Consider the following 113,115-nt stretch of genomic DNA (forward strand, 5'->3'; position numbering starts at 1 on the left):
AACAGAGCGCGGATGCCGCCGAGATCAGCGCTGACGGCCGTTTCGTCCTGCGTGGGCGCCTCGACCGCATCGTCAAGCTGGAAGAAAAACGCATTTCCCTGCCCATGCTCGAACAAGCGCTGATCAGCCATGACTGGGTCGCCGACGCCCGTCTCGGTGTCGTTCAGGAAGGCCGCGCCTTCCTCGGCGCCGTGCTGGCTCTCAGCCCGAGCGGCGTATACGCACTGCGCAACCAGGGCCGCCGCACCCTGACCGAGACCCTGCGCCGGCACCTGGCCGATCATTGCGAGGCCATTGCCCTGCCGCGTCGCTGGCGCCTGTTGCTGGAACTGCCCTACAGCAGCCAGGGCAAACTGCCGCAAAGCCAGATCGACAGTCTACTGACTGCCCCGCGGCCGACGCGGGTAGAGCCCGTGAGCGCTGAAGAGCGCGACGGCGAATGGCACCTGCAGCTGCAGGTACCGCTGGACCTTGCCCATTTCACCGGCCACTTCCCGCAAACCCCGGTGCTGCCTGGCGTGGTGCAGGTGGACTGGGCCCAGCAGCTGGCCCGTGACCTGATCGCCCAGCTGCCACCTCGCTTCGCCGGCATGGAAGTGCTCAAGTTCCAGCAACTGGTACGCCCCGGCGACACCCTGCAGCTGACCCTGCGTTTCGATGCCGAACGCGGCAAGCTCTACTTCGCTTACCACAATGGCGATGTGCCCTGCTCCTCCGGTCGAATTCTGCTGGAGCCGTCCCATGGCTGAGTCAGGCTTCAAGCCCTGCGCGGTGATCCCGGTTTACAACCACGAGCGGCCATTGCCCGGCGTGGTCAGCGAACTGCAGCGTGCCGGGCTGCCCTGCGTGCTGGTAGACGACGGCTCCAGCGCCTCCTGCGCGGCAGTCATGGACCAACTGGCGCAACAGGCGGACGTTCATCTACTGCGCCTGCCTAGCAACCTGGGCAAGGGCGGGGCGGTGATGGCCGGCCTGCGCGAAGCGGCGCGCCTCGGTTACAGCCATGCCCTGCAGGTCGATGCCGACGGCCAGCACGACCTGAGCAGGATCGACGATTTCCTCGACACCGCTCGAACGCATCCGGAAGCGATGGTATGCGGTTACCCGCAATACGATACGAGCGTGCCCAGATCGCGCCTTTATGCCCGCTACCTGACCCATGTATGGGTGTGGATCAACTGCCTGTCGCTGCAGGTACGCGACTCGATGTGCGGCTTTCGCGTCTATCCGCTGCCCGCCACCCTGGCGCTGCTCGACCGCGTGAAACTCGGTCGGCGCATGGATTTCGATACCGAGATCCTAGTGCGCATGGCCTGGCGCGAACAGCCGATGCACTGGTTGCCGACTCGCGTACATTACCCGGCCGATGGCCTCTCGCACTTTCGCCTGTGGCACGACAATCTGCTGATTTCAGCCATGCATGCCCGCCTCTTCTTCGGCATGCTGCTGCGCGCGCCACGCATTCTCTGGCGCAGGCTGGTCGCATGAGCACTGCCGAGCATAACGATCACTGGGCGCGGCAGAAGGAGCGCGGCAGTTTTCTGCTGATGCGTTTCACCGTCGCGGCCGCGCGCCTGCTTGGCCGCCGCCCACTGGTGCCGCTGCTGTATCTGATCGTCCTGTATTTCTACACCTTCGGCCGCAGCGCACGCACCAGCATCCATGAGTATCAACACAACCTGGCAGCCTGGAGCGCACGTCCCGACTTGCGCCCCAGCCGGAGATCGGTGCTGCGTCAGTTCTTCGCCTTCGCCGACAGCCTGCTGGACAAGGTCGATGTGTGGAATGGCCGCCTGGCGCTGCAGGAACTGCAGCTGGTCGACCCCGACAACCTTCGTGAACGACTGCACGGCGACAGCCGTGGCCGACTTCTGGTAGGCGCGCACCTGGGCAATCTGGAAGTGTGCCGGGCCTTGGCCGAGCTGGGCGAAAAGGTGCGCATGAACGTGCTGGTGCACACCAAGCATGCCGAGCGCTTCAACCGGCTGCTGGGCGAGTCCGGCGCCAGCCACCTGCGCCTGATCCAGGTCAGCGAACTGGACCCGGCGATCATGCTGCAACTCGCCGAACGCCTGGAACGCGGTGAATGGCTGGCCATCGCCGGTGATCGCGTGCCCCTGCACGGCGGGCGCCGCGTGGTGGTCGACTTCCTCGGTTTGCCGGCCGCTTTCCCCCAGGGCCCCTGGTTGCTGGCCGGCCTGCTGCAGTGCCAGGTCGACCTGATTCACTGCCTGAAGATCGACGGCCGCTACCAGGTGCGCCTGGAGCACTTCGCCGACGCGGTGACCTGGAAGCGCAGCGAGCGCGATCAGGTGATCCGCGACTGGACACAACGCTATGCGCAACGCCTGGGCGAACACTGCCTGGACGCCCCACAACAATGGTTCAACTTCTACCCATTCTGGAAGCGAGATGACGACATACCAGCCTGAGCCGGTGATCTTCGGCGAGCGCGCCCTGACCATCGAGAACATCGTAGCCCTGTCGCAGCGCCAGGCTCGCGCCCAGTTGCAGGACGATGCGGCCTACCGGGAAAAGATCGCCAAGGGCGCACGCTTTCTCGACACCCTGCTGGACAAGGAAGGCGTGATCTACGGCGTCACCACCGGCTATGGCGACTCCTGCGTGGTGGCGGTGCCGCTGCACCAGGTCGAGGCCCTGCCCCAGCACTTGTTCACCTTCCATGGTTGCGGTCTGGGCAAGCTGCTAGACGCACCCAGCACTCGTGCCGTGCTCGCCGCCCGCTTGCAGTCGCTGTGCCACGGTGTGTCCGGGGTAAGGGTGGAGCTGCTGGAGCGTATCCAGGCGTTCATCGATCACGACGTGCTGCCACTGATCCCGGAAGAAGGGTCGGTCGGTGCCAGCGGCGATCTCACCCCGCTGTCCTACGTCGCCGCCACCCTCAGCGGTGAGCGCGAGGTGCTGTACAAGGGCGAACGACGCAGTGCGGCGGATGTGCATCGCGAACAGGGCTGGACGCCGCTGACCCTGCGTCCGAAGGAGGCCCTGGCGCTGATGAACGGCACCGCGGTGATGACCGCCCTGGCCTGCCTGGCCTACGCCCGCGCCGATTACCTGCTGAAGCTGGCCACGCGCATCACCGCGCTCAACGTGTTCGCCCTGGAAGGCAACCCAGAGCATTTCGACGAGCGCCTGTTCGCCGCCAAGCCTCATCCTGGCCAGACTCAGGTCGCCGCCTGGATTCGCCAGGACTTGGCCGTCGAGGCGCCGCTGCCGCCGCTGCACCGCCTGCAGGACCGCTACTCGATCCGTTGCGCGCCGCACGTGCTCGGGGTGCTGGCCGACAGCCTGGGCCTGCTGCGTCAGTTCATCGAGACCGAACTCAACAGCGCCAACGACAACCCGTTGTTCGACGCCGAGACCGAACGCACCCTGCACGGCGGACATTTCTATGGCGGGCATATCGCCTTCGCCATGGACAGCCTGAAGAATCTGGTGGGCAACGTCGCCGACCTGCTCGACCGCCAGCTCGCCCTGCTGGTCGACACCCGTTACAACCATGGCCTGCCGAGCAATCTGTCCGGCGCACCAGCGGAAACGGCGATGATCAACCATGGCTTCAAGGCCGTGCAGATCGGCGCCAGCGCCTGGACCGCCGAAGCGCTGAAGAACACCATGCCGGCCAGCGTGTTCTCGCGCTCCACCGAATGCCACAACCAGGACAAGGTGAGCATGGGCACCATCGCCGCACGCGATGCGCTGCGCAGCCTGGAGCTGACCGAGCAGGTGGCCGCCGCCACCTTGCTGGCCGCCAACCAGGGCGTCTGGCTGCGCGAGCGCGCCGGCAAGCGCGACATCCCGGCGCCGCTGGCGGCGATGCGCGAGCAACTGGCCAGCGACTTCCCGCCGGTGATCGAAGACCGCGCCCTGGAAGGCGAGCTGCGCCTGTGCCTGGAACGTATCCGTGCCCAGCACTGGAGGCTGTATGCGTAGCAAGGGCGTACTGCAGACGGAAATCGAGCTGCAGGTGCAGTTCTATGACGTCGACATGATGGAGATCGTCTGGCATGGCCACTACGTCAAATACTTCGAGCAGGCGCGCTGTGCGTTGCTCGACAAGCTCGACCACAACTACCGGCAGATGCGCGACTCCGGCTACGCCTGGCCGGTGATCGACCTGCAGGTTCGCTACGTGCGCGGCGCGCAGTTCGGTCAGCGCATCATCGTGCGCGCCGACCTGGTCGAATGGGAGAGCCGCCTGAAGATCAACTACCTGATCAGCGACGCCGAGACGGGCGAGCGCATGACTCGCGGCAGCACCGTGCAAGTGGCCGTGGAAATCGCCACGCGGGAAATGCAGTTCGCCTCGCCACAGGTCTTCATCGATGCCGTGCAGAGGGCCATCGCGTGAAACGCCTGCTCAGCGCCGCGCTGGCTGGCATCGGCTGCGTAGCCCGGATGCAATCCGGGAAGCCCCTCATCGCCCGCTACATCTCCCGGATTGCATCCGGGCTACTGCTGGCTGGCTTTGCCCAGTTGGCGCTGGCCTTCGACCTCGACCAGCTCAGTGAGCAGCTCGGCAAACCCGAGGTGGTGCGCGGCAGTTTCGTTCAGGAAAAGCACCTGCGTGCCCTGCCGCAACCGCTGACCAGCCGCGGCACCTTCGTCCTGGCCAGGGACCACGGCCTGCTCTGGCTACTCGAACGCCCGCTGCAACAGGACTACCGCATCGACGACAAAGGCATCGCCCGGCGCACCGAGCAAGGCTGGCAGTTCGTCGCCCAGCAAAGCGTCACTGCCCAGCAGAACCGCCTGTTTCTCGCCGTGCTCAAGGGTGACAGCAGCGGCCTGCGCCAGGACTTCGAACTCAGCCTGAGCGGCACCGCCGACGCCTGGCAGCTCGATCTGAAACCGCGCAGCGTGCTGCTCAAACAGGTATTCAACGCCATCGTGATCCGCGGTGGTGAGCTGGTGCAACGCATCGAATTACAGGAAACCCAGGGCGACAGCACCGTGCTGCGTCTCGAGGACAATCAGGCCGACCAGTCCCTGAGCGACGCGGAGCAACATGACTTCCAGAGTTGAATACTGGGGCTCACGACTGTTCCCGCTTGCCCTGCTGCTGCTCATTGTCGTTGCCGCCTGGCAGTGGCGCGGCGGTGCACCGATCTCGGCCAACCTGCTGGAGCTGGTGCCCAGCGGCAAGCCTGAAGCCCTCGAAGAGCAGGCCGTGCAGCGCATGCAGGAGCCGCTCAACCGCGAACTGCTGGTACTGATCAGCCACCCGGAGCGCCAACAGGCCCTGGCGCTCGCAGCGCAGCTGGGCGCCCGCTGGCAACAGCAGACGCTGTTCGAGAAGGTGCAGTGGGACCCGCAAGCCGACCTCAACGCCATCCGCCAGCAATTGCAGGAGCAACGCCTGGCGCTGCTGCCGCCAGCCGACCGCCAGTTGCTGATCGACGATCCTGCGGCGTTCGTGGCCAGGCGCACCCAGGACCTGTTCGACCCCTTTCGCAGCCAGGGTGTCGTCGCCACCAATGACGATCTGCTCGGCCTGAGTACGCTGGCCGAGAAGAATCTCCCGCATCATCACAATATTCAGGTCGATCTCAGCGGTGCGCTGATCGCCGAAAGCGAGGGAACCACCTGGGCCCTGCTGCGCGCCCGGACCAATGCCGACGCCTTCGACGGCAACCTGGCTCTGGCAGTGGACGGTCTGGTCGCCCAGGCCCGCGAGGAAATCGAGGCGCGCGGCGGCCAGATGCTCGCCAGCAGCGGCCTGCTCTATTCCGCCCATGGCCAGCGCCAGGCCACCCGCGAGATCAGTCTGATGGGCGGGCTGGCCAGTGCTGGCGCCCTGCTGATGCTGCTGCTGGTGTTCCGACGCGTGCGCGTGCTGCTGGCGTTCGTACCGGCCGCCATCGGCGTGCTGGCCGGACTTACGGCCTGCGTCGCGGTATTCGGCCATGTCCACGTGATGACCCTGGTGCTGGGCGCCAGCCTGATCGGCGTGGCCATCGATTATCCGCTGCACCTGCTGTCGAAAAGCTGGACGCTGCAACCCTGGGACAGCTGGCATGCCCTGCGTGCCACGCTGCTCGGCCTGACCCTCGGTCTGCTGACCAATGTCATCGGTTATCTGGCCTTGGCCTTCACGCCCTTCCCGGCGCTCAAGCAGGTGGCGATCTTTTCTGCTGCCGGTCTGCTCGGTGCCTATCTGAGCACCCTGTTTCTGCTGCCGACATTGCTGGGCAAGGCCGCGATCCGTCCGTGGCAGCCGCCCCACACCCTGGCGCAGCACCTGCTCGCCTGGCGCGAAGCCTTGCTGCGTCGCCTGTCGACACCCTGGCTGCTGTTGATCTTCGCCCTGTTCTGCGCGGGCGGCCTGCTGCAACTCTCGCACAAGGACGATCTGCGCCAGTGGGCCAGCGTGCCGCCGCAATTGCTGGAGCAATCGAAAGCCATCAGCCAGATCGTCGGGGCGCAGCCTACCAGCCAGTTCTTTCTGGTGCGCGGCGACGACGAAGAGCAACTGCTGCAACGCCAGCTGCAGTTGAGCCAGCGCCTGGACAAGCTGGTGGAGCAAGGCCAGCTGAAGAGCTACCTGGCTTTGAGTCAACTGGTAGCGCCCGTCTCCCAGCAGGCAGAACTGCGCCAGGCACTGGCGCAGCTGCCGCAACACAGCGCCGCGCTCACCGAGCTGGGCATTCCCCTCGCCGCCATCGAGCAAGAGGCGCGGCAGCTGCAAGCGCTGCCGCTGCTGAATATCCAGCAGGTGCTCGCCGCACCGCTCGGTGAACCCTGGCGACCGCTCTGGCTGGGCAATGAAGCCAACGGTCAGGTCGCCGGATTGATCAGCCTGCAGGGGCTGAGCGACAGCGACCTGCTCGTGGCGCAGGCCGAAGGGCTGGAAGGCGTAAAGCTGGTCGACCGCCTCGGCGAACTCAATCGCCTGTTCGCCGCTACTCAGGTCAGCGCCGCCGAGCTGAAACTGGCCTCCTGCCTGCTGATCTTCGTCGTGCTGTGTTTCTCGTTCGGCGCGCGCGGCGCAGCTCGCGTGCTGGCGGTATCGCTGCTGGCAGCGTTGGCCAGCCTGGCGGGCCTCGGCTGGCTAGGCCAGCCGCTGACGCTATTCAGCCTGTTCGGCCTCCTGCTGGTCACCGCCATCGGCGTCGACTACGCCATTCTGATCCGTGAACAGGTCGGCGGCGCCGCCACCAGCCTGCTCGGCACTCTGCTGTCGGCACTGACCACCTGGCTATCGTTCGGCCTGCTGGCAGTGTCCAGCACACCGGCGGTGAGCAACTTCGGCCTGACCATCAGCATCGGCCTGGCCTTCAGTTTTCTTCTCGCCCCCTGGGCAGCTGATGCACATAAACGGGAACAGCATCCGTGAGCGTCGCTCTGTTCTGGCTATTGGCCCTGGTGCTCTACGCGATGGTCAGCGTAATCGGCGGACGACGCCTGATTCCTATCGTCGGCCAACTGCTGGTGGCCGCATTGGCCATCCCGGCGCTGCTGTTACTCTGGGCCGAGCCGCACCTGCACCTGAGCGCCGCCGAGCTGCTCGCACCCGGCTGGCTGGACCTGGCCTATGGACTGTGCTTCGCGCTGCTGCTGGGCTACATCCTCAGCGATGTGATCGATCTGGACCTCAGCCCGGCGTGCGTGAAGATCGCCCTGCCCAGCTTTCTCGTGCCGATGCTCGCCGGCCTGGCCTATTCGCTCTGGCTGCTGCCCGGCGAGCGCGGCTGGCTGAGTGCGATCGGGATCGGCCTGCTGTTCTCCATCACCGCCATTCCCGTGCTCTTCCTGTTTCTGCAGAGCATCGGTTACCCGGCGGCCGACAGCAAACGCCTGCTGCATGCGGCGATCCTGATGGATTTCATGTGCTGGAGCCTGTTCGGTCTCGCTCATGGCAGCAGCCAGCCCACGACACTGCTGTGGCCCCTGCTGGCGGCGCTGCTGCCTCTGCTGCTGCGCTCACTCAGGCTGAACCACCCCGCGTTCTACAGCCTGCCATTCTTCGCCCTGATGCTGGCGTTCGAACAGCTTGAACTGAATGCGCTGGTGTTCGGCATCGGCTACATGCTGTGCCTGGGCTACCTGCGCCAGCCCTTCGTCCTGCCGCTGGCGGAGCGCCACTGGAAGCTGGCGATGAATGGCCTCGCGGTTCCGCTGATACTCACCTATGGCGTGCTGCGCGTCGATTTCCATGGCCTGGATCAACACCTGTCCTGGCTGGTGATAGGTACCCTGCTGGCGCTGCCGGTCATCAGCAAGGTGCTTGGTAGCTGGCTGGGCCTGCATTGGGCAGACCCGGCTGCGGCGGCCCGGATCAAATGGCTTGAAAGCCTGCTGCTGAATATCCGTGGCCTGACCGAAATCGTGTTCCTCAACCTGCTCCTGCAGCTCCAGCTGATTGATTCAACGGTGTACTTCGGCCTGCTGCTGATGAGTCTGTTCTCTACTCTGCTACCTGCCCTGCTGGGTCGGCACGTGGCCAATCATGAAGCGAAAGCCCGCTATGAAATCTCCTGAACTCGAACAACGCCAGATCGTCGTCATCGGTGCCGGTCCGTCCGGCGCCATCGCCGCCGCCATTCTCAAACGCCAGGGCCATGACGTGCTGGTGCTTGAGCGCCAGCGTTTCCCACGCTTTTCCATCGGCGAAAGTCTGCTGTCGCACTGCCTGGACTTCGTCGAGGAAGCCGGCATGCTCGAAGCCGTGCAGGCAGCCGGTTTCCAGACCAAGCACGGCGCCGCGTTCGCCTGGGGCGATCGTTACACCAGCTTCGACTTCCGCGACAAGTTCACCGAGGGCAAGGGCTCGACCTATCAGGTGATTCGCGCCGACTTCGACAAGCTGCTGGCCGACGAGGCCGAGCGTCAGGGCGTGGAGATCCGCTACGAGGAGGAAATCTTCGCCGCGGATTTCTCCGGCGACTGCCCGCGCCTGTCGGTACGCCGCCTGGCCGACGGCTTCGAGTACCAGATCGAGTGCGCCTTCGTCCTCGACGGCAGCGGTTATGGCCGTGTACTGCCGCGCTTGCTCGACCTCGACACACCGTCGGCCTTCCCGGTCCGTCGCGCCGTGTTCACCCATATCGAGGACCGTATCGACCCGGCCTCGGGTTTCAACCGCGAGATGATCCTCATAACCACTCACCCGACCCTGCGTGACGTGTGGTTCTGGACCATTCCATTCAGCAACGGCCGCTGCTCGCTGGGTGTGGTCGCTGCGGCCGAGCACTATGAGAACTACGCGAAGGATCTCGATGCCTGCCTCAAGCAGTTCGTCGCCGAAACCCCATCGCTGAGCAAGGTGCTGGGCAATGCGGTGTGGGATACCCCGGCGCGCGAGATCAACGGTTACTCGGCCAACGTCAAGAGCTTGCACGGGCCAGGCTTTGCCCTGCTGGGCAACGCCGCCGAGTTTCTCGACCCGGTATTCAGCTCGGGGGTGACCATCGCCATGCGCTCGGCGAGCATGGCCGCCGGGCTGCTGCATCGTCAGCTGGGTGGCGAAACGGTGGACTGGGAAAACGAGTTCGCCATCCCGCTCAAACGCGGCGTGGATACCTTCCGCGTCTACGTCGAAGGCTGGTACGAGGGTTCGTTCCAGGACGTGATCTACTACGAAAAAGCCTCCCCGGAGATCCGCCGCATGATCAGCTCGATCCTTGCCGGCTACGCCTGGGACGGTAAGAATCCCTATGTTTCCGAACCTCGTCGGCGCCTGCGGGTGCTGGCCGAGCTTTGCTCCTCGAACTGACAAGGACCGTCGATGAACGCCCTGCGCCCCGTCTCGCCCACCTACGTCGAAGAAACCCGCTTTGGCTTCTGGTTCCTGCAGAGCCATGTGTGGCAACACCACGTATTGCGGGTCGCGATCAACGATCTGGTACGCCTGATAGGCGAACCACTGCCGCACGCGCCCGTCCTGCTGGACGCGGGTTGCGGCCAAGGGCGCTCCTTCGGCCTGCTCGACGCCGTCTTCGCACCGGCGCGGATGATCGGTCTCGACGCCGACCCACACAGCCTCGAGTGCTCGCGCCGAGAGGCCGAGCGCCTCGGCCTGGAGGTTGAGCTGGTCGCCAGCGACTGCGCGGCAATCGACCTGCCCGACGCCAGCGTCGACCTGCTGTTCTGCCATCAGACGCTGCATCACCTGGTGGAACAGGAGAAAGCCCTCGCCGAGTTCTGGCGCGTGCTCAAGCCGGGCGGGCGACTGCTGCTGGCCGAGTCGACCAAGTTCTACATCGACACCTGGGTGATCCGCTGGCTGTTCCGTCACCCGATGCACGTACAACGCAGCGCCGAACAATACCTGGACATGCTGCGTGAGCAGGGTTTCCAGTTCGACGACGCCAGCACCTCCTATCCCTACCTGTGGTGGAGCCGGGCCAAGGACTTCGGCCTGCTGGAGCGCTGGGGGCTGATGCGTCCCAAGCCCGTCGGCCAGCGCGACGAAACGCTGCTCAACGTAGTGGCGCGCAAGCCGTGATGCCACGCATACTCCTGTTCGTCGTCAGCCTGCTGCTGAGCGCCTGCGCCGCCCATACCCCCGTGCCGCAGACGCCACCAGCACTGGTCGCCCCTTTGCCGCTCAGCCTGCAGATCCAGCGTGAGCAGGCGCAGGTGCGACAGGACTGGCTGCTGGTGATCCAAGGCGAGGGCTCGGCCCTGCGCTGGTCACTGATGGATCCACTCGGCATCCCACAGGCACGCCAGCTGCTGGATGCCGGACAATGGCGCAACGACGGCTTGCTGCCCCCACATGCCGAGGCGCGTGAGCTGTTCGCCGCGCTGTTGTTCGCTCTGACCCGAGACGATGCGCTGCAGGCCTACCCGAGCAGCAGTTGGCAACAAGCAGGCGATGACCGGCGCCGACTCGCGCCGGACTGGATCATCGATTACCACGGCCCGCTGGATTTCACCCTGGGCAAGACCGGCCTGAACTACCGGATACGTGCACTGAACCTGGAAGAAAACGATTGATATCCCGCGCCCCCATCCCTGGCTACCTCAATGCACTCGGCCTACTCTGTGCCCTCGGTGAAGGCAAGCAGGCCGTCGCCGATGCGCTGTTCGCCGGCGACGCCTCGGGCATGCGTGCCGAAGAGGACTGGGTCAGCGAGCGCAGCCTGACGGTCGGCGCCGTGCATGCCGAGCTGCCGGCCATGCCGCCCGGCTTCGAGCGTTCGCACAGCCGCAACAACCAGCTGCTGCTGGCTGCGGCGCTGCAGATCGAACCCGAGCTGCGGGCAGCCATCGCCCGCCATGGCGCTCATCGCGTCGGCTTGGTGCTGGGCACCAGCACCTCGGGCATTCGCGAAGCGGGCGACCACATCGGACGCCATCTCAGCGAAGGCGAGCTGCCTGCCGACTACCATTACGCTCAGCAGGAGATGGCCGCGCCAGCGAATTTCCTGGCGGACTGGCTGAAGCTTGGCGGGCCGGTGTACTGCCAGTCCACGGCCTGCACCTCCAGCGCCCGCGCCCTGCTCAGCGCCCATCGCCTGCTGCGCATGGGGCTGTGCGACGCGGTGATCTGCGGCGGTGTGGACAGTCTGTGCCGCCTGACGCTCAATGGTTTCTCATCGCTGGAGGCGGTATCCGCCGAGCCCTGCAATCCGTTCTCGGTGAACCGCAACGGCATCAATATCGGCGAAGCCGCGGTCCTCTTCCTGATGACGCGTGAGCCCGCGCCCATCGCCTTTCTCGGTGGCGGCGCCAGCTCCGACGCCCACCATATCTCCGCCCCGCACCCGGACGGTCTCGGCGCACGCAGCGCGATGGAAAAGGCCCTGGCCAATGCTGGCCTGACGCCGGATCGGATCGACTACCTCAACCTGCATGGCACCGCCACCCGGCATAACGACTCGATGGAGAGCAAGGCCGTGCATGGCCTGTTCCCCAGCGGCCTGCCCTGCTCATCGAGCAAGCCCATGACCGGCCATACCCTGGGCGCAGCAGGTGCGCTGGAGGCGGCCTTCTGCTGGCTGACCCTGAGCGACTACAACCGTGACGGCCTGCTGCCGCCGCACCTCTGGGACGGGCAGTGCGATCCCGAACTGGCCCCGATCGAACTCGTCCAGGCCGGCGCCCGGCTGCCTCGTAGCCAGGGCCTCCACCTGATGAGCAACTCCTTCGCCTTTGGCGGCAACAATGTCGCCCTGATTCTGGGGGATGCGCCATGAAGCTGTGGCCCGTAGCCGAACTGGTGCCTCATGCCGGCAACATGGTGCTGCTCGACGAAGTCCTGAGCTGCGACACGGAAGCGATCGAGGTGCGCCTCGTAGTACGCCCGCACGGCCTGCTCAGCGACGCCGACGGCCACCTGCCGGCCTGGACCGGCATCGAGCTGATGGCGCAGGCCATCGCCGCCTTCGCCGGCGTCCAAGCCAAGCGTGCCGGCCTGCCGGTGGAGCTGGGCTTTCTGCTCGGCACACGCAAGTACAACAGCAACGTCGAGCACTTCCCGGCCGGCAGCGAACTGCACATCCGCGCTCAGTGCTCGCTGCAGGACGACAACGGTATGGGCGTGTTCGAATGCCACCTCACAGGCCCCGGCATCCAGGCCGAAGCCCGCCTCAATGTATTCCGCCCGCCGCAACCGGCGGTCTATCTTCAAGAATCGCAAGAACAATCCCATGACTGAAAATACTTCTGCCGCCACCGTTCTGGTCACCGGCTCCAGCCGTGGTATCGGCCGCGCCATCGCCTTGCGCCTGGCGCGCTCAGGCCATGACATCGTCCTGCACTGCCGTTCGCGCCGCGATGAGGCCGAAGCCGTGCAGGCGCAGATCGCCGAGCTGGGGCGCCAGGCGCGCATCCTGCAATTCGATGTGTCCGATCGCGCCGCCTGCCGCGAGGCGCTGGAGGCCGATGTCGAACAGCACGGCGCCTACTACGGCGTGGTGTGCAACGCCGGCCTGACGCGCGATGGTGCCTTCCCGGCCCTCTCCGAAGACGACTGGGACCAGGTGCTGCGCACCAACCTGGACGGTTTCTACAATGTGCTGCACCCGCTGACCATGCCGATGATTCGCCGTCGTGCGCCTGGGCGCATCGTCTGCATCACCTCGGTGTCGGGGCTGGTCGGCAACCGTGGTCAGGTCAACTACAGTGCCTCCAAGGCCGGCGTGATCGGCGCCGCCAAGGCCCTGGCGATCGAGCTGGCCAAACGCAAGATCACGGTGAACTGCGTGGCACCCGGCCTGATCGATACCGAGATTCTCGACGAACTGGTACCGGTCGAAGAGATCCTCAAGATGATTCCGGCGGCGCGTATGGGCACACCGGAGGAAGTCGCTGGTGCGGTGAACTTCCTGATGTCCAGCGAAGCGGCGTACATTACCCGTCAGGTTCTCGCAGTGAATGGCGGTCTGTGCTGATGAAGCGTGTAGTCGTCACCGGTATGGCCGGTATCACCTCCCTGGGTAGCGACTGGCCAACCATCTCGGCCGCGTTCAAGGCCGGCAAGAGTGGTATCCGGCGCATGGACGAATGGGATCGCTTCACCGAGCTGAACACCCGCCTGGGTGGCCCAGTGGACGATTTCGTCCAGCCCAAGCACTGGAACCGCAAGCAGACCCGCAGCATGGGCCGGGTGTCCAAGCTGGCGGTGTTCGCCGCCGAACGTGCCCTGGAGCACGCCGGCCTGCTCGGCGACCCGTGCATCGCCGACGGCCGCATGGGTGTGGCCTGCGGCTCGTCCACCGGCAGCACCGAGGAGGTCAAGGCCTTCGGCAACATGCTGCTGAACTCGGTGGCCGACGGTCTCAACGCCAACTCCTATATCCGCATGATGCCGCACACCACGGCGGCCAATATCAGCATCTTCTTCGGCCTCAAGGGCCGCCTGATCCCTACCTCCAGCGCCTGCACCAGCGGCAGCCAGGGCATCGGCTACGCCTACGAGGCGATCAAGTTCGGCCGTCTGAAGATGATGCTCGCCGGTGGCGCCGAGGAACTCTGCCCGACAGAGGCCATGGTGTTCGATGCGCTCTACGCCACCAGCCTGAAGAACGACGCCCCGCACACCAGCCCGCGCCCTTACGACAGCGGCCGTGACGGCCTGGTAATCGGCGAGGGCGCCGGCATCCTGGTGCTCGAGGAACTGGAGCACGCCCTCGCCCGCGGCGCCACCATCCATGCCGAGATCGTCGGTTTCGGCTGCAACTCCGACGGCCAGCACGCTACCAAGCCGGTGCAGGAAACCATGCGCGGCGCAATGCAGCTGGCACTCGATGACGCCGGCCTGGAGCCCTCGGCAATCGGTTACGTCAACGGCCATGGCACCGCTACCGAACAGGGCGACGTCGCCGAGACCCTGGCCACCAGCAGCCTGTTCGGCCCGCGCATGCCGATCAGCTCGCAGAAGAGCTATTTCGGCCACACCCTGGGTGCCTGCGGCGCACTGGAGTCCTGGTTCAGTATCGAGATGATGAACTCCGACAGCTATGCGCACACGCTCAACCTCGATCACATCGACCCGGCTTGCGGCGAGCTGGACTATCTGTGCGGCGAGTTCCGCAACATGAGCCACGAGTACGTGATGAACAACAACTTCGCCTTCGGCGGCGTTAACACTTCCCTGATTTTCAAACGCTGGCGCCAATCATGAAACTGATGACTACGCGAACCCTTCCCCGTTTTCTGTTCGTCCTGATACTGGCGGGGCTCGCGGCCTGCAGCCGCGTGCAACCGATCATGACCGTTCATCAGCAGCTGCCCGCCACGACCACCCTGAGCGACGAGCAGCTGCGTGAACCGCTGATCCGCGCCCTGACACGGGCCAAATGGACCCTGGAAGAAGAAGAGGCCAATCGCATCCTGGCGCGTATCGACTTCCGCCAGCACAGCGCCTCCATTACCATCGACTACGCTGGCGGACGCTATGACATCCGCTATCGTGACAGCCACGATCTGGACTACGCGGATGGCAAGATTCACAAGCGTTACAACGCGCTGGTGAAGAAGCTCAATCGGGTGATCCTGCAGGAAGTCCGCATCGCACAAAACCTTACCGGTTCGTTGCAATAAGAGGATGTCTGCAAAGCAGCATGGCCGAGCGCAGCAATTTGCAGGCACCCACATCACCAAGGAGAGAGCTTGATGAAACACAAGTACTGGATCGCCACCGCCTTCTGCGCCAGCCTTCTGCCCGGCCTCAGCCAGGCCCGTGATACCGCGCATTTTCTCGACTTCCAGTCTGTGGTGAACGAAGCCACCCAGGCTGGCCGTCTCGATGGTTCGGTGAAGTTCTACCTGAACAAGATTCCGGCTGGCGCTCAGATTATCAATGCCAACGTCACCACTAGCCAGAAGACCAATGCCTTCAACAAGAGCGATGAGGAAGCCTGCAGCTGGGTGCTGCAATCGGCCCTGATCAAGCTGCAGAACGCCGCCAAGGCTGCCGGTGCCAACGCCGTGGTCGACCTGGCGAGCAACTACAAGAACAAGGAATACCGCGACGACAGCAAATACGAATGCCACGCTGGCGCCATCATGGCCGGCGTTGCATTGAAGGCCAAATACGCCAACGTGAAGTAATCACCGCCCCCTCAGTCAAGGCCACCGCAACGGTGGCCTTGGTTTATCCAAGGAAGACCATTGACCATGCCGCCTGTCCGCTCCTGTCTGCCCTTACTCGCCGCCACCGTGCTGGTCGGCTGCACCGCCACGCAAGTCACCCCCCTGCAAAGCGCAGCGGATCAGATGTGCATCGAGGAGAACCCAAAGGTGCAGGTCAGTGATTTCGTACCCGTGCTGCAGCAGGGCTTCGCCCGTCATGGCATCGAGACGCAGCTGTACGCGAAGATCCCCCGCGAGCAGTGCCCTTATGTGGTGACCTACACAGCCCGCCGCTCATGGGACATGGCGCCGTACCTGTCTACTGCCGAAATAGTCATTCTCGGCCCACGTCGTCAAACCCTGGCCAAGGCCAATTACCACCTGCGCGGCAAAGGCGGTTTATCGCTGATGAAGTGGCAGGGAACCAAGAGCAAGATCGATCCGGTCATCGACGAGTTGCTGGCAAACGTGCAGCTGACTGCCACCGTCGCCACAGAGGCGCAACGCGAAAGCGCTTCACCGCGACGCAAGAGCCTGGATGAGCAGATACGCGAGCTGCAACAGCAGCATCTCGGTTACGAGGACTATCAACGCGCCTACCGAAAACTTCTGCTGGAAAATCAGGCGTCAGACTGATCCCGCTCAGAACACATACGGCACGAACATACGTGTACGTGCCATGTAGTCGCGATAGGCCTCGCCGAAATAGGCCAGGCACTCGCGCTCCTCGCAACGCGCCGAACACCACAGCAGCACGCTGGAGAGCAGCGCCAGCGAGAGAATCAGCGCGTCCATGCGCTTGAAGGCGATGCCCCACGCCAGCAACAGCAGTGAGCAATACATGGGATGCCGGATGTAGTGAAAGATGCCGCCCGTCACCAGTTGAGAGGTTCGCTCGAAGGCGAACAGCTCTTCATCCTGGCGTTGCGCTCCAGCCTTGCCGAAACGCCGCATCTGGTAGATCCCCGCGAACAGCACCAACAGCGAAAGACTGAGCAGAACCCAGGCTATGCGCTGGTTCAGCTCAGCCCGATCTCCAAACCAGGATGAGGCGTTGAGCACCAGCATCACCGCCATCGCCTCCCATGCCAGGAAACGGTAAAACCCGTGGCTACGCGGATTGCCCAGCGTACGCCAGGAAATTCCCACCAGCGCTGCGCTGATCGTCACAAAAGCCACCGACTGCCAGATCGTCACCCCATCCTCCCTCTATCCCTGCCTCTGTTACACTGCGTCGCCCACACGCACCGACCGCTTGCCATGGATCGCACCCAACTGCACACACTGCTGCCGCACCAGGGCGATGCGCTCTGGCTGGATGCATTGGTCGATCACGATGCCCAGAGCATCCGCGGTCTCAGCGCCTGGCATCATCTCCACAAGCTCGGCGAAGATGCCTCTCCTTGCCTGCTGTTCGAAGCGGCAGCCCAACTTTGCGCGGCACATGGTGCCCTATACGGCGAAGCGGATGCCATCGAAATGGCCCTGGTCGGCAAACTTTCCCAGCTCAATCTGCACCCGGTCACAGCGCGCGAAGAGCCGCTTTTGATCAGCGCCCGGCAGGAAGCCTTGAGCCCTGCCGGGGCGCTCTACGCCTTCGCCATCCAGGCCGGCAGCCAACCGCTGCTGGACGGCAAACTGCTGCTGGTGCTCGTTCGTGCTTGAACTACGCGACGTCAGTTTCCGCTATCCGGGGGCAGATAGTCTTGCCCTGCAAAATATCGACCTGCAATTGCAGGAGGGTCAGTGCCTGGGCCTGCTTGGCAGCAACGGCGCCGGCAAGACCACTCTGCTCGCGCTGCTCAGCGAGACCCTGGCAGTGCAGCAAGGTGAGATCAACTGGCACGGTCCGCGCAGCCTCGGACTGGTGCCGCAACAGCTGGCGTTCTATGCCGAGCTGACGGTAGCCGAAAATCTCGCGCTGTTCGCCGACCTCTACCGCCTGCAGGGCGCGCAGCGCCGCCAGCGCCTGGAGCTGTGCATCGCCAGCACTGCTCTGGCAGACAAACTCTCACGTCGCGCTGCGCGCCTTTCAGGCGGCGAGCAAAGGCGACTGAATTTCGCCATCGGCCTGCTCCAGCCCGCGCGCCTGTATCTGTTCGATGAAGCCACCGTCGGTGTCGATGCGAGCAGCCGGCAGCTGTTGCTCGATGCCGTCGAGCGCCTGACCGGCGAAGGCCATGGCGTGATCTACACGAGCCACTATCTGGACGAGGTAGAGCGGGTCGCCGGACGCATCCTGCTGCTGCACGAAGGCCGGGTGCGCCTCGATGTGGACAAACAGCAACTGCTCGAAGGTGGCCACGGCCTGCTGCTGGAGTGGCCAGAGCAGGTTCCCGAAGCTTTTCAGACGCTGCTCGGCCAGCTGAATCTGGAGGCGGAGGCGCTGCCCACCGGCATGCGTATCGGCAACCTGGACGCTCAGCAGTTGCTGGCGATCACCCGGTTCATCGCCGCGCAGCCGGTGCCTCCGAGCCTGCTGCGTTTCGGCCGCCCATCACTGGAGCAGCTCTACCTGAGCCTCAACGGAGGCCGCCTGTGAGCCCGATGCTGGCGCTGATCCGCAAGGAATGCCTGCTGCTGCTGCGCGATCCGCATGCGCTGGCCGTGCTGTTCATCATGCCGATCCTGTTTCTCGTGCTGATGGCGGCAGCCTTGTCCAATTACCTGCGCGACGAGCCACCGCCCCTGAGCCTGGTGCTGGAGGTCGCGCAAGCCAGCGAAGCCAGCGTGTTCTTCCTGCATGCGCTGCAGGAACAACTGCCGGGCAGTCACCTGCTCGCCAGCAGCGAGGAGCCCTTGCCCCGAATCAGCCTGGCCGAGAATTTTTCCGAGACCTTGCTGGAAACACCTCACATAGGCCCCAGGTTGAGCTTCCCACCGCGCACCGATGGCCAGACCCGCCAGCGTCTGCGCGCAGCGCTGAACATCGCCCTGGCGCAGACCCGCCTGCTGGCCTACCTGGAGGACAGCGACGCGCTGGACGACGGTATGAGTACCGAGCAACGCTGGCAGTTGATTCGCCAGCGCACCCAGAGCGAGATCAGCGAACGGCAGATGCTGGCCAGCGGCGAGCTAAGTGGCAGAGCCAACGCCAGTCAGCTGAGCGTGCCGGCCTGGCTGATCTTCGGCATGTTCTTCGTCGCCCTGCCAATGGCCGGTGGCTTCCAGCGGGAACAGCAAAGCGGCGCCCTGCTGCGTTTCCGCGCGCTGGGGCTCAGTCCCACAACCTTGGTAATGAGCAAGTTGCTGCCCTACGTGGCCATCAACCTGGTGCAGTTCGCCCTGCTGCTGGCGATCGGAGTGCATGTGCTGCCCCTGATCGGTCTCAGTGGTCTGACCCTGCCGGGCGCCCCGCTGGCCTACCTGCTGCTCGCACTGAGCCTGAGCCTGGCGGCCTGCAGCCTCGGCCTGTTCCTGGCTTCACTGGCGCGCAGTGGCGAGCAGGCGTTGCTGCTGGGCGGCGGCATCAATATCATCCTCGCCGCAATCGGCGGCATCATGGTGCCCAAGAGCGTGATGCCCGAGGCCATGAGTCAATTGGCGGAAGTCTCCCCCATGAGCTGGGCGCTGGACGCCTTTCTGACCCTGCTAGTCGGCCAGGGAAGCCTCGCCGACATCACCCCTGATTGCGCCCGCCTTCTGCTGTTCGCCCTGTTGCTGGGCGGCGGCGGGCTTCTCCTGTTCCGCAAACGAGTGCAGCAAACGCAATGGACGACACATTACTAGAACAAGAACTCAAGCAATTGCTGATCCGTGAGTGCGACAAGGAAGACGACATCGACTGGCAAAGCATCGCCAACGACGAGCCGCTGTTCGGTCAGCAGAGCCGGATCGCCATGGACAGCCTCGACGCCCTGCAGGTCTCGCTGGCCCTTCAGCAGCGCTACGGTGTGCGCATCGAAGGCGCCAAGGACGGCAGGCGCATTCTCAACAGCATCGCCAGCATTGCGGCCTTTATCAGGCAGAAATCGTGACCCCCGTCTATTTGCAGCGAGGCGCCCTGCTCAGTGCGCTCGGTGCCGACCTGCACGCAGCCGGCATGGCCCTGCGCCAGGGCGCCTTGCCGGCTCCCAGCCCATTCCTGCTGCATGAATTGCAGCAGCCGCGCCCCTATCTGTACGCCAGCAGCAATGGGGAAAGCCGCGACGAGCATTGTGACCGACTGATCGGCGAAGTCCTCGACAATACCTCCGGCAAACTGGATGACTGTTTGTTGATCGTCGCCAGCACCAGTCTGGACATCGACGACCTTGAACAGCGTGCCGCTGCGGCAGGTGGCTTCCGCCTGGAGCACTCGACATCGCTCGACCTGCTGGCCGAGCGCTCTCGCCAACGCTGGGGCTTCGCTGACGCCTTCACCCTCAACACCGCATGCACCAGCGCAGCCAACGCTCTGCTCTATGGTGCACGAATGCTGGCGGCCGGCCTGTACGAGCGCGTACTGGTACTGGCCTTCGAGACGCCCAGTGCCGTCGCCAGGCAGGGCTTCGGTGCGCTCGACCTGACCAGCCCGAGCGGCGCCTACCGTCCCTTCCACCCCGAACGCGACGGCCTGATTCTCGGTGAGGCCTATGCCGTCACGCTGCTGGCGCGGGAGCCTGGTGACGCCCCACTGGCGAAGCTGCTCGGCGGCTTCAGTGCCTGCGACACCAGCAACCTGACCACCACTCGCGAAGATGGCAGCCATATCGACTGGGTGATGCGCGAAGCACTGCGCAGCGCTGGCGCCAGTATCGAGCAGATCGGTCTGGTGAAGCTGCACGGCACCGCCACCGCTGCCAATGACCGCGCCGAGAGTAACGGCGTGCGCCGACTATTCGGTGACTATCTGCCGCCCCTGTGTGTGCTCAAACCCTGGCTGGGCCATACGCTGGGCGCCTGCGGCCTCAGTGAAACCCTGCTGATGATGGAAAGCTGCGACCACCTGCCTGGCCTAGACTACGCCGACCAGGCCTTGCTGCCGCTGCACGCCAGCCCCATAGCCGTCGCCGGGGACCGCCTGTTGCTGGCCAACTTCTTCGGGTTCGGCGGCAACAATGCCAGCCTCGTATTGCAAAGCTGCCAGGGGAGCGATTGATGAAACAGGTAATCGCTGCATGTAGCGTGAGCGGCTCCGCGGGCTGTTCCGACAAGGACCTGAAGGCCGCCCTGAGCCAGTGGCTGGCAGCTCCGCCACGGCGCATCGACCGGCTTATCCTGCAGGCCCTGCTCTGTACCACGCCGATGAAAGATAGCGTCCAGAGTCGCTGCGGCCTGTACCTTGCTTCCCATCACCCAGCACGCGCCACCATGGGCGCCCTGCTCGACGCGGTGTGCGTTCACCAGCTCCAGCCCAAGCCCTTCGAGTTCGTCAATAGCGTGAGCAACGCCGCCGGCTTCCATGTTGCCGCGCAGCTGGGGCTGGAAGGCCCCAACCTGTTTATCGGTGCAGGGCCGAACGTCTGGAAACAGCTCCAGGCGCTGGCCTTGCTGGACCTCGGCGATGGCCTGGTCGATCAGGCGCTGCTGGTGGTGATCGACGAGAATGACGGCTTTCAGGCGCAGGCGGTGCTGATCGAAGCGCCAACCGAAGCACAGGACTTCGCCGAGCTGACGGCCGGCATCGATGTACTGCAGTTGCAGCTCTAATCTGCTTTGTTGACTGCGTTGGTGGGCTGAAGCCCACCCTACGGGGCGGCAGATGCAATTCGGTGACTGCAGGGTGAGCCTCAGCCCACCGCGATCAGCCTCAACCCTTGCGCTTGGCCCAGGCGCCCAATTCCCTCATCAGGCCCTGCTCCTGATCGGCAATAGCCCGCAAGCTGTCGGCGATCGGCCTGAAATCCGGCGCCTCGCCCTTGCTGCGGCTGGCACGCACGCAGGCCGAGGCGAACTGGCGCCACTCGTCGCCCACCGCCGTGAGCCGCACCGAAGCCTCCTGCAGGCTGGCATCGCCGATCTTCTCGCCGGCCTCCTGCAGGAAGCTGGCGTACATGAAGCGAAAACCCGCACCGCCGGTGCCGATCTCCTCCTGCATACGCACGATATGGGTCAGATACAGGCGGTTGTACTTGGCCTGCGCAGGGTCGAGCGCCTCGACGCATTTGGCCAGGTGTCGGATGCCGCGAATGCCGATCCACGGCAGCGGCATGCCGTCGAGGATGCGTGAGGTGGACAGCACGCTCTGGCGAATCAGCCGCTCCCAGTCCTGCTCCGGCGACACATCGTCGAGGTAGTACATCAACCCCTTGGCAGCCAGCGCGCCCTTGGCGAAGCGCGCTTTCTGCAGATCTGCGCTGGCACAGCGCACCGGCTCCTCGAACACCGGATCGCTGAGCAGGTACTCGTCGCCCTCGCGCCCATAGGCCAGCAGGTTGTGAGCGTTGAAGTGAAAGCGCATCTCCGCCGGGAAGTACGGCAACCAGAACACCGAGCTCTGCAGACCAGCCAGGCGCCCGCTATCAAGCGCCGCATCCAAGGCCGCGCGGCCCTGCTCGGGGTTGGCGAAGGTGCGGCTGGTCAGGCGCACGCCGAGGCGCTTGCTCAGGGTCTTGATCAGGTGCCGTGGCGGCATGCGATAGGCGATCAGCGGCATGCCGCCGATCTTGACGACTGGCAGGTAGGCGAAGGCCAGGCCGGATGCCAGGCCGAAGGCCATTGGCTCGCTCATCGGCAAACCGGCATGGGTGAGCAGGCTGGCCATGACGCCACTTTCGCAGTGGGCGCTCTGGCGGTGCTGGAACGCAGTCATGGCAACTCTCTCTGGTAACGACGCAACTCGTCGACGGTCAGGCCGAAGGCCTCGGCGTAGCGTGCCAGCACCGAGGTGCTCAGGCGGCGGTAGATTTGCGGGCGAAAGTGGCGACGCACGCGCCACTGCCACAGACCGGTGATCTGCGCCAGCGCCGGTTCGTCCATGCGATAGCGATACATCAGACATTTCAGCGGCGACAGCTCGCCACGCTGCCAAAGCGCCAAAGCCTCGGCTTCCTGGGCCTGCAACTCGGCGACGGCCAGTTGCGTGGCGTAGGACTCGGGATCCCAGCCTACGCTCTGCGCGCCCTGGTAATGACCGCTTTCATCGACCGCATAGAGCAGCTTGCTATGCCCGCCATAGGCAGAGCCGGGATCCTGCGGAACCTCGTCAACTTTCATCGCCAACCACCGTCAGGTGCATGAATGCACTGGAGAAACGCCCGCTTTCAGGCACGTAACAGAGCAACCGCTGGCCGCTGCGCAAACGACCTCCGTTGAACAGTTCTTCGAGGATGATGAAGATCGAGGCCGCGCCGGTATTGCCCTTGCTGGTCAGGTTGGTGAACCAGCGCTCCATCGGGATCGGCAGCTCGACCTTGGCCAGGCCCGCACCCAGCGGCTCGCGGAAGAACTCCGAGGAGTAGTGCGGCAGGAACCAGTCGATGTCCGCCACACGCAGCTCGCGCCGCGCCATGATCCGGCGCAGCGCCTCTTCCACGGTGTACTTGACGATGTTCTCGTTGAGCAGCTTGACGTTCTGCTTGATCGCCATCACCGACTGCTTCGCGCGCTCGTCGGCATCGTAGTGGCTCCAGCCACGCAGTGTGCCGTCCTGCATGTCGGCGCCGGCGTACATGCAGGGCGGCATCTGGTCGGCGAAGGAAAGGATATCCAGCCAGTCGATACGCAGACTCAGCCCGCTTTCGTTGGGGCGATCCTGCAGCAGCATGGCACCTGCGCCATCGGAAAGCATCCAGCGCAGAAAGTCCTTCTCGAAGGCGATCTCCGGGTGCTTTTCCAGCTCATCGATACGGCTTTCGTATTCGGCGTTGAAGTTGCGCGCCTGCATCAGCGTCGAGGCGACCTCAGAACCGCAGGCCACGGCATTGCGGCTCTCGCCACTGGCCACACTCATCCAGGCATATTTCAGCGCCGTCATCCCGCACAGGCAGATACCGGCCGTGGTCGCCACCTCGCAGGACGGATTGCCCAGCTCGCCATGCACCATTACCGCGTGCCCCGGCATCACCTGATCCGGCGACGAGGTGCTGGCCACCAGGCAGTCGAGCTGGTTCAGTTCAAAACCTCCGCCCTGCAAACCACGTATCGCTTCGGCACTGAGCTGCGCATTGCTCATGCTCGGCTCGCCAGTCGCGGGGTCGATCACGTAGTGACGCTGCCGGATCCCATTGCGGCGCAGCACCAGTTTGCGCGCACGCGACGGCTTGCCACCGACCATGCCCAGGCGCGCTTCCATCTGCTCGTTGTCCACGGGCTCGTGCGGCAGGCAGGCGCTGATGCGGTTGATGAATACAGGGGTTACCACGGTCTTACCTCGGGTCACTTCACTCGCCGGATGGGCCGGCAAAGTAGGCCTTCTCTCGCTGGATACGCGCCTTGAACAGCTGCGCCAGCATTTTTTTCAAAACAGCCGTGATGGGTACCACGGTCAGGATCAGGCAAATCAGGAATACGATGTACAGCATCAGTCCGGCGCCACGGCGCCGACTCTGCTGCGGGCCGAGCGCCGAGAGCAGACGACTCCACAGGGTAAAGCTGCGATTGCCGACCTTTTCGCTGGCGATCAGTTTTTCATCTACCTTGACTGCGCCCAAGCCAGTGAGCATCGGAGCCTCGATCGGTAGGTCGTCAGCCAGCAGCCGCCGCGCCATAGCGTCGCCGAAGCGGCTGGCCGCCGCCAATTCCCGTTCGTCGATACCGGCGCGCGGCACCCAGCTGTAGGGCTTCTGCCGGCCGGTGAACATCCACAGCGGCGTGGCCAGGAAACTGGCGGCCGTGCCGCAGGCATCGGTCAACACGATGTTGTCCACCAGGCGCGCGCCCAGCGCGTTCAGGCGCGCCTTAACCTTCTCCTGCGCCATCAGCCACATATTGCGGCAACCGATCAGCGTGACCACCGAGGTGCCTTTCAACAGGCGAGCCGCCTCGGGCGAAGCGAGAAAGCTGGTGCACGGCAGCGACGGCGAGAGAAACCAGACCTGGTAGGCCAGGATCACCAAGTCATAGCGTTTGTCGGCATCCACGGCCAGCGGCAGCAACGGCTGCGGCTTCATCAGCACGGTTTCCGGGAAGATGCGAAAAAACCCGAGAAATGGCCAGGGAAAGGGGAAAGGTTCAGCCGGCTGCAGCGCCAGGAAATCCGCCTGGATGTCGTCACACTCGCGCAGTGGCCCACAGACCGATCGCACCAGGCGGTCTAATTGGCCAGTCTGAGAAAAGTGGACGACTAAAACATGACGCATTCGCGGCGCATTCCCTGCAAAATGGCCGGATTATGCCACAGAGCCTTCTTCAAACCGTAACCTGCATACGCCAACTTTGCCTATTGGTTCCGCTCCTCGTTTGCCAGACGATCCAGGCAGGCGACCTGCTGGTCGAAGTAGAAGGCAGGCAGGATCAGGCAAACCTGTATCTGGCCCTGGTGCCAGCCGACCAGCCAGAGTGGCAGCCCAGCCTGCGCGAACTACATGGAGCGGAAACGCCGCTGCTTATTACCAACCTGTCACCCGGTCGCTACGCCGTGCAGGTGTTCCAGGACAGCAACGGCAATGGCCAACTGGATCTCAGCCCCCGCGGCATCCCGCTGGAGCCGGTAGGTTTCTCCGGCAACCCATCACTCTTCGGCGGCAAACCCACACCCCAGGACAGCCTGTTCGAGCATGGCGCGGCAGACAGCGTGATCAGCGTGCGCCTGATTTCGCCGCGCAAGAAAAAGGAACGCGTGGCGCCGTTAGCACCACGCAACGGCAGCCGCTAGCGGCCAGGCAAACAGGTTCGGCTGCCTGGCCCCACTTACTGGTGATATTGCGCGGACAACTCGTGCACAGCCTCGAAGAAAGCGCCAGCGTGAGCCGGGTCGACCTCCGGGGTGATGCCATGGCCGAGGTTGAACACATGGCCGCTGCCGGCGCCGTAGGCCGCCAGGATACGCGCCACTTCGGCGCGGATCGCTGCCGGCTTGGCGTAGAGCACTGCCGGGTCCATGTTGCCCTGCAGAGCGACCTTGGCACCGACTCGGGCACGGGCGCTGCCGATATCGCAGGTCCAGTCCAGACCCAGCGCCTCGGCGCCACTATCGGCCATGGACTCCAGCCACAGGCCACCGCCCTTGGTGAACAGGATCACCGGCACGCGGCGCCCGTCGTGCTCGCGGATCAGGCCGTCGACGATTTTCTTCATGTAAGCCAGGGAGAACTCCTGATAGGCCGCCGCCGACAGCGCGCCGCCCCAGGAATCGAAGATCTGCACAGCCTGTGCCCCGGCCAGGATCTGCCCGTTGAGATACGCCGTGACCGACTGCGCCAGCTTGTCGAGCAGTGCATGCAGGGCCTGTGGCTTGTCGTAGAGCATGGCCTTGGTCTTGCGGAAATCCTTCGACGAGCCGCCTTCGACCATGTACGTGGCCAGCGTCCAGGGGCTGCCGGAGAAACCAATCAGCGGCACACGACCGTTCAGCTCGCGGCGAATGGTGCGCACGGCATCCATCACGTAGCCCAGATCCTTCTCGGCATCCGTCACCGGCAACGCCTCGATGTCGGCCAGGCTACTGACCACCTTCTTGAAACGCGGGCCTTCGCCGGTCTCGAAGTACAGGCCCTGGCCCATCGCATCAGGGATGGTGAGGATGTCGGAGAACAGAATCGCCGCATCCAGCTGCGGGTAACGATCCAGCGGCTGGATGGTGACTTCGCAAGCCAACTCCGGATTCTTCATCAGGCTCACGAAGTCGCCGGCCTTGGCCCGGGTCGCGCGGTACTCCGGCAGATAGCGACCGGCCTGGCGCATCATCCAGATCGGCGTGACATCCACGGGTTGCTTGAGCAGGGCACGAAGGAAACGGTCGTTCTTCAGGGCGGTCATGGCGGCATCCGGCGAAAAAAGTGCGGGCATTTTCGCAGACCCCAAAACAAAAGGCACGGCGGGTGCCGTGCCTTTTGTCCATCGCGACGATTTGTCTCGCCTTTACTTGCCCTGCGTCATCAGACGCCGAGATAGTCGAGGATGCCTTCGGCGGCGTTGCGGCCTTCGAAGATCGCCGTCACCACCAGGTCGGAACCACGCACCATGTCGCCACCGGCGAAGATCTTCGGGTTGCTGGTCTGGTGCTTGAACTGCGACTGCTCGGGCGCCACGACGCGGCCCTGGCTGTCGGTCTGGATCTCGAACTGCTCGAACCAGGGCGCCGGGCTCGGGCGGAAGCCGAAGGCGATCAGCACGGCTTCGGCCGGGATGATCTCCTCGGAGCCCGGGATCGGCTCGGGGCTGCGACGGCCGCGGGCGTCAGGCTCACCGAGACGGGTCTCGACCACCTTGATGCCTTCCACCTTGTCTTCGCCGACAATGGCGATGGGCTGGCGGTTGAAGAGGAACTTCACGCCCTCTTCCTTGGCGTTCTTCACTTCCTTGCGCGAGCCCGGCATGTTCTCTTCGTCACGGCGGTAGGCGCAGGTCACGGCCTTGGCGCCCTGACGGATCGAGGTGCGGTTGCAGTCCATCGCGGTGTCGCCACCGCCCAGTACCACGACACGCTTGCCCTTCATGTCGATGAAGTCTTCCGGCGACTTCTCGAAACCCAGGTTGCGGTTGACGTTGGCGATGAGGAAGTCCAGCGCGTCGTAGACGCCCGGCAGGTCCTCGCCCGGGAAGCCGCCCTTCATGTAGGTGTAGGTGCCCATGCCCATGAACACGGCATCGTACTCATCCAGCAGTTGCTGCATGGTCACGTCCTTGCCGATCTCGGTGTTCAGGCGGAACTCGATGCCCATGCCGGTGAAGACTTCACGGCGGCGGCTGAGCACGGTCTTTTCCAGCTTGAACTCTGGGATGCCGAAGGTCAGCAGACCGCCGATTTCCGGGTTCTTGTCGAACACCACCGGGGTCACGCCGTTGCGCACCAGCACGTCGGCGCAGCCCAGGCCCGCCGGGCCGGCACCGATCACCGCGACACGCTTGCCGGTCGGCTTGACCTTGGACATGTCCGGACGCCAGCCCATGGCGAAGGCGGTGTCGGTGATGTACTTCTCCACCGAACCGATGGTCACCGCGCCGAAGCCGTCATTGAGGGTGCAGGCACCCTCGCAGAGGCGATCCTGCGGGCACACGCGGCCGCAAACTTCCGGCAGGGTATTGGTCTGGTGCGAGAGTTCGGCGGCGGCCAGGATGTTGCCTTCCGACACCAGCTTGAGCCAGTTCGGAATGAAGTTGTGCACCGGGCACTTCCACTCGCAATACGGGTTGCCGCAGCCCAGGCAGCGATGTGCCTGGTCAGCGGCCTGCGCCGGCTTGAAGTTGTCGTAGATCTCGACGAATTCCTTCTTGCGCTGACGCAGCAGTTTCTTCTTCGGGTCTTTGCGCCCGACTTCGATGAACTGGAAGTCGTTATTCAGACGTTCAGTCATTGCATTACCTCATCAAACCACTTCAGGCGCATTCTTATTGCGGGTTGGCACGGGTGCTGGACAACAGCGACTTCAGGCTCGCCGCTTTCGGTTTCACCAGCCAGAACTTGCGCAGGTAATCGTCCAGGTTCTCCAGCAGGTTCTGACCCCACTCGCTGCCGGTCTCTTCGACGTACTCGGCCAGTACGCTTTCCAGGTGGCTGCGGTAGGCCTCCATCGCTTCGTTGTTGATGCGCTGGATTTCCACCAGTTCGTGGTTGACGCGGTCGTAGAAGCCGTTGTCCATGTCGAGCACATAGGCGAAGCCGCCGGTCATGCCCGAGCCGAAGTTGTAGCCGGTCTTGCCCAGTACACAGACGAAACCGCCGGTCATGTACTCGCAGCAGTGGTCGCCCGTGCCTTCCACCACGGCGTGGGCGCCAGAGTTGCGCACGGCGAAACGCTCACCCGCGGTACCGGTGGCGAACAGCTTGCCGCCGGTGGCGCCGTACAGGCAGGTGTTGCCGATGATGGCGCTGTCCTCGGTGGCGAACGGGCTGCCGGCAGGCGGGGTGATGACGATCTTGCCGCCGGTCATGCCCTTGCCCACGTAGTCGTTGGCATCACCTTCCAGGCGCAGGTTCAGACCACCGGCGTTCCATACGCCGAAGCTCTGACCGGCAGTGCCCTTGAAGCGGAAGGTGATCGGCGCATCAACCATGCCCTGGTTGCCATGCACGCGGGCGATCTCGCCGGAAATGCGCGCGCCGATGGAGCGGTCGCAGTTGCCGATGTTCAGCTCGTACTCACCACCGGTCTTGCCGGCGATGGCGTCCTTGGCCATGTCCACCATCTTCTCGGCCAGCAGGCCTTCGTCGAACGGCGGGTTCTTCGGCACCTGGCAGAATTGCGGCTTGTCGGCCGGGATGTGCGCGCTGGCCAGCAGTGGCGACAGATCCAGATTGCCCTGCTTGGCAGTTTCGCCCGGCAGCACTTCGAGCAGATCGGTGCGGCCGATCAGCTCTTCCAGGCTACGCACGCCCAGCTTGGCCAGCCACTCGCGGGTTTCCTCGGCGACGTAGGTGAAGAAGTTCATCACCATCTCGACCGTGCCGATGAAGTGATCCTTGCGCAGCTTGTCGTTCTGCGTGGCCACGCCGGTAGCGCAGTTGTTCAGGTGGCAGATGCGCAGGTACTTGCAGCCCAGAGCCACCATCGGCGCGGTACCAAAGCCGAAGCTCTCGGCGCCGAGGATGGCCGCCTTGATCACATCCAGGCCGGTCTTCAGACCACCGTCGGTCTGCACCCGCACCTTGCCGCGCAGGTCGTTGCCGCGCAGGGTCTGGTGGGTTTCGGCCAGGCCCAGCTCCCAAGGCGCACCGGCATAGCGGATGGAGGTCAGCGGTGATGCGCCGGTGCCGCCGTCGTAGCCGGAAATGGTGATCAGGTCGGCATAGGCCTTGGCCACACCGGCAGCGATGGTGCCGACACCGGCTTCCGCCACCAGCTTGACCGACACCAGCGCTTTCGGGTTGACCTGCTTGAGGTCATAGATCAGCTGCGCCAGGTCTTCGATGGAATAGATGTCGTGGTGCGGCGGCGGCGAGATCAGGGTCACGCCTGGCACGGCATAGCGCAGCTTGGCGATCAGACCGTTGACCTTGCCGCCCGGCAGTTGGCCGCCCTCACCGGGCTTGGCGCCCTGGGCCACCTTGATCTGCAACACCTCGGCGTTGACCAGGTATTCCGGAGTCACGCCAAAGCGGCCGGTGGCTACCTGCTTGATCTTCGAGCTTTTGATGGTGCCGTAGCGCGCCGGGTCTTCGCCGCCCTCACCGGAGTTGGAGCGACCACCCAGACGGTTCATCGCCTCGGCCAGTGCCTCGTGCGCCTCCGGCGACAGCGCGCCGAGGGAGATGCCGGCGGCATCGAAACGCTTGAAGATCGACTGCAGCGGCTCGACTTCGTCCAGGGAAATCGGCGTGGTGGATTCCTTGACCTTGAGCAGGTCGCGGATCATCGACACCGGACGGGTGTCGACCAGCGTCGAGTATTCCTTGTACTTCTCGTAGTTGCCCTGCTGCACGGCTTCCTGCAGCGTGCGCACCACGTCCGGGTTATAGGCGTGGTATTCGCCGCCGTAGACGAACTTGAGCAGGCCGCCCTGCTGGATCGGCTTGCGATTATTCCAGGCCTCGAAGGACAGCAGCTTCTGCTCGCTTTCGATATCGACGAAACGCGCGCCCTGGATGCGACTGGCCACGCCACGGAAGCACAACTCGGTGACTTCGTCGGCCAGGCCGACGGCTTCGAACAGTTGCGCGCCGCGGTAGGACGCGACCGTGGAGATACCCATCTTCGACAGGATCTTCAGCAGGCCCTTGGAAATGCCCTTGCGGTAGTACTTGAACACTTCGTACAGGTCGCCCAGCACTTCGCCGGTGCGGATCAGATCGCCCAGCACTTCGTAGGCCAGGAACGGGTACACCGCCGAGGCGCCGAAGCCCAGCAGCACGGCGTAGTGGTGCGGGTCACGCGCGGTGGCGGTTTCCACCAGGATGTTGCAGTCGCAGCGCAGACCTTTCTCGGTCAGGCGGTGATGCACGGCGCCGGTGACCAGCGCGGCATGCGCCGGCAGCTTGCCCGGGGCGATGTGACGGTCTGTCAGCACCAGCAGCACCTTGCCGGCACGCACGGCTTCCTCTGCCTGGTCGGCCATGTTGCGCACGGCCGCTTCCAGACCCAGCGACTCGTCGTAGTTCATGTCGATGACATGACGGTCGAAGCCCGGACGATCCAGGTTCATCAGTGCGCGCCACTTGGCCGGCGAGATCACCGGGCTGCTGAGGATCACGCGGGTGGCGTGCTCAGGCGACTCGCTGAAGATGTTGCGCTCGGCGCCCAGGCAGATTTCCAGGGACATGACGATCGCTTCACGCAGCGGGTCGATCGGCGGGTTGGTGACCTGCGCGAACTGCTGGCGGAAGTAGTCGTAGGGCGAACGCACACGCTGGCTGAGCACCGCCATCGGCGTGTCGTCGCCCATGGAGCCGACCGCTTCCTGGCCCTGCTCACCGAGCGGACGCAGGACCTGATCGCGCTCCTCGAAGGTGACCTGGAACATCTTCATGTACTGCTTGAGCTGGTCCGGGTCGTAGAAGGCCGAACCGTGGTCGCGGTCTTCCAGCGTCGCCTTGATGCGCTGAGCATGCTTGCGCAGCCACAGTTTGTAGGGATGGCGCGATTTCAGGCGGCTGTCGATGGACTCGGTGTCGAGCACCTGGCCGGTCTCGGTGTCGACGGCGAGGATCTGCCCCGGGCCGACACGGCCCTTGGCGATGACGTCCTCGGGCTGGTAGTCCCACACGCCGATTTCCGAGGCCAGGGTGATGTAGCCATTCTTCGTGGTGACCCAGCGCGCCGGGCGCAGGCCGTTACGGTCGAGCAGGCACACGGCGTGACGACCATCGGTGAGCACCACGCCGGCCGGACCATCCCAGGGCTCCATGTGCATGGAGTTGTATTCGTAGAACGCACGCAGATCGGCGTCCATGGTCTCGACGTTCTGCCAGGCCGGCGGAATGATCATGCGCAGGCCGCGGAACAGGTCGATGCCGCCGGTGACCATCAGCTCGAGCATGTTGTCCATGCTCGAGGAGTCGGAACCGACGCGGTTGACCAGCGGGCCCAGCTCATCGAGATCGGGGATCAGCTCGTTGGCGAACTTGGTGCGACGGGCCTGCGCCCAGTTGCGGTTGCCGGTGATGGTGTTGATCTCGCCGTTGTGCGCGAGGAAGCGGAAGGGCTGCGCCAGCGGCCACTTCGGCAGGGTGTTGGTGGAGAAGCGCTGGTGGAAGACCGCGATGGAGGTCTGCAGGCGCTCGTCACCCAGATCCGGGTAAAACTGCTGCAGGTCCGCCGGCATCATCAGGCCTTTGTAGATGATGGTCTTGTGCGAGAAGCTGCAGATGTAATGATCGCTGTCGTCGGCATTGGCCACCGACGAACGACGACGGGCGCTGAACAGCTTGATGGCGAATTCCTGGTCGGACAGGCCATCACCACCGATGAACACCTGCTCGATCTGCGGCAGGCGCTCCAGCGCCAGCTGGCCGAGCACGCTGGTATCGATCGGCACCTTGCGCCAGCCCACCAGTTGCAGGCCGGCCGCCAGGATTTCGCGGTTCATGTTCTCGCGCGCGGCTTCGGCCTTGGCCGAATCCTGATTGAAGAACACCATGCCCACGGCATATTGCCCAGGCAGTTCGACGCCGAATTGCTCCTGGGCGATGGCGCGCAGGAATTGATCGGGCTTCTGGATCAGCAGGCCGCAGCCATCACCGGTCTTGCCGTCGGCGTTGATACCGCCGCGGTGGGTCATGCAGGTGAGGGCCTCAATAGCGGTCTTGAGCAGGTGATGGCTAGCCTCACCTTGCATGTGGGCGATCAAGCCGAAGCCGCAGTTATCCTTGAACTCATCAGGACGGTACAAACCTGCTTTCATAGGGGAAACTCTCACCAGGCTGCCTAGACCTCAGGCAAATTACTTTCTAATTCAATTACTTAAACCCGAATAGCAGGCACGGGCGTGCTTTGCATGGGCAAAAGGGAGGTCATTGTACATATCCACCCATGGCGTCACAAATGTTCGTGACGAAGGGGTGAAAATTTATGTCGCAAAACCGAAGGATAAGACCGCAAGGTCGTGCTAACGACCAGGCGGTCATCTTGGGACAGAGCGCCTAGCGGCTCATTTCCTGCTGAATGCTACCCAGCGTACGGGGCCAGGGCTTACCGGCCTGCAACTTGGCAGGAAGGGTCTTCACAGCCGCCTGCGCGGCGTCACGACTGGAGAAGCTACCATAGGTCAGCACGTACAGCGGCTGGCCCTGATGGATTTTCTTGAAGTAGCGATACTCGCTGCCGCCCTCACGCACCAGCGCCTGGATGTTGGCCTCTGAACGAGACCCAACCACCTGCAGGGCATATCGTGACGCCGGCTGCTGCGCATACCAGCTACCCGAGGCCGCAGCCGGCGCCGCTGTCGGAGCTGGCGCGGGCTTGGGCGTAGGCACCGAGGCAGGAGCTGCGGGCTTCGGCGCAGCCGGCTCAGGCTGCTTTGCAGGTGCAGGTGCAGGTGCAGGTGCAGGTGCAGGTGCAGGTGCAGCAGCGATTGGAGCCGATGGCAGCGTCACTGTCGAGGGCTCAGGCGAAGCCGGCGGTTCGAAATTATCCAGCTCCTCACCTGCCGCTTCGGCCAAAGGCTGGCGAATCACGGTCTGTGATTCGCCCACCAGCGGTAAAGGCAGCGGCTGGCTGGCACCCGCGAACTCGATGGCGGGCGCGCGGCTCTCTGTCACAGGCGCCTGCGCGGGCTCTTCAGACTCAACGGCCGGAGCGGAGGACTGCAAGGGCAGCGACGTATCGCTGGCTACCGGCGCAGATGAGGACGACTCGCGCCCCTGCATGAACCAGGCGGCAGCGACACCCAGCAGGACCACCGCAAGCGCCAGAAGATGCTTCTTCGGCAATGCGAAGCCTCCACCCGCAGCGCTACGCCCAGCTGCGCGCTGTGCAAGCATTTGTTCGACCAGCAATTCACGCGCCTCGTGATTGATCGCGCCCGGCCAACCTTGAGAACGCGCATGAATGTCCTCGATCTGCTCATCGGTCAGCAGCGCGATGTCCTGCCCTGCACCCTCCAGACGTAGCGCAAGATACTCGCGCGTTTCCTCCTCGGCATAGGGCTGAAGCTCGATCGCGTGATAGCACTCTTCGCCGCCCACCAGCGCCTCAAGTCGAGCCAGCAATTCATGCTCGGCAAACAGGAAGACATGCGGACGCCCTTCATCGCCGCCCGCTGCGAGCACCAGCAGATTCTTCAGCGCGACATCATCCAACTGATCAGCATCATCGATCAGCAGGTAAACTTCCTGACCTGTCAGCGCCAGCTGTCCGACCTGCGCCAGAATCGAGCGAACATCCGCCTGGGCAATGGACAAGCCCTGCGCTATTTGACGCAACAACGCCTCGCTACCCGTCACGCCCTGAGCAATCACGATGCTTTGCACCGCCTGCTTGTTGGTACTGGCAACCAAGGCCTGACGCAGCAGCGTCTTGCCGCTACCCTCAGGCCCGACTACCGCCAGCAGCAGCTGACTGTAGCGCGCAAGGTGATGCAACTGCCCCAGCACAGGCTTACGTTGAGCCGGGAAGAACTTGAAGCCAGGCACTCGCGGGGCAAAGGGGTCGTGACTGAACTGGTAATGGGCCAGGAAAGCTTCGTCAGCATGCAAACTGGTCATGAATCGCTCTTCAAGAGTTGGACGACTGAGCCAGTGCTGCGTAGTCGCTGCGCAGCGTGGCGTCGAGAATTTCACGCGGGTAATCCGCAGTCACTACCGCCTCACCCAGGCGCTTGAGCAAGACAAGGCGCAGTTGGCCGTCGAGAACCTTCTTGTCCACCGCCATATGCTCCAGGAACTGTTCCGGCGTCATATCTCGCGGCGGCACCACTGGCAGTCCGGCAGCCTGCAACAGGCGCACGCCACGGTCCCGATCCGCCGCCGACAGCCAGCCGAGTCGATGAGACATTTCCAGCGCCATAACCGTTCCGGCGGCAACGGCTTCACCGTGCAGCCACACCCCATAACCCTGCTCGGTCTCAATGGCATGACCGAAGGTGTGCCCCAGATTCAGGGTGGCGCGTACTCCAGACTCACGCTCGTCGGCGCCCACCACTCGTGCCTTGGCCGCACAGGAACGCTCGATGGCATAGGTCAGTGCAGCGCCATCCAGCGCGCGCAGAGCATCCATGTTGCTCTCGAGCCAAGCCAGGAAAGGCTCGTCACAGATCAGACCGTACTTGATGACCTCGGCCAAACCGGCGGACAACTCGCGCTCCGGCAACGTATGCAGGCTGGCGGTATCGATCAGCACCGCCTGGGGCTGATAGAAGGCACCAATCATGTTTTTGCCCAGCGGGTGATTGATACCCGTCTTGCCACCTACCGAGGAATCCACCTGCGACAACAGAGTCGTCGGTACCTGAATGAAATCCACACCCCGCTGATAACAGGCAGCTGCGAAGCCCGCCATATCACCAATCACACCACCACCAAGAGCGATAACGGTCGTACGCCGATCATGTCGGGCCTTCAGCAGACCATCGAAAATCAGTTGCAGAGTTTCCCAGTTCTTGAACGCCTCACCATCAGGCAACACCACCGAAGCGACCTTGAAGCCATCCAGGGAGCGCATCAGCGTTTCAAGATACAGAGGCGCAACGGTTTCATTGGTGACCACTGCCACCTGCCGCCCGGCGATATGACGAGTGAGCAACTCGGGGCGTGCCAGCAGGCCATCCCCGATATAAATGGGATAGCTGCGCTCGCCGAGATCAACGTGAAGAGTCTGCATGAGGCCCCCAGAATAAAAAGGCCACTAGGATAGCGCAGTTCGCCCCACGCTTTAACGGGGCGACAAAGCTTCCAGACGCGAGAGAATTTCCTGAACCACCATACGCGGCGGACGCTCGTCGGTCTCGATGATGATATCGGCAACCTCCCGGTAGAGAGGGTCGCGCATAGCCATCAGATCCCTGAGTACCTGGGCCGGATTAGCCGTGCGCAACAAAGGACGATTACGATCACGCGACGTACGATCGATCTGCTGCTCCACGGACGTATGCAGGTAGACGACTCGTCCACCTGCATGCAGCGCCTGGCGATTCTCCGGACGCATGACCGCCCCCCCACCAGTGGCCAGCACAAGGCCGTCTTGCTGCGACAGCTCGGCGATCACCGCCTGCTCTCGCTCACGAAAACCCTGCTCCCCCTCAACATCGAAGATCCAGGGAATATCGGCACCGGTACGCTGCTCAATCTCCTTGTCGGAGTCCTTGAAAGGCAAACGCAGCTCTTTGGCAAGCAAACGCCCGATGGTGCTCTTTCCAGCTCCCATCGGGCCTACGAGGATTACATTGCGCACTTAGTTCATCGATTCACGGCAATGGCTTGGTTGTTCATGATGCGCGGAGTGAGGAATACAAGCAATTCCGCCTTTCTGTCCTGAACCAGATCACGCTTGAACACCCGACCGATAAAGGGGAGGTCACCCAAGAACGGCACCTTGTCCACCGACTTGGACTGGGTATTGGAATACACACCACCGATCACGATCGTCTCGCCATCAGCCACCAAAACCTTGGCATTGACTTCGTTCTTGCTAATCGCGGGAATACCACCGGTAGATGCAGCAACCGAAAAGTCAGGCGCATCCTTGGTGACCTTGACCTCCATGAGAACTCGATTATCTGGAGTAATCTGCGGCGTCACCTCAAGTGACAGAGCAGCCTCTTTAAAAGAGGTACTAGTCGCCCCACTAGAACTCGCCTCCTGATAGGGCACTTCGGTACCTTTCAGGATCTTTGCGGTTTCCTTATCAGAGGTCACAACCTTGGGCTGGGAAACAACCTCACCAGAGCCGGATTTTTCCATAGCACTAAGCTGCATATCAAGAATAGTATTATTCGTTACAAACCCAATACCAATGCCCGAAGTACTTCCAGCAACGCCCAAATCCACAAAAGGAGTATTGAGTGGCGTCTCACGTATACCCGGATAGCGCCCGACCTGCCCCCCCTCATCATTTTCCTCTACTCCAAGATTGCCGTTCTTACCCCAAGCATTCCACTTATCGCCATACCATAAGTTGCCACCCCAACGAACCCCCAAAGCTTTGTCATAATCAACGCTAGCCTCAACAATTCGAGCCTCAATCATCACCTGACGAACTGGAATATCTAACTGGGTGACAATACGTCGCAGCTCGTCTATACGCTCTTGGGTCAAAGTCACTATCAGGCTGTTGGTACGATCATCGAATATTACTGAACCACGCATATCATCCTTAAGCGTCCCCGATGCCCCCTCCTCATAGAGCTTAGCGATGTCGGATGCTTTCGCGTAGTTCAGCTGAATAATATCCTTACGCAGCGGCGCAAGCTCGGCCACCTGTTTCTGCACGGCCAATTCCTGCTGCTCGCGAGCTGCAATTTCATCTGCCGGAGCGACCATCAGCACATTGCCGACCTTACGCTGATCGAGCCCTTTGGTCTTGAGCACCAGATCCAGCGCCTGATCCCAAGGGACATTTTGAAGGCGTAAGGTAATATTGCCTCGGACGGTATCGCTGGCGACCAGATTCAAGTCTGTGAAGTCAGCAATTAGCTGGAGTACTGAACGGACATCGATGTCTTGGAAATTCAAAGAAAGCTTTTCACCTGTATAGGTGAAGCGGTCCGCTTTGCGGCGCAAGGCATCTTCCTCGGTAAGCGGCTTAACACTAACCGTCAGCTTGTTGTCCGCCTGAAACACCAGATAGTCATAGAGACCGGTTGGCTCTACGACGATACTCGCGCGCCCCTCAGAAATACTGGCATTAACGAACTGAACCGGCGTAGCAAAATCCTTTACGTCCAGCCGCACACGCAGCGACTCCGGCAATTGAGTTTTGGGAAAGTCAATACGAATTCTCCCCCCATGCTCCTGAACATCTGGACTAATCTTGGGATCGGACAGAGAAATTACGACATTCCCCTCGCCCTGCTCGCCGCGCTGAAAATCGATGTCATTAACCGAACGGACACCCGCAGCCGCACGAACAGTAGGCGAAGACGCAAAGGACGCCGGACTTGCGACCCCAGAAGCACTGAAATCCGAAGCAGAGGACGCAGGTCCACCACCAACGACGACGAACAGGTTATTACCATCGACGCGAGTGGCGTAAGGCGCCAGATTGGTCAGATTGACAATAAGCCGGGTACGGTCCTTGGCTTCGACGATGGTCACACTGCGCGCATTTCCGACGCCCAGCTCTCTGTTCTTGGAGCCCAGTTTGTTCGACACACCGGGAAGATCCAGAGCGATGCGAGCTGGCTGCTCGATCGTATAGCCTCGGGGAGCATTCACCGGCTCATCGAAGGACAGTTTCAACTCAACCCTATCACCGGGCAAACTGGCAACATCCAGACCCTGTAAGTTAGCCGCCAATACTGCGGGCGACAGCAGCACCGCCATCAGGGCGACACTAAGACGCGAAAGAGAGCCATTCATTTTCGTATCCCGTTTGGCAGACAAATTATTTGTATTCATTTTTCACACCGCTCCGTCAGGAGCGCTCCTTCAAGGAAAGGCTGCGTGGTCGCTCAAGCCAGCCACCTTCGCCATCCGGCACGATCTCCATCACGTCGATCTTGGATTCATCGATCGCCAATATCTTGCCGTGATTACGCCCCAGGTAATCGCCCACTTTGACACGGTGTACACCGCCAGCCCCATTGACCAAAGCAAAGAGCTCACGATCATTCCTGAGCGTGCCCACCATCTCAAAGGTTTCGATATTGAATCCCTCGAGAAACTGCTTGACCCGGGACTCGTCAGGCTTGATTTCCTGAGAGCCTTTTTGCCTGGCAACTACGTCAATTTTTACCGGCGGCTGGAAAGGGCTGCGCAACGATGCGGCACGATAGGTAAAGCTTTCATAAGGCTGGAATGTTGGCAGAGGTTCGATAGCGCCTTTCGGCTTGGCACGGACCTCGTCCATATAACTGCGCAGATCAGCAAAATCGCCACTGGAGCCACAGCCGGCAAGAGTCAATACACCGACCACCAAAAACAAGCGAGAGAAACCCATTATTGAGCCCCCTTATCATTGTAACGGTAGGTCTTCGCCATAATCTGCATACTCAGGCGACTGGCACTATCAGCGCTCGCCGGCGCCAGCTGAAAATCATGCAAAGTTACGATACGAGGCAGGCTAGCCACGCCACTGACAAATGTTGCGAGGTCGTGATAACCGCCACTGACTTTTATCTGAATGGGCAGTTCGATATAAAACTGCTGAGCGACCTCCGGCAGCAATTTGATTTCTTCGAACTCCAAACCGCTGCCCAACCCTGTGCGGGTAATGTCCTCCAACAGCCCTGGAACCTCGGTATCGCTAGGCAATTGCCGCAAAAGCGCACCGAAGGATACTTCCATCTCCTGCATTTGCTCTTTGTACGCTTCCAGATTGGCAGCCTGAAAGGCTTTGGTGGAGAACTGCTGTTTTAGCGTCGCCTCCTCGCTCTGGCGTTGCTCCAGCATGCTCTGCAGGTCTTTCAAATGAAAGTTGTAGCCCAAACCAAGCACAATAATGAGCAGCAAAACGCCAGCTATAAACTTAACAGCGGCCGGCCAAGACCCAACATTATTCATGTCGAGATCATTTAAATCGACGCTCCGCAGGCCCTCCAGAGAACTTTTAATGCTCATTGCGCAGCCTCCGCTTGTTCCTGACTAGGCTGTGTCTGCTGGACCGTTAGCTGGAAAACGTTCGCCTGATCCAAAGCACCCGCCGTCACGGCCTTGACCTCAGTTAGATTAGGCGACGCTAACCACTCAGAACCGTCTAAATTACGCATCAGATTGGAAACTCGATTGTTAGATTCGGCAGCACCGACAATCGCAATATTCTTGTCTGTCATCTTGACACTGGTGAAGTAAACCCCATCCGGCAACGTCCTGACCAACTGATCGAAGACGCGACCAATGATCGGGCGATTACCCTGAAGATCCTGAATAATCTTCATGCGCTCCAGCAGCTGCTGCCGACGGGTTTTCAGCTCACTGATTTCTTTGATACGCGCATCCAGAACAGCAATTTCTTTCTTGATGAATTCATTGCGGGCGTTCTGGTTGCTAATCGCCGCGTTAAGCAATTGGTCACCCAGAAAAACCAAGCCAGCTGCGACGATGAAAACCCCAGCAAGGCTTACCAGAAACCGCTGCTTGCGCTCTTCGCGCAGCTGCTCGCGCCAGGGAAGTAGGTTAATCCGCGCCATCAGTCGAAACTCCTCATCGCCAGACCACAGGCAATCATCAATGCCGGCGCATCGCTGGCCAGCGCTCCGGCATTGACCTTGCTGCTCAGCGCCATGTCGGCAAAGGGATTGGCCACTAGCGTCTGCGTACCGATCTTCTGCTGAATCAGCCGATCGAGATCAGGAATGGACGCGGTACCACCCGCCAGGAGGATATAATCAACGTCATTGAACTGGCCGGCCGCGAAAAAGAACTGCAGCGAGCGCGAGACCTGCTGAACGACTGCCTCTTTGAACGGTTGCAATACTTCATTGTCGTAGTCGTCTGGGAGACCACCTTGCTTCTTGGCCAAACCAGCTTCCTCGACCGAAAGGCCGTAACGGCGCTGAATTTCCTCGGTCAGTTGCTTGCCGCCAAAAAGCTGTTCGCGTGTATAGATGGTGCGACCGTTATGCAGAACGCTGAGCGTGGTCATGGTCGCACCGATATCGACCACCGCCACCGTCAGATCGTCATGATCACCGCCCAGCTGAGCCTCCAGCAGACCATAGGCTCGCTCAAGCGCATAGGCCTCGACATCGACCACCTTCGCGGTAAGCCCGGCGAGCGCCAAGGCAGCCTCGCGCACCTCGACGTTCTCCTTTCTGCATGCTGCCAGCAGCACCTCCACCCGTTCTGGATTGCGTGGCGCAGGGCCTTGCACCTCGAAATCGATGGCGACCTCTTCCAGCGGATAGGGGATGTACTGATCGGCCTCGATCTTCAGCTGGTTTTCCAGATCATCCTCGGAAAGCCCAGCTTCCATTTCGATGGTCTTGGTGATGACAGCCGACCCGGCAACGGCAACGGCTGCCGTCTTGACGCCACTCTTGGCCTTGGCCAACACGCGAGAGAGCGCCTGACCGACCCCCTCCAGCTCGGCGATGTTCTTCTCGACCACTGCATTTGGCGGAAGCGGCTCGACTGCGTATGCCTCTACCTTGTAGCGGCTTCCCGAGCGACTCAGTTCGAGGAGCTTGACCGAAGTCGAGCTGATATCGATCCCCAGCAGCGTATTCGCTTTCTTAGTGAAGAGCCCTAGCACGACCGTTTTCCTATTGGCATCCGCGACTTACGGACTATTTATGTTTTTCCACATTAAATATCAGTCTTGACAGAAGCGCAAATGGCTCCCCGGGAAAAAAAACGCTTATAATGTGATCAGCTTTTCCCTTTGAGCCATGGCTCCTGCTTAACTCATTCTTTTACTTGGAATTCCGAACATTTTGATACGCCTGCTGAAGTTCATCTGGTGGTCTTGCGTTGCCGTTTTTTGTGGGCTGTTGCTCAGTTTCAGCGGTGCGTTTCTTTATCTTAGCCCGACCCTTCCGTCCGTCGAGTCGCTGCGCCAGGTCCAGCTGCAGATTCCCCTGCGCGTCTACAGCAGCGATGCCAAGCTGATCGCCGAGTTCGGCGAGATGCGCCGCTCGCCTATTCGCTTCGACGAAATTCCCAAGGAATTCATCAGCGCCCTGCTGGCAGCAGAAGACGATAATTTCGCCAATCATTATGGCGTCGATGTGACCAGCCTGATGCGCGCTGCCACGCAATTATTGAAAAGCGGTCAGATTCAAAGCGGTGGCAGCACCATTACCATGCAGGTGGCGAAGAACTTCTTCCTCACCAGCGAGCGCAGCTTCTCGCGCAAGGCCACCGAAATCCTCCTGGCCCTGCAGATCGAGCGCGAGCTGAGTAAGGACGAAATCCTCGAACTGTACGTCAACAAGATCTATCTCGGTCATCGCGCCTATGGCATCGAGGCCGCAGCCCAGGTCTACTACGGCAAGTCGATCCGTGACCTGAACCTGGCACAGATGGCGATGATTGCCGGCTTGCCGAAAGCTCCCTCGCGCTACAACCCACTGGTCAACCCGACTCGCGCCAAGGAGCGCCGCGACTGGATTCTGGGCCGCCTGTATCGCCTTGGCCGCATCGACCAAGCCAGTTACGAGCAAGCGCTGGCCGAAGAAGTCGATGCACGCTACCACGTGCCCGCCCCCGAACTGAGCGCGCCTTATATAGCGGAGATGGCACGTGCGGAAATGGTCGGTCGCTATGGCAGCGAGGCCTATACAGAAGGCTTCAACGTCACCACCACCGTCCCCAGCCACCTGCAGGAAGTGGCCAACACTGCGCTGCGTGACGGACTGATCGCCTACGATCAGCGCCATGGCTACCGCGGCCCCGAGAGCCGCCTGCCAGGCATGACACGTGACACCTGGCTCACCGAACTGGGCAAGTTCCGCAGCATCGGCGGCCTGGAGCCTGCCGTGGTGACCCAGGTCGAGAAGAGCGGCATCCTGGTGCTGACCCGCAATGGCGAAGAACAGGCTGTGGCCTGGGACAGCATGAAGTGGGCGCGCCCCTTCCTTAATACCAACAGCCTTGGCCCACGCCCGCAGCAACCCGGCGATGTCGCCCAGGTCGGCGATATCGTCCGTGTGCAGCGCCAGGAAGATGGCAGCCTGCGCTTTACGCAGGTACCGGCGGCGCAAAGTGCGCTGGTTTCCCTCGATCCCTACAGCGGCGCCATTCAGGCACTGGTCGGCGGTTTCTCTTTCGACCAGAGCAACTACAACCGTGCCGTACAGGCCAAGCGCCAGCCGGGCTCCAGCTTCAAACCTTTCATCTACAGCGCGGCACTGGATAGCGGCTATACCGCGGCAACGCTGGTCAACGATGCGCCGATCATCCTCTCCGACGACTACCTGTCGCAGAAGTGGCGACCGAAGAACGACAACAACACCTTCCTCGGCCCGATCCGCATGCGCGAGGCGCTGTACAAGTCGCGCAACCTGGTCTCGATCCGCCTGCTGCAGGATATGGGCATCGACCGCAGCCTGCGCTACATCGAACGCTTCGGTTTCGCCCCACAGGACCTGCCACGCAACCTGTCACTGGCCCTCGGTACCGCCAGCCTCACGCCAATGGAAATTGCCGAAGGCTGGGCGACCTTCGCCAACGGCGGCTACAAGATCGAGCCTTACCTGATCGAACGCATCGATGATCGCAACGGCAAGCCGTTGTTCCGCGCCAACCCGGCGCGCGTCCCAGGCAGCCAGCCGACCGAGGAGAATGCCAACCTGACGGTTAACGCCGCCGACGATCTGCCCCTGGAGGAACCCAAGGTGGCCGAGCAGATCATCGACGAGCGCACGGCCTACATCATGACCAGCATGCTGCAGGACGTGATCAAGCGCGGAACTGGTCGCCGCGCCCTGGCACTGGGCCGTAACGACCTGGCGGGCAAGACCGGCACCACCAACGAGTCCAAGGACAGCTGGTTCTCCGGCTACAACGCCGACTACGTCACCACTGTCTGGGCCGGCTTCGACCAGCCGGAAAGCTTGGGCCGACATGAGTACGGCGGCACTGTGGCGCTGCCTATCTGGATGAACTACATGGGCCCCATCCTCAAGGATCGCCCGAGCCATCTACCCAAGGAACCCAAGGGCCTGCTGACCCTGCGCGTTGACCCGTTGAGCGGACGCGCCGCCGCACCCGGCACGCCAGACGCGTACTTCGAGCTATTCAAGAGCGAGGACTCACCGCCGCCGATGAGCGAGTTCGAACCCGGTATGGGTGTTCCTGGCAGCCCGCTGCCGGCTGATGAGATGGCGCCGATCGATCTGTTCTAGGGGCGGCGGTAAGCCTCAGGCTACAAGCCGCAGGCAAGAGCCTGTAGCCTGTAGCCTGTAGCCTGTAGCCTGTAGCCTGTAGCCTGTAGCCTGTAGCCTGTAGCCTGTAGCCTGTAGCCTGTAGCCAAGATGAAAATAAAAAACCCGCCGAAGCGGGTTTTTTATTGCTCGACGGCTTAGCCGTTGAACACATCATCCACAGAAGTCAGCGGATAGTGCTTCGGATAAGGCAGGGTCGCTACGCCGGACTCGATGGCAGCCTTGGCCACGGCGTCGCAAACCACGGTGATCAGACGCTGATCCATCGGCTTAGGAATGATGTACTCACGACCGAACGACAGCTCGATACCACCATAGGCGTCGCAGACTTCCTTCGGCACCGGTAACTTCGCCAGGTCGCGCAGCGCCAGGGCGGCGGCGATCTTCATTTCTTCGTTGATGCGAGTGGCGCGAACGTCCAGAGCACCGCGGAAGATGAAGGGGAAGCCCAGCACGTTGTTGACCTGGTTCGGGTAGTCGGAACGACCGGTCGCCATGATCACGTCGTTGCGGGTCTCGTGCGCCAGCTCCGGCTTGATTTCCGGGTCCGGGTTGGAGCAGGCGAAGACGATCGGGTTGGCCGCCATACGACTGAGATCTTCAGGGCTCAGCAGGTTGGCACCGGACAGGCCGACGAACACGTCAGCACCGTCGAGAGCGTCGGACAGCGTGCGCTTGTCGGTCTCGGTGGCGAACACGGCCTTGTACTGGTTCAGGTCATCGCGACCGGCATGGATCACGCCCTTGCGATCGATCATGAAGATATTTTCGACCTTGGCACCCATGCTCACCAGCAGCTTCATGCAGGAGATGGCGGCTGCACCGGCGCCCAGGCAGACGATCTTCGCCTCTTCCAGGGTCTTGCCGGCGATTTCCAGGGCATTGAGCATGCCGGCAGCAGTCACGATGGCGGTGCCGTGCTGGTCATCGTGGAAGACCGGGATGTCGCACTGTTCGATCAGTGCGCGCTCAATCTCGAAACACTCGGGGGCCTTGATATCTTCCAAGTTGATGCCGCCGAAGGTGATGGAGATGCGCTTTACGGTGTCGATGAAGGCCTGCGGGCTCTCGGAATCGACTTCGATATCGAATACGTCGATACCGGCGAAACGCTTGAACAGCACGCCTTTACCTTCCATCACCGGCTTGGAAGCCAGCGGGCCGAGGTTACCCAGGCCGAGGATGGCAGTACCGTCGGAAATCACGGCGACCAGGTTGCCTTTACCGGTGTAACGGTAGGCCAGCTCGGCATCACGCGCGATTTCGCGCACCGGCTCGGCGACACCCGGGCTGTAGGCCAGCGACAGGTCGCGGGCGGTAGCAGTGGCTTTGGTCAACTCGACACTCAGCTTACCGGGACGGGGCTGGGCGTGATATTCGAGAGCGGCAGTTTTTAGATCTGACATAGTGGCATTTCCGCTTTTGTTGGCTGTTGAACGGGCAGGCGGCCGAGGATACGCAAGTTGTATACACCTGCACAAGACCGTTCGGTCGCGATTGAAGCACCGTACTAGCGCAGCGTTTTCAGCCACTCGCCAGGGCGCGGCTCACCGCTTGGGTAGAGCCCGTTGAGCAGCCGAAGCTGCGCCTCGCCATCAGTCGTCAGTGGTAAATCCTTGGCCAGAACCGACAGGCTTTGCCCCGCCTTGGCCTTCACCAGATGCAGGCGCACCGGCTCGGCCAGCTTGCGTTCGGCGGGCTTCAGGGGCCGGTAGCTGCGGATCACTTCGAGGAAACGTTGGTCCTCGGTTTCCAGCGAAGCGCGCCCCTTCACCGCTGCCACGAACAGGTACGCATTGTCGCCGCGGTAGATCACCGCAACACGCCGCGCCGACTGCCCCTGCAACACTGCGGTGTAGCCCTGCAGCGTCCCCAGGCGCAGGTCCTCGCCGGCGACCAGCCGCTGATTGCCGACGCGCCTGCGCAGGAATTCGGCGGGCGAAAGCTGCTTGTCCGCCGCTTCCAGCGTCATGGCGATGAAGGCTTGCTCATCCGGGGTATGGCCGATCAGCACATCCGGGCGATTGACCAGTTGCCAGCCCTGCGGATAGCTCAGAGTGAAATCCAGCTCGCCATGGTAGAAGTTGCGCCCGCGGCGAATCCCGCTGGCGGCCGAATCGCCGAACACCAGGCCGTCGAGCATCTGCAGGAAATTGTCGCGACCCACTTCCTGGTTGCCACCGGCCAGCGCACGCGCAGGACCGATCACCTCCTGCAGGCGTCTATCGTTGTCCGGGTGAGTGTCGAACAAGCCGTGATAGCCGCCCGCTGTCGGAGCTTCGCCACGCCTGGCGGCCTGTTCGCGGGCGAAGTCCTCCTGGCTCTTGAGCACCTTGACCACCTCGATCATCGCCTGCGGGTCGTAGCCGCTGCGCGCCAGGTACTGCGCGCCCAGGCCATCGGCCTCCAGTTCCATGTCACGCCCGTAGCCGCGCACGAAGGCATTGCCCATCACATTGGTCAGATCACCCACCGCACCGACACCGGTACCGATGGCCGCAGCCTGGCCGAGCAGCCCCCAGGCCGTGGACTGGCTCTGTTGGCGCACGCTGTGGCGGGCCGTCACGTGCCCCACCTCATGGCCCAGCACGGCAGCCAGCTCCGCCTCGGAGTTGAGGTAGGCGAGCAGGCCACGGTGAATATAGATGTAGCCACCCGGCAGCGCGAAGGCATTGACGTCCGGGCTGTCCACCAGAGTGAAGACATAGTTCAGCTGATTGCGGTGGCTGCTGCGCGCCACCCGCTCACCAACGCGCTGGATGTAGGCCTGCAGCCTGGCATCCTCGTAGCGCGGGTATTGCTTGAGGATTTCCTGGTTGTAGCGCGCGCCGAGATCCAGCTCCTGGCGCTCGCTCATCATCACGAAATCGGTACGACCGGTCGCGGGATTGACCGCACAACCGGCCAACCAGCTGCAGCACAGACACAGCATCAATGCACGAATCATGGCAACACCTCCAGCATCGCCGAATGGGTAAGCGGCAGCATCCAGCGCGCCTGCCCGGATTTCAAGCCGCCGCGGCTCTGGCGGTCGATGACCCAGCCACGCGCCTCCACCCGCCGCCCCTTGAGTTTTTGCAAAGCGGGCAGATCTAACTCGCCGAGCAGTTCAGGCGCGGCGCGCAGCACCCGACCGCCATCGAGATCGATCCACAGGCCGCCGCGATTGCGCTGCACGCTGGTGACTCGCCCACCGAGCAAGGCGAAGCCGCCACTGCGTAGCTGGCCAGCCGTCTTCACCTGCTCGTCACGCCACACGCCAAGCCGCTTGCTGCGAGCCAGACGCTCGGCCTGCGCCTGACAGGTCACCAGCGCACTGTTGGGCGCCACCGCCACCATGAAGCCAAGGCCTTCGCCCAACAGTTGCGCCTCGAGATTACGCCCCTGGCGGTCATAGAGATGGCCCAAGGTACGGCCGTAACGATCCTTGCGCTGCGCGCCGTAGAGCAGACCGACACGTCCGTCGCTGGAATCGACCAGCGCCTGCAGACGACGCTTGGCCTGCACTGCGTAGGGCTCATCGCTGCGGCCCTTTCGCCCCAGTTCGGGCGTGTTGATGCCGATCAGGCGAATGCTGCGCCCATCGACCAGGCGCACCGTATCGCCATCGACCACCTGGCGCACGACGACCTGAGCAAGATCGGCACGCTGCGGACAGAAGGCCTGGGCCAGGCCGGCACAAAGCAGAGAAACGAAAAAGGCGCCCACCAGGGACGCCTTTTTCAGTATCACGGAGTGGCGCATGCCAGATTCCGTTTTCGTTCGGTCGCTTACTTGGCGCCGAATACGCCGAAGCGCTGCTTGAAGCGATCGATACGGCCGCCGGTGTCCAGCACTTTCTGCTTACCGGTGTAGAACGGGTGGCACTCGGAGCAAACGTCCAGGCTCAGGTTCTTGCCCAGGGTGGAGCGAGTCTTGATCACGTTACCGCAGGAGCAGGTAGCGTCGATTTCGACGTAGTTCGGATGGATATCGGCTTTCATCGTGCTTTCCTCAGGGTAGTCGTGCCGCCACCCGACCAATGTCAGGCACCGCACAGAAATAGGCCGCGCATCTTACCAGACGCATGAGTCGATGCAAGCTGCGCAAGGCGCCGGTCGTCGCGTGCTAAGATCGCCGGCCTGTCAAAGGAGCTTCTGGCTTGCCCAACCTGATCCTGCGCCTTGCCCTGCCCTCGCCGCTGCGCCGTCTGTTCGACTACCTCGCCCCCGCTGGCGTATCGCGCAGCGCCTTGCAGCCAGGCGTGCGCTTGCGCGTGCCCTTCGGCCGGCGCGAGATGATCGGCGTGCTGGTTGAAGTCGACAGCCAGAGTGAGGTGCCACTCGACAAGCTCAAGCCCGCCCTGGAATTGCTCGATGCTCGCCCACCGCTGCCGGGGCCGCTATTCAAACTGTGCCTGTGGACAGCGCAGTACTACCAGCACAGCCTCGGCGACACCCTGAGCTGGGCCTTGCCGGTACTGCTGCGTCAGGGCGAGCCAGCCGAAACCCGCCAGGAACGCTATTGGCTGGCCAGCAAAGGCGCCAGTGTCGACGACCCACGCCTGGCCCGCGCCCCGCGCCAGCGCGACGCACTCAAGGCACTGGCGCAACATCCGCATGGCGTGGCCCACAGCCTGCTCAGCCAGCTGCAACTCAACCGCGACAGCCTGCAACTGCTGCATGAGAAGGGGCTGGTGCGGGTCGAGGTGCGCCGCACCCAGCCGCATGCCAAGCCTGCGCACTGGCTGGCACAACCGGAACTGCCGCTGAACGCCGAGCAGCGCGCGGCCGTCAACGCCGTGGCGTCAGGTTGGGACCAGTTCAATGCCTTTCTGCTCGCAGGCGTCACCGGTAGCGGCAAGACCGAGGTGTACCTGCAGCTTATCCACCAATGCCTGGAGGCCGGCAAGCAGGCCCTGGTGCTGATCCCCGAGATCAACCTCGGCCCGCAGACCTTCGACCGCTTCGCCCGACGTTTCAACGCCCGCATCGCCATGCTGCATTCGGCGGTGAACGATCGAGATCGCCTTGACGCCTGGTTGGCGGCGCGCGATGGCGAGGCCGACATCATCATCGGCACCCGCTCGGCACTGTTCACGCCGATGAAGAACCCTGGGCTGATCATCGTCGATGAAGAACACGACGCTTCCTATAAACAGCAGGAAGGTCTGCGCTACCACGCGCGTGACCTGGCGCTGGTTCGCGCACGCCAGGAAGAGGTACCGATCGTCCTCGGCTCGGCCACACCTTCGCTGGAAAGCCTGCACAACGCCTACACCGGTCGCTACGCCCTGCTCAAGCTGACCCAGCGCGCCGGCGGCGCCAGCCAACCGCGCTTCCTGCGCCTGGACGTGAAGAGCAGGCCACTGGACTCGGGCATCTCCGGGCCGATGCAGCAGGCCATCGCCCAGACCCTGGCGGCCGGCCAGCAGGTACTGGTGTTTCTCAACCGCCGCGGCTTCGCCCCAACGCTGCTCTGCCACGACTGCGGCTGGCTGTCCGAATGCCCACGTTGTGATGCACGCATGACCGTGCACCAGCGTTATCAGGAACTGCGCTGCCATCACTGCGGCCATGTCGAGAAGCAGCCGAGCAATTGCCCGAAATGCCAGCACGTCGACCTGCGTCCGGTCGGCGCTGGCACCGAGCGCGCCGAAGAGCGTCTGGCGGTGCTGTTCCCCGACTACCCGGTGCTGCGCATCGACCGCGACAGCACCTCGCGCAAGGGCGCGATGGATCGCCTGTTCGCCACCATTAACAAGGGCGAGCCGTGCATCCTGGTCGGCACGCAGATGCTCGCCAAGGGGCACCACTTCCCGCGGGTGACGCTGGTGTCTATCCTCGATGCCGACGGTGGCCTGTTCTCCGCTGACTTTCGCGCCAGCGAACGCATGGCGCAGTTGATCGTACAGGTCGCCGGGCGTGCTGGACGTGCCGAGGAACCAGGCAAGGTGATCATCCAGAGCCACCTGGCCGACCATCCGCTGCTGGTGCAACTGACCGAGCAGGGCTACTTCGCCTTCGCCGAACAGGCGCTGAGCGAACGCCGCAGTGCCGGCCTGCCGCCGTTCTGCCATCTGGCTCTGCTGCGCGCCGAAGCGCACAAGCCTGGCCAGGCAGAAAGCTTCCTCGATGAAGCCTGCAGCGAGGCCGAGCATCTGCTGGGGGAGTTGGGCTCGTCCGGCATCGAACTGTTAGGCCCGGTACCGGCGCCCATGGAACGTCGCGCCGGCCGCTTCCGCGCGCAACTGCTGGTGCAGGGCAACGCTCGTGCACCGCTGCACCGCTTGCTCAACCACTGGCTGCATGCGCTGGAACAAATGCCTAGCGGTCGTGCAGTGCGCTGGTCGCTGGATGTCGACCCGATCGACCTATTCTGAGCGGTACGCTGCAAGCCTCTAGTCAGCAAGGTGGGCTTCAGCCCACCAACAGCGGCCTGTCTTGGTGGGCTGAAGCCCACCCTACCCACTAAACGCGGCACGCTTTTCCTTGCCGCTTGTGGCTTGCCGCTTGCTGCTGCTCTTATAATGCGCAGTTTTCGACCAAAGCCCCAAGGCAACCCGAGCCGAACATGAAAGACAGCATTCGCCACCTGATCCAGCAAGCCCTCGACCGCCTGACCGCCGAAGGCGTGCTGCCTGCAGGCCTGACGCCGGTCATCCAGGTGGAGAACACCAAGGACAAGAGTCACGGCGACTTCGCCAGCAACATCGCCATGATGCTGGCCAAACCGGCCGGCATGAAGCCGCGCGACCTGGCCGAAAAGCTGATCGCAGCATTGCCGGCCGACGAGCAGATCACCAAGGTGGAAATCGCCGGCCCCGGCTTCCTCAACTTCTTCCAGAACAGTGATGCCCTGGCACAGCGTCTGGAAGCGGCACTGGCCGATGCCAAACTTGGCGTGCGCAAGAACGGCCCGGCGCAGCGCGTGGTGGTCGACCTGTCCGCGCCCAACCTGGCCAAGGAAATGCACGTCGGCCACCTGCGCTCGACCATCATCGGCGACGGCGTGGCGCGGGTGCTGGAGTTTCTCGGTGACACGGTGATTCGCCAGAACCATGTCGGCGACTGGGGCACCCAGTTCGGCATGCTGCTGGCCTACATGCAGGAAAACCCGGCGGCCGCCGAGAGCGAGCTGGCCGACCTGGAAGGCTTCTACCGCGCAGCGAAGAAACGCTTCGACGAGTCGCCCGAGTTCGCCGACCGCGCCCGCGAACTGGTGGTCCAGCTGCAGGCCGGCGACGCCGAGTGCCTGCGCCTGTGGCATCGCTTCAACGACATTTCCCTGTCGCACTGCCAGGCACTGTACGACCGCCTCGACGTCAAGCTCTCCATGGCCGATGTCAAGGGCGAGAGCGCCTATAACGACGACCTGCCACAGGTGGTCGCCGACCTCGCCGCCAAGGGCCTGCTGACCGAGGACAATGGCGCCAAGTGCGTGTTCATGGACGAGTTCAAGAACGCCGAAGGCAACCCGCTGCCGCTGATCGTGCAGAAGGCTGGCGGCGGCTACCTGTACGCCACTACCGACCTGGCTGCCACCCGCTACCGCGCAGGCGTGCTCAAGGCCGACCGAGTGCTGTACTTCGTCGACCAGCGCCAGGCCCTGCACTTCCAGATGGTCTTCGCCTGCGCACGTCTGGCCGGCTTCGTCCCGTCCAGCATGGAAATGGAACACATGGGCTTCGGCACCATGAATGGCCCGGACGGCCGCCCATTCAAGACCCGCGACGGCGGCACCGTGAAACTGGTGCAACTGCTCGATGAAGCCGAACAGCGCGCCTACAGCCTGGTCAAGGACAAGAACCCGGAACTGGACGAGGACGAGCTGCGCCAGATCGCCCGCGTGGTCGGCATCGCCTCGGTTAAATACGCCGACCTGTCCAAGCACCGCACCAGCGACTACAGCTTCAACTTCGACCTGATGCTGAGCTTCGAAGGCAATACAGCACCGTACCTGCTGTATGCCTACACCCGTGTCGCCAGCATCTTCCGCAAGCTGGGCAAAGGCGTGGATGAAATCGGCGGGCAGATCACCCTGATCGCCGATCAGGAACAGGCCCTGGCAGCCAAACTGGCGCAGTTTGGCGAGCTGCTCGGCAATGTCGCCGAGAAAGGCACGCCGCATATGCTGTGCGCTTACCTGTATGACATCGCCGGCCTGTTCTCCAGCTTCTACGAGAACTGCCCGATCCTCAGCGCCGAGAGCGAGGCCACACGCGACAGCCGTCTGCGCCTGGCTGCCCTGACCGGCCGCACCCTCAAGCAGGGTCTGGAGCTGCTCGGCCTGGAAACTCTGGAGCGGATGTAAATGGCAGCGCGCAAGAAGCCAGCGCCGAAACGCGGCGCCAGTCGCTATCAGGCCCCGGCGAAGAAACCCGTACCGGGCTGGATCTGGCTGGCCTGCGGCCTGGTGGTCGGTGGTTTCTTCATGTTCCTGTTCAGCCTCGAACCGGGCCGCGACGAGATCAAGCGCGACAAGGGCGAGCAGGTGCGCAGCACCAAGCCCGAACCGAAGCCGACGCAGCCCGAGCCGGCCAGGCCCAAATACGACTTCTACACCCTGCTGCCGGAGTCGGAAGTGATCCTGCCGCAAGCACTGGAGGAAACGCCGCCACCGGCACCTGAGCAGAAGCCGGTCACCCCGGAAGAAGCCGCGAAAATCGACACCGCGCGCGCCGAAGCCGCGCTCAAAGGCGAAGTGCCGCCGCCTCCACCACCGGTGCTGGCCAGCGCACCGGTGACCACGCAGTTCTTCCTCCAGGCCGGCTCGTTCCGCAAACGCGACGATGCCGATGCCGTGCGCGCGCAGATCATTCTGCTCGGGCAGAACGTGCGCGTGGAAACCGGCAAGGTACGCGACGAGACCTGGCACCGCGTACTGGTCGGCCCCTTCGCCAGTCGCGAGCAACTGGCTACGGCGCAGAAGACCCTGGCCGGCAACGGCTACAGCAACCTGCTGTTGCAACAACGCCAGGTCCGCTGATCACCGTTTGATCCGCCGCTGGTTGAAAAGCCGCGGCGGGCACCCCATCTGAGTTTCCATCCGGGCAAGTTCGCCCCGCAGCGTGGAGATTCACCCTTGACCACCATCGTTTCAGTGCGCCGCCACGGCAAGGTCGTGATGGCAGGCGACGGCCAGGTATCCCTCGGCAACACCGTCATGAAGGGCAACGCCAAGAAGGTGCGCCGCCTCTACCACGGCCAGGTGCTGGCCGGCTTCGCCGGCGCTACCGCCGACGCCTTCACCTTGTTCGAGCGCTTCGAAGGGCAGCTTGAGAAACATCAGGGCCATCTGGTCCGCGCCGCCGTCGAGCTGGCCAAGGACTGGCGTACCGACCGCAGCCTGAGCCGCCTGGAAGCCATGCTGGCGGTGGCCAACAAGGACGCATCCTTGATCATCACGGGCAACGGCGACGTCGTCGAGCCCGAAGAAGGCCTGATCGCCATGGGCTCCGGCGGCAACTTCGCCCAGGCGGCCGCACGCGCACTGCTGATGAAGACCGACCTGTCCGCCCGTGAAGTGGCCGAGACCGCGCTCGGTATTGCCGGCGATATCTGCGTCTTCACCAATCATCACCAGACCATCGAGGAACTGGACGCCCCCGAGTGACGTCCGTTCTGCATACCGATTCGATAGCGAGCCAGATTCCATGTCCATGACGCCCCGCGAGATCGTCCACGAACTCAACCGCCACATCATCGGCCAGGACGACGCCAAGCGCGCCGTCGCCATCGCCCTGCGCAACCGCTGGCGGCGCATGCAGCTGCCGGCCGAGCTGCGCCAGGAAGTGACGCCGAAGAACATCCTGATGATCGGCCCGACCGGCGTCGGCAAGACCGAGATCGCTCGCCGCCTGGCCAAGCTGGCCAATGCGCCGTTCCTGAAAGTCGAAGCCACCAAGTTCACCGAAGTCGGCTACGTTGGCCGTGACGTCGAGTCGATCATCCGTGACCTGGCCGATGCCGCGGTGAAGATGCTGCGCGAACAGGAGATCACCAAGGTCCGTCACCGCGCCGAGGACGCCGCCGAGGAGCGCATCCTCGACGCCCTGCTGCCGCCCGCGCGCCAGGGCTTCGGCGACGAGCCGGCGCGCAGCGAGGATTCCAATACCCGTCAGCTGTTCCGCAAGCGCCTGCGCGAAGGTCAGTTGAACGACAAGGAAATCGACATCGAAGTGGCCGACGCTCCCATGGGTGTGGAGATCATGACCCCGCCGGGCATGGAGGAGATGACCAACCAGCTGCAGAACCTGTTCTCCAGCATGGGCAAGGGCAAGAAGAAGAGCCGCAAGCTCAAGGTCGCCGATGCCATGAAACTGGTACGCGACGAGGAGGCTGCGCGCCTGGTCAACGAGGAAGAACTCAAGGCCCGCGCGCTGGAGGCTGTCGAGCAGCACGGCATCGTCTTCATCGACGAGATCGACAAGGTGGCCAAACGCGCCAACGCCGGCGGTGCCGACGTCTCGCGTGAAGGCGTACAGCGCGACCTGCTGCCGCTGATCGAGGGCTGCACGGTCAACACCAAGCTGGGCATGGTCAAGACCGACCATATCCTGTTCATCGCCTCGGGCGCCTTCCACCTGAGCAAACCGAGCGACCTGGTGCCCGAGCTGCAGGGCCGCCTGCCGATCCGCGTCGAGCTCAAGGCCCTGAGCCCGCAGGATTTCGAACGCATCCTCAGCGAGCCGCACGCTTCGCTCACCGAGCAGTACAGCGCACTGCTGAAGACCGAAGGGCTGAATATCGAATTTGCCGAAGATGGCATCAAGCGCCTGGCGGAGATCGCCTGGCAGGTCAACGAGAAGACCGAGAACATCGGTGCCCGTCGCCTGCACACCCTGCTCGAACGTCTGCTGGAAGAAGTCTCCTTCACAGCCTCCGATCTGGCTGGCCAGCAGCACGGCGAAGCGATTCGCATCGACGCGGCCTACGTCAACGGCCATCTCGGCGAACTGGCGCAGGACGAAGACCTGTCGCGGTATATTCTTTAAAAGCGGCTGCAGGCTTCAGGCGGCAGGCTGCAAGCCCAAAGCAAAGCCTGTAGCCTGTAGCCTGTAGCCTGTAGCCTGTAGCCTGTAGCCTGTAGCCTGTAGCCTGTAGCCTGTAGCCTGTAGCCTGTAGCCTGTAGCCTGTAGCCTGTAGCCTGTAGCCTGTAGCCTGTAGCCTGTAGCCTGTAGCCTGTAGCCTGTAGCCTGTAGCCTGTAGCCTGTAGCCTGTAGCCTGTAGCCTGTAGCCTGTAGCCTGTAGCCTGTAGCCTGTAGCCTGTAGCCTGTAGCCTGTAGCCTGTAGCCTGTAGCCTGTAGCCTGTAGCCTGTAGCCTGTAGCCTGTAGCCTGTAGCCTGTAGCCTGTAGCCTGTAGCCTGTAGCCTGTAGCCTGTAGCCTGTAGCCTGTAGCCTGTAGCCTGTAGCCTGTAGCCTGTAGCCTGTAGCCTGTAGCCTGTAGCCTGTAGCCTGTAGCCTGTAGCCTGTAGCCTGTAGCCTGTAGCCTGTAGCCTGTAGCCTGTAGCCTGTAGCCTGTAGCCTGTAGCCGGAAATTCTCCTATGCCCATCCCCAGCGCGATCAAACTGCACAAGGCCTCGAAGACTCTGGAGCTGCGCTACGGCGAGCAGAGTTACTCGCTCAGCGCCGAGTTCCTGCGCGTGCACTCTCCCTCGGCGGAAGTGCAGGGGCATGGCCAACCGATTCTGCAGACTGGCAAACTCAATGTCGGCCTCGAACGCATCGAACCTGCCGGCAACTATGCCCTGAAACTGTGCTTCGATGACGGCCATGACAGCGGCCTGTTCACCTGGGAATACCTGCACGAACTGGCCACCCGGCAAGACCAGCTCTGGGCCGACTACCTGGCGCAGCTCAGCGCCGCCGGCAAATCCCGCGACCCCAACGAGTCCGTCGTACGCCTGATGCTCTGAGTCCGGGCGCAGGCCTCGCCGCAGAGCGTCCGCACTTATCCCCGCTGCTCTTTACCCGGTAGTTAGAACGATTTTTCTAAACTATCGCGGCATACTCGTGCCCCATCGATCAGCTTGCCTAACGGCAAAAACTCGGGTAACCAAGGAACTGGCAGGTTCCCTGCATTTGGCCCAACCAGATGCAATGCATGACGCGGACTCGATCCGCCCCCGGCAACCCGAGCAGTACCTGGCCCTTGTTTCGCCGCGAGCACGGCCGGTGCGCGACTCAGGACATTGGAGCGTCGTAGATGAGTGACAAGAATAACGAAGACCTGAAACGCCAGGCCTCGGAAAACACCCTGGGACTCAACCCGGTGATCGGTATCCGCGGCAAGGATCTTTTGACCTCTGCCCGCATGGTGCTCGCTCAGGCGCTCAAACAACCCTTCCACAGCGCCAAGCACGTCGCCCACTTCGGCCTTGAATTGAAGAACGTCGTGCTCGGCCAGTCCGCGCTCAAACCCGAGGACGGCGACCGCCGCTTCGCCGACCCAGCCTGGAGCCAGAACCCGCTATATCGCCGCTACCTGCAGACCTACCTGGCCTGGCGCAAGGAACTGCACGACTGGATCGAGCACAGCTCGCTGTCCGAGCAGGACGCCAGTCGCGGCCATTTCGTGATCAACCTGATGACCGAAGCCATGGCGCCTTCCAACAGCATGGCCAATCCGGCGGCGGTCAAGCGCTTCTTCGAAACCGGCGGCAAGAGCCTGCTCGATGGTCTCTCCCACCTGGCCAAGGACATGGTGCACAACGGCGGAATGCCGAGTCAGGTGAACATGGAGGCCTTCGAGGTCGGCAAGAACCTGGCCACCACCGAGGGCGCCGTGGTGTTTCGCAACGACGTGCTGGAGCTGATCCAGTACAAGCCGGTCACCGAGAGCGTGCACGAGCGCCCACTGCTGGTGGTGCCGCCGCAGATCAACAAGTTCTACGTCTTCGACCTGTCGCCGGACAAGAGCCTGGCGCGCTTCCTCCTGCGCAGCCAGGTGCAGACCTTCGTGGTCAGCTGGCGCAACCCGACCAAGGCGCAGCGCGAGTGGGGCCTGTCCACCTACATCGAGGCGCTCAAGGAAGCCATCGACGTCATCTGCGCCATCACCGGCAGCAAGGACATCAACATGCTCGGCGCCTGCTCCGGCGGCCTGACCACCGCATCGCTGCTCGGCCACTACGCCGCGCTCGGCCAGCCGAAGGTCAATGCCCTGACCCTGCTGGTCAGCGTGCTCGACACCCAGCTCGACACTCAGGTGGCGCTATTCGCCGACGAGAAGACTCTGGAAGCCGCGAAGCGCCGCTCCTACCAGGCCGGCGTGCTGGAAGGCAGCGACATGGCCAAGGTGTTCGCCTGGATGCGCCCCAACGATCTGATCTGGAACTACTGGGTCAACAACTACCTGCTGGGCAACGAGCCGCCGGTGTTCGACATCCTCTACTGGAACAACGACACCACACGTCTGCCCGCCGCACTGCACGGCGAGTTCATCGAAATGTTCCAGACCAACCCGCTGACCCGCCCGGGCGCGCTGGAGGTGTGCGGCACACCGATCGACCTCAAGCAGGTGACCTGCGATTTCTTCGTCGTCGCCGGCACCACCGACCACATCACGCCCTGGGATTCCTGCTACAAGTCGGCTCATCTGTTCGGCGGCAAGTGCGAATTCGTACTGTCTAACAGCGGCCATATCCAGAGCATTCTCAACCCGCCAGGCAACCCCAAGGCACGCTATATGACCAATAGCGAGATGCCGCTGGACCCGAAGGCCTGGCAGGAAAGCTCGACCAAGCATGCCGACTCCTGGTGGCTGCATTGGCAAAGCTGGCTGGCCGAGCGCTCGGGCGAAACCAAGAATGCTCCACGTGCCCTGGGCAACAAGAAATTCCCGGCCGGCGAAGCCGCCCCGGGTACCTATGTACACGAACGCTGATAGTCGGCTTCAACCGCAGCGGCACCGGGAAGTGCCGCACGCCACGACGGTCTGACCGGCGTGCAACCAGGTAATCCCTGGTAACCCTGGGGGCGGCCCGGACGGCCGTCGCCAGCGCTCAACTCCACAGGGGCTGCGCCCATGCCGCAACCATTCGTATTCCGCACCATCGATCTCGATGGGCAGACCATCCGCACCGCGGTGCGGCCGGGCAACAGCCAACTGGTGCCGCTGCTGATCTTCAACGGCATCGGTGCCAACCTGGAACTGGTGATGCCCTTCGTCGCCGCCCTGGATCCGGAGCTGGAGATCATCGCCTTCGACGTCCCCGGCGTCGGTGGCTCATCGACCCCGGCCACGCCCTACCGCTTCCCGGGTCTGGCCAAGCTGGCGGCGCGCATGCTCGATTACCTCGACTACGGTCAGGTCAACGCCATCGGCGTGTCCTGGGGCGGCGCCCTGGCGCAGCAATTCGCCCATGACTACCCCGAGCGCTGCAAGAAGCTGATCCTTGCCGCCACCTCGGCCGGTGCGGTGATGGTACCGGGCAAGCCCAAGGTGCTCTGGCGCATGGCCAGTCCGCGGCGCTACGTGCAACCCTCCTATGGCGTGCGCATCGCCCCGGACATCTACGGCGGCGCCTTCCGTCGCGACCCGAAACTGGCCATGGCGCATGCCAGCAAGGTGCGCTCGGGCGGCAAGATGGGCTACTACTGGCAACTGTTCGCCGGCCTCGGCTGGACCAGCATCCACTGGCTGCACAAGATTCGCCAACCCACGCTGATCATGGCCGGCGACGACGACCCGCTGATTCCGTTGATCAACATGCGCCTGCTGGCCTGGCGCATTCCCAACTCGGAGCTGCACATCATCGACGACGGTCACCTGTTTCTGGTGACCCGCGCCGAAGCGGTGGCGCCGATCATCATGAAGTTCCTCGAGGAAGAGCGGCACCGTGCGGTGATGCACCCGCAGCCCACCCCCGTGCGCCAGCATTGACGGCACCATCTTGGTGCGCAATGTTCTGCATGCTCGACGAAGGGGCCGATCATGGCCCCTTCGATTATTCACAGGCGCTCTGCAATGCACTTCCCGTGCGCCTGGTACAGGGCTTGCTGCACAGCCGGCACAAGCACAAGGCGCGCATCTGGCAGTCCGCGCCATGAATGTCTCTAGGTTTGACGACGGAGTGTTGCCCCATGCGAGACAAGTCGAACCCGGCCTCACTGCCGGCACCTGCCACCTTCATGAATGCCCAAAGCGCAGTAGTGGGCGTACGCGGGCGCGATCTGTTATCCACCATGCGCCTGCTGGCCGCCCAGAGCCTGAAGAATCCAGTCCGCAGCGGCCGGCATCTGCTGGCCTTCGGCGGCCAGCTGGGCCGCGTGCTGCTCGGCGACACGCTGCACAAGGTCAACCCGCAGGATACGCGTTTCGCCGATCCGACCTGGCACCTCAACCCCTTCTATCGACGCAGCCTGCAGGCCTACCTGGCCTGGCAGAAACAGCTGGCGGCGTGGATCGATGACAGCGACCTGTCGGCCGATGATCGCGCCCGCGCACGCTTTCTCGCCTCGCTGATGAGCGACGCCCTGTCGCCGTCCAACAGCCCGCTCAATCCGCAGGCGGTAAAGGAGCTGTTCAACACCGGCGGCAGCAGTGCCTTCAAGGGTTTGCGCCACCTGCTCGACGACCTGCTGCATAACGACGGCCTGCCCAGCCAGGTCAGCAAGCACGCCTTCGAGATCGGCCGTAACCTGGCTTGTACGCCCGGCGCCGTGGTATTTCGCAACGAGCTGCTGGAGCTGATCCAGTACAAGCCGATGAGCGAAAAGCAGTACCTGCGGCCGCTGCTGATCGTGCCGCCGCAGATCAACAAGTACTACATATTCGATCTGTCCAACGACAAGAGCTTCGTCCAGTACGCACTGAAGAACGGCTTGCAGACCTTCATGATCAGCTGGCGCAACCCGGATCCGCGCCACCGCGAATGGGGCCTGTCGAGCTATGTGCAGGCCGTCGAGGACGCCGTCGACGCCTGCCGCGCCATCAGCGGCAGCAAGAACGTCAACCTGCTCGGCGCCTGCGCCGGCGGCCTCACCATCGCCGCCCTGCAAGGCCATCTGCAGGCACGTCGGCAGTTGCGTAAAGTCTCCAGCGCCACCTACATGGTCAGCCTGCTCGACAGCCAGATCGACAGCCCGGCCATGCTCTTCGCCGATGAGCAAACCCTGGAAGCGGCCAAGCGCCGCTCCTACCAGCAGGGCGTGCTCGATGGCCGCGACATGGCCCGCGTGTTCGCCTGGATGCGCCCCAACGACCTGATCTGGAACTACTGGATCAACAACTACCTGCTCGGCAAGCAGCCACCGGCGTTCGACATCCTCTACTGGAACAACGACAACACCCGCCTGCCCGCGGCCCTGCATGGCGACCTGATCGACTTCTTCAAGCACAACCCGCTGCGCCGTGCCGGTGGGCTGGAGGTGTGCGGTACGCCGGTCGACCTGGCCAAGGTCAACGTCGACAGCTTCAGCGTGGCCGGCATCAACGATCACATCACGCCCTGGGATGCGGTCTATCGTTCGACCCTGCTGCTCGGCGGCAACCGCCGTTTCATCCTCTCCAACAGCGGCCATATCCAGAGCATTCTCAACCCGCCGGGCAACCCCAAGGCCAACTACCATGAGAACGCCAAGCTCACCTCCGACCCGCGCGCCTGGTACCACGACGCCCGGCATCGACAGGGCAGTTGGTGGCCTCAGTGGCTGGAGTGGATTCAGGCGCGTTCCGGCGAGCAGCGGGAAACCCTGATGGCGCTGGGCAACCAGAGCCATCCGGCCATGGAGGCGGCACCGGGCACCTACGTGCATATCCGTTGAAAGCAATGGCCGGCAGCGTAGCGGCCGGTTATCGTCAGCCCATCGCGCCCAGCCGAACAAGAAGCCAAGGATGAAAACCCGCGAACGCATTCTGCAAGCCGCCCTGCAGCTGTTCAATGAGCAGGGCGAGCCCAACGTTTCCACCCTGGAGATCGCCAACGAACTGGACATCAGCCCGGGTAATCTCTACTACCACTTCCACGGCAAGGAGCCGCTGGTGCTGGAGCTGTTCGAACGTTTCCAGGCCGAGATGGCGCCGCTGCTCGATCCACCAGCCGAGGCCGAACTGGATGTCGAGGACTACTGGCTGTTCCTGCATCTGATCGTCGAACGCCTGTCGCAGTACCGCTTTCTCTTCCAGGACATGTCCAACCTGGCCGGACGGCTGCCAAAACTGGCGCGCGGCATTCGCCACTGGCTGAACGCGCTGAAACGCACCCTGGCCGCCCTGCTCGCCCGCCTGATGGCCGACGGTCAACTGAACAGCGACACCCAGGCGCTCGGCCAACTGGTCGAGCAGATCACCCTGACTCTGCTGTTTTCCCTCGATTACCAGCGCATCCTCGATCAGGAAGGAGAAGTGCGCCTGGTGGTGTACCAGATCATGATGCTGGTCGCGCCGCACCTGAACCAGCCATCACGCAGCACGGTCGAGCATCTGGCACAGCGTTATCTGGAAGCCTGACGCACATCCGCAGTTGCAGCGCCACTCCACGACCTGAAATGAAAACGCCCGGCACCAGGCCGGGCGTTTTGATCCCGAGAAACTCAGGACGAGGTGGCGGGAGTCGCCGGAGTAGCTGCCGGAGCCGGTGCAGCTGCCGGAGTCGCAGCAGCCGTCGGGGCCGGAGCCGGTGCTGCCGGCTTCGCTGCAGCCGCCTTGGGCGCGGCTGGCTTTTTCGCGGCCGGTTTTTTCGCTGCAGCCGGTTTCGCGGCCGGTTTGGCCGCCGGCTTGGCGGCCGTCGCTGGCTTGGCTGCAGCAGCCGGCTTGGCAGCGGGTTTCGCTGCGGCCTTGGCTGCCGGCTTGGCCGCAGCTTTAGCGGCCGGTTTTGCAGCGGCCGGTTTCGCGGTAGCTTTGGCAGCGGCTGGCTTGGCTGCAGCTTTGGCGGCCGGCTTCGCTGCAGGTTTGGCAGCGGCCTTGGCAGCAGGCTTGGGCGCCGCTTTGGCAGCAGGTTTGGCGACAGACTTGGCCGACACGCCAGCGATCTTTTCCAGTTGCTTGGTCAGGCTGTCGACCTTGTCGTTCAGCGCCTTGACTTCGTTACGGCTGGGCACGCCCAGACGCGAGATGGCGTTATTCAGACGCTTGTCGAACGCCTCTTCCAGCTCGCTCCACTTGCCGAACGCCTTGCCCTTGACCTCGTCGACCTTGGAGCGGGCCGAGCCGACACCGGCTTTGACCGCGCCGACCTGCTTGTCGACTTCGGTCTTGGCCTGTTTCTCGGCCTTCTCGCCATCCTTGACCAGCGAGTCGAACAGCTTGGTGCCGTCCTTGCTGACCTTGGAGTAAGCGCCCAAGCCTGCCAACCAGATCTGGCGCGAGTATTTCTCGACCTCGCCGATCCAGGAGCTGGTCTGTTTCTCGGTTTTCTTCTTAACAGCCATCCTGATCTCCTTATTTGGTACGCGCGACGTGCTCGAGCAACGCGCTCAGCTCATCCAGCTTAGCAGAGAGTGCTTCTACATCCTGCTTGGACGGAATACCGATGCGGTTCAGAGCGGAAGCCACACGAGTATCGAAAGCCTTCTCGATCTTGTCGAGTTGAACTTCGACCTTGCCTTTAACGCTGGTGACATTGGAATTGACCGACTGCTTGACCGATTCGATCTGGCTGTTGGCGGCCTCGACCTGTTCGTCGACCAGCTTCTTGCCTTTGTTCTCGACGCCTTCACCGGCCTTGACCAGTTCCTTGAAGTATTCGGCCCCCTCGGCACCCGCCTTGGCATAAGCGCCCAGGCCGGCGAGGTAGATCTTGCGGGCATAGCCCTTCACGTCGTCGAACAGACCGGCCTTGTCTTCGACCACGGCTTCGGTTTTTTTCTTCACGGCAACTTTCGACATGGTGCACCTCACGCGCTTTGACAGTTAGCGGAAACGCCCACGGAATGCAGGCTTGGGTACACCCTAGGGAGAAAAATTAGAAATCACATACTAAGAGCGGCTTCAGGCTTCAGGCTTCAGGCTTCAGGCTTCAGGCTTCAGGCTTCAGGCTTCAGGCTTCAGGCTTCAGGCTTCAGGCCAAGCAGCGTAGCGAATTGCTTTTGCTCTTACCTGCCGCCTGTAGCCTGCGGCCTGCAGCCCCTTCACACCAACGACTTATCCAAGACCTGCTCGATCTCGCGCTGGATCATGCCGCCCATGGGCGACAGCAGCAGGCCGAGCTTGAGCTCGACACGTACGGTGTCTTCACCCACTGCAATGCTGCCATCGGCACCACTGCGCTTGAACTCCAGGACGTCGCCATTCCAGCGATAACGTACGTCGTACTCGCTGGCCAGGCGTTCGGCCAGGCGCTCGGCCTTTTCGCGGGCGCCCTCGCGACCGAGGGTATGGGATCGTTCGACACGAATGCGGGACATGGCAACTCCTTGAACTGGCAGCGCGCCGCACGGCTGCGGCATGAAGTCACATCACTCTACCAGCCCATTGGGCGAGCGGGCACCCAGGCAAGACAAAGGCGCCAGGCGCCTTTAGAATGGGGCGGTTTTCTATCCGGTGAGAGCGACATGAGCGATCCACGCAAGGCCCAGGAACAGGAACCCACCACTCACTTCGGTTTCCAGGACGTGCCGGAAAGCCAGAAGGCAGAGAAGGTAGCCGAAGTCTTTCACTCGGTGGCGGCCAAGTACGACCTGATGAACGACGTGCTGTCCGGCGGTCTGCACCGCCTGTGGAAGCGCTTCACCATCGAGCTGTCAGGCGTACGCCCGGGCAATCGCGTGCTGGATATCGCCGGCGGTACCGGTGACCTGACCCGCAAATTCTCAAGCCTGGTCGGTCCGACCGGCGAAGTGGTGCTGGCCGACATCAACGACTCCATGCTCAAGGTCGGTCGCGACCGCCTGCTGGACAAGGGCGTGGCCGGCAATGTGCAGTTCGTCCAGGCCGATGCCGAGAAGCTGCCCTTCCCGGACAACCACTTCGACGTGGTCACCATCGCCTTCGGCCTGCGCAACGTAACGCACAAGGAAGACGCCCTGCGCTCCATGCTGCGCGTGCTCAAGCCGGGCGGGCGGCTGCTGGTGCTGGAGTTCTCCAAGCCCGGCAACCCATTACTGGCCAAGGCTTACGACACCTACTCGTTCAGCTTCATGCCGCTGGCCGGCAAGCTGATCACCAATGACTCGGACAGCTACCGCTACCTCGCCGAGTCGATCCGCATGCACCCGGATCAGGAAACCCTCAAGGCGATGATGGTCGACGCCGGCTTCGAGCGCGTCACTTACCACAACATGACCGGCGGCATCGTCGCCCTGCACAGAGGCATCAAGCCTTAATGCTCATCACGGGTTTGCTGGCAGGCGTCGAGACGGGCCTCAACCGCGTCCTGCGCCTCGATGGTACGGCCTTGCCGCGTCTGCAGGCACTCAGCGGCAAGGTTATCGCCGTGCAGTGCCAGAGCCCGGCACTTGAGCTGTATATCCTGCCCAGCGGCGATGGTCTGCAGCTGGCTGCGCAATGGCATGCGCCCGCCGACTGTACGCTGACAGCACCGGCTGCCAGCCTGGCGCGTCTGGCCCTGAGCCGCGAGAAGACCGCCGTGCTGCATCGTCCCGAAGTATCGCTCGATGGCGACAGCGCCGTGCTGCTGCAACTGGCCGGCGTCCTGCAGGATCTGGAGCTGGACTGGGAATACGAAGTCTCGCGCTGGCTCGGCCCGGTGGCCACCACCCTGCTCGCCGGCCATCTGCGCAGCCGGGTGAACCTGGCCAGCAACGGCGCCGCCAGCCTCAGGCAGGATCTGGCCGACTACCTGGCCGAAGAATCACGAACCCTGGTGGGCCAGCGCGAAGCCGATGTGCGCTTCGCCGAGCTGGACCAACTGAAACTCGCCCTCGACCGCCTGGAAGCACGCATCGAGCGCCTCACTTCTGCCCATAAGCCCGACGCATGAAGCTGCTTGCCGTTCGCCGTCTGCTGCGCATCCAGCGCGTAGTGATCCGCTATCAACTGGACGAAATGCTCTTCGAGCTGCCGCTGCCGTTCTGGCTGCGCACCCTATCCTGCCTGCTGCCCTGGCGCTGGCTGCCACGCAAGCCGCTGGCGCTGTCGCGCGGCGCGCGCCTGCGCCTGGCTCTGGAGGACCTGGGGCCGATCTTCATCAAGTTCGGCCAGTTGCTGTCCACCCGTCGCGACCTGCTGCCGCCGGACATCGCCGACGAGCTGGCCCACCTGCAGGACCGCGTGCCACCGTTCCCCGAGGATCAGGCCATCGCCCTGATCGAGCGCCAGCTCGGCGCCCCGGTCAGCGAGCTGTTCGCCCGCTTCGACAGCCAGCCGCTGGCCTCGGCCTCGGTGGCCCAGGTCCACGCCGCGCAGTTGAAGAGCGGCGAGGAAGTGGTGGTCAAGGTGGTGCGTCCCGGCCTCAAGCCGGTTATCCGCCAGGACCTGGCCTGGCTGTTTCTGATCGCCCGCATCGCCGAAAGGGCCTCTGCCGATGCCCGCCGCCTGCATCCGGTGGAGGTGGTCAGCGACTACGAGAAGACCATCTACGACGAGCTCGACCTGCTACGCGAGGCGGCCAACGCCAGCCAGCTGCGGCGCAACTTCGAAGGCTCGCCACTGCTCTACGTGCCGCAGGTTTACTGGGACCTGTGCCGCCACCAGGTGCTGGTCATGGAGCGCATCTACGGCATCCCGGTGACCGACCTGGCCACCCTGGCCGACCAGCGCACCGACATGAAGCTGCTGGCCGAGCGCGGCGTGGAAATCTTCTTCACCCAGGTGTTCCGCGACAGCTTCTTCCACGCCGACATGCATCCCGGCAACATCTTCGTCAGCACCCGCACGCCCTGGAGCCCGCAGTACATCGCCATCGACTGCGGCATCGTCGGCAGCCTCACCGACGAGGACCAGGACTACCTGGCGCGCAACCTGCTGGCCTTCTTCAAGCGTGACTACCGCAAGGTGGCGCAGCTGCACATCGACTCGGGCTGGGTACCGGCAGAAACCAAGGTCAACGAGTTCGAAGCCGCCATCCGCACCGTGTGCGAGCCGATCTTCGAGAAACCGCTGAAGGACATATCCTTCGGCCAGTTGCTGCTGCGCCTGTTCCAGACCGCACGTCGCTTCAATATGGAGGTGCAGCCGCAGCTGGTACTGCTGCAGAAGACCCTGCTCAATATCGAAGGCCTGGGCCGCCAGCTGTATCCGGATCTGGACCTGTGGAGCACTGCCCAGCCCTACCTTGAGCGCTGGATGCGCGAGCGCATCAGCCCGCTGCACCTGCTGCGCAACCTGCAGCAGCAGGCCGAGCAGGTGCCGCACCTGTCGCAGATCGCCCGCGACACCCTGGAACGCCTGCAGCGCTCGCAGCAGCGCGAAGAGCAGCGCCCCAACCGCGACCAGTGGCCATTACGCCTGCTCGGCGCCGCACTGATCGGCGCAGGCACCGTTCAAGGCCTGGCGCCGCTGCTGGTTGCCTGGCCAGCCTGGCTGATGGTCGGTGGCGGTCTCTATCTGGTGCTGCGCCGATAGCCAGCCAGCCACAGCACTGGCACACTTGGCGAACTGACAGTCCGGCAGCGCCGGCAGACTTGGAACACCGATGAACGATTGGCTCGACGAAATCCACTGGAACGAAGACGGCCTGGTGCCGGCCATCGCCCAGGACCACCAGACCGGCCGCATCCTGATGATGGCCTGGATGAACCGCGAATCTCTCGCCCTTACCGTCAGCGAGCAGCGCGCCATCTACTGGTCACGCTCGCGTGGCAAGCTGTGGCGCAAGGGCGAGGAGTCCGGCCATGTGCAGAAGCTGCATGAACTGCGCCTGGACTGCGACGCAGACGTCATCGTGCTGATGGTCGAACAACTGGGCGGCATCGCCTGCCACACCGGGCGCGAGAGCTGCTTCTATCGCGTGTACGAGAATGGCGGCTGGAAGACCGTCGACGCCGTGCTGAAAGATCCGCACGCCATCTATGCAGGACACAGCCATGAGTGACACCCTGAGCCGCCTGGCCGAAGTACTGGAAGCGCGCAAGGGTGCAGCGCCGGACAGTTCGTATGTCGCCAGCCTGTATCACAAGGGCCTGAACAAGATTCTGGAAAAGGTCGGCGAGGAATCGGTGGAAACCATTCTCGCCGCCAAGGACGCCGCCGCCAGCGGTGACTGCAAGGACCTGATCTACGAAACCGCCGATCTGTGGTTCCACAGTCTGGTCATGCTCGCCGCCCTCGGCCAGCATCCGCAGGCCGTGCTGGATGAACTGGATCGCCGTTTCGGCCTCTCCGGCCACGCGGAAAAAGCCGCGCGACCGCAATCCGAATAACTTTCACAACGGAGAACGCATCATGGGTTTCGGCGGTATCAGCATCTGGCAACTCCTGATCATCCTGCTCATCGTGGTCATGCTGTTCGGCACCAAGCGCCTGAAGAATCTGGGCTCGGACCTGGGCGACGCGATCAAGGGCTTCCGCAAGTCGATGGACAACGGCGAAGCCGACAAGCCGGCAGTCGAAGAGCCCAAGGGGCAGACCATCGACGCCCAGGCACGCAAGGTCGAAGAGCCGGCGAAGAAAGACTAAGCCATGTTCGACATCGGTTTTACCGAACTGCTGCTGGTCGGCCTGGTGGCTCTGGTAGTGCTCGGCCCTGAGCGTCTGCCGGGCGCGGTACGCACGGCCGGCCTGTGGATCGGCCGGATCAAGCGCAGCTTCAACTCGATCAAGGCCGAAGTGGAGCGCGAGATCGGCGCCGACGAGATCCGCCGCCAACTGCACAACGAGCGGATTCTCGAGCTGGAGCGGGAAATGAAGGCGATGAAGCAGGACATCCTCGACACCACCAGCCTCAAGCCGGTCAACGAGACCGGCAAGCCCGCCGAAACGCCCCAGCCCGCCGCCCAGGACAAGAATCCCCAGCCATGAGCAAACTGCCGGACGCCGACCAGGAAATGCCCCTGGTCTCGCACCTGACCGAGCTGCGCACGCGCCTGCTGCGTTGCGTGGTGATTATCTTTGTGATCTTCGCCGGCCTGTTCTATTTCGCCCAGGACATCTACGCCCTGGTGGCGGCGCCGCTGCGCGCCTACCTGCCGGAAGGCGCGACGATGATCGCCACCGGCGTCGCCTCGCCCTTCCTCACGCCGTTCAAGCTGACGCTGATGTGCGCGCTGTTTCTCGGCATGCCGGTGATCCTGCACCAGGCCTGGGGCTTCATCGCGCCGGGGCTTTACACCCATGAACGGCGCATCGCCGTACCGCTGCTGATCTCCAGCATCTTCCTGTTCTATGCGGGCATGGCCTTCGCCTATTTCGTAGTGTTCCCGATTATGTTCGGCTTCTTCGCCAGCGTGACCCCGCAGGGCGTGGCGATGATGACCGACATCGGCCAGTACCTGGACTTCGTCCTGACCCTGTTCTTCGCCTTCGGCGTGGCCTTCGAGATTCCCATCGCCACCTTTCTGGTGATCTGGGTCGGCCTGGTCGACGTCGCCACCCTGCGCAAGAGCCGTCCCTACGTGATCGTCGGCTGTTTCGTGGTGGGCATGGTGCTGACGCCGCCGGACGTGTTCTCGCAAACCCTGCTGGCCCTACCCATGTGGCTGCTGTTCGAAAGCGGCCTGCTGGCCGGTGCGCTGGTCAAGCGCAAGCGTGACGAGGAGCAGCCCGAGGAAGAAGCCAAGCCCGAAGACCAGCCGCCCGCGCCCCTGTCGTGAATCTGCTGCTGCTGGAAGACGCCGATTTCATTGGCGTCGATCGGGTACGCCTCACCGGCCGACGTCTGAAGCATCTGCATGAGGTGCATCGCGCCGAGGCCGGCGACCGCCTGCGCGTCGGCCGCCTTGGCGGGCTGATGGGCGAGGGGCAACTGCTCTCGCTGGACGCCGAACATGCAGAGCTGCAGGTCAGCCTCGACCAGCCGCCACCGGCCAAGCTGCCCCTGACTCTGATCCTCGCCCTGCCCCGCCCGAAGATGCTCAAACGTGTGCTGCAAACCGTCAGCGCGATGGGCGTACCGCGTCTGGTGCTGGTCAACAGCTACCGGGTGGAGAAGAGCTTCTGGCAGACACCCTTTCTCGCCCCCGAAGCGCTTCGTGAACAGCTGATTCTCGGCCTGGAGCAGGCGCGCGACACCGTCTTGCCCGAGGTGAGCATCGAGAAACGCTTCAAGCCCTTCGTCGAGGATCGCCTGCCGGCATTGGCAGCCGGCACGCTGGGCCTGGCCGGCCACCCGGGCGACTACCCGGCCTGCCCACGCGCCGTGCAGGAGCCGGTGACCCTGGCCATCGGCCCGGAAGGTGGCTGGATTCCCTACGAAGTCGATCTGCTGCGCCAAGCCGCAGGCCTGCAGCCGGTGCAGTTGGGCGAGCGCATCCTGCGCGTGGAAACGGCGGTGCCGGCGTTGCTGGCCCGGTTGTTCTGATCGCGTTCTTTGAACCGCTGGAGCGCGCGACGCACCCTGCGGGCGGTGGGCAAGCTTCGCGTTGTCCACCCGATGCACAGCGCTGATTGTAGTCGCGGCTGAAGCCCCTCCCACGGGGACGTGGCATGCCTGCTTTTGCCAGCGCATCCACACTCTTGTGGGAGGGGCTTTAGCCGCGAAAGCTGTGCAGGTCCCTCAACTCCAGGCTCACACCTCGAGCAGGAAGGTCACCGGCCCATCGTTGACCAGGTGCACCTGCATATCAGCGCCGAAGCGTCCGGTGCCGACCTGAGGGTGCTGGGCCTTGGCCATCTCGACCAAGGCATCGAACAGTGCAGCGCCCTGCGCAGGCGGCGCTGCGCTGGAAAAGCTGGGGCGCATGCCGCTCTTGGTATCGGCGGCCAGGGTGAATTGCGAGACCAGCAGCAGACCTCCCTGCACGTCCGTCAGCGAGCGGTTCATCTTGCCCGCCTCGTCGCTGAATACGCGGTAGTTCAGCAGCTTGTGCAGGGCGCGGGCGAGGCTGGCCTGATCATCCTGCGGCTCGATGCCGACCAGCGCCAGCAGGCCCTGATCGATGCTCCCTACCACTTCACCTTCGACCTCTACCCGCGCGCCAGTGACGCGCTGGATCAGCAGCTTCATGCATCCTCCGGCGGCAGGTCGAGCAGACGGCGGGCCATCTGTTCAGTGGCGCGGATCAGCGCATCGGTGATACCAGGTTCCGCCGCCGAGTGGCCAGCGTCGCGGATGATCTGCAACTCACTGTTGGGCCAGGCCTGGTGCAGCGCCCAGGCGTTATCCAGCGGGCAGATGGCGTCGTAGCGACCATGCACGATGATGCCCGGCAAATGGGCGATTTTCGGCATGTCGCGCAGCAGCTGGTTCGGCTCGAGAAAGGCGTTGTTGACGAAGTAGTGGCATTCGATACGGGCGATGGACAACGCCCGGTGCGCCTCGCTGAAGCGCTCGACCACCTGGGTATTGGGACGCAGGGTGGCGGTACGCCCTTCCCAGGTCGACCAGGCCTTGGCCGCGTGCATCTGGGCGATCTGGTCGGCGCCGGTCAGGCGTTTGTAAAAGGCCTGCATCAGGTCGCCGCGCTCTTCAGGCGGAATCGGTGCGACGTAGTCTTCCCAGTAATCGGGGAACAGGCGGCTGGCGCCCTCCTGGTAGAACCAACTGAACTCCTGCGGCCGGCACAGGAAGATGCCGCGCAGAATCAGCCCGTGCACACGCTGTGGATGCGTTTGCGCATAGGCCAGCGCCAGGGTGGAACCCCAGGAGCCGCCGAACAGCACGAACTTGTCTATCCCCAAGTGCTCGCGAATACGCTCGATATCGCCGATCAGCGCCTGGGTGGTGTTGTTCTCCAAACTCGCGTGGGGCGTGGAACGGCCACAGCCGCGCTGGTCGAAGGTAACGATGCGATACAGTGCAGGATCGAAATAACGGCGGCTGGCAGAATCACAGCCTGCCCCTGGGCCACCATGAATGAACAATACCGGCAACCCATCCGCCGAGCCGCTCTCGTCGACGTACAGTACGTGCGGCGCCTCGACCGCCAGCTCATGGCGTGCGTAGGGTTTGATCTCCGGATACAAAGTCTGCATGGTTGGCTCCTGTTGGCTGGGCTACAACTGCCGTGTCCGCTCTGCCTGGCATCATAACCATGAAAAGGAAGTTCAGCATGTCGATGCGTCATCTGTTCTGGTCGCTGTTCATGACCCTCACCCTCCTGCTCGCAGGCTGCGGCGGTCGTGACGACCCGCAGGCTGCACTGGAAGCGGCCGTGCAGCAATTGCAGGACAATATCGAGGCCAAGAGCACCGGCGCGGTGATGGACCAGTTGCATGGCGATTTCCTGGCCCGCCAGGAGCTTGACCGCGAATGGGCCAAGGGCACCATGACCCTGCTGTTTCTGCGCCACAAGAACGTCAAGGTGCTCGCCCTGGGCAAGAAAAGCTGGATCGACTCGGCAATCAGCAGCAAGGGCTACACCGAGGCGCAGGTTGGCCTGAGCGGGGCCGAAGGATTGATCCCCGACAGTGCGCGGCACTATTCGGTGAAACTGGAGTGGTGGCTAGACGGCGGCGAATGGAAGCTCGTGCGCCTGGATTGGGAGTGATCCGTAGCCCGGATGCAACCCGGGAAATACCCTGTAGGCATCCCCGGATTACATCCGGGCTACAGGCTAGTCGGCCTGGCGCCAGATCAGGTCCGAGGTCACGTAACCCTGCTCGCGCGCGATGCTCAGCAGCTTGTCGCGGGTTTGCTGATCCACCTCAGGGGTGCGCGACAGCAGCCACAGGTATTTGTGCTCAGGATGGCCAACCAGCGCCACTCGGTAATCCTCGTCGTGGTAGATCACCCAGTAGTCACCCTTGATCGGCAGCAGTTTGCTGGCCCAGTTGTCGAAGCGTACCCACAGCTTGTCGGTCTTCCCTTCGACCTGCGGTTCGGCGACGCCCTTGGCCTCGATCCACTCCCCGTCCTTGTCGCGGCAGCGGTTGGTCACGTCGATGCGGCCATCGTCACGCAAACCGTAATGCGCTTCGGACTGCACGCAGTTGCGCTGGAAGAACATCGGCAGGCGCGCCAATTCGTACCAGGTGCCCTGGTAGCGCTGCAGGTCGACCTGCATGGTCTGCGGTGGCGGCTTCTGAATGCTGCCGGTACCGGAGTTGGCACAGCCGGCGAGGGCGAGAACGGCGCTGGCGATTAGGATCGAACGCATGGAAGCTCCTGTTTACTTGAGTCCCTTGCCGGAGAACAGCATGACTTTGTCCCCGGCGTACTGGACACTGATATAGGCCTTGTCGTCACCCCAGGTGCAGCTGGTCATCCCCAGTGCGCCGGCACACTCGCCCGGCGCGCCGAGCAGGCTTTCCACTTCCTGCTTGCTCATGCCGGCTTTGAGCTTGGAGTAGTTTTCCTGATTGATCTTGCTGCAAGCGGCAAGCAGGCAGCAGGCGAGCAACGCGACGATACGCATCGACATGGATGAAGCTCCTGATGGGAAGATGCCAGCAAGCTTGGCATAGCCGGCGACGACTTGCCCGATTGGAGTTCAGAAACGCGAGCCGGGTTCCCGCAGGAAGGCTTGTTCTTCGTCGCTGCAGGCGCGTCCAAGAATCGCATTGCGATGGGGGAAGCGCCCGAAACGGGCGATAATCCGCTGGTGGCGCTCGGCAAAATCGAGGAAGTTGGCGAACAATGCCTGCTCGTCGGCAGCGGCTTGGTTCAGCAGGCTGGCAAACAGCTCGACGGCGCGGTTCTGCAAGGCCAGATCCTCGGCGTGCTCGAACACCAGATAGGCAAAGACCCGCTGGATGGGCGCCAGCCTGAGATCCCAGTTGCTATCCAGGCCATCCTGCAACAACGGCTGCGCCAACTTGTCACCGGCAAAGGCCCGCGGCGTATCGCGATAGATCATGCGCGGCAGCTGGTCGAGCAGAATCAGTTGCGCCAGCCAGCCCTGCGGAACGTCCGCCCAGCCTTGCAGCTCGCCAGCCAGTGCCTGCTCGACCAGTGCGCCGAAACGCGTCTCGGCCTCACGGTCCTGGCTGTCGCGCTTGCCGAACCACAACCTCTGGCGCGCCGCCGCCACCTCGGCGGCCGTGCCGTGATCGGCACCGAACCACCAGTCGAGCAGCGGCTGCCAGGCGGGCATCAGTTGCGGTGGTACGCGGTGATGCGCAGCACTTCTTCCTTGGAACCGAGAAACACCGGTACGCGCTGGTGCAGGGAAGTGGGCTGGATATCGAGAATACGCTGGTTACCGTCGGTGGCAGCACCGCCGGCCTGCTCGATGATCATCGACATCGGGTTGGCTTCGTACATCAGGCGCAGCTTGCCCGGCTTGTCCGGCTCGCGGGCATCGCGCGGGTACATGAACACACCGCCACGGGTGAGGATGCGATGCACGTCGGCCACCATCGAGGCGATCCAGCGCATGTTGTAGTTGCGTCCCAGCGGCCCGGTCTCGCCAGCCAGCAGCTCGGAGACGTAACGCTGTACCGGCGCCTCCCAATGGCGCTGGTTGGACATGTTGATGGCGAATTCCTTGGTCGACTCCGGCACCTTGATGTTGTCGTGAGTGAGCACGAAGCTGCCCAGTTCACGATCCAGAGTGAAGCCTTTGACGCCGTCACCAAGGGTCAGCATCAGCATGGTCTGCGGGCCGTAGATGGCGTAGCCGGCCGCAACCTGCTGGGTGCCCGGCTGGAGGAAGGCATCCTCGCCCAGGTCGCCGGTGTCACCGTTACGATCCGGGCAGCGCAACACCGAGAAGATAGTGCCGACCGAGACGTTGACGTCGATGTTGCTGGAGCCGTCCAGCGGGTCGAATACCAGCAGGTAGGCGCCTTTCGGATACTTGCCGGGGATCTGGTAGGCATTGTCCATTTCCTCGGAGGCCATGCCGGCCAGGTGGCCGCCCCATTCGTTGGCCTCAAGGAGGATCTCGTTGGAGATGACGTCGAGCTTCTTCTGCACTTCACCCTGCACGTTCTCGCTGTCCAGGCTGCCCAGTACGCCGCCGAGGGCGCCCTTGGAAACCTGGTGGCTGATCGCCTTACAGGCCCGCGCCACGACTTCGATAAGGAAACGCAGATCGGCCGGGGTGTTATGGCTGCGAGTCTGCTCGATCAGGTAGCGGCTCAGGGTGACGCGGGACATGGAGGACTCCGGAAAGAGAAAAATCGCACGCAGTTTAACCCGAGTCGCCGCGCAATGCTGCCTGCCGGGATGGATGGCTGGCATCGCCATCTGCCAGCAAGCCGCAGACGCGGTTACGACCGTCGCGTTTGGCCTGGTAGAGGGCGGCATCGGCGACCTGCAAAAGCTCGTCGAGCGCCTGCCCCTGCTCTGGCCAATAGGCCAGGCCGGCGGACAGGGTCACGCGTTGATCACCCCCACGGGTGGCGATATCGCGTGCCGCCAGTTGCGCACAGATACCCTGCAGACGTTCGACCGCCTCACGCGGATCGGCGCCCGGCAATATCAGCAAAAACTCTTCGCCACCGATACGGAACACGGCGTCGGTGCTGCGCAGGTTGTCCAAGAGGTGCTGAGCCACCGACTTGAGTACATCGTCGCCGACCAGGTGGCCGCACTCGTCGTTAAGTCGCTTGAAATGGTCGAGATCGATAAGCGCCAGTGCCAATGGCAGATTTTCGCGCTGCGCCCTTGCCAGTTCGCGGTCGAAGAACTCATCCAGATAGCGGCGGTTGTAGAGCCCGGTCAGCGGATCGCACAGCGCCTGCTCGCGCAGCTGCTCATGCAGAACCGAGATGGTGCGCAAACGCTCTTCACTGACCGCCAGGGCCTCGGCCAGCTTGAGCTCGGCAAGATGCCTCAGCGTGACGTCGCGCACATAGAGCATGCGCCCGAGCAAAACCGGGCCGTTGCGCGTGGTGCGCTCGATCCCGCGCACACGCACTTCGTAGTAGCGCGCGGCGCTGGTCAGGCTGAGCATCTGCTCGCTCGCCTCGCCTTGGTGCTGTTCGAGCAAGCGCTGCAGATCGGCACCGAATACCGGCCAGTCGGCCAGCGCCCGTCCCTGCCAGCCTTGCTGCAGGCCCGCCAGCCTGAGTGCTGCCGGGTTGGCCTCGATCACCCGCCCGCGCGGGTCGACCACCAGCACCGGGTCGATCAGGGCTTCGAGCAGCAGGTGACGCGCCACCGGCATCAGGTCGAACAGGCGCACCCCGAGAATCAGCCAGGCGAAGGCGACCAGGGTGAAAGCGAAGCAGAACGGCGTGGGATCGACGCCAAACACGGTCCAGCCAAACACAACGTAGGCGATGTTGGCCGTCCAGGGCGCTGCCGTGACCAGCGCGAAACCCAGATAGTGCCGCCGATGAAGCCCCTGGCTGAGTACCGCGGCACGCACCACCACGCCCATGCAGAACACCATCAGCAGGTAGACATAAGCTGCGGTAACGTAGAACAGCGGACCATGCCGATAACGCACCGGAGCCCCGGGGCTGTCGTCGATCGGACCGCTGCTGGCAAGGTAGAACAGCCCGTGCCAGGGGTTGCTCAGCGCAACGATCCAGACCAGCACAGGCATCAGACTCAGCGCCAGCAAGCCGGCGCGCGGCACAGGTGTGCGCACGCTGTTGACGTACTGCCAGAGAAACACCGCCCAGAAGGTGGGCGTGAACAGGATTCCGAGCCAGGCCAGGCCGGAGAGAAACATCTTGCACTCGGCCGACATCACGCTCAGCTCCAGCGAGGAGCAGGCCATCCACCAGAGGCTGGAAAGGTGCAGCAGAATGAAGCTGTCGCGTCCGGGGAAGTCGCCCTGGCGGGTCATCCAGTGCGCCAGCAGGATGACGCCGAAGCACACCAGCAGGGTGACGAGAACCGGGGGCGATGGTGACCAACCAGGCGCCATGCAGGCCTGTATCAACGGGGCCTCCGTTGGCAGACGCCCGTGACGGAGGAGGCGACGAAGCGAGTCGAGATACGCAAGCGGGCCTTCCTGACCAGAGTAGAGGGCGTTGATGCCCGAAGCTGCTCACGGCTCACAACGCGGTGACACTTCCCAACCGAAGCAACCGTGAACGCTGCCTAAGATACTGCAAAAGCATGGCTTGAACAGTAATGACATGCATTCCCGACCATGGCGCTCAGCCTTTGTCAGGACGCCGCAGCAGGCTCGCCGCCATCGCCGCCAACAATGCCACTCCGAGCAACAACACAGCCCAGAGTCCCCAACGCTTCCAATCCGTCGCCGCTGTCGCCGGTACATTCACTTCAGCCGACCGCACGGCAGCGACATCGACCTGTGCCGATGCCAGCGAGGTCAGACGCTCGGTCGAGTTACCGGGGATCAGGGTGCTGAGGGGAAGCGCGGCCGCTGTGGCATCGGCGCGTCCTACCGCGAGTCGGTAAGGCGGCTCGCCGCGCGCCAGGAAAACCAGCTGGGTGGCGCGCACGGCGAAGGCCGCGGTCGGTGCCTGCTGACCCAAGCCTCCGCCACGTGCGTCGATCTTCAGGCGCACCTGGCGCACCGGCAGGGCCGGCAGGACCAATTCATCCTGGCGCACCTCGCGACCCTCTTGCGGCAACCGATAGAGCACACCGCTGGCAAGCGCTCGCCAGGGGTCTTTCTCTGCCGCGCGCGCCGCGAATGAAACAGGCGCCAAGGTGTTGGGTTCGTCCAGATTGATGCGCACGCGTTCGATTGGCAGCGCTTGCGGCAATTGCCATTGGTAATGTCCATCGCTCGTGGCTTGCGCCTGCATCGGCTCGGACCAGACCAGCGGCGCCGGGCTGCTCGCCTGGCGGCGACTGCGCAACGTCACCGCGTCCAGCTCCGGAGCCTGCCGCGGGCTGCTCCAGAGCAGACGGATGTAGCGTGCCGCTCGCTCGGGCAGCTCCACCTGAGGCTGATCGATCCTGTCGCCTGCGAAGCTCAGGCGCGCCACCTGCCCCTCCCCCCAGCGGCTCCAATGCTGCAGGTCGTCGCTGGCCTCGATGGCGAAACGCTGGAAGCCCTCCTCACCGCCGCTCCAGTTGAGGTCGAGGCGCACCAGCGGCGCATCGATGGCGCTGGCATCGAGCAACCAACCGCGCAACTGGCGCTGCACGGGCGCCGGTTCGTCGCCAGTCAATTCGATCAGGGTGCCGTCGGTGCTGCGCTGCACCCGCAGGCGCGGCACATCGTTGTGCTGCGCATCGGCGTACAGCGGGAACCAGCGCACCCCGTGCTCCTGTTCCTCGTCGCGCGATTCGCTCTGGCCTGGCAACAGCGCGTAGGCCTGGACCTGACCGGCGCCGTTGAAGATACGCAGGTCACGCAGGTCGGCATGCCGAGCGGCGTAGTGCACGGCCATCGGCAACTCGACCCGATACCAGGGGCCTGTCCCATCCAGCGTCAGCGGCAGCAGTTGGCGATAGTCCTGCGGACGCTCCTCGGCCTGTGCCCATGCGATCAGCGACAGGCCAAGGGCCAGACAGGCAGCGATCATTCTCACGACAGCGACTCCTCGTTCACAGGGGCTTCATCGGTCTTGCGCGGCGGCAGCGGGGCAAAATAACCCACAACCAAAAGCAGCACGCCGACACCGATGAACGAAACGATACGCTCCAGCCCGCCACGATTGCCCAGCTCGATGAAGAACAGCTTGGCCACCACCAGAGCGATCAGTGCGGCGCCAACCAGCCACAGCTCGCGACGCGCGCGCAGGTGGCCGAAGAGCATCAGCGCCAGGGCGATCAGGGTCCAGACGATGGACAAACCAGCCTGCACCAGCATCGAATCGAACAGCGCCGGGCTGTCCCAGGCCACACCGCCCCAGTGATGAGCCGTCCGCATCACCATCACCGTCAGCAGGGCAAAGAGCGACAGTCCCGCCACACACTGAGTGATCTGTAGTGCGCGCGCAGGTTCCAGGGCGAAGCGTGGCAGGGCGAACCGCCCCCAGACCACCAACGCGCCCAGGCACAGCAGCAGACCGAGTTCCAACGGGTTGAGCAGCGGCAGGTAGGGCAGCGGGTCGCTGTCGCCGGCACTGTTGGCGTTAGCCAGCCAGAACCAGACGAGCATCAATGCCGCCAGGGGTGCAGCGGCCCAGAGACGGTATTCGCGCTCGAAAGTGGCCACCGGCCAGGGCAGGCGACGCGCCTGCGCCATGACCCAGAGATAGGCCGTCGGCAGCAGCGCCCAGCCCAGCCAGCGCCAGGCGTTGTAGTGATCGGCCAGGCTCAGCAGCAGGTAGCGCAGTTCCAAAGCCAGCACGCCGATCAGCAGCCAGCAGCCGAGCACATGGGCGACGCTGGCAGCGCGGCTCGGCAGCAGTTCAGCCAGACGCCGCAGTACCAGCAGATGCACCGCGATAATGGCAGTCCACCCCAGCCAGCCAAAGTTCGCGGCCGGATGGTAAAGCGGATGCCAGGCATGGATCAGCACCACCCCGGCCACCGGCGCCAGCAGGCTGCACAGCACCGCCAATTCACGCCAGCGGGTGCGCAGGGCCAGCAGCATCCAGATCAGCACCGACAACGCTGCCAGCACCAGCAACGCGCTGGCTTGCAGATCCGGCGCCACGAAGCGCAGCACTTCGCTGCTCACAGCCAGTGCCCACCAAGCCGCGCCCCAGGCCAATAACAGCTGGCCCAGGCGCTGCAGGCTGACGCCGTCGATGCCCGTGTCGCGAGCGCCATGCGCCAGGCGGTGCAGACGCCAGGCGCCGATCTGCGCGGCCAGGCCGAGCACAGCGGGCGTCCAGAAGCCGGTATGCGCCAGCGGCGACAGGCCCTCGCCGCTGATTCCTGCCAGCAGCAACGGTCCGGCCGCGAGGAAGGCCAGGCCGGCGAACAGCTGCAGCGCCAGGCTGAACAGGAAGGCGGCGCGTTGCTGCAGATACAGCGCCAGCCAGAGAATCAGCAGCCCCGTACCGCCCCATACCGCAGCGGCTGCGACCCAGGGTAGGACGAAGAGCACGGCCAGATTGATGAACACCAGGCCCACCAGCATGATCGCCGACAGTGCGCCGAGCAGCCGGCGGTTCTCGCGGATGTGCGGATCACGCGCCGCCAGCAGCATGCCGGCGATCAGGCCGAAACCGACCATCGACGCGGCCAGCAGGCCGAACCAGCCCGCCTTGAAGCTGTTACCGCCGAACAGCGAATCCAGCGCCATCTGCCCGAGGAACAGCAGCCCGCCGAGCAGCTGCACGGCAAAGGCGCTGTAGACGAAGCTCGGCGCCGCGATGCGCAGCCCGACCAACAGCGTCGCCAGCCCCGCCAGCGCCCAGGCGATGGCCGTGCCGGGGGCCTCGAACAGCAACGGTGCGATCAGATAGAGAAAACGCCAGACCGGCAATGCCGAGCCAGGGCAGCAGGCGCCTCTCCCAGGCGCTGCCCGCCTCAGGTTCGCGGCGCAGTTGCCAGTAGCTGAACAGCAACGCCACGCCGAGCATCAGTGCGCCCAGCGGCGAACCGTCGAGCAGACTGGCGTAGCCAAGATCCAGGCCACTGAGGAAGGCCAGCGCTGCGCCGACCTGTAACAACAGGGCGAAGGCGCGCGCCAGCGGCCGGCCCTGGCGTAGGCCGAGCCAGTAGATACCGGCGCCTTCCACCGCCCAGGCCGCCGCCGTCCAGCGCGCATCCAGACCCAGCGGGATGGCCAGGCTGGCGAATACCACACCAAGGGCCAGGCAGATTTCCACCAACAGCCGCGCCCGCTCGCCGGCGCGCGCCTTGAGTACCCGCGCCAGCAGCAGATAGAACAGCCCGAGGCCGAGGGCGCTGAACGCCGCAGCGAACTCGATATGGCGCACCAACGCCACCTGCAGGCCGAAGCCGACCAGCGGCGGGCCGAACAGGGTGGCGGCGTCGACATAGTCGCCACGGCGCAGCGACCAGCGCAGCAGCTCGTCCCGCGCCTCGGGCGCATCCGCTGCGTCACGCAGGGTGCGGCGGGCGAACAGCAGGCCGATGGCCACGTACATCACAAAGAACAGGATCAGGAACGGCTGGGTGCTGCCCAGCAGCTCCGGCGTGTAGGAGCGCAGGCCCCAGGCGAAGCCGATGCCGAAGGTGCCGACGAAGCCGATCAGGTTGAGCAGGCGCCAGGCCCTGAACCAGGCGATGGCGAAGATGCCGGCATTGAGCAGGGCGAAATAGGAGAACAGCGCGACATGGTTGCCGCTGCCGGTGGAAGTCAGGATAGGTGCGGCGAAACCGCCCAGCGCTGCCGCGGCGGCCAGGCCCAAGGCGTTCTGCTGCACGGCGAGAATCGCCGAGAACAGCGTCACCGCCACCAACAGCCCCAGCGCCATGCCGGGGTCGAGCAATGGATGCAGGCGCATGGCGGCGAACACCGTCAGGTACAGCACGGCGATGCCGGTGCCCTGCAGCACCAGGGCGTAACCGGGATTGCGCCGGCGTAGCCACCAGCCCAGGCCGAGCAAGGCCAGGGCACTGGCCGCCACGCCCATGTAGCGCAGCTCGACCGGCACCTCGACACCTTCGGTGGCGTAGCGCAGCAGGAAGGCCAGGCCGAGGAACAGCAGCACCACGCCGATCCGCAACACGGTGTTGCCACCAAACAACCAGGCCTTGGCGGCGGCGATGCCACGCTCGATCAGATTCGGTTCACGCGGTGCCTGTTCGCGCCAGGGACTTTGCTGGGGAACCGGTTGCGGTTCGGCAATGACCTGTGCGGCAAGCGGTGCAGGCTGTTCGGCAGGAGGGGCCTCCAGCTCCGGTAGCGTCCAGTCCAGCTCCGGCACGGATTCTTCGGCAATCGCCGGCTCGGGCTGCATCTCAGGTTCGGATTGGGCCAGGGGTTCAGCAGATGCTGCAGCCGGGGCAGACCCAGGCTCGCTGCGCTCGCCCTGCTCCACCTTGAGTAGGCGTTCGTGGATCGCGCGGGTTCCGCGGTCGAAGCGCTCGGCGAATTCCTTGAGCTGTGCGGTCAGTTGCGCGTTGCGCGTCTCCAGCCCTTGCAGACGCAGCGCCTGCCCCAGACTGAGGCCGAGCAGGCCGCCAAGAATGGCGCCCGTGACGGATTCGCTGACGCCCGCGCCGAGCACCAAACCGACCAGCATGAAGATCCATTGCATGCGTTATGTCCTACCGCTGTGTAAATGTCCTCGCGTCCCTGCCGGCAGCCCGAGGTGGCTGCCAGTATAGGAGCAGCGAGCGTCCAGCCACAGAGAGACGACTGCCACACAGGTCACAGGCACAACGCAAAGTAGCCAACTGCCAGCCGGTGCTTCACAAATGCCGCGCGCCCGCTATCATCGCCGCCCCGTGACAGCAGCGGCGCAGACCGCACGATAAAGCCATGATGAAGCCCCGCCTGATAGCCGCAGCCGAGATCGACCGCCTGGAAACCTGGGCCAAATACACGGCCGACATGTGCCACAGCTGCATCTCCAGCTGCTGCACCCTGCCGGTTGAAGTACGCCTGAACGATCTGATCCGCCTGGAGCTAGTGGACGAGTTCGAGCGCAGCGAGCCACCGAAGAACATCGCCAAGCGTCTGCAGAAGGATGGCGTGGTCGAACGCTTCAACCAGAAGTCGGGCATCTTCACCCTGACCCGCATGTCCAACAACGACTGCCTGTTCCTCGATCGCAAGACGCGCCTGTGCACCGTCTACGACAAGCGCCCGGATACCTGCCGTCATCACCCCAAGGTCGGCCCGCGACCGGGGTATTGCGCGTACAAGCCGAAGTAAGGGTTGCGACGCAGGTCTTTCCTAAGAGCCACGGCGCAGGCCAATGACCCGGCCAACGCAAGCCGGCTGTGGCAACCCCTGATGCTCGCTGGCCAGCTGCGCGACCCTGTCTGCCACCTGAGCGTCGAACGGCGCCGCGCGGCCGGCGGCGCTGTCGATGTTCATCAGCATCTGCTCGCTTTGGGCGAGGCTGACGGCCTCGCCTGGCCGGCACAGCGCGTGGTGGATATGCAGACGTTTGCCGTCATGCGCCAACAATTGCGTGCGCACTTCCACCGCTTCGCCCTCCTTCACCTCGGCCAGAAAGTTGAGGTGGCATTCCAGGGTGTACAGGGTGTGCCCGGTGCGGATACGACCGGTTTCGTCCAGGCCCAGCATATCCATCAGGGCATCGGTGGCGTAACTGAAGATCAGCAGATAGAAGGCATCGCGCAGGTGGCCGTTGTAGTCGACCCAGTCAGGGGAGACGGTGGTGCGGTGGGTGGTCCTTGGCTTGGCTAGCATGCATGCGCCTCCTGAAAAGCCCCTCTCCCCCGGCCCCCACTCTGTGCCCCTGCCCTTCACAGAGCTCAGGGCGCTACAGCGGGCGAAGCAGTGCTTCGCTTTTCCCGCCTACGCCCCGCAAGCGGGAGAGGGGAGCTAGACAGGCGCTGGCCGTAGGGTGCGCCGTGCGCACCGGAAATGACTCGATTACTCGGCAAACTCGAAGCCATGCCTGGCCTTGGTCTGACGGATCGCCTCCAGCACCGCCAGCAGGCAATCGTCACGGTAGCGTTCCAGGGCATCCAGGCTGCGTTCGCCCTGCTGCTCGGCAGTGCCCTCGACCACCGCGTCGATCAGCCCCTCGGTCAGCTCCGGCGCTTCAAGATAGGTCCAGGGCAGCTTCAGCGCCGGGCCGAACTGGGCCATGAAGTGACGCATGCCGGCCGGGCCACCGGCCAGGGTGTAGGTCAGGAAGCTGCCCATGAACGACCAGCGCAGGCCGGCGCCGAAGCGGATCGCATCGTCGATCTCGCCGGTGCTCGCCACGCCGTCGTTGACCAGGTGCAGCGCCTCGCGCCACAGCGCCTCGAGCAGGCGGTCGGCGATAAAGCCCGGCACCTCCTTGCGCACATGCAGCGGGCGCATGCCCAGCGACTGGTAAATCTCGATGGCGGCCTGCACCGCCTCCGGGGCGGTCTTCACACCGCCCACCACCTCCACCAGCGGCAGCAGATAGACAGGGTTGAACGGGTGGCCGACCACGCAGCGCTCGGGATGCCTGGCGTCTGCATAGAACTCACTGGGCAGCAGGCCCGAGGTACTGGAGCCGATCAACACATCCGGACGCGCGGCAGCGCTGATCTTCGCGTGCAGTTCGCACTTGAGTTCGAGGCGCTCGGGGGCGCTCTCCTGGATGAAGTCGGCATCGCGTACGCAGCCTTCGATAGTGTTCACAAAGCGCAGACGATCCAGCGAGGCGCCGGGGGCCAGGCCTTGCTGCTGCAGCGCCGGCCAGGCATTGGCCAGGCGCGTGCGCAGCGCAGCCTCGGCGCCGGGCGCAGGGTCCCAGGCAATCGCGTCGAGGCCGTGGGCCAGGGCGCGGGCGATCCAGCCGGCGCCGATCACCCCGGTGCCGAGAGCGGCGAAGGTCTTGATATCGGTAACGAAGGTCATGGTTGAACTCCGGTAGCCCGGATGCAATCCGGGGCATGGCAGGTGAAGTTTTCCCGGATTTCATCCGGGCTACGGGGAATGCACACAAGCCCCCCGGCCCCTCTCCCATAAATGGGAGAGGGGAGGAAGCAGCGTTAGCGTCTGGGTTTGAGCTTCATCTTCTCGCGCCCTTCAGCCGGGGTCAGGGCGCGGCCGCCGAGACGTTCGATGATCTCGATGGCACGCTCGACCAGCTGGCCGTTGCTGGCGTGCACGCCGCGATCCAGCCAGATGTTGTCCTCCAGGCCGACCCGCACGTTGCCACCGAGCAGCATGGCCTGGGCGACCATGGGCATCTGCATGCGGCCGATGCCGAAGCCGGCCCAGGTGACGCCGGGCGGCAGGTTGTCGGCCATGGCCTTCATGGTCGTGGTGTCGGCCGGCGCGCCCCAGGGGATGCCCAGGCACAGCTGGATCAGCGGGTCGTCCAGCAGGCCTTCGCTGATCATCTGTTTGGCGAACCACAGGTGACCGGTGTCGAAGATTTCCAGCTCGGCCTTCACGCCCAGCTCGGTGATGCGCTTGGCGCCGGCACGCAGTTGCGCCGGGGTGGAGACGTAGATGAAATCACCGTCGCCGAAATTCAGGGTGCCGCAGTCCAGGGTGCAGATTTCCGGCAACAGCTGCTCGACATGCGCCAGGCGCTCCAGCGGGCCGACCAGGTCGGTGCCGGCGCCGAACTCCAGTGGCTGCTCGCCACGTCCGATTTCCAGGTCGCCGCCCATGCCGGCGGTGAGGTTGATGATCACGTCGGTGTCGCTCTCGCGGATGCGCTCGACCACCTCGCGGTACAGCGCCACGTTGCGGCTCGGCTTGCCGGTTTGCGGGTCGCGCACATGGCAGTGGGCGACGGTGGCGCCGGCCTTGGCCGCCTCGATGGCCGCGGCGGCGATTTCCTTGGGCGTGACCGGGATCGCCGGGTGCTTGCCGACGGTGTCGCCAGCGCCGGTCACCGCGCAGGTGACGATAACCTCGTAGTTCATCTTCGACATTCCTTTCCGGGGGCGAACAGAAGCCGACGGCAGGGCCGCAGGCGTTGTGCAAAGAGGATCAGCGCCGGTCGAACCGGCGCCTAGGTATCAGTTGCCGGCGACCAGCGACGCGCTGGCGGGCTTGCCGTCCAGGGTGGTGACACCATCGAGCCAGGCCTCGACCACCTGCGGATTGGCTTTGATCCAGTCGCGCGCGACCTGCGCAGGCTGCTTGCGATCCATGATCGGCTGCATCAGCTCGGCTTCCTGCGCGCTGGTGAAACGCAGGCTGGTCAGCAGGCGGTTGGCGTTGGGGCAGCGCTCGGCGTAGTCCGGCGCGGTCACGGTGGAAACCGTCGCGGCACCGTCGTTGGGGCCGAACACGTCCTCGGTGCCGGTCAGATAGGTGATCTGCATCGACAGGTTCATCGGGTGCGGTTTCCAGCCAAAGAACACCACGGGTTTCTCATTGCGCACGGCACGGCCAACGGCGGCCAACATGCCGGCCTCGCTGGACTCCACCAGCTTGAAGCCGCCGAGGCCGAACTGGTTGGAATCAATCATCTTCTGAATCGCCGTATTGGCGCCGGAGCCGGCCTCGATGCCGTAGATCTTGCCGTCCAGCTCATCCTTGAACCTGGCGATGTCGGCCAGGGTTTTCAGGCCCTTGTCTGCGGTGTAGCTGGGCACGGCGAGCACGGCCACGGCATCATCCAGCGACGGCTCGGCCGCGACCTTGACCGCGTCAGCGTCGAGGAAGGGTTTGATGTTGTCGTCCATGATCGGCTTCCAGTAACCGAGGAAGGCATCGATCTGCCCCTTCTGGATACCGGCGAAGATGATCTGTTGCGAGGCCTGGGTCTGCTTGGTTTCGTAGCCGAGCCCGTGCAGCAGTTCGCTGGCTACGGCAGTGGTGGCGACCACGTCGGTCCAGCCGACGGCGCCAAGGCGAACGTTCTTGCAGCTGGCCTCATCGGCCAGCAGGGATGTACTGAACAGGCTCAGGGTGCAGCACGCGGCCAGTGCGGTAAGACCTTTCATCTGGGTGCTCCTCATCGTGTCACAGCGGTTCTATTTCGTTCTTCTAGAGGCCATGGCAGCCCCCACCGTGCTCGGGTTCTTGCTTCCCGATGAAAACACCTTACGCTCGATCACGACGCATAATTCGCACTTTAGCGACTGTTTCTTGACCTTAGCCGACTACTTGCGAGCACAATAACGATGACGGCGTCTTAATTTCCCGACTACATACCCCACACCGCCCAATGACCCGAATGCCCCAGACCTTCTGCTTCCTGCTGTTGCCCGGCTTTTCCATGATGGGTCTGATGTCGGCCATCGAGCCGCTGCGCGTGGCCAACCGTTTCCGCGGCGAGCTATACCGCTGGCGCCTGCTCAGCCAGGACGGCAATGCGGTGCTGGCGAGCAACGGCATGTCGCTGAACGTCGACGGTGCGCTGGAACTGCCGGACGCAACCCGGGCGCTATTCGTGGTGGCCGGTTTCGAGCCACTGGCTCACTACGACCATCACCTGGCGCACTGGCTGCAACGGCGCGAGCCCGAACTGGCGGTGCTCGGCGGCATCGATACCGGCAGCTTCGTACTGGCCGAGGCGGGGCTGTTCCAGCATCAGCGTCTGACGCTGCACTGGGAAGCCATCGATGCCTTTCGTGAACGCTACCCGACGCTACTGGTCACCCAGGAGCTGTTCGAGATCGACGGCAAGCGCATCACCAGCGCGGGCGGCACCAGCAGTCTGGATCTGATGCTGGGACTGATCGGCCAGGAATACGGCGAGGCGCTGGCAGTACAGGTGTCGGAACAGTTCGTGGTCAGCCGTATCCGCACACGCCTGGATCACCAGCGCATGCAGGTGGCCAGCCGCTACGACCTGCACAACAAGAAACTGGTGCGGGTGATCGGCGAAATGGAGCGCCAGTGCGAACAGCCGCTATCCAGTGAGACGCTGGCCGCTCAGGTGGGCATCAGCGTGCGCCAGCTGGAACGTCTGTTCCGCCATCATCTGGGCACCACGCCATCGGCCTTCTACCTCGACCTGCGCCTGGACAAGGCGCGCCAGCTACTGCGCCATAGCGACCTCAGCGTGCTGGAGGTGGGCCTGGCGTGTGGTTTCGACTCGGCCTCCTACTTCTCGCGCAGCTACCGCCGGCGTTTCGCCGCCAGCCCCAGCCAGGATCGTCACGAGCGACCGGCCTGAATGCAAAGCTGCCCGAAGGAGCGGCTTCAGCCGCGAAGCTTCCCGTCAACAATCGCGGCTAAAGCCGCTCTCCTACAGGTGACGAGGTGCGCAGGACGAACGTATCCGTCCGCGACCTCGGCTTGACGCTTTCGGCAAACCCCCAGTCGTTTTTGTACCGGGTCGGCCAGCCCCCCAGGGATAAGCTCTCTCCAAAGCGCCGACAGCCGTCTCGGCGCATCAGTATTAGGGGACAAGCCTGATGAGCCCAGCCGAATTGCACGCCGACAGCATCGTCATCGACGGTCTGATCATCGCCAAGTGGAACCGCGAACTGTTCGAAGACATGCGCAGAGGTGGCCTGACCGCGGCCAACTGCACCGTGTCCGTGTGGGAAGGTTTCCAGGCCACCGTCAACAGCATCGCCGCCAGCAGCAAGCTGATCCGCGAGAACAGCGACCTGGTGATGCCGGTACGCACCACCGCCGACATTCGCAAGGCCAAGGAGCTGGGCAAGACCGGCATCATCTATGGTTTTCAGAATGCCCACGCGTTCGAGGACCAGATCGGCTACGTCGAGGTGTTCAAGCAGCTCGGCGTGGGCATCGTGCAGATGTGCTACAACACTCAGAACCTGATCGGCACCGGCTGCTACGAGCGTGACGGCGGGCTGTCCGGCTTCGGCCGCGAGATCGTCGCCGAGATGAACCGCGTGGGCATCATGTGCGACCTGTCCCACGTCGGCAGCAAGACCTCCGAGGAAGTCATCCTCGAGTCGAAGAAGCCGGTGACCTATTCCCACTGCCTGCCTTCCGGCCTGAAAGAGCACCCGCGCAACAAGTCCGACGAGGAACTGAAGTTCATCGCCGACCACGGCGGTTTCGTCGGCGTGACCATGTTCGCGCCGTTCCTGGCCAAGGGCATCGACTCGACCATCGACGACTACGCCGAAGCCATCGAGTACGTGATGAACATCGTCGGTGAAGACGCCATCGGTATCGGTACCGACTTCACCCAGGGCCACGGCAAGGAATTCTTCGAATACCTGACCCACGACAAGGGCTACGCCCGTCGCCTGACCAACTTCGGCAAGATCATCAACCCACTGGGTATCCGTACCGTCGGCGAGTTCCCCAACCTCACCGAAACCCTGCTCAAACGCGGCCATTCCGAGCGCGTGGTGCGCAAGATCATGGGCGAGAACTGGGTACGCGTACTAGCCGACGTCTGGGGCGAGTAAGTCCTCTTCAATTCAATTCATGTAGGAGCGGCTTTAGCCGCGATCCGTCCCGCAGGACGGTGTGCCTTGAAGCTTCGCGGCTGAAGCCGCTCCTACCGATCAAACTCAGGAGTTATCCAAACATGGCCACCCACGCCCCCGAAATGCCCATCCTGGTTGACGACGAAACCGGCGTCTGGACCACCGACGCCCTGCCGATGCTCTACGTACCGCGGCATTTCTTCGTCAACAACCATATCGGCATCGAGGAAGTGCTCGGCGCCGAGAAGTACGCCGAGATTCTCTACAAGGCCGGCTACAAGTCCGCCTGGCACTGGTGCGAGAAGGAAGCCGAGTGCCATGGCCTGTCCGGTGTAGCGGTATTCGAGCATTACATGAAGCGCCTGTCGCAGCGCGGCTGGGGTCTGTTCAAGATCCAGTCGATCGACCTCGAAGCCGGCACCTGCGAAGTGCGCCTGGACCACTCGGCCTTCGTCTACGTCTACGGCAAATGCGGGCGCCCGGTCGACTACATGTTCACTGGCTGGTTCGCCGGCGCTATGGACCAGATTCTGCAGGCTCAGGGCAGCAGCATCCGCACCGTCGCCGAGCAGGTCTACGGCGCCTCGCAGGAAGGCCACGACCACGGCCTGTTCCGCGTCAAACCGCTCTAAACAATAAAGACAGGAGGGAGGGCTTCACGCACTGAAGCACCTCCCGACCAGAGACCCCAGGCCGCTTTTCCGTGAGGGTGCCGCAATGGCTTTTGAAGCAATGTTCCAGCCGATCCAGATCGGCAAACTGACCATCCGCAACCGTGTGCTTTCCACCGCGCACGCCGAGGTCTACGCCACCGACGGCGGCATGACGACCGAGCGCTACGTCAAATACTACGAAGAGAAAGCCAAGGGCGGCATCGGTCTGGCCATCTGCGGCGGCTCGTCCGTGGTTGCCATCGACAGCCCGCAGGAATGGTGGAGCTCGGTCAACCTGTCCACCGACCGTATCATTCCCCACTTCCAGAATCTTGCCGACGCCATGCACAAGCACGGCGCCAAGATCATGATCCAGATTACCCACATGGGTCGTCGCTCGCGCTGGGACGGTTTCAACTGGCCGACCCTGATGTCCCCGTCCGGCATCCGCGAACCCGTACACCGCGCCACTTGCAAGACCATCGAGGTCGAGGAAATCTGGCGCATCATTGGTAACTACGCCCAGGCCGCACGCCGGGCCAAGGAAGGCGGCCTGGACGGCGTCGAGCTGTCCGCCGTGCACCAGCACCTGATCGACCAGTTCTGGTCGCCGCGCGTGAACAAGCGTACCGACGAGTGGGGCGGCACCTTCGAAGGCCGGATGAAATTCGGTCTGGAAGTGCTCAAGGCCGTACGCGCCGAAGTCGGCGACGATTTCTGCGTCGGCATGCGCATCACCGGTGACGAATTCCACCCCGATGGTCTGTCGCATGAGGACATGAAGCAGATCGCGGCCTACTACGACGCCACCGGCATGCTCGACTTCATCGGCGTAGTGGGCTCGGGCTGTGACACTCACAACACCCTGGCCAATGTCATCCCGAACATGAGCTTTCCGCCGGAGCCTTTCCTGCACCTGGCGGCCGGCATCAAGGAAGTGGTCAAGGTGCCGGTGCTGCACGCGCAGAACATCAAGGACCCGAACCAGGCCACCCGTATCCTCGAGGGTGGTTACGTCGACATGGTCGGCATGACCCGCGCGCACATGGCTGACCCCCACCTGATCGCCAAGATCAAGATGGGCCAGGTCGACCAGATCAAGCAGTGCGTCGGTGCCAACTACTGCATCGATCGCCAGTATCAGGGCCTGGACGTGCTGTGCATCCAGAACGCAGCCACCAGCCGCGAATACATGGGCGTACCGCATATCATCGAGAAATCCACCGGGCCCAAGCGCAAGGTGGTGATCGTCGGTGGCGGCCCGGCCGGCATGGAGGCAGCCCGCGTGGCAGCCGAACGCGGCCATGACATCACCCTGTTCGAAAAGCAGGAACAACTGGGCGGCCAGATCACCCTGGCGGCCAAGGCGCCGCAACGCGACCAGATTGCCGGTATCACCCGCTGGTACCAGCTGGAGCTCGCTCGCCTGGGCGTCGATCTGCGTCTGGGCACTGCAGCCGATGAAGCCAGCATCCTCGATCTGCGTCCGGATATCGTGGTACTGGCCAACGGCGGCCACTCCTTCATCGAGCAGAACGAGCACTGGGGCGCTGCCGAGGGTCTGGTCGTCAGCAGCTGGGATGTACTGGCTGGCAAGGTCGAACCGGGCAAGAACGTGCTGGTGTACGACACCATCTGCGAATTCACCGGCATGTCCGTCGCCGACTTCCTCGCCGACAAGGGCTCGCAGGTGGAGATCGTCACCGACGACATCAAGCCGGGTGTGGCCATGGGCGGGACCACCTTCCCCACCTACTACCGCAGCCTGTATCCGAAAGAAGTCATCATGACCGGCGACCTGATGCTGGAGAAGGTCTACCGCGAGGGCGACAAGCTGGTTGCCGTACTCGAGAACGAGTACACCGGCGCCAAGGAAGAGCGCGTTGTCGACCAGGTGGTCGTGGAGAACGGCGTGCGTCCGGACGAAAGCCTGTACTACGCCCTCAAGGAAGGTTCGCGCAACAAGGGTCAGATCGACGTCGAAGCGCTGTTCGCGATCAAGCCTCAGCCTTGCCTGAGCGAGACCGGTGGCTACCTGCTGTTCCGCATCGGCGACTGCGTGGCCCAGCGCAATACCCACGCGGCGATCTACGACGCCTTGCGCCTGTGCAAGGACTTCTGATGCTGGTCTCCCCTCTCCCATGCTTCTTTTACGGAAAGCCGGGAGAGGGGTCGGGGGAGAGGGGCCGTCGGGCAGTGCCTTTCGGTCCCTGCTCCCCCTCTGCCTGACCCTCTCCCCGCAGGGGCGAGGGGACTGAACCGTGTTGTTTTCCGGTCCCGCGAAGGAGACCACAAGATGTTGAACACCATTCTCCCCATCCTGCTCTTCGCCGCCCTGGCCCTTGCGGTCATTGGCGCGGCCAAGCGCTTTTTCATGTGGCGTCGCGGCCGACCGTCGAAGGTCGACTGGATCGGCGGCCTGCTGAAGATGCCGCGCCGCTACCTGGTCGATCTGCACCATGTGGTCGAACGCGACAAGTACATGTCCAAGACCCACGTGGCCACTGCAGGTGGCTTCGTTCTCGCGGCGCTGCTGGCCATCGTCGTGCACGGTTTCGGCCTGCATAACCGTATCCTCGGCTTCGCCCTGCTGGCGGCCACGGTGCTAATGTTCGTCGGCGCCCTGTTCGTTGCCAAGCGTCGCCTGGATCCGCCGGCGCGCCTGTCGAAAGGCCCGTGGATGCGCCTGCCGAAAAGCCTGCTGATGTTCGCCGCCAGCTTCTTCATCGCCACACTGCCGGTAGCGGGCATCCTGCCCGAGAACTTCGGTGGCTGGGTGCTGGCCGTCATCCTCGCCGTTGGCGTGGCCTGGGGTGTGTCCGAGTTGTTCTTCGGCATGACCTGGGGCGGGCCGATGAAGCACGCCTTCGCCGGTGCCCTGCACCTGGCCTGGCACCGCCGCGCCGAGCGCTTCGGTGGCGGTCGTTCGACCGGCCTCAAAGCCCTCGATCTGGACAACCCGAAAGCCCCGCTGGGTGTTGAAAAGCCCACCGACTTCACCTGGAACCAGCTACTGGGCTTCGACGCCTGCGTGCAGTGCGGCAAGTGCGAGGCCATGTGCCCGGCCTTCGCCGCTGGCCAGCCGCTGAACCCGAAGAAGCTGATCCAGGATATGGTCATCGGCCTGGCCGGTGGCAATGACGCCAAGTTCGCCGGTTCGCCCTACCCCGGCAAGCCGCTGGGCGAACATAGCGGCGGCCCGCACCAGCCGATCGTGTCGCTGCAGGGCAAGGCGCTGGTGGATGCCGAGACCCTCTGGTCGTGCACCACTTGCCGCGCCTGCGTCGAGGAGTGCCCGATGATGATCGAGCACGTCGATGCCATCGTCGATATGCGCCGTCATCTCACCCTCGAGAAGGGCGCCACCCCGAACAAGGGTGCCGAGGTGCTGGACAACCTGATCGCCACCGACAACCCGGGCGGCTTCAATCCCGGCGGCCGCCTCAACTGGGCCGCCGACCTGAACCTGCCGCTGCTTGCCGACAAGCAAGAGACCGACGTGCTGTTCTGGGTCGGTGATGGCGCCTTCGACATGCGCAACCAGCGTACCCTGCGCGCCTTCGTCAAGATCCTCAAGGCTGCCGACGTCGACTTCGCCGTACTGGGCCTGGAAGAACGCGACAGCGGCGACGTGGCTCGCCGCCTGGGCGACGAAGCGACCTTCCAGCACCTGGCCAAGCGCAATATCGCCACCCTGGGCAAGTATCGCTTCAAGCGTATCGTCAGCTGCGACCCGCACAGCTTCCACGTGTTGAAGAACGAATACGGCGCACTCGGCGGCAACTACGAGGTACTGCACCACACCACCTATATCGAACAACTGGTCCGTGACGGCCTGCTGAACCTCGGTCAGAGCAAGGCTGGCAGCGTCACCTACCACGATCCATGCTACCTGGGCCGTTACAACGGCGAGTACGAAGCTCCGCGCTCAGTGCTCAAGGCCATCGGTATCGAAGTCAGGGAAATGGAACGTTCGGGCTTCCGCTCGCGCTGCTGCGGTGGCGGTGGCGGCGCGCCGATCACCGATATCCCCGGCAAGCAGCGGATCCCCGACATGCGCATGGTCGACATCAAGGAAACCGGCGCCGAACTGGTAGCCGTGGGTTGCCCGCAATGTACGGCGATGCTCGAAGGCGTGGTCGCACCGCGCCCGGAAATCAAGGACATCGCCGAACTGGTGGCCGAAGTGTTGATCGAGGCTACCGAGGTAGCGGCCAAGCGACCGAACGCCAAGCGCGAACTGGCGGAGGTGCAGTGATGAAACGACAACCCCAGCGCACTCAGGAGGCCCAGGCATGAGCGACATCATCCGCCGCGACCCTCGCGCCGAGTGGATCGCCCGTAACCGCCTGCATCCGCTCCATGCGGCCATGCAGAGCCAGAATCAGACCAGCTGGATGGGCCCCAACGGCATCATCCGCAAGAACCCGCACGCCATCGCCGCCGGTTTCATCGGCCCGGCGGGGCTCAAGCGTATCGATCGCAGCGGTGCTCAGCAGGGCACCGCCGGCAAACGCAGCAGTGCCAGCGTCGAGGTGCAGCTGCCGCTGCACGTCATCGAGCAACCGGCCTTCCACATCTGCGTGGTACCGGACATGGTCGGCGGCCGTCTGTCCAGCCATGACAAGGACCTGCTCGGCCTGGCCCGCAAGCTGGCTGGCGATAGCGGCGCTGTGGTTGCCGTGATATTCGGCGAGGACAAGGAAAGCGCCTTCGATACGGCCGGCGTCGACCGCCTGCTGCGCATCGCCGGTGACACCTTCGACGGCTACGCGCCGGAAGCCCGCGTACTGGCCCTGAGCGCTGTGGAGAGCCAACTGGCGCCGCGCCACTGGCTGCTGCCCGACAGCCGCACCGGCGGCGGTGAACTGGGCCGGCGCCTGGCCGCCAAGCTCGGCGAGCGTCCTGCCACCCGTGTTTGGCAGGTCGCAGGCGAGCAGGCCACCGGGCGGGCCGGCAGTGGTCAGCAGGACATCCAGCGCGCGCTGCCTCGACTGATCCTGGCTGCCGCCGAATGCGCCGAGCCGGTCAGCGAAACCCGCCATGAAGTCCGTCCGCTGGAGCTAGCCGAAAAGGTCGCCCACAGCCTGCCGCGTATCGAGGACCTCGGCCCGGTAGCCGTGGACCCGGCGCAGATCCCCATGGCCGAGGCCGAGTTCATTCTTTCCGGCGGCAACGGCGTGAAGGATTGGGAGCTGTTCCACCAGGCCGCCGTCGCCCTCGGTGCCACCGAAGGCGCCTCGCGCGTGGCGGTGGACGATGGCTTCATGCCGCGTGACCGTCAGGTCGGCGCCACAGGCACCTGGGTCACCGCCCGCGTCTACCTGGCGGTGGGTATTTCCGGCGCCATCCAGCACCTGCAAGGTATCGGCGCCTGCGACAAGGTCGTCGCGGTGAACATGGATCCTGGCTGCGACATGATCAAACGTGCCGATCTCTCGGTGATCGGCGACTCGGCGGCGATCCTTCGCGCGCTGATGGAGCGCGTCGCCGCCTGGCGCCAGGAGGGCAAGCGTGAAGCGGCCTGATCCTCACCAATACGCCCTCGTGGGAGGGGCTTCAGCCGCGACAGATCGCGCGTATGGCCATATCGCGGCTAAAGCCGCTCCCACGGTTCGAGGTTGCCCAAATGACTGATCTGAATATCGTCGCCCTGGTCTCGGTCGGCGCCCACCCGACCTCAGCCCGCGCCCGTCGCGCCGAGCAGGATGCCCGCGCGGTGGAACTCGGCCTGCGTCTGGCCGGACAGAACCTGCAATTGCTGCATGCCGGCGACCCACAGGCCGAAGCGCTGCGCGGCTACCTGGGCATGGGCCTGGAACAGCTCGACGTGCTTGAACAGCCGGAAGGCGCCGACGCCCTGCCGCTGCTGGTCGACTACCTGCAAGGCAGTCGCACGCAGCTGGTACTCACCGGCAGCCAGGCGGAAACCGGCGAAGGCTCCGGCATGTTGCCGTTCCTGCTGGCCGAGCGCCTGGGCTGGCCGATGGTGGTTGGCCTGGCCGAAGTGGAGAAGGTCGAGAACGGCGTGGCGCAGGTGCTGCAGGCACTGCCACGTGGCCAGCGTCGCCGTCTCAAGGTACGCCTGCCGTGCGTGGCCAGCGTCGACAATGCCGCCCCGGTCGCGCGCCAGAGTGCCTTCGGGCCGGCTCGCCGTGGCCAGATCGAAGCTCATGAAGTCACCGTGATAGACGACCCACTGCTGGCCGAAGCCAGCCTGCAGCCGGCCAAACCACGACCGAAACGCCTGAAGGTGATCAAGGCCAAGACCGGTGCAGAACGCATGAAGGCCGCGACGGCCAAAGCCAGTGGTGGTGGTGGCAAGATACTCAAGGATGTCTCGCCACAGGAGGGTGCGGAGGCTATCTTCAACCTGCTGGTCGAAGAAGGCGTTCTGCGCTAGCAGGCGGTTGAAATACTGCCTGCATCGCCCTTGCCGCTTCGTCTACGTTGTTAAACGCCTGCTTTGCCACAAGGAGTCACGACCATGATGCACGCCGACCTCATCGACCAGGAAGATTTCCGCGAACGCCTGGTTGCACTGGGCCTGAGTATTCCAGCAGGCGCCACGCCGGAGCAATCCTGCGAGCTGGCCGTCAGCGGCCTCAGTCCGGAGCGTGCCGCGGCCCTGCGCCGCCTGGTGGAAGAGCTGCTCGGCGGCAGCGCTACCCTGCTGCCGAATGTGCGCGAAGCCATCAGTCGTCATCTGCTGCCGGCGCTGGTTCCAAAGCCGGCCTGAGCGAACGGCGCGGTGCAGGCTGCGCCGCACGCACCAAAGCTCGAAAAAAAACGGGGCGCCAGTGGCGCCCCGTTTTTCATTGCAGCCCGACTCAGATCCGTACGCTGGCGAATGTCGACTCGCCCTGAGCACGACTCAGCGCCAGTACCGCACTGGAGTTGACCTGCTGATGTTCGGGAATCGGCAGTAGCGCCACCAGGTTGTGACCCTGCTGGCCAGCACGCTCGTCGCGCGGCGGAATGCCGAAATACTCGCGGTAGCACTTGGAGAAGTGCGGGGTGGAAACGAAGCCGCACACCGAAGCCACTTCGATGATCGACATGCTGGTCTGCTTCAGTAGCTGACGTGCACGGATCAGACGCAGCTTGAGGTAGTAGCGCGACGGCGAGCAGTGCAGGTACTTCTGGAACAAACGCTCGAGCTGACGACGGGAAATGTCGACGAAGCAGGCCAGCTCGTCGAGGTCGATCGGCTCCTCCAGGTTAGCCTCCATCAGCGCGACGATCTCCTGCAGCTTTGGCTGGTTGCTGCCGAGCATGTGCTTGAGCGGTACGCGCTGGTGATCCTGTTCGTTGCGGATGCGTTCGTAGATGAACATCTCGGAAATGCCGGCCGCCAGTTCACGCCCGTGCTGCTGACCGATCAGGTGCAGCATCATGTCCATCGGCGCGGTGCCGCCGGACGAGGTATTGCGATTGCGATCGATGGAGAACAGGCGGGTGGTGATGGCCGCACGCGGGAAGGCTTCCTGCATCGAGGCCAGACATTCCCAGTGCACGCTGCAATCGTAGCCATCGAGCAGTCCGGCCTTGGCCAGCGCCCAGCTGCCGGTGCATACCGCGCCAAGCTGGCGGCCCTGGCGTGCCTGCAGCTGCAACCAGCTGACATGCTCGCGCTTGACGCTGTGCTGGATGTCGACACCGCCACAGACGATTACCGCGTCCAGTGCCGGCGCATTCTGTATGGAGGTATCGGGGGTGATCTGCAGTCCATCGCTGGCGCTGACGGGCAGGCCGTCGAGCGTAAGCGTGTGCCAGCGATACAGTTCCTTGCCGGAGAGCTGGTTGGCCATGCGCAGGGGCTCCACCGCCGAGGCCAGGGAAATCAGTGTGAAATTATCCAGGAGCAGGAAGCCGATGGACTGGGGGGCACGGTTCTGGGATTGCGACCCTTGGCTGGACTGCGACATCGATGAAACCCTCACGCTAAGCACGGTGTCGGCCCGACGGTAGCGGACCGTAGTTTTGTTATGGTGCTGGTTCGAGACCAGCTGGTCATGTAAAACAGGCAAAGCCCATGCCGAAATTGATCAGGCCTTCAATAAAAAATCATGTCCACGCCACCCGGGCTTTCCAAGCCTCGGCACAGCACCCGCAAACGATCCAGAAAGCCCGATTTCAAGGGCTCTGTGCATTTCGGTAGCACTACTGAGGATACCCCCTACACAGACTTGTCGAGGCAGTAACGGATGGGCGGTAACAGGCTCTTCGAACAGCCGCTCGAGGCAGGCCCGGCACGCACCAAAAGCTGGCGAAAATCGCTTCGCTCGCCCCACCCCGGCTCATGATTCGGCTTTTCCAAAAAAAGGCGATTCGCCATCAGCCATTAGGCCACTCACAGCCGGAAACAGCGCCCTAAAGCGGTTCGATAATCAGCTCGCACCCGCTACGCCATTCACACCTTCCGCAGGCGGAAATAGGCAAGGCCAACGGAACGGCAAGCCTGGGTAAGTGGAGGTCGTTTTTCACGATGCAGACGGCCCGCCATTTGCTTTCTAGTCAGTAACTCAATTTCGTTGAACAGGCAGGTGTGATCCATGAAACGACTCGCTCACTGGCTACTCGCATTCGGCCTGCTTTATGGCTCCACCCTGCAGGCTGCCGAGGCAGAACGCTGTGAGTTGATCACCCTCGCCGATGTCGGCTGGACCGATATCACCATGACCACCGCCGTAGCCCGCCTGATACTGTCTGACCTGGGCTATCGCACTCAGGTGAAGCGGCTGTCGCTTCCGGAAACCTATCAGGCCCTCGCCGATGGCAACGTCGATGTCTTTCTCGGCAGCTGGATGCCGGCGCAGAGCCAATTGGTAGAGCCCCATCTGCAAAGCGGCCGCATCGAAAAACTGCAAACCAACCTGCCCACAGTGCGTTACACCCTCGCCGTGCTCGAGCCGGCGCACAAGGCGGGCCTGAAGGACTTCGCCGACATCCATCGTTTCAAGGATGAATTGCGAGGCCAGATTTTCGGCATCGAACCTGGCAACGAAGGCAACGAAATGGTCAAGACCATGATCCGCGAGAACGTCTTCGGTCTGCGTGATTTCACCTTGGTGGAAAGCAGTGAAAAGGGCATGCTCAACCATGTCGAACGCGCTCAGCAGATGGGCCGCTCCGCAGTGTTCCTAGGGTGGGAGCCGCACCCGATGAATGATCGGCTGCGCATGTTCTACCTTTCCGGCGGTGACCAGTATTTCGGCCCCAACTATGGCGCGGCACAGGTCAATACCGTCACGCGTGGCGGCCTTGCCAGCGAGTGCCCGAACGTGGCCCAGCTGTTTCGCAACATGGTCTTTACCATCGCAGCGGAGAACCAGCTGATGAGCGGCGTGCTCGAGGGCAATACCAACCGGCGGCGCGTGGCCAAACAGTGGATGGACAAGAATCCCGAACTGGTCAACGGCTGGCTGGCGGGCGTAAGCCGAAGACCCTAAAAACGGCGTTAAAATCGGCTAAAAACCATTTTCATGCCGATAAATAGCCGAATCACCGCTCACAAGATCCTTCTTTGAAGGCGGCCATTTCCCCGATTTCGCTGCTGCTGAGGTCGCGGCGAGCAGTCATGGGTCTGTAAAGGGCCTTGCGGGGCAAATTGATCTTTTTCTCCTCGCCGCTGTCAATTTTTTTCAACACATGCGCAGCCCCCGTGAAACGGTGCCTGAAGCCCTTTCGGCGCATGAAGAACCGCGCCACACGTGGCTTTGATGGTTGACCCGGGGGTAAAAAAGTCTGTTAAGGTTTTTAACGCGTGTGCCGCACCGCTCATTTGGAACCTAACCGGGGGGATTAAACAGTTTTGGACTCGCCCAACATCGACGGCTCGATAGCGGCGAAAAACGGTAAACACGCAGCGGACAGCGCCATGTCGTCGCGCAATATGTCAGAGTCGCAAACCGATAATTGCGCAGGCCGCAAGGCTATATCGTTGAGTCAGCCGATGACGTCGCTGCCGACTCCTTCAGAGGGGCGGCAGACCGGGGCCCCACAACCCCGGACCGAAGAACAGATAAGCGCTGGCCCACCACGGGCGCCAGCCCAACAAGAAATTTCGGATGTACGCATGTTCCAGGAAGGGACATGAACCCCCAACGGACTGGATTTCGAAACACTGCCAGAGGGTTTGGAAAGCGGTTTGCAGCACGGCAAGGCAGCAATCACTCATCTACACGATTTAACGGCGCGACGGGCCACAGCAACCGCCAGCGTGTCGCTTGAACGTGCCCGAGTGCCGGCACCCGGCAGCGCAGCGAAACGTTCGCCTACCTCGACTTTCAGAAAACACCCACAAATATCAGAGGTCTGTCACAGCCGTTCTACGCTTCGATGATGCGTGCCCAGCCGTGCCAGCGCCACCTGGATGCCGATTGAAGGGGAAACGTCCCATGCAGTCTGGAAAGATCGTGGTCGAACACCTGTACAAGGTTTTCGGCTCTAACCCACAAGAGGCTATTGGCCTGCTCAAGGAAGGCTGGAGCAAAGAGAAAATCCTCGCCGAGAAAGGCGCAGTAATCGGAGTCAGCGACGTGTCGTTCAGCGTCGAGGAAGGCGAGATCTTCGTCCTCATGGGCCTGTCCGGCTCCGGTAAATCCACCCTGATCCGTCTGATCAACCGCCTGGTCGAACCCAGCGCCGGCGATGTCTACATTGACGGCCAGAACGTGGCCAAGCTGCCGCAATCGCAGCTGATCGACCTGCGCCGCCGCGACATGAGCATGGTCTTCCAGTCCTTCGCCCTGATGCCTTCGCGCAGCGTGCTGGACAATGCCGCCTTCGGCCTGGAAGTGGCCGGTGTCGGACGCAAGGAGCGCGAGCAACGGGCAATGGAAGTGCTCAAGCAGGTGGGTCTCGACACCTTCGCCCACAAGTACCCGAACGAGCTCTCCGGCGGCATGCAGCAGCGCGTAGGCCTGGCCCGAGCCCTCGCGGTCAACCCGTCGATGATCATCATGGACGAGGCCTTCTCGGCCCTCGACCCGCTCAAGCGCCGCGAAATGCAGGACGTGCTGCTGGAGCTGCAGAAGACCCACCGCCGCACCATCATCTTCGTCTCCCACGACATCGAAGAAGCCATGCGCATCGGTACCCGTATCGGCATCATGGAAGGCGGCAAGCTGATTCAGGTCGGCACTCCGCAGGAGCTGATCGAGAAGCCGGCCAACGAATACGTACGCAACTTCTTCGATACGGTCGACACCAGCCGTTATCTCACCGCCGGCCAGCTCAAGGCCGACAGCGTGCCGACCTACGTGTACAACGGCAAGGCACCGGACGCGGCGAAGATCTGCAAGGAGCTGCAGGCGCTGGACAAGCACTACGCCTTCATCGTCGATGAGCAGAACAACTTCCAGGGTTCCATCAGCCTCGAGAAGATCGCCCTGATGGTCGATGGCGACGAGCCTCGGCCACTGGAGACCAATGCGCTCAAGCAGGTGGTACCTGTTCCCGAGGACATGCCACTGGAGGACGTTATCAGCCGCCTGGTGGACAACGAAGGGCCGATCCCGGTGGTGGATGCCGAAGGCCATTACTGTGGCGCCATCAGCAAGGGCCGTCTGCTGACCCGCCTGCAGGGGGAATCCCATGAGTGACAAGAAGCTCGACCTGGGCAGCTGGGTCAACGACGTCGTCCAGCACCTGCTGGACAACTACAGCGGTGTGTTCGACAGCATCGGTCAACTAGTCAGCGGTTTCTCCGAGGGCATCGAGAACCTGCTGATGCTGCCGCCGGCCTGGCTGCTCATTGCCATTTTCGTCGGCCTCGGTCTGTGGCGCATCGGCGTACGCTTCGCAATCTTCACTGCGGTGGCCTTCGTCCTCATCGTCATGACCGGCTTCTGGGAACAGACCGTGGTCACCCTCGGCCTGACCTTCTCCTCGACGCTGATCAGCCTGCTGCTGGGCATCCCGCTGGGGATCTGGGCGGCACGCAGCGAGCGCGTGGCGACCATCATCCGACCGATCCTCGACTTCATGCAGACCATGCCGGCGTTCGTTTACCTGATCCCGGCAGCCATGCTCTTCGGCCTGGGTCGCGTGCCCGGCATCATCGCCACGGTGATCTTCGCCATGCCGCCGGCGGTGCGCCTGACCAGCCTGGGCATTCGCCAGGTGAACAAGGAAATCGTCGAGGCCGGCCAGTCGTTCGGCTGCACCAGCCGCCAGTTGCTGTTCAAGGTCCAGCTGCCCAACGCCATGCCGTCGATCATGGCCGGGGTCAACCAGACCATCATGATGGCCCTGTCGATGGTGATCATCGCCTCGATGGTCGGTGCCGGCGGCCTGGGTAACGACGTGCTGGCGAGTATCCAGCGCCTGGATATCGGTCTAGGCTTCGAGAGCGGCATGGCCGTGGTGTTGCTGGCGATCATCCTCGACCGCATCACCGAAAGCTTCGGCACCAAACAGACCGCCAAGCGCGGCGTGTTCGCCTGGTTCAGCGGCAAACTGCAGCGCCAGTAAATACTTTTTCACTTCACAGGGAACCGCAGATGAAATTGTTCAAGACCACCGCCGCCATTGGCCTTTTGTCCTGCGCACTGATGCAGGGCGCCATGGCCGCGGAGCCGGCGAGCTGCAAGCAGGTACGTTTCGCCGAGATCGGCTGGGCCGACATTGCCGCCACCACCGGCGTGGCCATGACCCTGGTCGAAGGCCTGGGCTATCAGCCACGCAAGATCATGGCTTCGGTACCGATCGCCTTCACCGGTGTGAAAAGCGGCCAGGTCGACGTGTTCCTCGGCTACTGGGCGCCCTCGATGGACTCGGTGATCGAGCCCTTCCTCAAGGATGGCGGCGTCAAGGTGCTGGAGAAAGCCAACCTCGAAGGCGCCAAGTACACCCTGGCGGTACCGACCTATGCGGCCGAAGCCGGGCTGAAGAGCTTTCAGGACATCGCCAAGTTCAAGGACCAGCTGGGCGGCAAGATCTACGGCATCGAGCCGGGTAACGACGGCAACCTGCTGATCGACGGTATGATCAAGAACAACCAGTTCGACCTGGGCGACTTCCGCATGGTCGAGTCCAGCGAAGCCGGCATGCTGGTCCAGGTGTCGCGCGCCATCAAGAAGAAGGAGCCGGTAGTGTTCCTCGGCTGGGCGCCGCACCCGATGAACACCCAGCACGACATTACCTACCTGTCCGGTGGTGACGACGTGTTCGGCCCTGACTATGGCGCAGCCAAGGTCTACACCGTGGTACCGCCGGATTACGAAGCGCGCTGCGCCAACGTCGGCAAGCTGCTGAACAACCTGCAGTTCACCGTCGATATCGAAAGCCAGCTGATGGAAAAGGTCCTGGAGAAGGAAAACCCGCAGAACGTCGCCAAGGAGTGGATCAAGGCCAACCCGGCGATCCTCGACCAGTGGCTGAGCGGTGTGACCACCTTCGACGGTCAGGACGGTGTAGCCGCCGTGAAGAAACACGTCGGGCTGTAACAGGCCACGACCCGATTCGGGCTCGAACCTGGGAGTTCGAGCCTGGAAACCTCCTCGCTGAATACTAGCGGCCGATTTTGGCCGTGACGGCGAGACTTTGCCCGCGAACCGGCAATCTGCTGCGCAACACGGTTTCGCAAGGCCCGCAATGAGAACGAGCCAGTCAACGACTTTGCAACTGCCACTCAACTGACGGAGCAACACCACAATGCGCGTACTCAAACACCTCTGCCTCGGCGCTGCCGCCCTGGCCATCGGCATGGGCAGTGCCCTGGCCGCCGACAAACCCACCCTGAAGATCGGCTACGTCAACGGCTGGGACGACAGCGTTGCCGTTACCCACGTCGCCGGTGAAATCCTGCAAAGCCGCCTCGGCTACACGGTCGAGCTGAAGCCGGTCGAGCCGGCGATCATGTGGCAGGGCGTCGCCCGCGGCGACCTCGACGCCACGCTTTCCGCCTGGCTGCCAGCCACCCACGGCGAATACTACGAGAAGCTCAAGGACAAGGTTGAGGTGCTCGGCACCAACTACTCCGGTGCCAAGATCGGTCTGATCGTGCCGGACTACGTCGAGGCCAAGACCATCGAAGACCTGGAGAAATACGCCAAGGACTTCGACGGCAAGATCACCGGCATCGATGCTGGTGCCGGAGTGATGCGCCGTACCGAGGACGCCATCAAGGAATACAACCTGTCCAGCATCAAGCTGATGCCGAGCTCCGGCCCGGCCATGGCCACCGCCCTGACCCGTGCCGAGAAGGCGCAGAAGCCGATCGTGGTCACCGGCTGGATTCCGCACTGGATGTTCGCCAAGTGGAAACTGCGCTTCCTCGAAGATTCGAAGAAAGTCTTCGGCGACGACGAGCGCGTCGACACCGTGGCCAACCCGCAGCTCAAGGGCAAGGCTGCCGACGCTGCCGCCTTCCTCGGCAAGATTTCCTGGAGCGGCGAAGAAGTCGGTTCGGTGATGCTGGCCATTCGCGAAGGCGCCAAGCCGGATCAGGCCGCCAAGGACTGGATCGCCAAGAACCCGGATCGCGTCGACAGCTGGCTGAAATAAGCCACGCACCTGTAACACCACAAAGCGGGCTTCGGCCCGCTTTGTCGTTTCTGCCGAGTCCGAGTTCAAGTTTTCGGACATCGCCACTGGGACATGGACGGCATGCCCTCTAGACTCTCGCCCCCCGAAAACGAACAGACCGAGAACGCAATGAAAAGTACCGCCGTCGTCTTCGCCACTATTGGCTGTCTTACCCTGCTGACGTTCCTGTTCGTCTACACCAGCTCGATCAACATTTTCCTGATCTGGGACGCAAAGACCTACCGCTATCTGGCCATCTGCGCCGGGCTGATGATCGCAGCCATCTTCGGGGCGGCTCTGCTTGCGGTCGGCAAGACCGGTACCTCGGGCCCGGCTATCGCCGTCCTGCTGCTTACGGCACTGATCACCCAGCTCCTGTTCGGTTTCGATCTGTATACCGTCATGGCAGTCGGACTGCTGTATGCCGCCGCGCGGATCGAGTGCACCGCACTGAACTCGGATACCGTCGAAGAGTCGCAGCAGCAGTGACCGACGCCCCATGAGCACGCCTCGCCATCTCCCCAGGCGGCCGTCCCGCAATGGTCTGGAGAGCTGGATACAGACCATTGCCGCCCTTCCCGAGGGCCATAAGTTAATGCTTCTGCCCTACCTTCCTGCCTGGCTTGCGCCCGCTTCCTGGAGCCTGTGGGGGGCCGGCGCCGGCGCGTTCGGCATGTTCATTTGCCTGACGGTCGCCCTGTATTCCATTCGCTGCAACGAGCGCACGCTGACTGCTGTGCTGTACGTCGGGGACGCACGTAGCGTTACCTGGCTCTTCTTCAGCCACCTGTCGCAGGGCCTGGGACTGAGCATCGCCCTGTTTCTGCCACATCTTCTGCTTACAGGCCGCTGACTGCAGACACCGCAGCACGCATTGATTGATCGCTCAGTCAAAAACTGCCTAGACTTCGGCTCCCTGCCCCTCACGGAGAGCCCCATGCCCAAGGTCGGCATGCAGCCCATTCGCCGCTCGCAACTGATCGCCGCCACGCTGGAAGCCGTTGACCAGGTTGGCATGGCCGATGCCAGCATTGCCTATATCGCCCGCCTGGCGGGCGTTTCCAACGGCATCATCAGCCACTACTTCAAGGACAAGAACGGCCTGCTCGAAGCCACCATGCGCCACCTCATGCAGGCGTTGCGCGATGCCGTCGCCCAGAGGCGCCAGGCGTTGGACGACGACAGCCCGCGCGCGCACCTGAAGGCGATGATCGATGGCAACTTCGACGACAGCCAGGTCAGCGGCCCGGCGATGAAAACCTGGCTGGCGTTCTGGGCCAGCAGCATGCACCAGCCGGCCCTGCGGCGCCTGCAGCGGGTCAACGATCACCGCCTCTATTCCAACCTGTGCGGCCAGTTCCATCGCGCCCTGCCGCAGGATCAGGCGCGCCTCGCCGCCCGCGGTCTGGCCTCGCTGATCGATGGTCTGTGGTTGCGTGGCGCGCTGTCCGGTGAAGCCTTCGATACCGAGCAGGCGCGCCATATCGCCTACGACTACCTCGACCTGCAGCTGGCCAAGGCCCGTTAGGAGTTTCCAGCGGCGCCTTCCAAACTCTGGTGGGCCAAAGCCCACCCTAAGGCCGCGTAGAACCGAGAACCTGTACCCGTTGCTCACTTGATATGTCGCGTTTGGCTGCGCCCTGTCGCTTTTATTGATTGATCGTTCAATTTAAATAAAATAGGCTGTTCTCTAAGAACCTCTTCACGATCTCGCGAGCTAGGTCCATACAACACCGATGGCGGCCCCGCAAAAACAGGCGAGGACGCGGAAGTTACCGGCTGTAAATGAGCAGTACTCGCTTCGCTCGCCCCTCCGGGGCCGCACTAAAGTGCGTTAGCCGCAAGCGGCTTGCCGAGCCTGTTTTTAACGCAGTAGGGCCGACGCGCAGCAGGTCGTGAATAGGTTCTAAGCAGATTGACCGAACTCAGAGGACAGCCCATGCCCCGCTTCGCCGAACAGCAGCTCTACATCGGCGGCCAGTACGTCGCCGCCAGCAGTGGAGAAACCTTCGACAGCATCAACCCGGCTACCGGTGAGGTGTTGGCCAAGGTGCAGCGCGCCAGCCAGGCGGACGTCGATCGCGCCGTGGCCAGCGCCGCCGAAGGGCAGAAGCTATGGGCGGCGATGACTGCCATGCAGCGCTCGCGCATTCTGCGCAAGGCGGTGGATATCCTGCGCGCGCGCAACGATGAGCTGGCCGAGCTGGAAACCCTCGACACCGGCAAGCCATTGTCCGAAACCCGCTACGTCGACATCGTCACCGGCGCCGATGTGCTGGAGTACTACGCGGGCCTGATCCCGGCCATCGAAGGCGAGCAGATCCCGCTGCGCGAAACCTCTTTCGTCTACACCCGCCGCGAACCGCTGGGCGTGGTCGCCGGCATCGGCGCGTGGAACTACCCGATCCAGATCGCCCTGTGGAAGTCCGCCCCGGCCCTGGCTGCCGGCAACGCGATGATCTTCAAGCCCAGTGAAGTCACCTCGCTGACCGCGCTGAAGCTGGCCGAGATCTACACCGAGGCTGGTCTGCCCGCCGGCGTGTTCAACGTGCTCACCGGCAGCGGCCGCGAAGTCGGCCAGTGGCTGACCGAGCATCCGGGCATCGAGAAGGTGTCCTTCACCGGCGGTACCGTCACCGGCAAGAAGGTGATGGCCAGCGCCTCCAGCTCCAGCCTCAAGGAAGTGACCATGGAGCTGGGCGGCAAATCGCCCTTGATCGTGTTCGAAGACGCCGACCTCGACCGCGCCGCCGACATCGCGGTAATGGCCAACTTCTACAGCTCCGGCCAGGTGTGCACCAACGGCACCCGCGTGTTCGTGCCACGCATGTTGCAGGCGCGTTTCGAGGCCAAGGTGCTGGACCGGGTCAAGCGCATCCGCCTTGGCGATCCGCTGGATGACGCCACCAACTTCGGCCCGCTGGTCAGCTACGCGCACATGGAGAGCGTGCTCGGCTACATCGACAAGGGCCGCAGCGAAGGCGCGCGCCTGTTGATCGGTGGCGCGCGCGTCACCGACGGCGACTACGCCAAGGGCGCCTACGTGGCGCCGACCGTGTTCACCGATTGCCGGGACGACATGACCATCGTGCGCGAGGAAATCTTCGGCCCGGTGATGAGCATCCTCATCTACGACGACGAAGACGAAGTGATCCGCCGCGCCAACGACACCGATTACGGCCTGGCTGCCGGCGTGGTGACCCGCGACCTCAACCGTGCGCACCGGGTGATCCACAAGCTGGAAGCCGGTATCTGCTGGATCAACACCTGGGGCGAGTCGCCGGCCGAGATGCCGGTGGGCGGCTACAAGCAGTCCGGCGTCGGCCGCGAGAACGGCCTGGTCACCCTCGGCCACTACACCCGCATCAAGTCGGTGCAGCTGGAAATGGGCGATTACACCTCGGTGTTCTGAGCGCCAACGCCACGCCATGTAGGAGCGGCCGGGCGGCGCACCGTTTGATCCGCGAAAGCATCGCGGCTGAAGCCGCTCCTACAAGAAGATCGTCGCCCCGTAGCCCGGATGCAATCCGGGAACCGTCACCGCGTTTTCCCGGATCGCAACCGGGCAGCAGGAGGAGCCATGTCGCAAGAGTTCGATTACATCATCATCGGCGCCGGCTCGGCCGGTAACGTCCTGGCCACCCGCCTGACCGAAGATGCAGATGTCAGCGTACTGCTGCTCGAAGCCGGTGGCCCCGACTATCGCCTGGATTTTCGCACCCAGATGCCCGCCGCCCTGGCCTTCCCGCTGCAGGGCCGACGCTACAACTGGGCCTACGAGACCGACCCCGAGCCGCACATGAACAACCGCCGCATGGAATGCGGGCGCGGCAAGGGCCTGGGCGGCTCGTCGCTGATCAACGGCATGTGCTACATCCGCGGCAACGCGCTGGACTTCGACAACTGGGCCAAAGCCAAGGGCCTGGAAGACTGGACCTACCACGACTGCCTGCCCTACTTCCGCAAGGCGGAAACCCGTGACATCGGCCCCAACGACTACCACGGCGGCGACGGTCCGGTCAGCGTGACCACGCCCAAGGTCGGCAACAATCCGCTGTTCCACGCCATGGTCGAGGCCGGGGTGCAGGCCGGCTATCCGCGCACGGACGACCTCAACGGCTACCAGCAGGAAGGCTTCGGCCCGATGGATCGTACCGTGACCCCCGAAGGCCGCCGCGCCAGCACCGCCCGTGGTTACCTGGATCAGGCGCGGGGGCGGCCCAACCTGACCATCGTCACCCATGCCACCACCGACCGCATTCTGTTCGACGGCAAGCGCGCCAGCGGCGTCAGCTACCTGATCGGCAACGCCAACGAGCCCACCATTGCCCGTGCTCGCCGCGAAGTGCTGCTGTGCGCCGGCGCCATCGCCTCGCCGCAGATCCTGCAGCGCTCCGGGGTCGGCCCCGCCGCCCTGCTGCGCGAGCTGGACATCGCCCTGGTGCACGAGCTGCCCGGCGTCGGCCAGAACCTGCAGGATCACCTGGAGATGTACCTGCAGTACGCCTGCACCCAACCGGTGTCGCTGTACCCGGCGCTCAAGCTGCTCAACCAGCCTGGTATTGGCGCCCAGTGGCTGTTCACCGGCAACGGCATCGGCGCCAGCAACCAGTTCGAGGCCGGCGGCTTCATCCGCACCCGCTCCGAGTTCGCCTGGCCCAATATCCAGTTCCACTTCCTGCCGGTAGCAATCAACTACAACGGCAGCAACGCGGTGAACGAGCACGGCTTCCAGGCCCACGTCGGCTCCATGCGCTCGCCCAGCCGCGGGCGCATTCAGCTCAAGTCGAAAGATCCGCGCCAGCATCCGAGCATCCTGTTCAACTACATGAGTCATGAGCAGGACTGGCAGGAGTTTCGCGATGCCATCCGCATCACCCGCGAGATCATGGCGCAGCCTGCGCTCGACCCCTACCGCGGCCGCGAGATCAGCCCCGGCATCGACTGCCAGAGCGATGCCGAACTGGACGCCTTCATTCGCGAGCACGCGGAAACCGCCTTCCACCCGTCCTGCTCGTGCAAGATGGGCGAGGACGACATGGCGGTGGTCGACGGCCAGGGTCGCGTGCACGGCGTGCAGGGTCTGCGCGTGGTGGACGCCTCGATCATGCCGGAGATCATCACCGGCAACCTCAACGCCACCACCATCATGATGGCCGAGAAGATCGCCGACCGGATCCGCGGGCGTCAGCCGCTGCCACGCAGCACCGCGCCCTACTTCGTCGCTGGCGAGCGACCCGTGCGTGGTCAACCGCAGCGAGAAGTCTCGGCAGCCTGACATTGGCAGGGCCCGTGCCCCCTATCCGGGCCCTACAACCAAATCGCATCTCAATGCAGCGGTAACTCCAGACCATGCCAACCGAGGCTCTCCCCTGGAGCGAATTCATTCGCGCTCTTCGCTGCATCGGCGCCAAACCCTATCGCGGATAAATCCGCTCCTACCGAACGCAGGCGGTCCTGCGCAGTGCCAGCCGCCGCTCCCGCCTGTAGAAGCGAATTCATTCGCGATCCACCCTGCACCGTAGCCAAACCCTTTCGCGGATAAATCCGCTCCTGCCATTCGATGCCCGACCATATCGGACCCGGCCGTGCTGCCCTTGCATACCGGAGCGAATTTATTCGTGCCAGCGCCGTCGAACGGGAGCACTTCCCGCGATAATGGCGAAGCGGCCACCGCCGCCACTGACTGCCGGACGCCTCATGCAACCCACGCTCAGCCAACTCGACCCACGCACCGCCCGCCTTCTGCCCTGGATAGTGGCCATCGCCTTCTTCATGCAGACGTTGGACGGCACTATCCTCAATACTGCGCTACCGGCCATGGCCGGCGATCTCAACGAAGACCCGCTGCGCATGCAGTCGGTGGTGATCGCCTACATGCTCACCGTGGCGCTGCTGATTCCCGCGTCGGGCTGGATCGCCGACCGCTTCGGTACGCGGCGCATCTTCTTCGGCGCCATCGCCCTGTTCAGCCTCGGCTCGCTGCTCTGTGCACTGTCGGAATCGCTGAGCATGCTGATCGCTGCACGGGTCATCCAGGGACTCGGCGGTGCGCTGATGATGCCGGTCGGACGGCTGGTGGTGCTGCGCGCCTATCCGCGCTCGGAACTGGTGCGGATCATGAGCTTCATCACCCTGCCCGGCCTGCTCGGCCCGCTGATCGGCCCTACGCTTGGCGGCTGGCTGGTGGAGGTAGCCAGCTGGCACTGGATCTTCCTGATCAACCTGCCAGTGGGGCTGCTCGGCTGCTGGGCGGCGCTGCGGCATATGCCGGACTTGCGCGGGCCGGAACGCAGCCGCTTCGATACCGCCGGTTTTCTGCTGTTCGGCGCCGCCATGTTGCTGATCACCGTGGCTCTGGAAGGTCTCGGCGAACTGCACCTGCCAACCATGCGCGTGGTGCTGCTGTTGCTCGGCGGCATGGCCTGCCTGGCTGCCTACTGGCTGCGCGCCGGGCGCATCGAGCACCCCCTGTTCGCCCCCAGGCTGTTCCACACCCGTAGCTTCGCCGTGGGCATCATCGGCAACCTGTTCGCCCGCCTCGGCAGCGGCGCGCTGCCCTTTCTCACACCGCTGCTGCTGCAACTGGCGATGGGCTACTCACCCGCCCAGGCCGGCATGAGCCTGATCCCCCTGGCGCTGGCGGCCATGGCGGCCAAACCGCTGGCCAGGCCGCTGATCGAACGCCTCGGCTACCGCAACATCCTGACCAGCAACACGCTGCTGCTCGGTGCCCTGATCGCCAGCCTGGCGCTCGTCGACGGCGACACCTCGACGCTGCAGCTGATCATCCAGCTGAGCCTGATCGGTGCCTGCAACTCGCTGCAGTTCACTTCAATGAACACCGTGACCCTGATCGATCTGGACAACCGCGACGCCAGCAGCGGCAACAGCCTGCTGTCGGTGGTGGTGCAACTGGCGATGGGCCTTGGCGTAGCCTCGGCAGCGGCGCTGCTCAGTGGTTTCAGCCGTGAGCTAGGCGGCAGCGAGCACGTGCTGCCGGCCTTTCAGGCCACCTACCTGTGCGTGGGTTTGCTATCGATGCTGGCAGCGGCGATCTTCCTGCAACTGGATACCAAAGAGGGTCGAGGCGGGCGCACTATCGAGGTTTCAGCGGACGAATGAGCGGGCCTGCTACACTGCCGGCCTGTTTCTCCATGCCCGAGCCACCGCCGTGACCGCCAACGCCTTCGCCAGCCTGCCCCTTTCCGCCGCCATGCAGGCCAACCTCGCCGCCATCGGCTATGCCGAGATGACGCCGATCCAGGCCGCCAGCCTGCCGCTGATTCTCAAGGGCCGCGACCTGATCGCCCAGGCCAAGACCGGCAGCGGCAAGACCGCCGCCTTCGGCATCGGCCTGCTGCACCCGCTCAACCCGCGCTACTTCGGTTGCCAGGCGCTGGTGCTATGCCCGACACGCGAGCTGGCCGACCAGGTGGCCAAGGAGATCCGCAGGCTGGCCCGCGCTGCGGACAACATCAAGGTGCTCACCCTCTGCGGCGGCGTGCCCTTCGGCCCGCAGATCGGCTCGCTGGAGCATGGCGCCCACGTCATCGTCGGCACGCCGGGCCGGGTGCAGGAGCACCTGCGCAAGGGCACGCTGAAGGTCGACGGTTTGAGCACCCTGGTGCTCGACGAAGCCGACCGCATGCTCGACATGGGCTTCGTCGACAGCATCAGCGAGATCATCGAACAGACCCCGGCACGCCGGCAGACCCTGCTGTTCTCCGCCACCTATCCGGCCGGCATCGAGCAACTCGCCGCGCGCTTTCTGCGCACTCCCGAGCGGGTCGAGGTCGAGGCGCTGCACGACGATGATCAGATCGAGCAACGCTTCTACGAAATCGCCCCCGGCCAGCGCATGCAGGCGGTCAGCACCCTGCTACGGCATTTTCGCAAGCAGCCGGTGGTGGCCTTCTGCGCCACCCGCCAGCAGTGCGATGAGCTGGCGGCACAACTGGAGGCCGAGAAGATTTCCGCCGCAGCGCTGCACGGCGATCTGGAGCAACGCGAGCGCGACCAGATTCTCGCCCTGTTCGCCAACCGCAGCCTGAGCGTACTGGTGGCCACCGACGTCGCTGCCCGTGGCCTGGATATCGCCGGGCTGGAGATGGTGATCAACGTCGAGCTGTCGCGTGATGCCGAAGTGCATATTCACCGCATCGGCCGCAGCGGGCGCGCCGGTGACAAAGGCCTGGCACTGAGCCTGGTGGCGCCAGCCGAAGCCGGTCGCGCTCAGGCCATCGAAGCCCTGCAGGGCAAGGAGTTGGCCTGGTATCCGCTGCCTGCAGCCAAGGCGACCGGTGAGCCGCTGCTGCCACCGATGCACACCCTGTGCATCGGCGCCGGACGCAAGGAGAAACTGCGCCCCGGCGACATCCTCGGCGCCCTGACCGGCGATGCCGGCATTCCGGGCGACCAGGTCGGCAAGATCGCCCTGTTCGACTACCAGGCCCTGGTTGCCGTGCAGCGTGACGTGGCGCGCCAGGCTCTGAAACGCCTGAGCGAAGGCAAGATCAAGGGCAGAACGTTGCGCGTGCGCTTATTGTGAGGACGGCTCGTGACCGAGCGCACTGGCTCTGGCTCGCAAGATCGCGAACAGCCTCCTAGGCTGATATAAAGGATCAAACGACCTGGGCCGGAGTTACCCATGCGCAATATTCTGGTCATCGAAGACAGCCCCCTGGTCCTGAAGATCCTCGAGCATCTGTTCCGCCAGGAAACCGATCTGGAGCCGATCTTCTGCGCCTCGCTGGCCGAGGCCGAAGTCATGCTGGAGACATCCGCGTCGCTGTTCTTCGCCGCCATCGTCGACCTGCACCTACCGGACGCGCCGGACGGCGAAAGCGTCGATCTGGTCATGCGCTACCACCTGCCCTGCATCGTGCTCAGCGGCAGTTACAACGAGCAGCGGCGTGACGATCTGCTGATGAAAGGCGTGGTCGATTACGTGCTGAAGGAAAGCCAGCATTCCTACGAGTACGCCTTCCGCCTGCTGCACCGGCTCGATCACAACAGCCATATCAAGATTCTCGTCGCCGACGACTCGGCAGCGCAGCGCCATTACATTCGCCACATTCTCGAAGCCCACCATTACCAGATCATCGAAGCCAGCGACGGCAAGGAGACCCTGCGCCAGCTGAACGAGCACCCGGACCTCGACCTGCTGGTGCTCGACCATGCCATGCCCGGCGTCAGCGGCTTCGAACTGGTCAAGCTGCTGCGGCAGAAACTGCGCCTCAACGACCTGATCATCATTGGCGTTTCCGCCGACCCCAAAGGTTCGCTGAGCGCCCAGTTCATCAAGCATGGCGCCGACGATTTCCTGCGCAAGCCGTTCTGTCCGGAAGAGCTGAACTGCCGGGTGATGTCGACGCTGGAGCGTCGCGACCTGCTGCGTGCGCTGAAAAAAGCAGCTCAATTCGATGCCCTGACCGGCTTGAACAACCGCCGCGCCTTCTACGAACAGGGCCTGCAGATGCTGCAGCAGGCGCAACGGGAAGGCCGCGAAGTCAGCGTGGCGATGCTCGATCTCGACCATTTCAAGCAGATCAACGATGGTTTCGGCCATGCCAGCGGCGACAGCGCGCTGGTGGTGTTCGCCCGGGCCATGAGCAACGCCTTCCCCGACATGCTGCTCGGCCGCCTGGGCGGGGAGGAATTCGCTCTGCTCACCCTGTATGGCGCGCAGCACGTGGCCCAGGCGTTGGACAGGTTGCGCAGACAGTGCGCCGGGCTGCATTACGCCGTCGGCGCCCCAGCGCTGTCGTTCAGTGCAGGGCTCTACCAGGGCGAACCGGAAGATCTGGAAAGCCTGCTGCACGAAGCCGACATTCGCCTGTATCGGGCCAAGCAACAAGGCCGCGCGCGTACCGTCCTGGCCTGATCAGGGAGCATGCAGCTGCAGCGTCGCGGCATAGCTGCCGTCCTCGTTCATCGCATCGATAGCGGCATCGAAGCGCCTGGCGATCTCACGGTGATCAGGATGGCTGCGACGCACCAGTATGTGCAGGCCATTCTCGCTCAGCGGTAAGGGCAGAAATTCCAGCTCATCGCGAAGAGAGCTCAACTCTCGTGCGAGAACATGACGTGCCACCAGCTCGTCCTCCAGCGCAAGCTGCACCCGCCCGGCATGCAACATGCGCGCGGCAATCTCGAAGCTGCCGACGCCGACCTTGAGCAGACGCGGGTCGCTGTCGAACGCCCTGGAGTAGGCGTACCCCCGGATCACAGCGATGCTGTACGGGTAGAGATCGGCCAGCTTTTCGAAGCGGATCTCGCCACCCTTGCGCTGTATCAGGCGGATGCGGTTGACCAGATAAGGCTGGGAAAAATAGCCGTACTCGGCGCGTTCGTCGCTGTACCAGGCGTTGATCAGCACATCGTAATCACCGCGCCTGAGTCCCAGCACCGCACGCTCCCAGGGCACCTCCACATAGCTGGTGCTGTAACCGGCACGCTTGAGTGCCTGCTCCACCAGGTCGCTGGCCAGCCCCTTACCGGGAAGTTCCTGATCGTTGAAAGGCGGCCAGGGATTCGCCACCAGACGCAACCGCTCCGCCGAGGCCAGCGCTGGCGACAGCAAAAGGAGCAATAGCCAGACGCGTACTGCAGGCATGAGGTGGCGATCCATCCGAAATCCTGGTTGTAGTGATAGCAGGCGCAGCGCAACTCGTCACTGTCTCAAATCTGAAACAGCCATCTGAAGCATGCCGCAGGCGCCAGCCGCATGCCGGCAAAACCGGCGGTACAGAGCGGCTTCGGGTAGACTTCCCGGGTTTTAA

Annotated in this window: 106 protein-coding genes and 1 pseudogene (1 of these 107 only partly in view); 68 read left to right on the forward strand and 39 right to left on the reverse strand. The window is 63.4% G+C overall.

Going from position 1 to position 113,115, the window contains the following annotated elements:
* The 18 genes from DXK50_RS01250 to DXK50_RS01335 form a co-directional block, all read left to right on the forward strand.
* A protein-coding gene (locus DXK50_RS01250; RefSeq protein ID WP_212629096.1) for an acyl-CoA synthetase family protein crosses the window boundary here: on the forward strand, positions 1 to 749 show its 3' end. 1,057 nt of this gene lie to the left of the window's left edge; the window shows 749 of its 1,806 coding nt (coding positions 1,058-1,806); the start codon falls outside the window, past its left edge; it ends in the stop codon at positions 747 to 749.
* The gene (locus DXK50_RS01255; protein WP_212629097.1) at positions 742 to 1,488 is read left to right on the forward strand and encodes a glycosyltransferase family 2 protein; all 747 of its coding nucleotides are present in this window, start codon (positions 742 to 744) and stop codon (positions 1,486 to 1,488) included. The genes DXK50_RS01250 and DXK50_RS01255 overlap by 8 nt, the downstream gene beginning before the upstream one ends.
* A complete protein-coding gene (locus DXK50_RS01260; RefSeq protein WP_212629098.1) occupies positions 1,485 to 2,432 on the forward strand; it encodes an LpxL/LpxP family acyltransferase in 948 nt (315 codons plus the stop codon). The genes DXK50_RS01255 and DXK50_RS01260 overlap by 4 nt, the downstream gene beginning before the upstream one ends.
* Positions 2,413 to 3,954, forward strand: coding sequence for an HAL/PAL/TAL family ammonia-lyase (locus DXK50_RS01265; RefSeq protein ID WP_212629099.1), 1,542 nt, complete (start codon positions 2,413 to 2,415; stop codon positions 3,952 to 3,954). Before DXK50_RS01260 ends, DXK50_RS01265 begins: the two co-directional genes overlap by 20 nt.
* Positions 3,947 to 4,372, forward strand: a complete 426-nt coding sequence (locus DXK50_RS01270) for an acyl-CoA thioesterase (protein WP_212629100.1) — start codon at positions 3,947 to 3,949, stop codon at positions 4,370 to 4,372. Before DXK50_RS01265 ends, DXK50_RS01270 begins: the two co-directional genes overlap by 8 nt.
* Before the next feature lie 47 nt (positions 4,373 to 4,419).
* Positions 4,420 to 5,046, forward strand: a complete 627-nt coding sequence (locus tag DXK50_RS01275) for a LolA family protein (RefSeq protein ID WP_249186636.1) — start codon at positions 4,420 to 4,422, stop codon at positions 5,044 to 5,046.
* Complete coding sequence (locus DXK50_RS01280) at positions 5,030 to 7,357, forward strand: MMPL family transporter (RefSeq protein ID WP_212629101.1); 2,328 nt, start codon at positions 5,030 to 5,032, stop codon at positions 7,355 to 7,357. The genes DXK50_RS01275 and DXK50_RS01280 overlap by 17 nt, the downstream gene beginning before the upstream one ends.
* A complete protein-coding gene (locus DXK50_RS01285; protein WP_212629102.1) occupies positions 7,354 to 8,502 on the forward strand; it encodes a cation:proton antiporter in 1,149 nt (382 codons plus the stop codon). Before DXK50_RS01280 ends, DXK50_RS01285 begins: the two co-directional genes overlap by 4 nt.
* Positions 8,489 to 9,736, forward strand: coding sequence for an NAD(P)/FAD-dependent oxidoreductase (locus tag DXK50_RS01290; RefSeq protein WP_212629103.1), 1,248 nt, complete (start codon positions 8,489 to 8,491; stop codon positions 9,734 to 9,736). The genes DXK50_RS01285 and DXK50_RS01290 overlap by 14 nt, the downstream gene beginning before the upstream one ends.
* Positions 9,737 to 9,748: 12 nt before the next feature.
* Positions 9,749 to 10,468, forward strand: coding sequence for a class I SAM-dependent methyltransferase (locus DXK50_RS01295; protein WP_212629104.1), 720 nt, complete (start codon positions 9,749 to 9,751; stop codon positions 10,466 to 10,468).
* On the forward strand, positions 10,468 to 10,962 hold the full coding sequence (locus tag DXK50_RS01300; protein ID WP_212629105.1) for a hypothetical protein: 495 nt from the start codon (positions 10,468 to 10,470) through the stop codon (positions 10,960 to 10,962). The genes DXK50_RS01295 and DXK50_RS01300 overlap by 1 nt, the downstream gene beginning before the upstream one ends.
* 14 nt (positions 10,963 to 10,976) lie before the next feature.
* The gene (locus DXK50_RS01305; protein ID WP_212629544.1) at positions 10,977 to 12,164 is read left to right on the forward strand and encodes a beta-ketoacyl-[acyl-carrier-protein] synthase family protein; all 1,188 of its coding nucleotides are present in this window, start codon (positions 10,977 to 10,979) and stop codon (positions 12,162 to 12,164) included.
* Positions 12,161 to 12,625: an ApeP family dehydratase gene (locus tag DXK50_RS01310; protein WP_212629106.1), complete on the forward strand. Its 465-nt coding sequence runs from the start codon at positions 12,161 to 12,163 to the stop codon at positions 12,623 to 12,625. The genes DXK50_RS01305 and DXK50_RS01310 overlap by 4 nt, the downstream gene beginning before the upstream one ends.
* Positions 12,618 to 13,361, forward strand: coding sequence for a 3-oxoacyl-ACP reductase FabG (gene fabG / locus DXK50_RS01315; protein WP_212629107.1), 744 nt, complete (start codon positions 12,618 to 12,620; stop codon positions 13,359 to 13,361). Before DXK50_RS01310 ends, fabG begins: the two co-directional genes overlap by 8 nt.
* Positions 13,361 to 14,593 carry a beta-ketoacyl-ACP synthase gene (locus DXK50_RS01320; RefSeq protein WP_212629108.1) on the forward strand — a complete coding sequence of 411 codons (1,233 nt, stop codon included), beginning with the start codon at positions 13,361 to 13,363 and terminating at the stop codon, positions 14,591 to 14,593. Before fabG ends, DXK50_RS01320 begins: the two co-directional genes overlap by 1 nt.
* Positions 14,590 to 15,012: a hypothetical protein gene (locus DXK50_RS01325; protein WP_212629109.1), complete on the forward strand. Its 423-nt coding sequence runs from the start codon at positions 14,590 to 14,592 to the stop codon at positions 15,010 to 15,012. Before DXK50_RS01320 ends, DXK50_RS01325 begins: the two co-directional genes overlap by 4 nt.
* Positions 15,013 to 15,084: 72 nt before the next feature.
* On the forward strand, positions 15,085 to 15,522 hold the full coding sequence (locus DXK50_RS01330; protein WP_212629110.1) for an excinuclease: 438 nt from the start codon (positions 15,085 to 15,087) through the stop codon (positions 15,520 to 15,522).
* 66 nt (positions 15,523 to 15,588) lie between these two features.
* Positions 15,589 to 16,179 (forward strand): Sbal_3080 family lipoprotein, encoded by a 591-nt coding sequence (locus tag DXK50_RS01335; RefSeq protein ID WP_212629111.1) that lies wholly within the window; start codon positions 15,589 to 15,591, stop codon positions 16,177 to 16,179.
* A 6-nt stretch (positions 16,180 to 16,185) separates the two neighbouring features.
* Here DXK50_RS01335 and DXK50_RS01340 read toward each other — a convergent pair whose 3' ends face one another.
* Positions 16,186 to 16,740 carry a methyltransferase family protein gene (locus tag DXK50_RS01340; protein ID WP_212629112.1) on the reverse strand — a complete coding sequence of 185 codons (555 nt, stop codon included), beginning with the start codon at positions 16,738 to 16,740 and terminating at the stop codon, positions 16,186 to 16,188.
* Positions 16,741 to 16,803: 63 nt separating this feature from the next.
* On the opposite strand from DXK50_RS01340, the gene DXK50_RS01345 reads away from it, so the two are divergent.
* Genes DXK50_RS01345 through DXK50_RS01370 form a run of 6 tightly spaced genes read left to right on the forward strand, consistent with a single transcriptional unit; the run spans position 16,804 to position 21,174 of the window.
* A complete protein-coding gene (locus tag DXK50_RS01345; RefSeq protein ID WP_212629113.1) occupies positions 16,804 to 17,208 on the forward strand; it encodes a hotdog family protein in 405 nt (134 codons plus the stop codon).
* Positions 17,201 to 18,085, forward strand: a complete 885-nt coding sequence (locus tag DXK50_RS01350; protein ID WP_212629114.1) for an ABC transporter ATP-binding protein — start codon at positions 17,201 to 17,203, stop codon at positions 18,083 to 18,085. Before DXK50_RS01345 ends, DXK50_RS01350 begins: the two co-directional genes overlap by 8 nt.
* 5 nt (positions 18,086 to 18,090) lie before the next feature.
* The gene (locus DXK50_RS01355; protein ID WP_249186640.1) at positions 18,091 to 19,272 is read left to right on the forward strand and encodes an ABC transporter permease; all 1,182 of its coding nucleotides are present in this window, start codon (positions 18,091 to 18,093) and stop codon (positions 19,270 to 19,272) included.
* The gene (locus tag DXK50_RS01360) at positions 19,254 to 19,520 is read left to right on the forward strand and encodes an acyl carrier protein (RefSeq protein ID WP_212629116.1); all 267 of its coding nucleotides are present in this window, start codon (positions 19,254 to 19,256) and stop codon (positions 19,518 to 19,520) included. Before DXK50_RS01355 ends, DXK50_RS01360 begins: the two co-directional genes overlap by 19 nt.
* The gene (locus DXK50_RS01365; RefSeq protein ID WP_212629117.1) at positions 19,517 to 20,623 is read left to right on the forward strand and encodes a beta-ketoacyl synthase N-terminal-like domain-containing protein; all 1,107 of its coding nucleotides are present in this window, start codon (positions 19,517 to 19,519) and stop codon (positions 20,621 to 20,623) included. The genes DXK50_RS01360 and DXK50_RS01365 overlap by 4 nt, the downstream gene beginning before the upstream one ends.
* Positions 20,623 to 21,174: a hypothetical protein gene (locus tag DXK50_RS01370; protein ID WP_212629118.1), complete on the forward strand. Its 552-nt coding sequence runs from the start codon at positions 20,623 to 20,625 to the stop codon at positions 21,172 to 21,174. Before DXK50_RS01365 ends, DXK50_RS01370 begins: the two co-directional genes overlap by 1 nt.
* Positions 21,175 to 21,274: 100 nt before the next feature.
* Here DXK50_RS01370 and DXK50_RS01375 read toward each other — a convergent pair whose 3' ends face one another.
* From DXK50_RS01375 to DXK50_RS01390, 4 genes are read right to left on the reverse strand one after another with little or no spacing between them, the layout of a single operon-like run.
* Positions 21,275 to 22,276 carry a BtrH-related acyltransferase DarH gene (locus DXK50_RS01375; protein WP_212629119.1) on the reverse strand — a complete coding sequence of 334 codons (1,002 nt, stop codon included), beginning with the start codon at positions 22,274 to 22,276 and terminating at the stop codon, positions 21,275 to 21,277.
* Positions 22,273 to 22,680 carry a DarG family dialkylresorcinol biosynthesis protein gene (locus DXK50_RS01380; protein ID WP_024306647.1) on the reverse strand — a complete coding sequence of 136 codons (408 nt, stop codon included), beginning with the start codon at positions 22,678 to 22,680 and terminating at the stop codon, positions 22,273 to 22,275. The genes DXK50_RS01375 and DXK50_RS01380 overlap by 4 nt, the downstream gene beginning before the upstream one ends.
* On the reverse strand, positions 22,670 to 23,827 hold the full coding sequence (locus DXK50_RS01385) for a beta-ketoacyl-ACP synthase III (RefSeq protein WP_212629545.1): 1,158 nt from the start codon (positions 23,825 to 23,827) through the stop codon (positions 22,670 to 22,672). The genes DXK50_RS01380 and DXK50_RS01385 overlap by 11 nt, the downstream gene beginning before the upstream one ends.
* 19 nt (positions 23,828 to 23,846) lie before the next feature.
* The gene (locus DXK50_RS01390) at positions 23,847 to 24,764 is read right to left on the reverse strand and encodes a dialkylrecorsinol condensing enzyme (protein WP_212629120.1); all 918 of its coding nucleotides are present in this window, start codon (positions 24,762 to 24,764) and stop codon (positions 23,847 to 23,849) included.
* Positions 24,765 to 24,847: 83 nt separating this feature from the next.
* Between DXK50_RS01390 and DXK50_RS01395 the strand changes: the two genes are divergently transcribed.
* Positions 24,848 to 25,279 (forward strand): DUF2141 domain-containing protein, encoded by a 432-nt coding sequence (locus DXK50_RS01395; RefSeq protein WP_212629121.1) that lies wholly within the window; start codon positions 24,848 to 24,850, stop codon positions 25,277 to 25,279.
* A gap of 35 nt (positions 25,280 to 25,314) precedes the next feature.
* On the opposite strand, the gene hemE is transcribed toward DXK50_RS01395, so the two are convergent.
* From hemE to DXK50_RS01450, 11 genes are all read right to left on the reverse strand, one after another.
* A complete protein-coding gene (hemE, locus tag DXK50_RS01400) occupies positions 25,315 to 26,382 on the reverse strand; it encodes a uroporphyrinogen decarboxylase (protein ID WP_212629122.1) in 1,068 nt (355 codons plus the stop codon).
* 119 nt (positions 26,383 to 26,501) lie between these two features.
* Entirely contained in the window at positions 26,502 to 27,920 is a 1,419-nt protein-coding gene (locus DXK50_RS01405; protein ID WP_017678548.1) for an FAD-dependent oxidoreductase, read from the reverse strand.
* Positions 27,921 to 27,954: 34 nt separating this feature from the next.
* Positions 27,955 to 32,403, reverse strand: a complete 4,449-nt coding sequence (gltB, locus tag DXK50_RS01410; protein ID WP_212629123.1) for a glutamate synthase large subunit — start codon at positions 32,401 to 32,403, stop codon at positions 27,955 to 27,957.
* A 238-nt stretch (positions 32,404 to 32,641) separates the two neighbouring features.
* Positions 32,642 to 34,204, reverse strand: coding sequence for an AAA family ATPase (locus DXK50_RS01415; protein ID WP_212629124.1), 1,563 nt, complete (start codon positions 34,202 to 34,204; stop codon positions 32,642 to 32,644).
* 10 nt (positions 34,205 to 34,214) lie between these two features.
* Entirely contained in the window at positions 34,215 to 35,318 is a 1,104-nt protein-coding gene (gene aroB / locus DXK50_RS01420; RefSeq protein WP_212629125.1) for a 3-dehydroquinate synthase, read from the reverse strand.
* 51 nt (positions 35,319 to 35,369) lie between these two features.
* Positions 35,370 to 35,888: a shikimate kinase AroK gene (aroK, locus tag DXK50_RS01425; protein WP_161864628.1), complete on the reverse strand. Its 519-nt coding sequence runs from the start codon at positions 35,886 to 35,888 to the stop codon at positions 35,370 to 35,372.
* 5 nt (positions 35,889 to 35,893) lie between these two features.
* Entirely contained in the window at positions 35,894 to 38,014 is a 2,121-nt protein-coding gene (pilQ, locus tag DXK50_RS01430; RefSeq protein ID WP_212629546.1) for a type IV pilus secretin PilQ, read from the reverse strand.
* Positions 38,015 to 38,069: 55 nt separating this feature from the next.
* Entirely contained in the window at positions 38,070 to 38,594 is a 525-nt protein-coding gene (gene pilP, locus DXK50_RS01435; protein ID WP_212629126.1) for a type 4a pilus biogenesis lipoprotein PilP, read from the reverse strand.
* A complete protein-coding gene (pilO, locus tag DXK50_RS01440; RefSeq protein WP_161864626.1) occupies positions 38,594 to 39,214 on the reverse strand; it encodes a type 4a pilus biogenesis protein PilO in 621 nt (206 codons plus the stop codon). The genes pilP and pilO overlap by 1 nt, the downstream gene beginning before the upstream one ends.
* The gene (gene pilN, locus DXK50_RS01445; RefSeq protein ID WP_212629127.1) at positions 39,211 to 39,783 is read right to left on the reverse strand and encodes a type 4a pilus biogenesis protein PilN; all 573 of its coding nucleotides are present in this window, start codon (positions 39,781 to 39,783) and stop codon (positions 39,211 to 39,213) included. The genes pilO and pilN overlap by 4 nt, the downstream gene beginning before the upstream one ends.
* Positions 39,783 to 40,847, reverse strand: a complete 1,065-nt coding sequence (locus DXK50_RS01450) for a pilus assembly protein PilM (RefSeq protein WP_161864624.1) — start codon at positions 40,845 to 40,847, stop codon at positions 39,783 to 39,785. The genes pilN and DXK50_RS01450 overlap by 1 nt, the downstream gene beginning before the upstream one ends.
* Before the next feature lie 184 nt (positions 40,848 to 41,031).
* On the opposite strand from DXK50_RS01450, the gene DXK50_RS01455 reads away from it, so the two are divergent.
* A complete protein-coding gene (locus tag DXK50_RS01455; RefSeq protein ID WP_372240608.1) occupies positions 41,032 to 43,440 on the forward strand; it encodes a penicillin-binding protein 1A in 2,409 nt (802 codons plus the stop codon).
* Between the two features lie 176 nt (positions 43,441 to 43,616).
* On the opposite strand, the gene DXK50_RS01460 is transcribed toward DXK50_RS01455, so the two are convergent.
* From DXK50_RS01460 to rpmE, 4 genes are all read right to left on the reverse strand, one after another.
* Entirely contained in the window at positions 43,617 to 44,885 is a 1,269-nt protein-coding gene (locus DXK50_RS01460) for a malic enzyme-like NAD(P)-binding protein (RefSeq protein ID WP_013713724.1), read from the reverse strand.
* A 104-nt stretch (positions 44,886 to 44,989) separates the two neighbouring features.
* Positions 44,990 to 46,426: a M48 family metalloprotease gene (locus tag DXK50_RS01465; protein ID WP_212629128.1), complete on the reverse strand. Its 1,437-nt coding sequence runs from the start codon at positions 46,424 to 46,426 to the stop codon at positions 44,990 to 44,992.
* Positions 46,423 to 47,223, reverse strand: a complete 801-nt coding sequence (locus DXK50_RS01470; protein WP_212629129.1) for a thermonuclease family protein — start codon at positions 47,221 to 47,223, stop codon at positions 46,423 to 46,425. Before DXK50_RS01470 ends, DXK50_RS01465 begins: the two co-directional genes overlap by 4 nt.
* Positions 47,224 to 47,249: 26 nt before the next feature.
* A complete protein-coding gene (rpmE, locus tag DXK50_RS01475; protein WP_003459015.1) occupies positions 47,250 to 47,462 on the reverse strand; it encodes a 50S ribosomal protein L31 in 213 nt (70 codons plus the stop codon).
* A 158-nt stretch (positions 47,463 to 47,620) separates the two neighbouring features.
* Here rpmE and DXK50_RS01480 point away from each other — a divergent pair, with 158 nt between their 5' ends.
* The 5 genes from DXK50_RS01480 (at position 47,621) to hslU (ending at position 54,454) form a co-directional block, all read left to right on the forward strand.
* Positions 47,621 to 49,840: a primosomal protein N' gene (locus DXK50_RS01480; protein ID WP_115292476.1), complete on the forward strand. Its 2,220-nt coding sequence runs from the start codon at positions 47,621 to 47,623 to the stop codon at positions 49,838 to 49,840.
* A gap of 191 nt (positions 49,841 to 50,031) precedes the next feature.
* Entirely contained in the window at positions 50,032 to 51,771 is a 1,740-nt protein-coding gene (gene argS / locus DXK50_RS01485; protein ID WP_212629130.1) for an arginine--tRNA ligase, read from the forward strand.
* Positions 51,772 to 52,446 (forward strand): SPOR domain-containing protein, encoded by a 675-nt coding sequence (locus DXK50_RS01490; RefSeq protein WP_212629131.1) that lies wholly within the window; start codon positions 51,772 to 51,774, stop codon positions 52,444 to 52,446.
* Positions 52,447 to 52,542: 96 nt separating this feature from the next.
* Complete coding sequence (hslV, locus tag DXK50_RS01495; RefSeq protein ID WP_024306625.1) at positions 52,543 to 53,073, forward strand: ATP-dependent protease subunit HslV; 531 nt, start codon at positions 52,543 to 52,545, stop codon at positions 53,071 to 53,073.
* A 40-nt stretch (positions 53,074 to 53,113) separates the two neighbouring features.
* Entirely contained in the window at positions 53,114 to 54,454 is a 1,341-nt protein-coding gene (hslU, locus tag DXK50_RS01500) for an HslU--HslV peptidase ATPase subunit (protein ID WP_212629132.1), read from the forward strand.
* Positions 54,455 to 54,469: 15 nt separating this feature from the next.
* Here hslU and DXK50_RS01505 read toward each other — a convergent pair whose 3' ends face one another.
* Positions 54,470 to 55,012 carry a DUF6944 family repetitive protein gene (locus DXK50_RS01505; protein ID WP_212629133.1) on the reverse strand — a complete coding sequence of 181 codons (543 nt, stop codon included), beginning with the start codon at positions 55,010 to 55,012 and terminating at the stop codon, positions 54,470 to 54,472.
* Here DXK50_RS01505 and DXK50_RS01510 point away from each other — a divergent pair.
* The 5 genes from DXK50_RS01510 (at position 55,005) to DXK50_RS01530 (ending at position 60,913) form a co-directional block, all read left to right on the forward strand.
* Entirely contained in the window at positions 55,005 to 55,376 is a 372-nt protein-coding gene (locus DXK50_RS01510) for a gamma-butyrobetaine hydroxylase family protein (RefSeq protein ID WP_161868055.1), read from the forward strand. The genes DXK50_RS01505 and DXK50_RS01510 overlap by 8 nt on opposite strands.
* A 290-nt stretch (positions 55,377 to 55,666) precedes the next feature.
* Positions 55,667 to 57,346: a class II poly(R)-hydroxyalkanoic acid synthase gene (gene phaC / locus DXK50_RS01515; RefSeq protein WP_212629134.1), complete on the forward strand. Its 1,680-nt coding sequence runs from the start codon at positions 55,667 to 55,669 to the stop codon at positions 57,344 to 57,346.
* A 141-nt stretch (positions 57,347 to 57,487) separates the two neighbouring features.
* Positions 57,488 to 58,345, forward strand: a complete 858-nt coding sequence (gene phaZ, locus DXK50_RS01520) for a poly(3-hydroxyalkanoate) depolymerase (RefSeq protein ID WP_024306621.1) — start codon at positions 57,488 to 57,490, stop codon at positions 58,343 to 58,345.
* Positions 58,346 to 58,545: 200 nt separating this feature from the next.
* Complete coding sequence (gene phaC, locus DXK50_RS01525; protein WP_212629135.1) at positions 58,546 to 60,228, forward strand: class II poly(R)-hydroxyalkanoic acid synthase; 1,683 nt, start codon at positions 58,546 to 58,548, stop codon at positions 60,226 to 60,228.
* 70 nt (positions 60,229 to 60,298) lie between these two features.
* A complete protein-coding gene (locus DXK50_RS01530; RefSeq protein ID WP_161897847.1) occupies positions 60,299 to 60,913 on the forward strand; it encodes a TetR/AcrR family transcriptional regulator in 615 nt (204 codons plus the stop codon).
* Between the two features lie 83 nt (positions 60,914 to 60,996).
* Here the strand turns inward: DXK50_RS01530 and DXK50_RS01535 are convergent, their stop codons facing one another.
* From DXK50_RS01535 to DXK50_RS01545, 3 genes are all read right to left on the reverse strand, one after another.
* Complete coding sequence (locus DXK50_RS01535; protein WP_212629136.1) at positions 60,997 to 61,833, reverse strand: phasin family protein; 837 nt, start codon at positions 61,831 to 61,833, stop codon at positions 60,997 to 60,999.
* Between the two features lie 10 nt (positions 61,834 to 61,843).
* Complete coding sequence (locus DXK50_RS01540) at positions 61,844 to 62,290, reverse strand: phasin family protein (RefSeq protein ID WP_161868077.1); 447 nt, start codon at positions 62,288 to 62,290, stop codon at positions 61,844 to 61,846.
* A gap of 242 nt (positions 62,291 to 62,532) precedes the next feature.
* Positions 62,533 to 62,808: a polyhydroxyalkanoic acid system family protein gene (locus DXK50_RS01545; RefSeq protein WP_161897849.1), complete on the reverse strand. Its 276-nt coding sequence runs from the start codon at positions 62,806 to 62,808 to the stop codon at positions 62,533 to 62,535.
* A gap of 147 nt (positions 62,809 to 62,955) precedes the next feature.
* Between DXK50_RS01545 and ubiE the strand changes: the two genes are divergently transcribed.
* The 9 genes from ubiE (at position 62,956) to DXK50_RS01590 (ending at position 68,819) form a co-directional block, all read left to right on the forward strand.
* Entirely contained in the window at positions 62,956 to 63,726 is a 771-nt protein-coding gene (gene ubiE / locus DXK50_RS01550; protein ID WP_013713709.1) for a bifunctional demethylmenaquinone methyltransferase/2-methoxy-6-polyprenyl-1,4-benzoquinol methylase UbiE, read from the forward strand.
* Complete coding sequence (locus DXK50_RS01555) at positions 63,726 to 64,343, forward strand: ubiquinone biosynthesis accessory factor UbiJ (RefSeq protein WP_161897851.1); 618 nt, start codon at positions 63,726 to 63,728, stop codon at positions 64,341 to 64,343. The genes ubiE and DXK50_RS01555 overlap by 1 nt, the downstream gene beginning before the upstream one ends.
* Entirely contained in the window at positions 64,340 to 65,926 is a 1,587-nt protein-coding gene (gene ubiB, locus DXK50_RS01560; RefSeq protein ID WP_161897852.1) for a ubiquinone biosynthesis regulatory protein kinase UbiB, read from the forward strand. The genes DXK50_RS01555 and ubiB overlap by 4 nt, the downstream gene beginning before the upstream one ends.
* 70 nt (positions 65,927 to 65,996) lie before the next feature.
* Entirely contained in the window at positions 65,997 to 66,395 is a 399-nt protein-coding gene (gene hisI, locus DXK50_RS01565) for a phosphoribosyl-AMP cyclohydrolase (RefSeq protein ID WP_004372946.1), read from the forward strand.
* Positions 66,388 to 66,723 (forward strand): phosphoribosyl-ATP diphosphatase, encoded by a 336-nt coding sequence (locus DXK50_RS01570; protein WP_011920745.1) that lies wholly within the window; start codon positions 66,388 to 66,390, stop codon positions 66,721 to 66,723. Before hisI ends, DXK50_RS01570 begins: the two co-directional genes overlap by 8 nt.
* A 22-nt stretch (positions 66,724 to 66,745) precedes the next feature.
* Entirely contained in the window at positions 66,746 to 66,979 is a 234-nt protein-coding gene (tatA, locus tag DXK50_RS01575) for a twin-arginine translocase TatA/TatE family subunit (RefSeq protein WP_024306614.1), read from the forward strand.
* Between the two features lie 3 nt (positions 66,980 to 66,982).
* A complete protein-coding gene (tatB, locus tag DXK50_RS01580) occupies positions 66,983 to 67,321 on the forward strand; it encodes a Sec-independent protein translocase protein TatB (RefSeq protein WP_161868092.1) in 339 nt (112 codons plus the stop codon).
* Positions 67,318 to 68,112 carry a twin-arginine translocase subunit TatC gene (tatC, locus tag DXK50_RS01585; protein ID WP_161897853.1) on the forward strand — a complete coding sequence of 265 codons (795 nt, stop codon included), beginning with the start codon at positions 67,318 to 67,320 and terminating at the stop codon, positions 68,110 to 68,112. The genes tatB and tatC overlap by 4 nt, the downstream gene beginning before the upstream one ends.
* A complete protein-coding gene (locus tag DXK50_RS01590) occupies positions 68,109 to 68,819 on the forward strand; it encodes a 16S rRNA (uracil(1498)-N(3))-methyltransferase (protein WP_212629137.1) in 711 nt (236 codons plus the stop codon). The genes tatC and DXK50_RS01590 overlap by 4 nt, the downstream gene beginning before the upstream one ends.
* Positions 68,820 to 69,026: 207 nt before the next feature.
* Here the strand turns inward: DXK50_RS01590 and dtd are convergent, their stop codons facing one another.
* Both dtd and pip read right to left on the reverse strand, forming a co-directional pair.
* A complete protein-coding gene (dtd, locus tag DXK50_RS01595; protein ID WP_212629138.1) occupies positions 69,027 to 69,464 on the reverse strand; it encodes a D-aminoacyl-tRNA deacylase in 438 nt (145 codons plus the stop codon).
* Positions 69,461 to 70,432: a prolyl aminopeptidase gene (gene pip / locus DXK50_RS01600; RefSeq protein ID WP_212629139.1), complete on the reverse strand. Its 972-nt coding sequence runs from the start codon at positions 70,430 to 70,432 to the stop codon at positions 69,461 to 69,463. The genes dtd and pip overlap by 4 nt, the downstream gene beginning before the upstream one ends.
* A 77-nt stretch (positions 70,433 to 70,509) precedes the next feature.
* Between pip and DXK50_RS01605 the strand changes: the two genes are divergently transcribed.
* Positions 70,510 to 70,947: a hypothetical protein gene (locus tag DXK50_RS01605; protein WP_212629140.1), complete on the forward strand. Its 438-nt coding sequence runs from the start codon at positions 70,510 to 70,512 to the stop codon at positions 70,945 to 70,947.
* Between the two features lie 66 nt (positions 70,948 to 71,013).
* On the opposite strand, the gene DXK50_RS01610 is transcribed toward DXK50_RS01605, so the two are convergent.
* The 7 genes and pseudogenes from DXK50_RS01610 to DXK50_RS01640 all read right to left on the reverse strand — a co-directional run bounded on the left by DXK50_RS01610 (position 71,014) and on the right by DXK50_RS01640 (position 80,401).
* Positions 71,014 to 71,556 carry a lipocalin family protein gene (locus DXK50_RS01610; protein WP_161868003.1) on the reverse strand — a complete coding sequence of 181 codons (543 nt, stop codon included), beginning with the start codon at positions 71,554 to 71,556 and terminating at the stop codon, positions 71,014 to 71,016.
* Positions 71,557 to 71,568: 12 nt separating this feature from the next.
* Positions 71,569 to 71,820, reverse strand: coding sequence for an outer membrane protein assembly factor BamE domain-containing protein (bamE, locus tag DXK50_RS01615; protein ID WP_017360545.1), 252 nt, complete (start codon positions 71,818 to 71,820; stop codon positions 71,569 to 71,571).
* Positions 71,821 to 71,889: 69 nt separating this feature from the next.
* Complete coding sequence (locus DXK50_RS01620) at positions 71,890 to 72,492, reverse strand: DUF924 family protein (protein WP_212629141.1); 603 nt, start codon at positions 72,490 to 72,492, stop codon at positions 71,890 to 71,892.
* On the reverse strand, positions 72,492 to 73,499 hold the full coding sequence (locus tag DXK50_RS01625) for a class 1 fructose-bisphosphatase (protein ID WP_161897855.1): 1,008 nt from the start codon (positions 73,497 to 73,499) through the stop codon (positions 72,492 to 72,494). Before DXK50_RS01625 ends, DXK50_RS01620 begins: the two co-directional genes overlap by 1 nt.
* 34 nt (positions 73,500 to 73,533) lie before the next feature.
* Entirely contained in the window at positions 73,534 to 75,222 is a 1,689-nt protein-coding gene (locus DXK50_RS01630; protein ID WP_249186594.1) for a histidine kinase N-terminal 7TM domain-containing diguanylate cyclase, read from the reverse strand.
* A 235-nt stretch (positions 75,223 to 75,457) separates the two neighbouring features.
* Entirely contained in the window at positions 75,458 to 76,801 is a 1,344-nt protein-coding gene (locus tag DXK50_RS01635) for a DUF3999 domain-containing protein (RefSeq protein ID WP_212629548.1), read from the reverse strand.
* A gap of 2 nt (positions 76,802 to 76,803) precedes the next feature.
* A pseudogene (locus DXK50_RS01640) lies at positions 76,804 to 80,401 on the reverse strand (DUF2339 domain-containing protein).
* 224 nt (positions 80,402 to 80,625) lie between these two features.
* Between DXK50_RS01640 and DXK50_RS01645 the strand changes: the two are divergent.
* The gene (locus DXK50_RS01645; RefSeq protein WP_011920733.1) at positions 80,626 to 81,021 is read left to right on the forward strand and encodes a YkgJ family cysteine cluster protein; all 396 of its coding nucleotides are present in this window, start codon (positions 80,626 to 80,628) and stop codon (positions 81,019 to 81,021) included.
* A gap of 21 nt (positions 81,022 to 81,042) precedes the next feature.
* On the opposite strand, the gene DXK50_RS01650 is transcribed toward DXK50_RS01645, so the two are convergent.
* From DXK50_RS01650 to choX, 4 genes are all read right to left on the reverse strand, one after another.
* Entirely contained in the window at positions 81,043 to 81,525 is a 483-nt protein-coding gene (locus DXK50_RS01650; protein WP_212629142.1) for a thioesterase family protein, read from the reverse strand.
* Between the two features lie 186 nt (positions 81,526 to 81,711).
* Positions 81,712 to 82,677 (reverse strand): L-carnitine dehydrogenase, encoded by a 966-nt coding sequence (locus DXK50_RS01655; RefSeq protein WP_212629143.1) that lies wholly within the window; start codon positions 82,675 to 82,677, stop codon positions 81,712 to 81,714.
* 134 nt (positions 82,678 to 82,811) lie between these two features.
* A complete protein-coding gene (locus tag DXK50_RS01660) occupies positions 82,812 to 83,699 on the reverse strand; it encodes a 3-dehydrocarnitine:acetyl-CoA trimethylamine transferase CdhC (RefSeq protein ID WP_212629144.1) in 888 nt (295 codons plus the stop codon).
* A 96-nt stretch (positions 83,700 to 83,795) separates the two neighbouring features.
* Positions 83,796 to 84,728, reverse strand: coding sequence for a choline ABC transporter substrate-binding protein (choX, locus tag DXK50_RS01665; RefSeq protein ID WP_212629145.1), 933 nt, complete (start codon positions 84,726 to 84,728; stop codon positions 83,796 to 83,798).
* Positions 84,729 to 84,961: 233 nt separating this feature from the next.
* Between choX and DXK50_RS01670 the strand changes: the two genes are divergently transcribed.
* The 8 genes from DXK50_RS01670 to DXK50_RS01705 all read left to right on the forward strand — a co-directional run bounded on the left by DXK50_RS01670 (position 84,962) and on the right by DXK50_RS01705 (position 94,538).
* Positions 84,962 to 85,906 carry a GlxA family transcriptional regulator gene (locus DXK50_RS01670; protein WP_212629146.1) on the forward strand — a complete coding sequence of 315 codons (945 nt, stop codon included), beginning with the start codon at positions 84,962 to 84,964 and terminating at the stop codon, positions 85,904 to 85,906.
* 241 nt (positions 85,907 to 86,147) lie between these two features.
* Complete coding sequence (locus DXK50_RS01675) at positions 86,148 to 87,125, forward strand: dipeptidase (protein ID WP_212629147.1); 978 nt, start codon at positions 86,148 to 86,150, stop codon at positions 87,123 to 87,125.
* A gap of 122 nt (positions 87,126 to 87,247) precedes the next feature.
* Complete coding sequence (locus DXK50_RS01680; RefSeq protein ID WP_024306595.1) at positions 87,248 to 87,778, forward strand: 4-vinyl reductase; 531 nt, start codon at positions 87,248 to 87,250, stop codon at positions 87,776 to 87,778.
* An 85-nt stretch (positions 87,779 to 87,863) separates the two neighbouring features.
* Entirely contained in the window at positions 87,864 to 89,921 is a 2,058-nt protein-coding gene (dgcA, locus tag DXK50_RS01685; protein ID WP_161865837.1) for a dimethylglycine demethylation protein DgcA, read from the forward strand.
* A gap of 174 nt (positions 89,922 to 90,095) precedes the next feature.
* Positions 90,096 to 92,057 (forward strand): dimethylglycine demethylation protein DgcB, encoded by a 1,962-nt coding sequence (gene dgcB / locus DXK50_RS01690; RefSeq protein WP_161865836.1) that lies wholly within the window; start codon positions 90,096 to 90,098, stop codon positions 92,055 to 92,057.
* Between the two features lie 37 nt (positions 92,058 to 92,094).
* Positions 92,095 to 93,327, forward strand: a complete 1,233-nt coding sequence (gene etfA, locus DXK50_RS01695; protein WP_212629148.1) for an electron transfer flavoprotein subunit alpha — start codon at positions 92,095 to 92,097, stop codon at positions 93,325 to 93,327.
* Positions 93,328 to 93,428: 101 nt separating this feature from the next.
* On the forward strand, positions 93,429 to 94,202 hold the full coding sequence (etfB, locus tag DXK50_RS01700) for an electron transfer flavoprotein subunit beta (protein ID WP_161865834.1): 774 nt from the start codon (positions 93,429 to 93,431) through the stop codon (positions 94,200 to 94,202).
* Between the two features lie 84 nt (positions 94,203 to 94,286).
* Positions 94,287 to 94,538: a hypothetical protein gene (locus DXK50_RS01705; RefSeq protein WP_024306591.1), complete on the forward strand. Its 252-nt coding sequence runs from the start codon at positions 94,287 to 94,289 to the stop codon at positions 94,536 to 94,538.
* Positions 94,539 to 94,629: 91 nt separating this feature from the next.
* On the opposite strand, the gene gbdR is transcribed toward DXK50_RS01705, so the two are convergent.
* The gene (gene gbdR, locus DXK50_RS01710) at positions 94,630 to 95,727 is read right to left on the reverse strand and encodes a choline metabolism transcriptional regulator GbdR (protein ID WP_212629149.1); all 1,098 of its coding nucleotides are present in this window, start codon (positions 95,725 to 95,727) and stop codon (positions 94,630 to 94,632) included.
* 627 nt (positions 95,728 to 96,354) lie between these two features.
* Here gbdR and DXK50_RS01715 point away from each other — a divergent pair.
* The 13 genes from DXK50_RS01715 to DXK50_RS01775 all read left to right on the forward strand — a co-directional run bounded on the left by DXK50_RS01715 (position 96,355) and on the right by DXK50_RS01775 (position 112,217).
* Complete coding sequence (locus tag DXK50_RS01715) at positions 96,355 to 97,251, forward strand: glycine betaine ABC transporter substrate-binding protein (RefSeq protein WP_212629150.1); 897 nt, start codon at positions 96,355 to 96,357, stop codon at positions 97,249 to 97,251.
* Positions 97,252 to 98,199: 948 nt separating this feature from the next.
* Complete coding sequence (locus DXK50_RS01720) at positions 98,200 to 99,405, forward strand: quaternary amine ABC transporter ATP-binding protein (protein WP_161865831.1); 1,206 nt, start codon at positions 98,200 to 98,202, stop codon at positions 99,403 to 99,405.
* Complete coding sequence (choW, locus tag DXK50_RS01725) at positions 99,398 to 100,276, forward strand: choline ABC transporter permease subunit (RefSeq protein WP_161865830.1); 879 nt, start codon at positions 99,398 to 99,400, stop codon at positions 100,274 to 100,276. The genes DXK50_RS01720 and choW overlap by 8 nt, the downstream gene beginning before the upstream one ends.
* Positions 100,277 to 100,305: 29 nt before the next feature.
* Positions 100,306 to 101,250, forward strand: a complete 945-nt coding sequence (locus DXK50_RS01730) for a choline ABC transporter substrate-binding protein (protein ID WP_161865829.1) — start codon at positions 100,306 to 100,308, stop codon at positions 101,248 to 101,250.
* Positions 101,251 to 101,458: 208 nt separating this feature from the next.
* Positions 101,459 to 102,310: a glycine betaine ABC transporter substrate-binding protein gene (locus DXK50_RS01735; protein WP_212629151.1), complete on the forward strand. Its 852-nt coding sequence runs from the start codon at positions 101,459 to 101,461 to the stop codon at positions 102,308 to 102,310.
* 150 nt (positions 102,311 to 102,460) lie between these two features.
* On the forward strand, positions 102,461 to 102,820 hold the full coding sequence (locus DXK50_RS01740) for a hypothetical protein (RefSeq protein WP_212629152.1): 360 nt from the start codon (positions 102,461 to 102,463) through the stop codon (positions 102,818 to 102,820).
* 10 nt (positions 102,821 to 102,830) lie between these two features.
* Positions 102,831 to 103,184 (forward strand): hypothetical protein, encoded by a 354-nt coding sequence (locus DXK50_RS01745; RefSeq protein WP_212629153.1) that lies wholly within the window; start codon positions 102,831 to 102,833, stop codon positions 103,182 to 103,184.
* 84 nt (positions 103,185 to 103,268) lie between these two features.
* Entirely contained in the window at positions 103,269 to 103,859 is a 591-nt protein-coding gene (betI, locus tag DXK50_RS01750; protein WP_212629154.1) for a transcriptional regulator BetI, read from the forward strand.
* Between the two features lie 411 nt (positions 103,860 to 104,270).
* Positions 104,271 to 105,743, forward strand: a complete 1,473-nt coding sequence (gene betB, locus DXK50_RS01755; RefSeq protein ID WP_212629155.1) for a betaine-aldehyde dehydrogenase — start codon at positions 104,271 to 104,273, stop codon at positions 105,741 to 105,743.
* A 168-nt stretch (positions 105,744 to 105,911) separates the two neighbouring features.
* Complete coding sequence (gene betA, locus DXK50_RS01760) at positions 105,912 to 107,609, forward strand: choline dehydrogenase (protein WP_212629156.1); 1,698 nt, start codon at positions 105,912 to 105,914, stop codon at positions 107,607 to 107,609.
* 422 nt (positions 107,610 to 108,031) lie between these two features.
* Positions 108,032 to 109,456, forward strand: a complete 1,425-nt coding sequence (gene mdtD, locus DXK50_RS01765) for a multidrug transporter subunit MdtD (RefSeq protein ID WP_161865823.1) — start codon at positions 108,032 to 108,034, stop codon at positions 109,454 to 109,456.
* Positions 109,457 to 109,505: 49 nt separating this feature from the next.
* Positions 109,506 to 110,882 carry an ATP-dependent RNA helicase DbpA gene (dbpA, locus tag DXK50_RS01770; protein WP_161865822.1) on the forward strand — a complete coding sequence of 459 codons (1,377 nt, stop codon included), beginning with the start codon at positions 109,506 to 109,508 and terminating at the stop codon, positions 110,880 to 110,882.
* Between the two features lie 99 nt (positions 110,883 to 110,981).
* A complete protein-coding gene (locus DXK50_RS01775) occupies positions 110,982 to 112,217 on the forward strand; it encodes a GGDEF domain-containing response regulator (protein WP_161865821.1) in 1,236 nt (411 codons plus the stop codon).
* Here the strand turns inward: DXK50_RS01775 and DXK50_RS01780 are convergent, their stop codons facing one another.
* The gene (locus DXK50_RS01780; protein WP_212629157.1) at positions 112,218 to 112,949 is read right to left on the reverse strand and encodes a substrate-binding periplasmic protein; all 732 of its coding nucleotides are present in this window, start codon (positions 112,947 to 112,949) and stop codon (positions 112,218 to 112,220) included. It abuts the gene before it with no gap.
* Positions 112,950 to 113,115: the final 166 nt, after the last annotated feature.

Source organism: Pseudomonas sp. KB-10 (assembly GCF_018221585.1).
GTDB classification, from domain to species: domain Bacteria; phylum Pseudomonadota; class Gammaproteobacteria; order Pseudomonadales; family Pseudomonadaceae; genus Aquipseudomonas; species Aquipseudomonas yangonensis.

What these genes read in the sequence shown, in the direction of transcription:
- DXK50_RS01255 (WP_212629097.1), top strand. Translation starts at nt 742, where the DNA reads ATGGCTGAGTCAGGCTTCAAGCCCTGCGCGGTGATCCCGGTTTACAAC.
- DXK50_RS01260 (WP_212629098.1), top strand. Translation starts at nt 1,485, where the DNA reads ATGAGCACTGCCGAGCATAACGATCACTGGGCGCGGCAGAAGGAGCGC.
- DXK50_RS01265 (WP_212629099.1), top strand. Translation starts at nt 2,413, where the DNA reads ATGACGACATACCAGCCTGAGCCGGTGATCTTCGGCGAGCGCGCCCTG.
- DXK50_RS01270 (WP_212629100.1), top strand. Translation starts at nt 3,947, where the DNA reads ATGCGTAGCAAGGGCGTACTGCAGACGGAAATCGAGCTGCAGGTGCAG.
- DXK50_RS01275 (WP_249186636.1), top strand. Translation starts at nt 4,420, where the DNA reads ATGCAATCCGGGAAGCCCCTCATCGCCCGCTACATCTCCCGGATTGCA.
- DXK50_RS01280 (WP_212629101.1), top strand. Translation starts at nt 5,030, where the DNA reads ATGACTTCCAGAGTTGAATACTGGGGCTCACGACTGTTCCCGCTTGCC.
- DXK50_RS01290 (WP_212629103.1), top strand. Translation starts at nt 8,489, where the DNA reads ATGAAATCTCCTGAACTCGAACAACGCCAGATCGTCGTCATCGGTGCC.
- DXK50_RS01295 (WP_212629104.1), top strand. Translation starts at nt 9,749, where the DNA reads ATGAACGCCCTGCGCCCCGTCTCGCCCACCTACGTCGAAGAAACCCGC.
- DXK50_RS01300 (WP_212629105.1), top strand. Translation starts at nt 10,468, where the DNA reads ATGCCACGCATACTCCTGTTCGTCGTCAGCCTGCTGCTGAGCGCCTGC.
- DXK50_RS01310 (WP_212629106.1), top strand. Translation starts at nt 12,161, where the DNA reads ATGAAGCTGTGGCCCGTAGCCGAACTGGTGCCTCATGCCGGCAACATG.
- fabG (WP_212629107.1), top strand. Translation starts at nt 12,618, where the DNA reads ATGACTGAAAATACTTCTGCCGCCACCGTTCTGGTCACCGGCTCCAGC.
- DXK50_RS01320 (WP_212629108.1), top strand. Translation starts at nt 13,361, where the DNA reads ATGAAGCGTGTAGTCGTCACCGGTATGGCCGGTATCACCTCCCTGGGT.
- DXK50_RS01325 (WP_212629109.1), top strand. Translation starts at nt 14,590, where the DNA reads ATGAAACTGATGACTACGCGAACCCTTCCCCGTTTTCTGTTCGTCCTG.
- DXK50_RS01330 (WP_212629110.1), top strand. Translation starts at nt 15,085, where the DNA reads ATGAAACACAAGTACTGGATCGCCACCGCCTTCTGCGCCAGCCTTCTG.
- DXK50_RS01335 (WP_212629111.1), top strand. Translation starts at nt 15,589, where the DNA reads ATGCCGCCTGTCCGCTCCTGTCTGCCCTTACTCGCCGCCACCGTGCTG.
- DXK50_RS01345 (WP_212629113.1), top strand. Translation starts at nt 16,804, where the DNA reads ATGGATCGCACCCAACTGCACACACTGCTGCCGCACCAGGGCGATGCG.
- DXK50_RS01355 (WP_249186640.1), top strand. Translation starts at nt 18,091, where the DNA reads ATGCTGGCGCTGATCCGCAAGGAATGCCTGCTGCTGCTGCGCGATCCG.
- DXK50_RS01360 (WP_212629116.1), top strand. Translation starts at nt 19,254, where the DNA reads ATGGACGACACATTACTAGAACAAGAACTCAAGCAATTGCTGATCCGT.
- DXK50_RS01370 (WP_212629118.1), top strand. Translation starts at nt 20,623, where the DNA reads ATGAAACAGGTAATCGCTGCATGTAGCGTGAGCGGCTCCGCGGGCTGT.
- DXK50_RS01375 (WP_212629119.1), bottom strand. Translation starts at nt 22,276, where the DNA reads ATGACTGCGTTCCAGCACCGCCAGAGCGCCCACTGCGAAAGTGGCGTC.
- DXK50_RS01380 (WP_024306647.1), bottom strand. Translation starts at nt 22,680, where the DNA reads ATGAAAGTTGACGAGGTTCCGCAGGATCCCGGCTCTGCCTATGGCGGG.
- DXK50_RS01390 (WP_212629120.1), bottom strand. Translation starts at nt 24,764, where the DNA reads ATGCGTCATGTTTTAGTCGTCCACTTTTCTCAGACTGGCCAATTAGAC.
- hemE (WP_212629122.1), bottom strand. Translation starts at nt 26,382, where the DNA reads ATGACCGCCCTGAAGAACGACCGTTTCCTTCGTGCCCTGCTCAAGCAA.
- DXK50_RS01405 (WP_017678548.1), bottom strand. Translation starts at nt 27,920, where the DNA reads ATGACTGAACGTCTGAATAACGACTTCCAGTTCATCGAAGTCGGGCGC.
- gltB (WP_212629123.1), bottom strand. Translation starts at nt 32,403, where the DNA reads ATGAAAGCAGGTTTGTACCGTCCTGATGAGTTCAAGGATAACTGCGGC.
- DXK50_RS01415 (WP_212629124.1), bottom strand. Translation starts at nt 34,204, where the DNA reads ATGACCAGTTTGCATGCTGACGAAGCTTTCCTGGCCCATTACCAGTTC.
- aroB (WP_212629125.1), bottom strand. Translation starts at nt 35,318, where the DNA reads ATGCAGACTCTTCACGTTGATCTCGGCGAGCGCAGCTATCCCATTTAT.
- pilQ (WP_212629546.1), bottom strand. Translation starts at nt 38,014, where the DNA reads ATGAATGGCTCTCTTTCGCGTCTTAGTGTCGCCCTGATGGCGGTGCTG.
- pilP (WP_212629126.1), bottom strand. Translation starts at nt 38,594, where the DNA reads ATGGGTTTCTCTCGCTTGTTTTTGGTGGTCGGTGTATTGACTCTTGCC.
- pilO (WP_161864626.1), bottom strand. Translation starts at nt 39,214, where the DNA reads ATGAGCATTAAAAGTTCTCTGGAGGGCCTGCGGAGCGTCGATTTAAAT.
- pilN (WP_212629127.1), bottom strand. Translation starts at nt 39,783, where the DNA reads ATGGCGCGGATTAACCTACTTCCCTGGCGCGAGCAGCTGCGCGAAGAG.
- DXK50_RS01460 (WP_013713724.1), bottom strand. Translation starts at nt 44,885, where the DNA reads ATGTCAGATCTAAAAACTGCCGCTCTCGAATATCACGCCCAGCCCCGT.
- DXK50_RS01465 (WP_212629128.1), bottom strand. Translation starts at nt 46,426, where the DNA reads ATGATTCGTGCATTGATGCTGTGTCTGTGCTGCAGCTGGTTGGCCGGT.
- DXK50_RS01470 (WP_212629129.1), bottom strand. Translation starts at nt 47,223, where the DNA reads ATGCGCCACTCCGTGATACTGAAAAAGGCGTCCCTGGTGGGCGCCTTT.
- rpmE (WP_003459015.1), bottom strand. Translation starts at nt 47,462, where the DNA reads ATGAAAGCCGATATCCATCCGAACTACGTCGAAATCGACGCTACCTGC.
- argS (WP_212629130.1), top strand. Translation starts at nt 50,032, where the DNA reads ATGAAAGACAGCATTCGCCACCTGATCCAGCAAGCCCTCGACCGCCTG.
- DXK50_RS01490 (WP_212629131.1), top strand. Translation starts at nt 51,772, where the DNA reads ATGGCAGCGCGCAAGAAGCCAGCGCCGAAACGCGGCGCCAGTCGCTAT.
- hslU (WP_212629132.1), top strand. Translation starts at nt 53,114, where the DNA reads ATGTCCATGACGCCCCGCGAGATCGTCCACGAACTCAACCGCCACATC.
- DXK50_RS01510 (WP_161868055.1), top strand. Translation starts at nt 55,005, where the DNA reads ATGCCCATCCCCAGCGCGATCAAACTGCACAAGGCCTCGAAGACTCTG.
- DXK50_RS01505 (WP_212629133.1), bottom strand. Translation starts at nt 55,012, where the DNA reads ATGGGCATAGGAGAATTTCCGGCTACAGGCTACAGGCTACAGGCTACA.
- phaC (WP_212629134.1), top strand. Translation starts at nt 55,667, where the DNA reads ATGAGTGACAAGAATAACGAAGACCTGAAACGCCAGGCCTCGGAAAAC.
- phaZ (WP_024306621.1), top strand. Translation starts at nt 57,488, where the DNA reads ATGCCGCAACCATTCGTATTCCGCACCATCGATCTCGATGGGCAGACC.
- phaC (WP_212629135.1), top strand. Translation starts at nt 58,546, where the DNA reads ATGCGAGACAAGTCGAACCCGGCCTCACTGCCGGCACCTGCCACCTTC.
- DXK50_RS01530 (WP_161897847.1), top strand. Translation starts at nt 60,299, where the DNA reads ATGAAAACCCGCGAACGCATTCTGCAAGCCGCCCTGCAGCTGTTCAAT.
- DXK50_RS01535 (WP_212629136.1), bottom strand. Translation starts at nt 61,833, where the DNA reads ATGGCTGTTAAGAAGAAAACCGAGAAACAGACCAGCTCCTGGATCGGC.
- DXK50_RS01540 (WP_161868077.1), bottom strand. Translation starts at nt 62,290, where the DNA reads ATGTCGAAAGTTGCCGTGAAGAAAAAAACCGAAGCCGTGGTCGAAGAC.
- DXK50_RS01545 (WP_161897849.1), bottom strand. Translation starts at nt 62,808, where the DNA reads ATGTCCCGCATTCGTGTCGAACGATCCCATACCCTCGGTCGCGAGGGC.
- ubiE (WP_013713709.1), top strand. Translation starts at nt 62,956, where the DNA reads ATGAGCGATCCACGCAAGGCCCAGGAACAGGAACCCACCACTCACTTC.
- DXK50_RS01555 (WP_161897851.1), top strand. Translation starts at nt 63,726, where the DNA reads ATGCTCATCACGGGTTTGCTGGCAGGCGTCGAGACGGGCCTCAACCGC.
- ubiB (WP_161897852.1), top strand. Translation starts at nt 64,340, where the DNA reads ATGAAGCTGCTTGCCGTTCGCCGTCTGCTGCGCATCCAGCGCGTAGTG.
- hisI (WP_004372946.1), top strand. Translation starts at nt 65,997, where the DNA reads ATGAACGATTGGCTCGACGAAATCCACTGGAACGAAGACGGCCTGGTG.
- DXK50_RS01570 (WP_011920745.1), top strand. Translation starts at nt 66,388, where the DNA reads ATGAGTGACACCCTGAGCCGCCTGGCCGAAGTACTGGAAGCGCGCAAG.
- tatA (WP_024306614.1), top strand. Translation starts at nt 66,746, where the DNA reads ATGGGTTTCGGCGGTATCAGCATCTGGCAACTCCTGATCATCCTGCTC.
- tatB (WP_161868092.1), top strand. Translation starts at nt 66,983, where the DNA reads ATGTTCGACATCGGTTTTACCGAACTGCTGCTGGTCGGCCTGGTGGCT.
- tatC (WP_161897853.1), top strand. Translation starts at nt 67,318, where the DNA reads ATGAGCAAACTGCCGGACGCCGACCAGGAAATGCCCCTGGTCTCGCAC.
- dtd (WP_212629138.1), bottom strand. Translation starts at nt 69,464, where the DNA reads ATGAAGCTGCTGATCCAGCGCGTCACTGGCGCGCGGGTAGAGGTCGAA.
- pip (WP_212629139.1), bottom strand. Translation starts at nt 70,432, where the DNA reads ATGCAGACTTTGTATCCGGAGATCAAACCCTACGCACGCCATGAGCTG.
- DXK50_RS01605 (WP_212629140.1), top strand. Translation starts at nt 70,510, where the DNA reads ATGTCGATGCGTCATCTGTTCTGGTCGCTGTTCATGACCCTCACCCTC.
- DXK50_RS01610 (WP_161868003.1), bottom strand. Translation starts at nt 71,556, where the DNA reads ATGCGTTCGATCCTAATCGCCAGCGCCGTTCTCGCCCTCGCCGGCTGT.
- bamE (WP_017360545.1), bottom strand. Translation starts at nt 71,820, where the DNA reads ATGTCGATGCGTATCGTCGCGTTGCTCGCCTGCTGCCTGCTTGCCGCT.
- DXK50_RS01620 (WP_212629141.1), bottom strand. Translation starts at nt 72,492, where the DNA reads ATGCCCGCCTGGCAGCCGCTGCTCGACTGGTGGTTCGGTGCCGATCAC.
- DXK50_RS01625 (WP_161897855.1), bottom strand. Translation starts at nt 73,499, where the DNA reads ATGTCCCGCGTCACCCTGAGCCGCTACCTGATCGAGCAGACTCGCAGC.
- DXK50_RS01630 (WP_249186594.1), bottom strand. Translation starts at nt 75,222, where the DNA reads ATGGCGCCTGGTTGGTCACCATCGCCCCCGGTTCTCGTCACCCTGCTG.
- DXK50_RS01635 (WP_212629548.1), bottom strand. Translation starts at nt 76,801, where the DNA reads ATGATCGCTGCCTGTCTGGCCCTTGGCCTGTCGCTGATCGCATGGGCA.
- DXK50_RS01645 (WP_011920733.1), top strand. Translation starts at nt 80,626, where the DNA reads ATGATGAAGCCCCGCCTGATAGCCGCAGCCGAGATCGACCGCCTGGAA.
- DXK50_RS01650 (WP_212629142.1), bottom strand. Translation starts at nt 81,525, where the DNA reads ATGCTAGCCAAGCCAAGGACCACCCACCGCACCACCGTCTCCCCTGAC.
- DXK50_RS01655 (WP_212629143.1), bottom strand. Translation starts at nt 82,677, where the DNA reads ATGACCTTCGTTACCGATATCAAGACCTTCGCCGCTCTCGGCACCGGG.
- DXK50_RS01660 (WP_212629144.1), bottom strand. Translation starts at nt 83,699, where the DNA reads ATGAACTACGAGGTTATCGTCACCTGCGCGGTGACCGGCGCTGGCGAC.
- choX (WP_212629145.1), bottom strand. Translation starts at nt 84,728, where the DNA reads ATGAAAGGTCTTACCGCACTGGCCGCGTGCTGCACCCTGAGCCTGTTC.
- DXK50_RS01670 (WP_212629146.1), top strand. Translation starts at nt 84,962, where the DNA reads ATGCCCCAGACCTTCTGCTTCCTGCTGTTGCCCGGCTTTTCCATGATG.
- DXK50_RS01675 (WP_212629147.1), top strand. Translation starts at nt 86,148, where the DNA reads ATGAGCCCAGCCGAATTGCACGCCGACAGCATCGTCATCGACGGTCTG.
- DXK50_RS01680 (WP_024306595.1), top strand. Translation starts at nt 87,248, where the DNA reads ATGGCCACCCACGCCCCCGAAATGCCCATCCTGGTTGACGACGAAACC.
- dgcA (WP_161865837.1), top strand. Translation starts at nt 87,864, where the DNA reads ATGGCTTTTGAAGCAATGTTCCAGCCGATCCAGATCGGCAAACTGACC.
- dgcB (WP_161865836.1), top strand. Translation starts at nt 90,096, where the DNA reads ATGTTGAACACCATTCTCCCCATCCTGCTCTTCGCCGCCCTGGCCCTT.
- etfA (WP_212629148.1), top strand. Translation starts at nt 92,095, where the DNA reads ATGAGCGACATCATCCGCCGCGACCCTCGCGCCGAGTGGATCGCCCGT.
- etfB (WP_161865834.1), top strand. Translation starts at nt 93,429, where the DNA reads ATGACTGATCTGAATATCGTCGCCCTGGTCTCGGTCGGCGCCCACCCG.
- DXK50_RS01705 (WP_024306591.1), top strand. Translation starts at nt 94,287, where the DNA reads ATGATGCACGCCGACCTCATCGACCAGGAAGATTTCCGCGAACGCCTG.
- gbdR (WP_212629149.1), bottom strand. Translation starts at nt 95,727, where the DNA reads ATGTCGCAGTCCAGCCAAGGGTCGCAATCCCAGAACCGTGCCCCCCAG.
- DXK50_RS01715 (WP_212629150.1), top strand. Translation starts at nt 96,355, where the DNA reads ATGAAACGACTCGCTCACTGGCTACTCGCATTCGGCCTGCTTTATGGC.
- DXK50_RS01720 (WP_161865831.1), top strand. Translation starts at nt 98,200, where the DNA reads ATGCAGTCTGGAAAGATCGTGGTCGAACACCTGTACAAGGTTTTCGGC.
- choW (WP_161865830.1), top strand. Translation starts at nt 99,398, where the DNA reads ATGAGTGACAAGAAGCTCGACCTGGGCAGCTGGGTCAACGACGTCGTC.
- DXK50_RS01730 (WP_161865829.1), top strand. Translation starts at nt 100,306, where the DNA reads ATGAAATTGTTCAAGACCACCGCCGCCATTGGCCTTTTGTCCTGCGCA.
- DXK50_RS01735 (WP_212629151.1), top strand. Translation starts at nt 101,459, where the DNA reads ATGCGCGTACTCAAACACCTCTGCCTCGGCGCTGCCGCCCTGGCCATC.
- DXK50_RS01740 (WP_212629152.1), top strand. Translation starts at nt 102,461, where the DNA reads ATGAAAAGTACCGCCGTCGTCTTCGCCACTATTGGCTGTCTTACCCTG.
- DXK50_RS01745 (WP_212629153.1), top strand. Translation starts at nt 102,831, where the DNA reads ATGAGCACGCCTCGCCATCTCCCCAGGCGGCCGTCCCGCAATGGTCTG.
- betI (WP_212629154.1), top strand. Translation starts at nt 103,269, where the DNA reads ATGCCCAAGGTCGGCATGCAGCCCATTCGCCGCTCGCAACTGATCGCC.
- betB (WP_212629155.1), top strand. Translation starts at nt 104,271, where the DNA reads ATGCCCCGCTTCGCCGAACAGCAGCTCTACATCGGCGGCCAGTACGTC.
- betA (WP_212629156.1), top strand. Translation starts at nt 105,912, where the DNA reads ATGTCGCAAGAGTTCGATTACATCATCATCGGCGCCGGCTCGGCCGGT.
- mdtD (WP_161865823.1), top strand. Translation starts at nt 108,032, where the DNA reads ATGCAACCCACGCTCAGCCAACTCGACCCACGCACCGCCCGCCTTCTG.
- DXK50_RS01775 (WP_161865821.1), top strand. Translation starts at nt 110,982, where the DNA reads ATGCGCAATATTCTGGTCATCGAAGACAGCCCCCTGGTCCTGAAGATC.
- DXK50_RS01780 (WP_212629157.1), bottom strand. Translation starts at nt 112,949, where the DNA reads ATGCCTGCAGTACGCGTCTGGCTATTGCTCCTTTTGCTGTCGCCAGCG.